This is a genomic window from Candidatus Binatia bacterium, assembly GCA_029243485.1.
GTDB lineage: Bacteria > Desulfobacterota > Binatia > UBA12015 > UBA12015 > VGTG01.
This window is the reverse complement of sequence record JAQWRY010000032.1, coordinates 57,105-170,030: the sequence shown is the minus strand read 5'-3', so window position 1 is coordinate 170,030 and position 112,926 is coordinate 57,105. Positions and strand designations below refer to the sequence as shown.

The 112,926-nt window shown below is 64.5% G+C and carries 115 protein-coding genes, 8 tRNA genes and 1 pseudogene (2 of these 124 running past the window's edge); 29 read left to right on the top strand and 95 right to left on the bottom strand.

Features of this window, described 5'->3' with window-relative positions; all coding sequences use genetic code 11:
* From lptD to rlmB, 60 genes and pseudogenes are all read right to left on the bottom strand, one after another.
* Window positions 1–2,076: the 5' portion of an LPS assembly protein LptD gene (lptD, locus tag P8R42_11295; protein MDG2305216.1), read on the bottom strand. The gene continues 351 nt to the left of window position 1, outside the view; the window shows 2,076 of its 2,427 coding nt (coding positions 1–2,076); the start codon lies at window positions 2,074–2,076; the stop codon falls past the left edge of the window.
* Window positions 2,073–3,338 (bottom strand): bifunctional folylpolyglutamate synthase/dihydrofolate synthase, encoded by a 1,266-nt coding sequence (locus tag P8R42_11290; protein MDG2305215.1) that lies wholly within the window; start codon window positions 3,336–3,338, stop codon window positions 2,073–2,075. Before P8R42_11290 ends, lptD begins: the two co-directional genes overlap by 4 nt.
* Window positions 3,335–4,153 carry a tryptophan synthase subunit alpha gene (gene trpA, locus P8R42_11285; protein MDG2305214.1) on the bottom strand — a complete coding sequence of 273 codons (819 nt, stop codon included), beginning with the start codon at window positions 4,151–4,153 and terminating at the stop codon, window positions 3,335–3,337. Before trpA ends, P8R42_11290 begins: the two co-directional genes overlap by 4 nt.
* Entirely contained in the window at window positions 4,150–5,358 is a 1,209-nt protein-coding gene (gene trpB, locus P8R42_11280) for a tryptophan synthase subunit beta (protein ID MDG2305213.1), read from the bottom strand. The genes trpA and trpB overlap by 4 nt, the downstream gene beginning before the upstream one ends.
* On the bottom strand, window positions 5,342–5,956 hold the full coding sequence (locus P8R42_11275; protein MDG2305212.1) for a phosphoribosylanthranilate isomerase: 615 nt from the start codon (window positions 5,954–5,956) through the stop codon (window positions 5,342–5,344). The genes trpB and P8R42_11275 overlap by 17 nt, the downstream gene beginning before the upstream one ends.
* Complete coding sequence (gene trpC, locus P8R42_11270; GenBank protein ID MDG2305211.1) at window positions 5,953–6,762, bottom strand: indole-3-glycerol phosphate synthase TrpC; 810 nt, start codon at window positions 6,760–6,762, stop codon at window positions 5,953–5,955. The genes P8R42_11275 and trpC overlap by 4 nt, the downstream gene beginning before the upstream one ends.
* Window positions 6,763–6,764: 2 nt before the next feature.
* Window positions 6,765–7,814, bottom strand: a complete 1,050-nt coding sequence (gene trpD, locus P8R42_11265) for an anthranilate phosphoribosyltransferase (GenBank protein MDG2305210.1) — start codon at window positions 7,812–7,814, stop codon at window positions 6,765–6,767.
* A complete protein-coding gene (locus P8R42_11260) occupies window positions 7,811–8,401 on the bottom strand; it encodes an aminodeoxychorismate/anthranilate synthase component II (GenBank protein MDG2305209.1) in 591 nt (196 codons plus the stop codon). Before P8R42_11260 ends, trpD begins: the two co-directional genes overlap by 4 nt.
* Window positions 8,398–9,906 (bottom strand): anthranilate synthase component I, encoded by a 1,509-nt coding sequence (gene trpE, locus P8R42_11255; GenBank protein MDG2305208.1) that lies wholly within the window; start codon window positions 9,904–9,906, stop codon window positions 8,398–8,400. Before trpE ends, P8R42_11260 begins: the two co-directional genes overlap by 4 nt.
* Before the next feature lie 3 nt (window positions 9,907–9,909).
* Window positions 9,910–10,617 carry an SPOR domain-containing protein gene (locus P8R42_11250; GenBank protein ID MDG2305207.1) on the bottom strand — a complete coding sequence of 236 codons (708 nt, stop codon included), beginning with the start codon at window positions 10,615–10,617 and terminating at the stop codon, window positions 9,910–9,912.
* A 3-nt stretch (window positions 10,618–10,620) separates the two neighbouring features.
* Window positions 10,621–12,279 carry an arginine--tRNA ligase gene (argS, locus tag P8R42_11245; protein MDG2305206.1) on the bottom strand — a complete coding sequence of 553 codons (1,659 nt, stop codon included), beginning with the start codon at window positions 12,277–12,279 and terminating at the stop codon, window positions 10,621–10,623.
* An 87-nt stretch (window positions 12,280–12,366) separates the two neighbouring features.
* The gene (gene rplQ, locus P8R42_11240; GenBank protein MDG2305205.1) at window positions 12,367–12,801 is read right to left on the bottom strand and encodes a 50S ribosomal protein L17; all 435 of its coding nucleotides are present in this window, start codon (window positions 12,799–12,801) and stop codon (window positions 12,367–12,369) included.
* A gap of 50 nt (window positions 12,802–12,851) precedes the next feature.
* A complete protein-coding gene (locus P8R42_11235) occupies window positions 12,852–13,886 on the bottom strand; it encodes a DNA-directed RNA polymerase subunit alpha (protein MDG2305204.1) in 1,035 nt (344 codons plus the stop codon).
* Between the two features lie 43 nt (window positions 13,887–13,929).
* Window positions 13,930–14,556 (bottom strand): 30S ribosomal protein S4, encoded by a 627-nt coding sequence (rpsD, locus tag P8R42_11230; GenBank protein MDG2305203.1) that lies wholly within the window; start codon window positions 14,554–14,556, stop codon window positions 13,930–13,932.
* Between the two features lies 1 nt (window position 14,557).
* Window positions 14,558–14,929 (bottom strand): annotated as a pseudogene (gene rpsK / locus P8R42_11225) (30S ribosomal protein S11).
* Between the two features lie 174 nt (window positions 14,930–15,103).
* On the bottom strand, window positions 15,104–15,481 hold the full coding sequence (rpsM, locus tag P8R42_11220) for a 30S ribosomal protein S13 (GenBank protein ID MDG2305202.1): 378 nt from the start codon (window positions 15,479–15,481) through the stop codon (window positions 15,104–15,106).
* Window positions 15,482–15,501: 20 nt separating this feature from the next.
* Window positions 15,502–15,615, bottom strand: a complete 114-nt coding sequence (rpmJ, locus tag P8R42_11215) for a 50S ribosomal protein L36 (GenBank protein MDG2305201.1) — start codon at window positions 15,613–15,615, stop codon at window positions 15,502–15,504.
* Window positions 15,616–15,636: 21 nt separating this feature from the next.
* Window positions 15,637–16,398, bottom strand: coding sequence for a type I methionyl aminopeptidase (gene map / locus P8R42_11210; GenBank protein MDG2305200.1), 762 nt, complete (start codon window positions 16,396–16,398; stop codon window positions 15,637–15,639).
* On the bottom strand, window positions 16,395–17,054 hold the full coding sequence (locus P8R42_11205; protein ID MDG2305199.1) for an adenylate kinase: 660 nt from the start codon (window positions 17,052–17,054) through the stop codon (window positions 16,395–16,397). The genes map and P8R42_11205 overlap by 4 nt, the downstream gene beginning before the upstream one ends.
* 18 nt (window positions 17,055–17,072) lie before the next feature.
* Window positions 17,073–18,383, bottom strand: coding sequence for a preprotein translocase subunit SecY (gene secY / locus P8R42_11200; protein ID MDG2305198.1), 1,311 nt, complete (start codon window positions 18,381–18,383; stop codon window positions 17,073–17,075).
* Window positions 18,380–18,853, bottom strand: coding sequence for a 50S ribosomal protein L15 (gene rplO, locus P8R42_11195; protein MDG2305197.1), 474 nt, complete (start codon window positions 18,851–18,853; stop codon window positions 18,380–18,382). The genes secY and rplO overlap by 4 nt, the downstream gene beginning before the upstream one ends.
* Window position 18,854: 1 nt before the next feature.
* Window positions 18,855–19,058, bottom strand: coding sequence for a 50S ribosomal protein L30 (rpmD, locus tag P8R42_11190; GenBank protein MDG2305196.1), 204 nt, complete (start codon window positions 19,056–19,058; stop codon window positions 18,855–18,857).
* A 75-nt stretch (window positions 19,059–19,133) separates the two neighbouring features.
* On the bottom strand, window positions 19,134–19,652 hold the full coding sequence (rpsE, locus tag P8R42_11185) for a 30S ribosomal protein S5 (protein ID MDG2305195.1): 519 nt from the start codon (window positions 19,650–19,652) through the stop codon (window positions 19,134–19,136).
* Between the two features lie 38 nt (window positions 19,653–19,690).
* The gene (rplR, locus tag P8R42_11180; protein MDG2305194.1) at window positions 19,691–20,059 is read right to left on the bottom strand and encodes a 50S ribosomal protein L18; all 369 of its coding nucleotides are present in this window, start codon (window positions 20,057–20,059) and stop codon (window positions 19,691–19,693) included.
* 23 nt (window positions 20,060–20,082) lie between these two features.
* Complete coding sequence (rplF, locus tag P8R42_11175; GenBank protein ID MDG2305193.1) at window positions 20,083–20,625, bottom strand: 50S ribosomal protein L6; 543 nt, start codon at window positions 20,623–20,625, stop codon at window positions 20,083–20,085.
* Between the two features lie 38 nt (window positions 20,626–20,663).
* Entirely contained in the window at window positions 20,664–21,059 is a 396-nt protein-coding gene (gene rpsH, locus P8R42_11170; protein ID MDG2305192.1) for a 30S ribosomal protein S8, read from the bottom strand.
* Window positions 21,059–21,244 (bottom strand): type Z 30S ribosomal protein S14, encoded by a 186-nt coding sequence (locus P8R42_11165; GenBank protein ID MDG2305191.1) that lies wholly within the window; start codon window positions 21,242–21,244, stop codon window positions 21,059–21,061. The genes rpsH and P8R42_11165 overlap by 1 nt, the downstream gene beginning before the upstream one ends.
* A 13-nt stretch (window positions 21,245–21,257) precedes the next feature.
* Window positions 21,258–21,800 carry a 50S ribosomal protein L5 gene (gene rplE / locus P8R42_11160; GenBank protein ID MDG2305190.1) on the bottom strand — a complete coding sequence of 181 codons (543 nt, stop codon included), beginning with the start codon at window positions 21,798–21,800 and terminating at the stop codon, window positions 21,258–21,260.
* A gap of 12 nt (window positions 21,801–21,812) precedes the next feature.
* A complete protein-coding gene (rplX, locus tag P8R42_11155) occupies window positions 21,813–22,184 on the bottom strand; it encodes a 50S ribosomal protein L24 (GenBank protein MDG2305189.1) in 372 nt (123 codons plus the stop codon).
* A gap of 13 nt (window positions 22,185–22,197) precedes the next feature.
* Complete coding sequence (gene rplN / locus P8R42_11150; GenBank protein MDG2305188.1) at window positions 22,198–22,566, bottom strand: 50S ribosomal protein L14; 369 nt, start codon at window positions 22,564–22,566, stop codon at window positions 22,198–22,200.
* A gap of 7 nt (window positions 22,567–22,573) precedes the next feature.
* A complete protein-coding gene (gene rpsQ, locus P8R42_11145) occupies window positions 22,574–22,828 on the bottom strand; it encodes a 30S ribosomal protein S17 (GenBank protein ID MDG2305187.1) in 255 nt (84 codons plus the stop codon).
* A gap of 3 nt (window positions 22,829–22,831) precedes the next feature.
* Window positions 22,832–23,026 (bottom strand): 50S ribosomal protein L29, encoded by a 195-nt coding sequence (gene rpmC, locus P8R42_11140; protein MDG2305186.1) that lies wholly within the window; start codon window positions 23,024–23,026, stop codon window positions 22,832–22,834.
* Window positions 23,013–23,435, bottom strand: coding sequence for a 50S ribosomal protein L16 (gene rplP, locus P8R42_11135; protein MDG2305185.1), 423 nt, complete (start codon window positions 23,433–23,435; stop codon window positions 23,013–23,015). Before rplP ends, rpmC begins: the two co-directional genes overlap by 14 nt.
* A gap of 29 nt (window positions 23,436–23,464) precedes the next feature.
* Window positions 23,465–24,124, bottom strand: a complete 660-nt coding sequence (gene rpsC / locus P8R42_11130) for a 30S ribosomal protein S3 (protein ID MDG2305184.1) — start codon at window positions 24,122–24,124, stop codon at window positions 23,465–23,467.
* 1 nt (window position 24,125) lies between these two features.
* On the bottom strand, window positions 24,126–24,473 hold the full coding sequence (rplV, locus tag P8R42_11125; GenBank protein ID MDG2305183.1) for a 50S ribosomal protein L22: 348 nt from the start codon (window positions 24,471–24,473) through the stop codon (window positions 24,126–24,128).
* Between the two features lie 9 nt (window positions 24,474–24,482).
* A complete protein-coding gene (rpsS, locus tag P8R42_11120; protein MDG2305182.1) occupies window positions 24,483–24,779 on the bottom strand; it encodes a 30S ribosomal protein S19 in 297 nt (98 codons plus the stop codon).
* A 10-nt stretch (window positions 24,780–24,789) separates the two neighbouring features.
* The gene (gene rplB, locus P8R42_11115) at window positions 24,790–25,620 is read right to left on the bottom strand and encodes a 50S ribosomal protein L2 (GenBank protein MDG2305181.1); all 831 of its coding nucleotides are present in this window, start codon (window positions 25,618–25,620) and stop codon (window positions 24,790–24,792) included.
* The gene (locus P8R42_11110; GenBank protein ID MDG2305180.1) at window positions 25,620–25,910 is read right to left on the bottom strand and encodes a 50S ribosomal protein L23; all 291 of its coding nucleotides are present in this window, start codon (window positions 25,908–25,910) and stop codon (window positions 25,620–25,622) included. Before P8R42_11110 ends, rplB begins: the two co-directional genes overlap by 1 nt.
* Complete coding sequence (rplD, locus tag P8R42_11105) at window positions 25,907–26,545, bottom strand: 50S ribosomal protein L4 (GenBank protein ID MDG2305179.1); 639 nt, start codon at window positions 26,543–26,545, stop codon at window positions 25,907–25,909. The genes P8R42_11110 and rplD overlap by 4 nt, the downstream gene beginning before the upstream one ends.
* Entirely contained in the window at window positions 26,542–27,165 is a 624-nt protein-coding gene (gene rplC / locus P8R42_11100; protein MDG2305178.1) for a 50S ribosomal protein L3, read from the bottom strand. The genes rplD and rplC overlap by 4 nt, the downstream gene beginning before the upstream one ends.
* Window positions 27,166–27,321: 156 nt before the next feature.
* Window positions 27,322–27,630, bottom strand: coding sequence for a 30S ribosomal protein S10 (gene rpsJ, locus P8R42_11095; protein ID MDG2305177.1), 309 nt, complete (start codon window positions 27,628–27,630; stop codon window positions 27,322–27,324).
* Between the two features lie 32 nt (window positions 27,631–27,662).
* A complete protein-coding gene (gene tuf, locus P8R42_11090) occupies window positions 27,663–28,853 on the bottom strand; it encodes an elongation factor Tu (protein MDG2305176.1) in 1,191 nt (396 codons plus the stop codon).
* A 93-nt stretch (window positions 28,854–28,946) separates the two neighbouring features.
* Window positions 28,947–31,025: an elongation factor G gene (gene fusA, locus P8R42_11085; protein MDG2305175.1), complete on the bottom strand. Its 2,079-nt coding sequence runs from the start codon at window positions 31,023–31,025 to the stop codon at window positions 28,947–28,949.
* Window positions 31,026–31,054: 29 nt separating this feature from the next.
* Window positions 31,055–31,525 (bottom strand): 30S ribosomal protein S7, encoded by a 471-nt coding sequence (rpsG, locus tag P8R42_11080; protein MDG2305174.1) that lies wholly within the window; start codon window positions 31,523–31,525, stop codon window positions 31,055–31,057.
* Window positions 31,526–31,710: 185 nt separating this feature from the next.
* Window positions 31,711–32,082 (bottom strand): 30S ribosomal protein S12, encoded by a 372-nt coding sequence (rpsL, locus tag P8R42_11075; GenBank protein MDG2305173.1) that lies wholly within the window; start codon window positions 32,080–32,082, stop codon window positions 31,711–31,713.
* A 181-nt stretch (window positions 32,083–32,263) separates the two neighbouring features.
* Entirely contained in the window at window positions 32,264–36,505 is a 4,242-nt protein-coding gene (rpoC, locus tag P8R42_11070; GenBank protein MDG2305172.1) for a DNA-directed RNA polymerase subunit beta', read from the bottom strand.
* A gap of 9 nt (window positions 36,506–36,514) precedes the next feature.
* The gene (gene rpoB / locus P8R42_11065) at window positions 36,515–40,651 is read right to left on the bottom strand and encodes a DNA-directed RNA polymerase subunit beta (GenBank protein MDG2305171.1); all 4,137 of its coding nucleotides are present in this window, start codon (window positions 40,649–40,651) and stop codon (window positions 36,515–36,517) included.
* A gap of 155 nt (window positions 40,652–40,806) precedes the next feature.
* Window positions 40,807–41,199, bottom strand: coding sequence for a 50S ribosomal protein L7/L12 (gene rplL, locus P8R42_11060; protein MDG2305170.1), 393 nt, complete (start codon window positions 41,197–41,199; stop codon window positions 40,807–40,809).
* 71 nt (window positions 41,200–41,270) lie between these two features.
* Window positions 41,271–41,804 (bottom strand): 50S ribosomal protein L10, encoded by a 534-nt coding sequence (rplJ, locus tag P8R42_11055; protein MDG2305169.1) that lies wholly within the window; start codon window positions 41,802–41,804, stop codon window positions 41,271–41,273.
* Window positions 41,805–41,829: 25 nt separating this feature from the next.
* A complete protein-coding gene (gene rplA / locus P8R42_11050; protein ID MDG2305168.1) occupies window positions 41,830–42,525 on the bottom strand; it encodes a 50S ribosomal protein L1 in 696 nt (231 codons plus the stop codon).
* A gap of 12 nt (window positions 42,526–42,537) precedes the next feature.
* Window positions 42,538–42,963 (bottom strand): 50S ribosomal protein L11, encoded by a 426-nt coding sequence (gene rplK / locus P8R42_11045; protein MDG2305167.1) that lies wholly within the window; start codon window positions 42,961–42,963, stop codon window positions 42,538–42,540.
* Window positions 42,964–42,985: 22 nt separating this feature from the next.
* The gene (nusG, locus tag P8R42_11040) at window positions 42,986–43,651 is read right to left on the bottom strand and encodes a transcription termination/antitermination protein NusG (GenBank protein MDG2305166.1); all 666 of its coding nucleotides are present in this window, start codon (window positions 43,649–43,651) and stop codon (window positions 42,986–42,988) included.
* A gap of 56 nt (window positions 43,652–43,707) precedes the next feature.
* Window positions 43,708–43,968, bottom strand: a complete 261-nt coding sequence (gene secE / locus P8R42_11035) for a preprotein translocase subunit SecE (protein MDG2305165.1) — start codon at window positions 43,966–43,968, stop codon at window positions 43,708–43,710.
* A 77-nt stretch (window positions 43,969–44,045) separates the two neighbouring features.
* A tRNA-Trp gene (locus P8R42_11030) sits at window positions 44,046–44,120 on the bottom strand.
* Window positions 44,121–44,139: 19 nt separating this feature from the next.
* Window positions 44,140–44,292, bottom strand: coding sequence for a 50S ribosomal protein L33 (gene rpmG, locus P8R42_11025; GenBank protein ID MDG2305164.1), 153 nt, complete (start codon window positions 44,290–44,292; stop codon window positions 44,140–44,142).
* A 45-nt stretch (window positions 44,293–44,337) separates the two neighbouring features.
* Window positions 44,338–44,410: transfer RNA gene (locus tag P8R42_11020), tRNA-Thr, on the bottom strand.
* A 61-nt stretch (window positions 44,411–44,471) separates the two neighbouring features.
* Window positions 44,472–44,545, bottom strand: a tRNA-Gly gene (locus P8R42_11015).
* Between the two features lie 43 nt (window positions 44,546–44,588).
* A tRNA-Tyr gene (locus P8R42_11010) sits at window positions 44,589–44,671 on the bottom strand.
* A 20-nt stretch (window positions 44,672–44,691) separates the two neighbouring features.
* Window positions 44,692–44,764: transfer RNA gene (locus tag P8R42_11005), tRNA-Thr, on the bottom strand.
* A gap of 151 nt (window positions 44,765–44,915) precedes the next feature.
* Window positions 44,916–45,632 carry a 23S rRNA (guanosine(2251)-2'-O)-methyltransferase RlmB gene (gene rlmB / locus P8R42_11000; protein MDG2305163.1) on the bottom strand — a complete coding sequence of 239 codons (717 nt, stop codon included), beginning with the start codon at window positions 45,630–45,632 and terminating at the stop codon, window positions 44,916–44,918.
* Between the two features lie 81 nt (window positions 45,633–45,713).
* Here rlmB and lptF point away from each other — a divergent pair, with 81 nt between their 5' ends.
* Window positions 45,714–46,898, top strand: coding sequence for an LPS export ABC transporter permease LptF (gene lptF / locus P8R42_10995; GenBank protein ID MDG2305162.1), 1,185 nt, complete (start codon window positions 45,714–45,716; stop codon window positions 46,896–46,898).
* Window positions 46,895–47,989 (top strand): LPS export ABC transporter permease LptG, encoded by a 1,095-nt coding sequence (lptG, locus tag P8R42_10990; GenBank protein ID MDG2305161.1) that lies wholly within the window; start codon window positions 46,895–46,897, stop codon window positions 47,987–47,989. Before lptF ends, lptG begins: the two co-directional genes overlap by 4 nt.
* A gap of 85 nt (window positions 47,990–48,074) precedes the next feature.
* Here the strand turns inward: lptG and rpsI are convergent, their stop codons facing one another.
* The 3 genes from rpsI to P8R42_10975 form a co-directional block, all read right to left on the bottom strand.
* On the bottom strand, window positions 48,075–48,473 hold the full coding sequence (rpsI, locus tag P8R42_10985) for a 30S ribosomal protein S9 (GenBank protein ID MDG2305160.1): 399 nt from the start codon (window positions 48,471–48,473) through the stop codon (window positions 48,075–48,077).
* An 11-nt stretch (window positions 48,474–48,484) separates the two neighbouring features.
* The gene (gene rplM, locus P8R42_10980; protein ID MDG2305159.1) at window positions 48,485–48,934 is read right to left on the bottom strand and encodes a 50S ribosomal protein L13; all 450 of its coding nucleotides are present in this window, start codon (window positions 48,932–48,934) and stop codon (window positions 48,485–48,487) included.
* A 43-nt stretch (window positions 48,935–48,977) separates the two neighbouring features.
* Window positions 48,978–49,051 (bottom strand) — tRNA-Asp (locus P8R42_10975).
* A 176-nt stretch (window positions 49,052–49,227) separates the two neighbouring features.
* Here P8R42_10975 and P8R42_10970 point away from each other — a divergent pair.
* Window positions 49,228–49,860, top strand: a complete 633-nt coding sequence (locus tag P8R42_10970; GenBank protein MDG2305158.1) for a hypothetical protein — start codon at window positions 49,228–49,230, stop codon at window positions 49,858–49,860.
* A 74-nt stretch (window positions 49,861–49,934) separates the two neighbouring features.
* A complete protein-coding gene (locus tag P8R42_10965; GenBank protein MDG2305157.1) occupies window positions 49,935–51,185 on the top strand; it encodes a hypothetical protein in 1,251 nt (416 codons plus the stop codon).
* 6 nt (window positions 51,186–51,191) lie between these two features.
* Here P8R42_10965 and P8R42_10960 read toward each other — a convergent pair whose 3' ends face one another.
* The 9 genes from P8R42_10960 to P8R42_10920 form a co-directional block, all read right to left on the bottom strand.
* Window positions 51,192–53,123, bottom strand: coding sequence for a hypothetical protein (locus P8R42_10960; protein MDG2305156.1), 1,932 nt, complete (start codon window positions 53,121–53,123; stop codon window positions 51,192–51,194).
* Window positions 53,124–53,383: 260 nt separating this feature from the next.
* Window positions 53,384–53,455 (bottom strand) — tRNA-Val (locus tag P8R42_10955).
* 120 nt (window positions 53,456–53,575) lie between these two features.
* Window positions 53,576–53,848, bottom strand: a complete 273-nt coding sequence (locus P8R42_10950) for an HU family DNA-binding protein (GenBank protein MDG2305155.1) — start codon at window positions 53,846–53,848, stop codon at window positions 53,576–53,578.
* Between the two features lie 136 nt (window positions 53,849–53,984).
* Entirely contained in the window at window positions 53,985–56,435 is a 2,451-nt protein-coding gene (gene lon, locus P8R42_10945; GenBank protein ID MDG2305154.1) for an endopeptidase La, read from the bottom strand.
* Window positions 56,436–56,443: 8 nt separating this feature from the next.
* On the bottom strand, window positions 56,444–57,697 hold the full coding sequence (clpX, locus tag P8R42_10940) for an ATP-dependent Clp protease ATP-binding subunit ClpX (protein ID MDG2305153.1): 1,254 nt from the start codon (window positions 57,695–57,697) through the stop codon (window positions 56,444–56,446).
* 8 nt (window positions 57,698–57,705) lie between these two features.
* On the bottom strand, window positions 57,706–58,305 hold the full coding sequence (clpP, locus tag P8R42_10935) for an ATP-dependent Clp endopeptidase proteolytic subunit ClpP (GenBank protein ID MDG2305152.1): 600 nt from the start codon (window positions 58,303–58,305) through the stop codon (window positions 57,706–57,708).
* A 73-nt stretch (window positions 58,306–58,378) separates the two neighbouring features.
* Window positions 58,379–59,674 carry a trigger factor gene (gene tig / locus P8R42_10930; GenBank protein MDG2305151.1) on the bottom strand — a complete coding sequence of 432 codons (1,296 nt, stop codon included), beginning with the start codon at window positions 59,672–59,674 and terminating at the stop codon, window positions 58,379–58,381.
* Between the two features lie 103 nt (window positions 59,675–59,777).
* Window positions 59,778–59,857: transfer RNA gene (locus tag P8R42_10925), tRNA-Leu, on the bottom strand.
* 61 nt (window positions 59,858–59,918) lie between these two features.
* Entirely contained in the window at window positions 59,919–60,128 is a 210-nt protein-coding gene (locus P8R42_10920) for a PGPGW domain-containing protein (GenBank protein ID MDG2305150.1), read from the bottom strand.
* A gap of 206 nt (window positions 60,129–60,334) precedes the next feature.
* Between P8R42_10920 and P8R42_10915 the strand changes: the two genes are divergently transcribed.
* The 4 genes from P8R42_10915 to P8R42_10900 are packed head-to-tail and all read left to right on the top strand — an operon-like array spanning window position 60,335 to window position 64,595.
* A complete protein-coding gene (locus P8R42_10915) occupies window positions 60,335–61,486 on the top strand; it encodes an efflux RND transporter periplasmic adaptor subunit (GenBank protein ID MDG2305149.1) in 1,152 nt (383 codons plus the stop codon).
* The gene (locus P8R42_10910; GenBank protein ID MDG2305148.1) at window positions 61,483–62,169 is read left to right on the top strand and encodes an ABC transporter ATP-binding protein; all 687 of its coding nucleotides are present in this window, start codon (window positions 61,483–61,485) and stop codon (window positions 62,167–62,169) included. The genes P8R42_10915 and P8R42_10910 overlap by 4 nt, the downstream gene beginning before the upstream one ends.
* 20 nt (window positions 62,170–62,189) lie before the next feature.
* Window positions 62,190–63,374: an ABC transporter permease gene (locus P8R42_10905; protein MDG2305147.1), complete on the top strand. Its 1,185-nt coding sequence runs from the start codon at window positions 62,190–62,192 to the stop codon at window positions 63,372–63,374.
* An 18-nt stretch (window positions 63,375–63,392) separates the two neighbouring features.
* Window positions 63,393–64,595 (top strand): ABC transporter permease, encoded by a 1,203-nt coding sequence (locus tag P8R42_10900; GenBank protein ID MDG2305146.1) that lies wholly within the window; start codon window positions 63,393–63,395, stop codon window positions 64,593–64,595.
* Window positions 64,596–64,605: 10 nt separating this feature from the next.
* Here P8R42_10900 and P8R42_10895 read toward each other — a convergent pair whose 3' ends face one another.
* The gene (locus P8R42_10895) at window positions 64,606–66,129 is read right to left on the bottom strand and encodes a GMC family oxidoreductase (GenBank protein MDG2305145.1); all 1,524 of its coding nucleotides are present in this window, start codon (window positions 66,127–66,129) and stop codon (window positions 64,606–64,608) included.
* Window positions 66,126–66,770: a hypothetical protein gene (locus P8R42_10890; protein ID MDG2305144.1), complete on the bottom strand. Its 645-nt coding sequence runs from the start codon at window positions 66,768–66,770 to the stop codon at window positions 66,126–66,128. Before P8R42_10890 ends, P8R42_10895 begins: the two co-directional genes overlap by 4 nt.
* 373 nt (window positions 66,771–67,143) lie before the next feature.
* Between P8R42_10890 and P8R42_10885 the strand changes: the two genes are divergently transcribed.
* The 7 genes from P8R42_10885 to P8R42_10855 all read left to right on the top strand — a co-directional run bounded on the left by P8R42_10885 (window position 67,144) and on the right by P8R42_10855 (window position 74,178).
* Entirely contained in the window at window positions 67,144–68,028 is an 885-nt protein-coding gene (locus P8R42_10885; protein ID MDG2305143.1) for a DUF6502 family protein, read from the top strand.
* On the top strand, window positions 68,025–69,263 hold the full coding sequence (locus tag P8R42_10880; GenBank protein MDG2305142.1) for a hypothetical protein: 1,239 nt from the start codon (window positions 68,025–68,027) through the stop codon (window positions 69,261–69,263). Before P8R42_10885 ends, P8R42_10880 begins: the two co-directional genes overlap by 4 nt.
* A 61-nt stretch (window positions 69,264–69,324) precedes the next feature.
* Complete coding sequence (locus P8R42_10875) at window positions 69,325–69,828, top strand: 4Fe-4S dicluster domain-containing protein (protein MDG2305141.1); 504 nt, start codon at window positions 69,325–69,327, stop codon at window positions 69,826–69,828.
* On the top strand, window positions 69,825–70,499 hold the full coding sequence (locus P8R42_10870; GenBank protein MDG2305140.1) for a DUF1614 domain-containing protein: 675 nt from the start codon (window positions 69,825–69,827) through the stop codon (window positions 70,497–70,499). Before P8R42_10875 ends, P8R42_10870 begins: the two co-directional genes overlap by 4 nt.
* Before the next feature lie 11 nt (window positions 70,500–70,510).
* Window positions 70,511–73,066, top strand: coding sequence for a bifunctional lysylphosphatidylglycerol flippase/synthetase MprF (gene mprF, locus P8R42_10865; GenBank protein MDG2305139.1), 2,556 nt, complete (start codon window positions 70,511–70,513; stop codon window positions 73,064–73,066).
* Window positions 73,063–73,749 carry an ion channel gene (locus P8R42_10860; protein MDG2305138.1) on the top strand — a complete coding sequence of 229 codons (687 nt, stop codon included), beginning with the start codon at window positions 73,063–73,065 and terminating at the stop codon, window positions 73,747–73,749. The genes mprF and P8R42_10860 overlap by 4 nt, the downstream gene beginning before the upstream one ends.
* A gap of 33 nt (window positions 73,750–73,782) precedes the next feature.
* Window positions 73,783–74,178: a hypothetical protein gene (locus tag P8R42_10855; GenBank protein ID MDG2305137.1), complete on the top strand. Its 396-nt coding sequence runs from the start codon at window positions 73,783–73,785 to the stop codon at window positions 74,176–74,178.
* A 23-nt stretch (window positions 74,179–74,201) separates the two neighbouring features.
* On the opposite strand, the gene P8R42_10850 is transcribed toward P8R42_10855, so the two are convergent.
* From P8R42_10850 to P8R42_10830, 5 genes are all read right to left on the bottom strand, one after another.
* The gene (locus P8R42_10850; GenBank protein MDG2305136.1) at window positions 74,202–74,351 is read right to left on the bottom strand and encodes a hypothetical protein; all 150 of its coding nucleotides are present in this window, start codon (window positions 74,349–74,351) and stop codon (window positions 74,202–74,204) included.
* A gap of 326 nt (window positions 74,352–74,677) precedes the next feature.
* The gene (locus P8R42_10845) at window positions 74,678–76,882 is read right to left on the bottom strand and encodes a right-handed parallel beta-helix repeat-containing protein (protein ID MDG2305135.1); all 2,205 of its coding nucleotides are present in this window, start codon (window positions 76,880–76,882) and stop codon (window positions 74,678–74,680) included.
* Between the two features lie 70 nt (window positions 76,883–76,952).
* The gene (locus tag P8R42_10840) at window positions 76,953–77,735 is read right to left on the bottom strand and encodes an iron-containing redox enzyme family protein (protein ID MDG2305134.1); all 783 of its coding nucleotides are present in this window, start codon (window positions 77,733–77,735) and stop codon (window positions 76,953–76,955) included.
* Between the two features lie 16 nt (window positions 77,736–77,751).
* Window positions 77,752–78,372, bottom strand: a complete 621-nt coding sequence (locus tag P8R42_10835; protein MDG2305133.1) for a class I SAM-dependent methyltransferase — start codon at window positions 78,370–78,372, stop codon at window positions 77,752–77,754.
* Window positions 78,373–78,375: 3 nt separating this feature from the next.
* Window positions 78,376–78,756: a GFA family protein gene (locus tag P8R42_10830; GenBank protein MDG2305132.1), complete on the bottom strand. Its 381-nt coding sequence runs from the start codon at window positions 78,754–78,756 to the stop codon at window positions 78,376–78,378.
* 72 nt (window positions 78,757–78,828) lie between these two features.
* Between P8R42_10830 and P8R42_10825 the strand changes: the two genes are divergently transcribed.
* Window positions 78,829–80,166, top strand: coding sequence for an MFS transporter (locus P8R42_10825; protein ID MDG2305131.1), 1,338 nt, complete (start codon window positions 78,829–78,831; stop codon window positions 80,164–80,166).
* Here P8R42_10825 and P8R42_10820 read toward each other — a convergent pair.
* Window positions 80,163–82,718: a glycosyl hydrolase-related protein gene (locus tag P8R42_10820; protein MDG2305130.1), complete on the bottom strand. Its 2,556-nt coding sequence runs from the start codon at window positions 82,716–82,718 to the stop codon at window positions 80,163–80,165. The genes P8R42_10825 and P8R42_10820 overlap by 4 nt on opposite strands.
* Window positions 82,719–82,747: 29 nt before the next feature.
* Window positions 82,748–83,416 carry a TIGR04282 family arsenosugar biosynthesis glycosyltransferase gene (locus P8R42_10815; GenBank protein ID MDG2305129.1) on the bottom strand — a complete coding sequence of 223 codons (669 nt, stop codon included), beginning with the start codon at window positions 83,414–83,416 and terminating at the stop codon, window positions 82,748–82,750.
* 88 nt (window positions 83,417–83,504) lie between these two features.
* On the opposite strand from P8R42_10815, the gene efp reads away from it, so the two are divergent.
* Both efp and dcd read left to right on the top strand, forming a co-directional pair.
* Complete coding sequence (efp, locus tag P8R42_10810; protein MDG2305128.1) at window positions 83,505–84,077, top strand: elongation factor P; 573 nt, start codon at window positions 83,505–83,507, stop codon at window positions 84,075–84,077.
* 7 nt (window positions 84,078–84,084) lie between these two features.
* Entirely contained in the window at window positions 84,085–84,594 is a 510-nt protein-coding gene (gene dcd, locus P8R42_10805) for a dCTP deaminase (protein ID MDG2305127.1), read from the top strand.
* Between the two features lie 601 nt (window positions 84,595–85,195).
* On the opposite strand, the gene P8R42_10800 is transcribed toward dcd, so the two are convergent.
* From P8R42_10800 to P8R42_10790, 3 genes are read right to left on the bottom strand one after another with little or no spacing between them, the layout of a single operon-like run.
* Complete coding sequence (locus P8R42_10800; protein ID MDG2305126.1) at window positions 85,196–86,245, bottom strand: agmatine deiminase family protein; 1,050 nt, start codon at window positions 86,243–86,245, stop codon at window positions 85,196–85,198.
* A complete protein-coding gene (locus P8R42_10795; GenBank protein ID MDG2305125.1) occupies window positions 86,238–87,122 on the bottom strand; it encodes a carbon-nitrogen hydrolase in 885 nt (294 codons plus the stop codon). Before P8R42_10795 ends, P8R42_10800 begins: the two co-directional genes overlap by 8 nt.
* Window positions 87,123–87,170: 48 nt before the next feature.
* Window positions 87,171–87,530: a hypothetical protein gene (locus tag P8R42_10790; GenBank protein ID MDG2305124.1), complete on the bottom strand. Its 360-nt coding sequence runs from the start codon at window positions 87,528–87,530 to the stop codon at window positions 87,171–87,173.
* A gap of 93 nt (window positions 87,531–87,623) precedes the next feature.
* Between P8R42_10790 and P8R42_10785 the strand changes: the two genes are divergently transcribed.
* From P8R42_10785 to P8R42_10765, 5 genes are read left to right on the top strand one after another with little or no spacing between them, the layout of a single operon-like run.
* Window positions 87,624–88,154, top strand: a complete 531-nt coding sequence (locus P8R42_10785) for a YbhB/YbcL family Raf kinase inhibitor-like protein (protein MDG2305123.1) — start codon at window positions 87,624–87,626, stop codon at window positions 88,152–88,154.
* 5 nt (window positions 88,155–88,159) lie between these two features.
* Window positions 88,160–88,897: an ABC transporter ATP-binding protein gene (locus tag P8R42_10780; GenBank protein MDG2305122.1), complete on the top strand. Its 738-nt coding sequence runs from the start codon at window positions 88,160–88,162 to the stop codon at window positions 88,895–88,897.
* Entirely contained in the window at window positions 88,894–90,057 is a 1,164-nt protein-coding gene (locus P8R42_10775) for an FtsX-like permease family protein (protein ID MDG2305121.1), read from the top strand. The genes P8R42_10780 and P8R42_10775 overlap by 4 nt, the downstream gene beginning before the upstream one ends.
* A complete protein-coding gene (locus P8R42_10770; protein MDG2305120.1) occupies window positions 90,057–91,238 on the top strand; it encodes an ABC transporter permease in 1,182 nt (393 codons plus the stop codon). The genes P8R42_10775 and P8R42_10770 overlap by 1 nt, the downstream gene beginning before the upstream one ends.
* Complete coding sequence (locus P8R42_10765; protein MDG2305119.1) at window positions 91,238–92,437, top strand: efflux RND transporter periplasmic adaptor subunit; 1,200 nt, start codon at window positions 91,238–91,240, stop codon at window positions 92,435–92,437. The genes P8R42_10770 and P8R42_10765 overlap by 1 nt, the downstream gene beginning before the upstream one ends.
* 30 nt (window positions 92,438–92,467) lie before the next feature.
* On the opposite strand, the gene P8R42_10760 is transcribed toward P8R42_10765, so the two are convergent.
* Window positions 92,468–92,602: a hypothetical protein gene (locus P8R42_10760; protein ID MDG2305118.1), complete on the bottom strand. Its 135-nt coding sequence runs from the start codon at window positions 92,600–92,602 to the stop codon at window positions 92,468–92,470.
* Window positions 92,603–92,751: 149 nt separating this feature from the next.
* Between P8R42_10760 and P8R42_10755 the strand changes: the two genes are divergently transcribed.
* Entirely contained in the window at window positions 92,752–95,121 is a 2,370-nt protein-coding gene (locus P8R42_10755) for a glycoside hydrolase family 3 N-terminal domain-containing protein (protein ID MDG2305117.1), read from the top strand.
* 2 nt (window positions 95,122–95,123) lie between these two features.
* Here P8R42_10755 and pheT read toward each other — a convergent pair whose 3' ends face one another.
* The 3 genes from pheT to P8R42_10740 form a co-directional block, all read right to left on the bottom strand.
* Window positions 95,124–96,917 (bottom strand): phenylalanine--tRNA ligase subunit beta, encoded by a 1,794-nt coding sequence (gene pheT / locus P8R42_10750; GenBank protein MDG2305116.1) that lies wholly within the window; start codon window positions 96,915–96,917, stop codon window positions 95,124–95,126.
* Window positions 96,917–98,482: a phenylalanine--tRNA ligase subunit alpha gene (locus tag P8R42_10745; protein MDG2305115.1), complete on the bottom strand. Its 1,566-nt coding sequence runs from the start codon at window positions 98,480–98,482 to the stop codon at window positions 96,917–96,919. The genes pheT and P8R42_10745 overlap by 1 nt, the downstream gene beginning before the upstream one ends.
* A 123-nt stretch (window positions 98,483–98,605) precedes the next feature.
* Window positions 98,606–99,211 carry a TetR family transcriptional regulator gene (locus tag P8R42_10740; GenBank protein MDG2305114.1) on the bottom strand — a complete coding sequence of 202 codons (606 nt, stop codon included), beginning with the start codon at window positions 99,209–99,211 and terminating at the stop codon, window positions 98,606–98,608.
* A 363-nt stretch (window positions 99,212–99,574) separates the two neighbouring features.
* Here P8R42_10740 and P8R42_10735 point away from each other — a divergent pair, with 363 nt between their 5' ends.
* Window positions 99,575–100,831, top strand: a complete 1,257-nt coding sequence (locus P8R42_10735) for an alcohol dehydrogenase catalytic domain-containing protein (protein ID MDG2305113.1) — start codon at window positions 99,575–99,577, stop codon at window positions 100,829–100,831.
* Window positions 100,832–100,976: 145 nt separating this feature from the next.
* Window positions 100,977–103,217, top strand: a complete 2,241-nt coding sequence (locus tag P8R42_10730; GenBank protein MDG2305112.1) for a DUF3604 domain-containing protein — start codon at window positions 100,977–100,979, stop codon at window positions 103,215–103,217.
* Here the strand turns inward: P8R42_10730 and P8R42_10725 are convergent.
* A complete protein-coding gene (locus P8R42_10725) occupies window positions 103,193–104,368 on the bottom strand; it encodes a hypothetical protein (GenBank protein ID MDG2305111.1) in 1,176 nt (391 codons plus the stop codon). The two genes, P8R42_10730 and P8R42_10725, sit on opposite strands and share 25 nt — an antisense overlap.
* A 549-nt stretch (window positions 104,369–104,917) precedes the next feature.
* Here P8R42_10725 and P8R42_10720 point away from each other — a divergent pair.
* The gene (locus P8R42_10720; protein MDG2305110.1) at window positions 104,918–105,775 is read left to right on the top strand and encodes a lysophospholipid acyltransferase family protein; all 858 of its coding nucleotides are present in this window, start codon (window positions 104,918–104,920) and stop codon (window positions 105,773–105,775) included.
* Here P8R42_10720 and P8R42_10715 read toward each other — a convergent pair.
* Window positions 105,710–105,910: a hypothetical protein gene (locus P8R42_10715; protein MDG2305109.1), complete on the bottom strand. Its 201-nt coding sequence runs from the start codon at window positions 105,908–105,910 to the stop codon at window positions 105,710–105,712. The genes P8R42_10720 and P8R42_10715 overlap by 66 nt on opposite strands.
* Before the next feature lie 94 nt (window positions 105,911–106,004).
* Between P8R42_10715 and P8R42_10710 the strand changes: the two genes are divergently transcribed.
* Together P8R42_10710 and hpnH are read left to right on the top strand one after the other, a co-directional pair.
* Window positions 106,005–106,745 (top strand): hypothetical protein, encoded by a 741-nt coding sequence (locus tag P8R42_10710; protein ID MDG2305108.1) that lies wholly within the window; start codon window positions 106,005–106,007, stop codon window positions 106,743–106,745.
* 69 nt (window positions 106,746–106,814) lie between these two features.
* Window positions 106,815–107,855 (top strand): adenosyl-hopene transferase HpnH, encoded by a 1,041-nt coding sequence (gene hpnH / locus P8R42_10705; GenBank protein MDG2305107.1) that lies wholly within the window; start codon window positions 106,815–106,817, stop codon window positions 107,853–107,855.
* On the opposite strand, the gene P8R42_10700 is transcribed toward hpnH, so the two are convergent.
* The 5 genes in view from P8R42_10700 to shc are tightly spaced (each overlapping or abutting the next) and all read right to left on the bottom strand, a layout consistent with a single transcriptional unit that may run on beyond the window.
* Entirely contained in the window at window positions 107,833–109,038 is a 1,206-nt protein-coding gene (locus P8R42_10700; protein ID MDG2305106.1) for a glycosyltransferase, read from the bottom strand. The two genes, hpnH and P8R42_10700, sit on opposite strands and share 23 nt — an antisense overlap.
* Entirely contained in the window at window positions 109,035–110,438 is a 1,404-nt protein-coding gene (hpnE, locus tag P8R42_10695; GenBank protein MDG2305105.1) for a hydroxysqualene dehydroxylase HpnE, read from the bottom strand. The genes P8R42_10700 and hpnE overlap by 4 nt, the downstream gene beginning before the upstream one ends.
* Window positions 110,435–111,346, bottom strand: a complete 912-nt coding sequence (gene hpnD / locus P8R42_10690) for a presqualene diphosphate synthase HpnD (protein MDG2305104.1) — start codon at window positions 111,344–111,346, stop codon at window positions 110,435–110,437. Before hpnD ends, hpnE begins: the two co-directional genes overlap by 4 nt.
* Window positions 111,343–112,266, bottom strand: a complete 924-nt coding sequence (gene hpnC / locus P8R42_10685) for a squalene synthase HpnC (protein ID MDG2305103.1) — start codon at window positions 112,264–112,266, stop codon at window positions 111,343–111,345. Before hpnC ends, hpnD begins: the two co-directional genes overlap by 4 nt.
* A protein-coding gene (gene shc / locus P8R42_10680) for a squalene--hopene cyclase (GenBank protein MDG2305102.1) crosses the window boundary here: on the bottom strand, window positions 112,263–112,926 show its 3' portion. It continues 1,265 nt past the right edge of the window; the window shows 664 of its 1,929 coding nt (coding positions 1,266–1,929); its start codon lies beyond the right edge, outside the window; its stop codon occupies window positions 112,263–112,265. The genes hpnC and shc overlap by 4 nt, the downstream gene beginning before the upstream one ends.

The following is a 112,926-nucleotide window of genomic DNA, read 5'->3' as shown; positions in this document are numbered from 1 at the left end:
CACCGGCCGGAGCTGCGGCTGGAAGAGATCCCCTTCACCCTCGATCGGTCGGGGATCGAAGATGTTCGCTCCGACGTTCGCGAACACGAACTTGTTGTCGAGAACGGAGTACACCGCCTGGCTCGTTATGCCGCCCCAGCCGACCGGCGTGATCCGCCCGAACAAATCGACGCCCGAGAAGTTCGACCGAACCCTGGGATCGTCGACCGACACTGTCGTGGAGTTAGAGATCGCGTAGCTCTGCTGAACTGAGATTCGGCCGAGTTCCCGGACCTGCCCCGCGCGACCACCCGCGAGCATCTGCGGCATCACTTGGGCGTACGGATCATCTCCTATCAGCGATTCGGCGTACGGGATCGCGCCCTCCTCCTCGGGAGGAGCGAACTCCTGCTTCATGCCACCGAACTTGCCGACGAAGCGACTCAGGAATCCGTACGTGATGAGGTTTCGCGCGTTGATGCGGTCGACGAAGTCGTAGACCGGCAGATCTTCCTGATTCGTGAACGGGACGTAGAGGTAGCTGACGTACGGCTCGATCGTGTGCTTCAGCTTCCGCATCTTGCTGTCTTCGAAACTGAAGACGCGCGACACCTCAGACCGGAAGTTCACCTGCGCCCGAAGGGTCTCCCGATGTTGGAACCGCTCGACTTCTCGTGTCCGGAGCGTCCCGTCCTCTTGCTCGAAGCCGACGGGGAGCTTGTTGTTCACGAGGTAATAGAGCGTCTCTCGCAACTGCAGACGGGCGGACCCGAACCCGTACTGCCCAAGGCGGTACGGCACACTCACCTCGGGCGCGATGTCGAGGCGGGGCCCGGACGAAAGGGGCGCCCGGTAGTAGTAGATGCCCTGAGTGTTCAACCGCCCGGTCACGAGCTGGAAGAATCGCTCACGCAGACGCAACGTGAGGTTAGGCACCGGCTGCGGCTGTCGGCTCTGTTTGGTGCGCAGAGCCTGGAACCATTTCGCGTCTGCCTTGAACTCACCCCACGGCCCCACCTTCACCAGGCCGACGTCCGATGTCGTGTAGCGGATCGTGGTGAGGAAGAGATTCGTCGCGGGGATGTACGACAACGTGTTCATGTCCCGCAGGAACAAGTTGTCGCTCACGTAGAAGGGCCGCGCGTAGATCCGACTGCCGAGGGGCCCGCTCTGCTGATGATGGCCGATGATGCTCCAGCGGTTCTTCGGAATGGACGGGTCCTGAATGTCGTCGATGTCGACGGCGTCCCGCTCCTCCTGCTCCGGATTGAATTCACTGAAGTAGGTCGCGCTGAGGAAGCCACCCGCGGTCGGCGACATGACGTAACGGTAGTCAGCCAGGAGACCGATTCGCGCCTTGGTCTCGACGTCGAGCGAAATCGTCGCGTCACTGCTCTTGTCGATCGCCCAATAGAAGGGCTGCACGTACTGGAAGCCGCGGCTGCTGGAAATCCCGAAGCGCGGGAAGAGGAAGCCGCTCTGCCGCTCGCGGCGCACCGGAAACAACCCGTACGGAAGGTAAAGGATCGGGATGTCCTTCACCTTGAACGTGCCACCGCGAACCTCGCCCCAACCGCCGAGGCCGAGCTCGAGCTGATCGCCCTCGATGCTCCAGTCCGGCGCGCCTTCGTCGCACAAACAGGTCGTGAGCTCGCCGTTCCAGATGCGGTAGCTCTGTCCCAGACCCTTCTCGAGCCGCTCGCCGGACATCAGGAAGCGCGACCGGCGGAGATGAACTTCGCCGTTCACGAGATAACCGGTCTCGTCGTCGAGCTCGACCCAAGCGCGCTCTGCCCGAACGCGCGCCTCGGGGTCCTCGAGAAGCACGTCGCCGACCGCCTCGGCCTCGCCCGTCGCGCGACGAACCGAAATGCGGTCTGCGGCGAGCACGCTCCAGCCGCTGCTGATGACGACATCACCTTCCGCCCGGAGCTGAGAACCGTCCTGGTCGTACGTGATGCTGTCGGCGTCGATCGTAACTTCCTCGGACCCGAGCCCACGACCCATCTGAACCGTGGGCTGCGCTGTCGCTGCGCGAACCAGAGCCGACAGAACCAGGAGGGCGCAGAGCAGTCGCGCTGTGTGACGAACGATCACGCGCGCGCCTCCGTCACGATCGGATCGTATACGCTCCTGCGTCCGGACTTCACGAGAAGTCCGGCATAAACTTCCCCGACCAGAAAGAGTGATCCCGTCGCCACGATCGGCACCGTGGCATCTTCTCGGGCGAAACGCTCGATCGCCACACTGGGCGCCGAATCGACGCGGGTCGGGTGATGTGGTGCGAAGGCGGCTGCGAGGTGCTCGGGCGGGACTCCCCGCGGCTGTTGCACGGGCACCACCGCGACTTCCCGCACGTGCGGCCGGAGCATCTCTGCCAGCTCCTTCCACGGCTTGTCGGCAAGAGCGCCGAACACGAGACGGGCCTCTCCGCCCGCCAAACGAGGCAATTCGGCACAGAGCGAGCGCATGCTCTCAGCGTTGTGCGCGCCGTCGAGAATCAAGCGTGGATCACCCGGCAGCACCTCGAGCCGGCCAGGCCACCGAACGTCCCGGAACCCGCGGCACCGGTCGTCGGAGCCAACCGCCAGGTCCGGATGCGCCGCCTGCAGCAGATCGAGAAGGGCGAGCGCCACCGCGCCGTCGTCCCGGAGGCGCCGTCCTTCGATCCCGACCGGCGGCACGGCATCGACGTACGTCGACGCGCAGACGAGTTCGACGCCAACCTCTGCGGCGCGCGCGGCAAGAGCCTCGGCCGCCTCCTCAGGCAGGCCCGCACCAAGCACGGTCGGCCGGCCCGGGCGCATCACGCCCGCCTTCTCCAGTGCAATCTGTCCGAGGGTGCTGCCGAGGTAGTTCTGGTGATCCAACCCGATGCTCGTAATGGCGGAACCGACCGGCTCCACGACGTTGGTCGCGTCGAGGCGCCCACCGAGCCCGACCTCCAGCACGGCGACGTCGACGGCCGCCTCGGCGAACGTCAGAAAGGCAAGAAGGGTCGCCATCTCAAAGAACGTCAGCCCCGTGGTCTCGGGCGAAGCGCACGCGCGGATCTTCGCAACGCCGAGCACGACGGCGTCCTCATCGATTTCAGTGTGGCCCACCCGGATCCGCTCGGTAAAGCGGACCAGATGCGGTGAGGTGTACACACCCACGCGGTGCCCAGCTGCCACCAGAGCACTATGGACCAAGGCAGCGGTCGTCCCCTTCCCGTTCGTTCCTGCGATCAACAGCGACGGGAATGCGCTCTGCGGACGACCCAACGCATCAAGCGCTGCGCGCACGCGTTCGAGCTTCAGATCCCAACCACGAGACGCCTCGAGGCCATAGAGATACTCGATGGTCTCGGAGTACGTCACCGGGCTCGGCGTGTCGCCTGTTTCATCTCACGCGTGAGGGCACCCACCTTTTCGACCGCCTCGGCCGTGTTGGCCGCTCCCTCTACCAAGCGCGTGAGCTCGGTCCCGACGACGACGGCGTCGGCAATCGCGGCAACGTCGCGCGCCTGCTCCGGCTTCGTGATGCCGAATCCGACGCCGACCGGCAGCTTCGCCTGACCGCGGATCTCTCCGACCAGCCCGGCGATCGCCTCGGTGTTAGCGGCTTTGACGCCGGTGACCCCTGCGACCGAAACGAAGTATACGAAGCCCGCTGCCCCACGAAGGACGCGCTGGATCCGCGCCGGGGTGCTCGTCGGCGCAAGCAGGAAGATCATGTCGACGCTCTGCTCGCGCAAGGGAAGCCTCAGCACATCCGCTTCGTCGGGAGGCATGTCCACGCAGAGGAGACCGTCCACCCCCGCGGTCGCGGCCGCCTTCGCGAGTTGCTGCGGCCCAAAGGACAGGAAGGGGTTCGCGTACCCGAACAAGACGATCGGAACGTCTGAGCGCCGGCGGAATCGAACGACGAGGTCGAGAATGCCGGGCAGGGTCGTACCGGCGGCCAAGGCGCGTTCCGCCGCTCGCTGGAGCGCCGGACCGTCCGCCATCGGATCCGAGAAGGGCACGCCGAGCTCGATCACATCGGCGCCCGACTCGACGACCGCATCGAGGAGCCGATCCGTGGTGTCGAGGCCCCCGTCGCCAGCCATGAGGAACGGAATGAAGGCCGCTTCGTCGCGCTTCTTCAGTTTCTGGAAGGTCGCGGCGAGCCGTCGGTTCGTACGAGTACTCACGAGGCCGGCTCCGAGATCTTCTCACCACGCAAGTCCGAGATAGTCCCCATGTCCTTGTCACCACGGCCGGAGAGACTCACGACGATCGTCTTGTCGCGTCCCAGAGTCGGCGCCAGGCGAATCGTGTGGGCCAGCGCATGTGCGGTCTCCAGGGCAGCAATGATGCCCTCGGTCCGCGCGACCTTCTCCAGAGCGTCGAGCGCTTCATCGTCGGTTGCCGTAACGTACGTCGCGAGACCGTGCTCACGAAGGTAGGAGTGCTCGGGCCCGACGCCGGGGTAATCGAGCCCCGCCGAGACCGAGTGGGCTTCCTGCACCTGGCCGAGCTCATCCTGCAAGAGGTAGGACCGCGCGCCGTGCAAGACGCCGGGCTTCCCTGCGGTGAGTGTCGCCGCGTGCCGGCCGGAGTCGACTCCGAGGCCCGCCGCTTCCACGCCGATGGCGCGAACGCCGGTGTCGGCGAGGAACGGGTAGAACAGACCGATCGCGTTCGATCCGCCGCCGACACAGGCGATCAGAACGTCCGGCAGCCGTTCCGTCTTGGCGAGGATCTGCTTGCGTGCCTCCTGGCCGATGACGCTCTGCAATTCACGAACGAGCATCGGGTACGGGTGCGGCCCCGCGGCCGAACCGATCATGTAATACGTATCCTCGACGTTGGTGATCCAATCGCGAAGCGCCTCGTTCATCGCATCCTTGAGCGTGCGACTCCCGCTGGTCACCTCACGCACCGACGCACCCAGCAGTTTCATACGGAACACGTTCAGCGACTGCCGTTTCACGTCTTCGACTCCCATGAAGACTTCGCATGGGAGGCCGAAGTACGCCGCTGCGGTAGCCGCCGCGACCCCGTGCTGCCCCGCACCGGTCTCGGCTATGATCCGGGTCTTGCCCATCCGCCTCGCAATCAACACCTGGCCGATGGTGTTGTTGATCTTGTGCGCGCCGGTGTGACAGAGATCTTCGCGCTTCAGATAGATCTGCGCGCCACCGAGCTCGTCGGAGAGACGCTTGGCGTGCGTGAGCGGCGTCGGGCGCCCAACGTACTCCGTAAGAAGCTCACGTAGCTCCTTCTTGAACTCCGGGTCTCGTCGGATCTTGGCGTAGGACTCTTCGAGCTCGAGCAGGGCGGGCATCAGGGTCTCGCTGACCCAACGCCCTCCGAACTCCCCGAAGTGTCCTCCCCGATCAGGCAGCTTTGGCATTGTGAATCAGCTCCCGCATTTTCGTGATGTCCTTGATTCCAGGCGACGACTCGACGCCGCTCGCTGCATCGACGGCGAACGGCCGTAGCGCCCGGATCGCTCCGGCTACATTGGTCGGCTCGAGGCCTCCCGCGACGAACAATCGCTCTGCCGGCAGGCCCTCCCCCCAGCTCCAGTCGAAGGTTTCGCCCGAGCCACCGTAACCACCACCCGCCGGCCCTTCGCAGAGAAGGAAATCGGTGGCCGGTGTCTCGAGAACTCGATCGACATCGGTCGGACCGCGCAGCCAAACGGTGCGGATGACCGGGCACGGCCAGTTCTCCGCCATCTCGGGCGGCTCGTCACCGTGCAACTGAATCGCCGTCAACCCGACCGCGACGCGCAACTCTTCGATCTCGTCCCGAGAGGCGTTCACGAACACCCCAACACGCCAGACCGGATCGGGTATCGCGCGCGCGACTTCCACCGCTGCACTTCGCTCCAGGTATCTCTTGCTCTTCTCGTAGAAGTTCAGCCCGACCATGTCGGCGCCAAGCGAGACCGCTGCCTCGGCATCTGCGGGTCGCGTGACGCCGCAGATCTTCACGCGCACGCTCACGTGGTCGCACCGCGAAGCATCTCGCCCAAGGCGGCGCCTGGGTCTTCCGCGGTCATGAACGCCTCACCGACGAGGAATGCCTGGACACCCGAGCCCTGGAGTCGCGCGAGGTCGGCTCCGTCGCGGATGCCGCTCTCCGCCACCAGTAACCGGCCCGCGGGGACGCGGTCTACGAGCCGCTCGGTCGTAGCAAGATCGGTCTCAAAGGTACGCAGATCGCGGTTGTTCACGCCCAGAACGGCGGCGTCACAGCGCAACGCCCCTTCGAGTTCCTGCTCGTCGTGCACCTCGACCAGGACATCAAGCCCCAACTCGCGGCCGGCGGTGTAGAGCGCAAGAAGCACGTCGGGGGGTAGGATCGCTGCGATGAGAAGCACCGCGTCCGCACCCGCCGCACGCGCTTCGTGAAGCTGGTAGGGGTCGATCGTGAAGTCCTTGCGCAAAACCGGGATCTCCACGGCCTCGCGGACCGCGCGCAGATCATCCAGCGTGCCGCCGAAGAACTCTTCGTTCGTCAGGACCGAGATCGCTGCCGCACCTGCGGCCACGTAGGCCCGGGCAATCGGGGCCGGATCATACGGATCCCGCAACACGCCCTTGGACGGGGAGCGCCGCTTGCACTCGGAGATGACCGCGGGACGCTTGGCCGCGAGGGCCTTCGCGAACCCCCGGCGCTCGGTCGAGTAGCCCGGCGCCGCCTGCAACTCCGCCACCGGGACCCGAACACGAGCGTCCGCCAAACGTCTCCGCTCGTGCGCGGCGATCTTGGCGAGAATATCGGGCGCGTCTGGACGACGGTCGGCCATGGTCAATCCGTAGCATTCCCCGAGCCACCCTGCGGTGCGCTCGTGAACGCGACCAGCCGTCGCAACAGATCTCGCGCCGCACCGGACTCCACCGCCTCTCGCGCGATCCGGGTGCCCTCGGCAAAGGTCGGAGCGCGGCCCTCGACGTAGAGGGTGAGGCCGGCGTTCGCAAGAACGATGTCGGCCCGCGGCCCCGCCTGACCGTCGAGAATCTCTCGCAACACGCGGACGGAATCGTCGAGAGTGTCGACGCGAGCGGCTCCGCGCGGCGCCGCGTCGAGCCCAAAGGCCTCGGCGTCGATAACGAACTCGGCAACCGCACCGTCTCGCACTTCGATGACATCGACGGGCGCCTCGAGGGACACCTCATCCAGGCCGTCGCGACCGTGAATCACCAGCGCGTGGTCACAACCCAGTTCGGCCAGAGCACCTGCGATCAGGCGGAGAGCCTCCGGCGCCGCGACGCCGATCACCTGGCGACGTACCCCCGCCGGATTCGTGAGCGGCCCAAGGAGATTGAAGATCGTGCGAATGCCCAATTCGGAGCGCACGGGCGCGACGTAGCGCATCGCCGGATGGAGGCGCCGCGCGAATAGGAACGCCATCCCAACTTCGTCGAGACAGCGACCCATCACGTCCGCCGATACTTCGATGTTCACACCCAACGCCTCGAGCGCGTCGGCCCCACCGAACTTTCCCGAGGCCGCTCGGTTCCCGTGCTTGGCCATCGCCGCCCCGGCTCCCGCGCAGACGAGCGCCGCACCCGTCGAGATGCTGAACGTGCTGCCGCCGTCGCCCCCGGTGCCGCAATTGTCGACCAGAGGGGAACGACCCGTGGACACCGCGTCCGCGTGAGCGCGCATCGTCCGGGCGGCACCGACCACCTGTCCGACGGTCACTCCTCGGGCACCCATCGCGCCGAGGAACGCTCCGACCAGCGCGGGCGAGGCCGCGCCTCGCATGATCACGTCCACGGCCGCTGCGGTCGCGTCGGCATCGACCTCTTCATGGTCGACGAGATGCGCCAACGCCGTCCGGAGCGCGTCGCTCACGTGCTCGCTCCCGGCACCCGGTCCAGAAAATTCTGGAGCAGTGCCTTTCCCTCGAGCGTCAGGATCGATTCGGGATGAAATTGCACCCCCTCGAGCGGCCACTCGCGGTGCCGGATACCCATGATTTCTTCGTCGCCCTCGCCCTCGGTCCAAGCCGTGACCTCGAGCTCCTCGGGCAACGTCTCACGATCGATGACCAGCGAGTGGTACCGCGTCGCCTCAAAGGGTGCGGACAAACCCTGAAACACGCCGACTCCCTCGTGGTGAATGTTCGAGACCTTGCCGTGCATGATGCGCGACGCCCGGATGATGTCGCCGCCCAGAGCCGCTCCAATCGACTGGTGCCCCAGACAAACCCCGAGCATGGGAATCCGCGGAGCGAACTCCTTCACCACCGACACAGACACGCCCGCCTTCGCCGGCGTGCACGGCCCCGGGGAGAGCACGATCCCCGCCGGCACCTTCTTGTCGATCTCTTCGAGGGTGATCGCGTCATTGCGATGGACCTCGACCTCTGCACCCAGCTCCCGCAGATACTGAACGAGGTTGTAGGTGAACGAGTCGTAGTTATCGATCATGAGGATCATTCGCTCGACTCCTCGTCCTCGAACTCGGCAAACTTCTCGGCCATCGCCGCTGCCGTGAGAACCGCCTGCGCCTTCCGCTCGCACTCCTCGTGCTCGCTTTGGGGATCGGAGTCGGCAACGATTCCTGCTCCCGCCTGGACGTGGACTTTCCCATCCTTCATCAAGGCCGTCCGGATCGTGATCGCCATGTCCATCGAGCCGGAGAACCCGAAGTAGCCGATCGCGCCGCCGTAGATTCCACGTCGACATGGCTCGAACTCGTCGATGATCTCCATCGCCCGGACCTTCGGCGCGCCCGAGAGCGTGCCGGCCGGGAAGGCAGCCCGAAATGCGTCGAACGCATCGAAGCCGGCGGCGACGCGACCCTCGACATTCGAAACGATGTGCATCACGTGCGAGTAGCGCTCGATCACGAAACTCTCGGTCACCTTCACGGTACCCGGCAACGCCACGCGCCCGACGTCGTTTCGACCGAGGTCGAGCAACATGACGTGCTCGGCACGCTCCTTCGGATCAGCGAGCAGCGACTCTGCGAGTCGATCGTCCTCCTCGGGCGAGGCCGCGCGAGGCCGCGTACCGGCGATGGGCCGAACCATCATCCGGTCGTCCTCGAGTCGCACCAGAACCTCGGGAGACGCGCTCACGATGGCCGTGTCACCGAGCTCGAGGTGCGTCAGATAGGGCGACGGATTGATGGCTCGCAAACAACGGTAGACGTCGAACGGTGTCGCGGTCGTCTCATGCGAGAACCGCTGGGAGAGCACCACCTGAATGATGTCACCCGCTCGGATGTACTCCTTCGCGTCCTCGACGAGCTTCTTGTAGCCCTCCGGCGTGAGCGTCGATTCCGACTTACGGGGTTCCGCGAGCTGGAAGCGAGCCGGGAGATCCGGCGTCGTCGCATCCAGCCGCGTCGCCAACTCCTCGACGCGCGCGACCGCCGCCCGATATCCCGCATCGCGCCGCTTCGGGTCGCTCACCTCCGCATGCGAAACCAGGAGAACCTTCTGCTCGCGATTGTCGAACACCACGACCGTGTCGACCAGCAGGAACACCATATCCGGCAGACCGAGGTCATCCGGCGGCGGGTTCGGCAGACGCTCGATCCAACGAACGGCGTCGTAGGACAGATAACCGACCAGTCCCCCGGTCAGCCTAGGCAGCCCCGGCACCGTGGCGACACGATACTGCCCCAGCAAGTCTCGCAGGAAGGACAGCGGATCGACGTCCTCGTGATCCACCACACGACCATCGCGCCATTCAATATGGACGTGGCGTCCGCGCGCCTCGATCACCGCCGCCGGATCGGTGGCGATGTAGCTGAAGCGGCCCCACCGCTCGCCCCCTTCGGCGCTCTCGAGGAGGCAGCCGTGGGTGCCCCGGTGCACCTTCCGAAAGGCGGTGACCGGCGTGTCGCGATCCGCGAGGAGCTCACCCCAAACGGGAACATGCGTGGCGTCTTCGGCCAGCCGACCGAATTGCGCCGTCGTCGGAAGAATGTGCACGGATCACTCTTCGACCAGGAACGCGCGGGTATAACGCTCCGTGTTCTTCAGACGCACGACCATGGAGGTCGCGTCCTGCATGGTCGGGAACCTACCGACCCGCACCCGGTACCAAAGCTCTCCGCGCAGTTGTACCTCGACGGCGTAGGCATTGTAGCCGCGCCGCCTCAGATCCTGGACGATCTTCCGAGCCGTGTACGCGTCCTTCGTCGCGTTCACCTGAACGCTCCATTTCCCGCGCGAACTCCCCATCAAGGCCGGGCGTGCCTTCGCGCGCGGACTCGCCGTCGGAATGACCGCGACCTGCACCGGCGCCGGCGAAGGGGTCGGCCGAACGACGACCGGAGGCTCCGTCGGCCTCGGCGCGGCCGTGGGAACAACCGGAGAGGGACGGAATGCAATCACCGTCGGCGACGGAGCCGGGCGCACCGCCAACTGAAACACGGACGTCGGCACCGGCTTCGGCCGGGGAACAGCCTCGCCTCGCCGCGGCGGCGGGACGGCGCGACGAGAAGCGGTCGGCGCGCTTGCGGCGACCGGATCGATCGGGAGTCGCACCACACGCTCCTCACGCGCGAGGCGGCTTTCCTGCAGCCCCTTCCCGACGAACACGCCGAGGAAGAAGACGACGACGGAGCCGCCCGCAAAAACGAGGATCAGCCCGAAGACTTCCAACCATCCGAATTCGAAACGACGCGAGCCCCCGGCCATGATCTACATCCGCTCCGGCGCGCTCACGCCCAATAGGGACAGCCCCGCCGCGAGCACCTTCTGGACGACACCCAACAGCGCCAAGCGTGCGCGAACGCGATCCGGGGCCTCGTCGCCCAGGATGCGGTGTCGGTTGTAATAACGGTGCAATGTCGCTGCGAGGTCCTGCAGGTAGAAAACGACGCGATGGGGCTCGAGCTCGCGCGCCGCCTGACCGACGACCTCAGCGTACGCAGCCGCCTGCCCGATCAGTTCGAAGTCATCCGGATCCGTCAGGGCCGCGAGGTCGCCTGTGGCCGGAGTCCCCGAGGGCGCGTCGACCCCCTCCTCCTTCGCTTTGGCAAAGAGGTTCGCGACGCGCGCGTGCGCGTACTGGACGTAATAGACCGGATTGTCGGTCGAGCGCTTCTGCGCCAGTTCGAGATCGAACTCGAGGTGACTGTCCGATTTCCGCGACAGGAAGAAGAAGCGAACGGCGTCAATCCCCACCTCGTCGAGAAGGTCGTCGAGGGTGACGAACTCGGCCCGGCGAGTCGACATCTTCACCTGCTCCCCATCGCGGGTGAGCGTGACGAACTGGTAAATCACCGGGCGGACGCGCGCGGCATCGTACCCCAGAGCTGCCAGAGCGGACGTGACCTCGCGGCTCTCCTCGATGTGGTCGGCACCCAGCACCACCACGACTTGATCGAAGCCGCGCTCGAGCTTGTTCTGGTGATACGCGATATCCGGGAGACGATATGCCGGCTCGCCGCTGCTCTTTACGAGAACGCGGTCTTTCTCGAGACCAACCTTCTCGCCGCGCAACCAAACCGCGCCCTCGCGACGATCGACCAGGCCCTTTGCCTCGAGCGCCTCGAGTACCTTCTCGATGGACTTCGACGAGTAGAGCGTGTCCTCGTTGAAGTAGTTGTCGAAGACCACACCGAGGCGGTCCTGCGTCCGGCGGATCTCCTTGAAGATGGCCTGCTCCGCCGCGTCGCGGAACGCTGTTCCTTCGTGGTCCGCCAGGCCTTCGCCTTGTTCCTCCACCAGGCCGTGCGCGATCTCGCGAATGTAGTCGCCCTGGTAGCCATCGTCGGGGAACTCTGCGGGGCGTCCGATCTCTTCCAGGTAGCGGGCCTCAACCGAGGTACCGAGCACCTTCATCTGCCGACCCGCGTTGTTGAAGTAGTACTCGCGCTCGACGTCGTGCCCGGTTCCCGAGAGAAGCCGGGCGACCGTGTCTCCTAGAACGGCGTTGCGTCCGTGCCCCACGGTGAGTGGGCCGGTCGGGTTCGCGGAAACGAACTCCACCTGTACCCGCTTGCCGGCGCCGAAGGTCGCTACGCCCAGATCCGCCTTTTCGGCAAGTCCGGCGAGTTCGCTTTGCCAGAAGCGGGGGCTCAGCCGAAAGTTCAAGAAGCCCGGCCCGGCGATCTCGGTCGATTCGACTAAGCCATCGGGGTCGTCCAGATGCGCGATGAGCGCCTCCGCAATCGCACGCGGCGCCTTGCGCTCCGCCTTCGCCATGGTGAGGGCGACGTTGGTCGCCAGATCTCCATGGGAGCGATCCTTCGGAACCTCCAGCGTCCCCGCAGCGGCGCTATCCGAGGACAGCACCCCGGCGTCACGCGCCGCAGCCAGACTCCGCTCGAGAACTTCCTCGATGCGATCCTTCATCGCTGCGCCACCGCCACGCCCTGTCGCTACCCGGTTCCCGACGGAGTTTCAATTCCGCCGTTACCACGGGTGTGTAGCAAGGGGACCCTATTCGGCTTCGGCTTCGGCGGGCGCCTTCTTCGTACGGCGGCTGCGCTTGCGCTTCTTGTCGGATTCGACGGTCTCAGAGGTGCCCGTGAGCTCGATCATCGACAGCTTCGCCGCATCACCAACCCGGGTGCCGAGCTTCACCACGCGCGTGTAACCGCCCGGACGGTCCGCGAATCGCGGGGCGACTTCCGAGAAGAGGCGCCCAACGACCTTGGGATCGCGCAGGAAGGCAATGGCTCGCCGACGGGCCGCAAGGGTCCCCGACTTGCCCAGCGTGACCATCCGATCCGCGTAACGACGGATCTCTTTGGCCTTCTCATCGGTCGTTTCGATCCGATCGCGAGCCAACAGCTCACGAACGAGGTTCCGGTACAGCGCCAAACGATGGGACGCTGACCGACCGAGTTTTCTTCCTGCCTTCTGGTGTCGCATGTCTTAGGACCGTCTCCGCAGCCGATTTCGCTGCAGACCTCTCCCGCCGATCAGGCGGTTTGCTTCTCTCGAAGGAGCCGACGCCGCTCGAGCTCTTCGCGCGGGGGGAAGTTCTCCAGCCGCATCCCGAGGGAAAGACCCATCTCGGCAAGAAGCTCCTTGATCTCGTTCAGGGATTTGCGTCCGAAGTTCTTCGTCTTGAGCATCTCGGCTTCGGTCTTCTGGACCAGCTCACCGATGTAACGAAGGTCAGCGTTCTGGAGGCAGTTGGCTGAGCGAACCGAGAGCTCGAGCTCGTCGACACTGCGGAACAGGTTCTCGTTGAGCTCGACGGCCTGCTGATCCTCGACCGCCGGCTTCGCTTCGGCCGGCTCTTCGAAGTTGATGAACACGCTGACCTGGTCCTGAATAATGCGGGCCGCGTAAGCGAGCGCATCTTCCGGACGAATGCTGCCGTCGGTCCAGATCTCCATCACGAGACGATCGAAGTCGGTGCGCTGACCGACACGGGCGTTGGTGACGTTGAAGTTCACCTTGCGGATCGGCGAGAAGATCGAGTCCACCGCAACCGTACCGACGGGCGCCGTCTCGTCCTTGTTCCGATCAGCCGACACGTACCCGCGACCCATCCGGACCGTGAGTTCGAGGCGGAAATCGGCGTCCTTGCCAACCGTCGCAATGTGATGCTCCGGGTTGAGGACCTCGAGCTCCGGACCGCCCTGAATGTCGGCAGCCGTGATCGCCTTTTCACCCTTCACTTCGATGGTGGCGCGGCCTTCTTCCGACCCCTCATGGAGACGGAGGCGAACCTCCTTCAAGTTCAGGACGATGTCTGTGACATCTTCGGTGACGCCGCTGATGGTCGAGAACTCATGGAGAGTGTTCTCGAAACGCACCGCCGTGATCGCCGCACCTCGCAATGAGGAGAGGAGGATCCGCCGGAGCGAGTTGCCGATGGTCGTGCCGAAACCGCGCTCAAGCGGCTCGCACTCCAACTTCGCATAGGTGGGCGTAAGGGACTTCTCTTCGATCTCAAGCCGCTGCGGCTTGGTGAGATCTCGCCAATTCAATTGAAAACCGTTCACGCTCAACTCCCCCCGATCAATCGGTCCGTAACGCTCGTCGCCACTACTTCGAGTACAACTCGACGATCAGCGTTTCGTTGATCGGCATGGTCAGGTCGGCCCGCTCCGGGAACGCCTTCACTTTGCCGGCGAACGCCTCACGGTCCATTTCTAACCAATCCGGAACTCCCCGACGCTGCGACAGCTCCAGGGACTCCACGATTCGCACGACCTTGCGGCTCTTCTCGCGCACTTCGACCTTGTCTCCCTGCTTCACGAGAAACGAGGGAATCGTCACCTTGCGTCCGTTCACGGAGAAGTGTCCGTGACGAACCAGCTGACGTGCTTCCGAACGCGAGTTCGAAAAGCCCATGCGGTATACGGCGTTGTCGAGACGCCGCTCGAGCAGGACCAGCAAGGACTCGCCGGTCACACCGCGACCACGTTCGGCCATCTCGAAGTAACGACGGAACTGTCGCTCGAGCACACCGTAGATGCGCTTGACCTTCTGCTTTTCACGCAGCTGGATACTATATTCGGAAAACTTGTGACGCCCCTGGCCGTGCTGGCCCGGGGGGTAATTTCGACGCTCAATGGCGCACTTGTCGGTGAAGCAGCGCTCCCCTTTCAGGAAGAGCTTCATCCCCTCGCGCCGGCACATCCGGCAGACCGATGCGGTGTTTCTGGCCACCTCAAACTCTCCTTCGCTTCGGAGGACGACACCCGTTGTGCGGGATCGGCGTCACGTCGCGGATCATCGAGACGGCGAAACCCGCCTGCTGCAAGGAACGAAGGGCGGGCTCACGACCACCGCCAGGTCCCTTCACCAAAACCTGAACACTGCGCATGCCGTGATCGGCGGCCTTCTTGGCGGCGGTCTCGGCTGCGAGTTGAGCGGCGAAGGGCGTGCCCTTTCGCGAGCCCTTGAAACCAACCGACCCGGCGCTCGCCCAGGAAACCACACCGCCGGTCGTATCGGTGATGCTAATGATCGTGTTGTTGAAGGTCGAGTGGATGTGGACCACCCCCTCGGCAACGAGGCGCTTGCCCTTCTTGACGCGTTTCGGTGCCGCCGAGGCCGGAGCCTCGGTGGACGCATCGGCGGCCTCGGCCGCAGGCGGCGTATCGGCCGCAGCCGGAGCGGCGGGGGTCTCGGGGGCCTTCTCGGAGCCCTCTTCTGGGGCTGCCGCGGTCGGCTCTGTATCTTCCGGATTGGACATGAAGGTCTACTCCCTCGCTTACTTCGGTGCCTGCTTCTTGCCGGCGATGGCGCGCCGCGGGCCCTTGCGGGTACGCGCGTTCGTGTGGGTACGCTGCCCGCGGGCAGGCAGGTTCCGGCGATGCCGGAGCCCCCGATAACAACCGAGATCGACGTAGCGCTTGATGTTCAAAGTGATCTCGCGCCGCAGGTCGCCTTCGACCTTGTAGTCTTGGTCGATCACGCGACGGATCCGCTGGATCTCGTCGTCGCTGAGCGTATCGGTCTTGGTTCCCCGATCCACCTCAGCCTCGGTGCAAATCTTGGTCGCGAGAGTGCGCCCAATACCGAAGATGTACGTGAGACCGATCTCGATGCGTTTGTTTCTCGGAAGGTCGACGCCTGAAATACGTGCCATGGATCCCTCTTAAGTCCTGCTCAGCCTTGCCGCTGCTTGTGGCGCGGATTGTCACAGATCACGCGCACAACACCATTGCGGCGAATGACTTTGCACTTGGTACACATTCTCTTCACGGACGGCCGAACTTTCACTTTCGAACTCCCTCAGTGGCCCTAGACCCGGGTCAGAACTTCCGGTCCGTTGGATGTCACTGCGACCGAATGCTCAAAATGGGCGGAGAGCCGACCATCCCGGGTAACGGCTGTCCAGCCATCGTCCAGAACGTCGACTTCGTACGTGCCCTCGCAAACCATTGGTTCGATCGCGAGGACCATTCCTTCTTTCAGACGCGGGTTCTGCCCACGCCCGACGTAGTTGGGAACCTGCGGCTCCTCGTGGAGACGCTGGCCGATACCGTGCCCTACGAAGTCACGAACGACGCCGTAACCATGTGCCTCGGCGTGTGTCTGGATCGCCTCGGATACGTCGCGGATGCGATTTCCGACGTGCAGCCGCTCGATGCCCTTGTCGAGGGACTCGCGCGTGATGCGGATCAGATCGTCCGCCTGCTCACTCGTGTTCCCGACGCCCATCGTGACGGCGCTGTCGCCGTAGTAGCCTTCGCGAACGACTCCGAAGTCGAGGCCGATGATGTCGCCCCCTGCAAGAATCCGCTTGGACGACGGCATACCGTGCACGACTTCTTCGTTGATCGAGACGCACAGAGTCGCTGGGTAAACGTTCCCGCCGACGGCGTAACCCTTGAATGCCGGGACCGCTCCACTATCGCGGGTCCATTCCTCGGCGAACCGATCGAGATCGGCAGTCGAAATGCCGGGCCGGACCTTCTCCGACAGACGAACCAGGATCTCACCCACCGTGCGGCAAGCCGCGCGGATCAGGTCGAGTTCCTTTGCACTTCGCCGCTGGATCACGAGTGCGCTCCGAGGCCTGAGAGAAGCATCTTGAAGACGTCCGGCGCAGAACCGGTTCCGTCGACCTCCACGAGAGCGCCGCGACTGCGGTAGAACTCGAGCAGCGGCTCGGTCTCGCGCTGATACACACGCAGGCGGGCCTGGATGACGTCCTTCTGGTCGTCCTCACGCTGGTAGAGCTCGCCGCCACACTTGTCGCAGATGCCCTCCGCCCTGGGCGGGTTGAGCGTCCTGTGGAACATCGCCTTGCACTTCCGACAGGTGCGTCGCTGCCCAAGGCGTCGGACGACTTCACCCAGGGGGACGTCGAGACTCACGGCCAGCAGAGCCGGCAGGTCGCCGTCGAAGTTCTCGAGGCCGCTGGCCTGGGGAAGTGAACGAGGGAATCCATCGAGGATGAACCCGGAGGTACAATCCGAGCCCCCGATTCGGTCCCGCACGATGCCTACCATGACATCGTCGGGCACAAGATTTCCCTTATCCATCAATTCCTTAGCCTTGATCCCGAGCTCCGAACCGCGCTGAACCTCATCCCGAAGGATGTCTCCTGTGGAGATATGCGGAATGCTGAGCTCCGTGCTCAGCAGCCCTGCCTGAGTGCCTTTGCCAGCCCCAGGCGGTCCCAACAGGACAAGGTGCGATCGGTTCGATCCCATTCCGTGATTCGCGAATCGCTATCCGCGCCGGCCGCGTACGCGTCCGCGTTTCATGAAACCTTCGTAATTGCGCGTGAGAAGGTGGGTCTCCATCTGGGCAACTGTGTCCAGCGCGACACCCACCACGATCAGTAGCGCCGTTCCTCCGAAGAAGAAGGGCACGTTGAACTGTTGAATCAGGACCGTGGGCAATACGCAGATCGCAGAGACGTAGATCGCCCCGCCCAGGGTAATCCTGGTCAGGATGCGGTCGATGAACTCCGCGGTGCGCTTCCCGGGCCTAATCCCCGGGATGTACCCACCAAACTTCTTCATGTTGTCCGCGACCTCCACCGGGTCGAAGGTCACGGCCGTGTAGAAGTAACAGAAGAAAATGATAAGCACCACGTATACAACATTGTAGAGAAGGTTCCCCGGCGACAGCAGCTCCGCAGCCCGATCCGCGACGGGATGCTGGAGGAAGCTGGCGATGGTGCCCGGGAAAATCAGGATCGACGAGGCGAAAATCGGCGGAATGACGCCGGCCGTGTTGATCTTGAGAGGCAAATGGGAGCTCTGACCGCCGTACATCTTTCGGCCGACCACCCGTTTGGCGTACTGGACCGGAATCCGCCGGTGCCCGCGTTCGACGAAGATGATGCAGCCGACGACCACGACCATCACGAGCCCAATGAAGAGAACCGTGAAGAGCGAGAGTTCGCCCTCGTTCATGAACTGGAACGTCGTAGTGACCGCGGACGGAATCGCCGAGACAATGCCGGCGAAGATGACTAGCGAGATACCGTTTCCGATGCCGCGCTCGGTCACCTGCTCACCCAACCACATGATGAAGGCGGTGCCGGCCGTGAGGGTCAGCATCGACATCAGACGGAAGGACCACCCCGGCTCGAAGACAACGCTGCCGCCGCCAGGAGCCTGAATCTGCTCTAAGCCGATGCTGATGAACAGGCTCTGGATGAGCGCCAGTACGACCGTGCCGTACCGCGTGTACTGCGTGATCTTCCGCCGGCCCGCCTCGCCCTCTTTCTTGAGGTTCTCGAGGGTCGGGATGACGACCGTCAGCAGCTGTAGAATGATGGAAGCGCTGATGTAGGGCATGATGCCCAGCGCGAAGATCGAGAAGCGCTCGAGAGCGCCACCCGAGAACAGGTTCACGAGTCCGAAGACGTCGTTCGCGGCCTCCGCGAAGAACGCCTGCATGGCTTTGCCATCGATACCGGGAGTCGGGATCGCAACCCCGACGCGGTACACGGCAATCATGCCTGCGCAGAAGAGGAGCCGCTTCTTCAGCTCCTCGACGCGCAGAGTATTGGAGAACCCGGTGGTCACCCAGCTACCTCGCCGGTTGCGGGCTTGGCCACGACGACCTCGACCGTGCCGCCCGCGGCCTCGATGGCCGCGCGGGCCGTCTTGCTGAAGGCGTGCGCTTTTACGGTGAGCTTCTTGTCGAGCTTCCCCTGACCGAGAATCTTGATCTGCATGCCGCCCTTGCGGGCGAGGCGTGCGCCGATCAGGGCGGCCGGGTCGATGACCGAGTCGGCATCGAACTTCTGCAACTCGGCGAGGTTCACGACCTGCAGCTCCTTGCGGAAGGGGTTGTGGAAGCCCCGCTTCGGCAGGCGCCGCCGCAGAGGCATCTGGCCACCTTCGTAGCCGGGCGTGCGTCCCGAGCCCGAGCGCGAGTTGCGGCCCTTGTGGCCACGACCGGCGGTCTTGCCGTTTCCAGAGCCGGGTCCGCGTCCGACGCGCTTGCGCGAGCGGCGGGAACCGGGAGCGGGAGTCAGATTCGAAAGGTCCATGTCAGACCTCCTCCACGGCGATCAGATGGGCAACCGTGCGGATCCTTCCGCGCGCTTGCGGGGTGTCTTTCACGAGGGCCTGCGAACCACGCCCGCGGAGCCCAAGGCATTTCAGACTCGAGCGTTGCCGGTGCGTTCCGCCGATGGCGCTCCCCCGAAGGGTAACGCGATACTCTTTGTCGCTCGAGCCTTCAGCTGCGCTCATTCGACGCACGAGATCCTCAGTGACCTCGTTCTTCTTGCGTGCCTTGGGAGATGCCATTGTTCCGTTTCGCTCGCGTCAGATGACGCTCAGGTCAGCCACTTCTTTGCCGCGCGACTTCGCAACGGACTCGGCCGAGCGAAGCTCGGTAAGGGCTGTGATAGTGGCCCGCACCATGTTGTGCGGGTTGTTGGATCCGAGACACTTCGTGAGAACGTCCTGGACGCCCGCGGCTTCCACGACGGCGCGAACTCCGCCGCCGGCGATGACGCCGGTACCCGGCGCGGCCGGGCGCATCATGACCCGCCCCGCTCCAAAGCGGCCCACGATCTCGAAGGGGATGGTTCCCTCGCTGAGGGGCACCTTCACCAGAGACTTCTTCGCCTTGTCGATGCCCTTGCGGATGGCCTCGGGAACTTCCTTGGCCTTGCCGAGCCCGAAGCCCACGTGTCCCGCCCCGTCACCGACGACGACGAGAGCTCCAAACCGGAAGCGACGGCCGCCCTTGACGACCTTCGCGACGCGGTTGATGTGAACGACCTTCTCTTTGAGCTCGAGGGGGCCGGGGTCAATTCGATCTGCGGTAGAACCGTACACGTGCTTGCTCCTTGAGCTCTAAGCCGGCAAAGCCGGACTCAGAACTTCAGACCCGCTTCCCTCGCCGCATCGGCGAGGCACTGGACCCGTCCGTGGTAGAGGAAGCCGTTGCGGTCGAACACGACCGACGAAATGCCGGCGTCACCCGCTCGCTTGGCGATCAGCTCACCGACTTTGGCGGCTGCGTCTTTGTTTCCGGTCTTGCCCGAGAGATGATCGCGAAGTTCACCCGACACCGTCGAGGCGGACGCGATCGTCTTCCCGGATTCGTCCGAGATGAGCTGTGCGTAGATATGACGCGCGCTCCGAAATACGGACAGACGCGGCTTCGCGTCCGTCCCCTGCAGGCGCTTGCGAACACGCTTGCGACGGAGATTGCGCCTGGGCAGTCGGCTATTGGTCAACATCGTACCGAAGCTCTCTTTCGCGCCTAAGCGGCGCCTGCGGCCTTGCCGGACTTCCGGCGAATCGTCTCTTCGGCGTACTTGATGCCCTTACCCTTGTACGGTTCGGGCGGACGAAGCTTCCGAATCTGGGCGGCGGCCTGTCCGAGCACCTGCCGATCAGGACCCTCGAGGGTCACCGTGGTCTGCTTGTCGATCTTAGCCGTCACACCGTCGGGCAGCTGATAAAGGATCGGGTGCGAGTAGCCGAGGTTGAAGTGGATGATGTCGCCCTTCAGGTCCGCGCGATAGCCGACACCGCTGATCTCGAGGGTCCGGGAGAACCCGGCACTCACGCCGACGACGGCGTTCTCGAGCAGCTTGCGCGTGAGACCGTGCAGCGAGCGCTCCTTGCGATCCTCGCCGACACGCGAAACGACGAGCTGGCCGTCGCTCTGCTCCACGGCGACCTTTTCCGGCACCGGCACCGACGAAGTGCCCTTCGGGCCCTTCACCGCAACCGCAGCAGCCGAAACTTCGACCGTTACCCCATCGGGGATCGTGACCGGCAGTCGTCCTACGCGAGACATCCGTGGATTCCTCTATTCCTGTTCAATTCGCTCCGCGCCTACCAAATGGCGCAGAGCACCTCGCCGCCCACATTCTGCTTGCGGGCTTCGCGGTCGGGCATCACGCCCTTATTGGTGGAAAGAATGCTGATTCCCATGCCGCGACGGACCCGAGGGGCCTCCTCGGCGCCGACGTAGACACGAAGGCTGGGACGGCTGACGCGCTGGATGTCGGTGATGGCGGCCTGCCGGCGCGCGTCGTAGCGAAGCGCGATCCGGAGAACCTTCTCCACACCCTCGCCGACCACGACGGACTCCTTCAGGTAGCCCTCGTCGACCATCACGTTCGCCATGGCCTCCTTGGTGCGAGACCAAGGGACATCGACACGGTCTTTGTGCGCACGGCACCCGTTGCGGATTCGCGTGAGCAGATCTGCGATCGGATCGGTCAGCATTACCAACTCGCCTTCGTCACGCCCGGGATGAGTCCCCGGCGGGCCAGATCACGGAGACAGATCCGGCAGAGTTTGAACTTACGGTAGAACGCACGGGGCCGTCCGCAGCTGAGGCATCGGTTGTACCGACGGACCTCAAACTTCGGGGGCCGAGCGGCCTTGATCCTTAGACTCGTCTTCGCCATTGCGGGTCGACCTCTAGCTTCGGAACGGCATTCCGAGAGAGCGCAGGAGCGCCTTACCCTCGTTATCCGTACGTGCAGTCGTCACGATCGAAATTGTCATCCCCTTGATCTTGTCGATCTTGTCGATGTCGATCTCGGGAAAAATGATTTGCTCGGTGATTCCGAGCGAGTAGTTTCCTCGGCCGTCGAAGCAGCGATCACTCACGCCCTTGAAGTCACGGACTCGAGGGAGCGCCACCGAAAGAAGCCGGTCAAGGAACTCGTACATGCGAGTGCCTCGCAACGTGACCATGGCACCGATGGGCATCTCTTCGCGAAGCTTGAAGTTCGCGATTGCCTTGCGGGACTTGGTTACGACCGGCCGCTGGCCAGTGATTGTTGCGATCTCGCTCACGGCAGAGTCGAGGATCTTCGCATTCTGGATCGCCTCTCCCAGGCCCATGTTGATCACGACCTTCTGCAGCCGAGGCACCTGGAAGACGTTCTTCAGCTCCAACTCTTTCTGGAGCTGTGGTGTGAGCGTTTCGTCGAACTTCTGTTTCAGTCGCGGAGCCATGTGTAGCGATTCCTAGCCGTCGACCAACTCGTCGCAGCGGTGGCACTGACGCGTGCGCTTGCCGTCTTCGAGCGTCCGCATGTTGATCCGGGTCGGCTTGTTGCAGCGGCCACACACCAGGCGAAGGTTCGAGAGGTTGAGTGAAGCTTCCTTCTCGACGATTCCGCCCGGGCTCTGGGCGCCCTGCCCTTTGCGGTGCCGCTTGACCATGTTCAATCTTTCGACGGTGGCGCGATTCTTCTCGCCAACCATCTTCAAGATCTTGCCGGTCTTGCCCCGGTCCTTCCCCGTAGTAACGAGGACGGTATCTCCCTTGCGAAGCCGCGTCCGGATTCGGACCGGGCGCTCTCCACTTCCTGCTTTGTTGCTCGTAGCCACGCTCATTCCCGTCCTTGCCTCAGATGACTTCCGGGGCCAGAGAAACGATCTTCATGAATCGCTTCGCGCGGAGCTCTCGGGCCACTGGGCCGAAGATACGCGTTCCCACCGGCTCACCGTGCGCATCGACCAGCACGGCAGAGTTCGTATCGAAGCGAATGTATGAGCCGTCCGAGCGACCGATTTCCTTCGCGGTACGCACGACGACCGCCTTCACGATCTCGCCCTTCTTCACCTTGGCGTTCGGCTGCGCTTCCTTCACGGAACCGACGATGATGTCGCCGATGGAGGCATAGCGCCGCTTGCTTCCGCCGAGCACCTTGATGCAGAGAACCTTGCGGGCCCCTGAATTGTCGGCGACGTCCAGTACGCTTTCGGTCTGAATCACTGTCGGATTACTCCGCGGCCTTGCGGGTCACTTCGACGACCGCCCAGCGCTTGTCTTTCGAAAGAGGACGGGTCTCGATGATCCGAACCTCGTCGCCCACATTGCACGAGTTCTTCTCGTCGTGCGCTTTGAAGCGGGTCCGCGTCTTCACGTATTTCTTGTACTTCGGGTGCTTCACGAGACGCTCGACCTGCACGACGACGGTCTTGTCCATCTTGTCGGAGGTCACAGTCCCGTTGCGATATTTGTTGAGTCCGGACATGGATCAGGCTCCCGCCGAGCGCTGCTGCTTGATCGTAAGCACCCGCGCGAGGTCTCGACGCACCAGGCGCGCCGTCATCTTGTTCTCGATCTGCCCGGTCGCACCGCGAAGACGAAGGCGGAAGATCTCCTCGCGGAGGTCCTTCTCCTTTGCCTCGAGCTCTTCTGGGCTGAGGTTACGTATCTCAGTCGGCTGCATGCTGTCCTCGCTCACAGAGTCTCGTGGGGATGGCCAGCTTCATCGCGGCCAACCGAAATGCCTCGGCTGCGATGCTGCGCTCGACGCCCTCCATCTCGAAGAGGATGCGGCCCGGCTTCACGACGGCGACCCACAACTCGGGCGCTCCCTTACCCTTACCCATGCGGGTTTCAGCAGGCTTCTTCGTGAGGGGCTTGTCCGGGAAGACCCGGATCCACACTCGACCGCCACGCTTGATATGGCGGGTCATCGCGATACGAGCGGCCTCGATCTGGCGGGCGGTCACCCAACCACGATCCAGGGCCTTCAGGCCGTAGTCGCCATAAGCGAGCGCGGAGCCACGGTACGCGGTTCCGCGCCGCCGGCCCTTTTGCTGCTTCCGATGTTTTACTCGCTTAGGGGAAAGCATGATTCACTCGAACTCGAATTCAGACCAGCTCAGGCGCCGATGGCCTGGCGCTGCTCTTCTTCGCGCGACAGCACGTCGCCGCGCATGACCCAGGCTTTGATTCCGATGACGCCGTACGTCGTCTTCGCCTCGGCGAAGCCGTAGCTGATGTCAGCGCGGAGTGTGTGAAGGGGAACGCGACCTTCGCGGTACCACTCGCGACGGGCGATCTCCGCACCGCCGAGACGTCCCGAGCTCTGCACCCGAACGCCCTGAGCGCCCATGCGCATCGCGCGAGCGACGGCCTCTTTCATCGCCCGCCGGAAGGCGACGCGACGCTCGAGCTGCAGCGCGACGTTCTCGGCCACCAACTGTGCGTCGATGTCCGGACGGCGGACCTCGATGATGTTGATGTACGCCTCCCGCTTCATGAGCTTCGTCAGCTCGGACTTGAGCTTATCGATCTCGGCGCCCTTCTTGCCGATGACGATGCCGGGGCGCGCGGTGTGAATGTTCACCTTGGCCTTGCCGGCCGCGCGCTCGATCTCCACCTTGGCAACGCCCGCGTGGTAGAGCCGCTTCTTCAGGAAGCGACGAACGCGGATGTCTTCGTGGAGGAGTTCTGCGTAGTCGCGGGTAGCGAACCAACGCGAGTCCCAGTTCTCGATGACTCCGACGCGGAAGCCTTTTGGATGTGTCTTGTGTCCCATTTTAGCTCTCGGAGGTCGTTTTCTCGTCGACGATCACCGTGATGTGACTCGAACGCTTGAGAATTCGTGTTGCGCGTCCGTGGGCCCGGGGGCGAATCCGCCGCTGGGTCGGGCCTTCGTCGACGAAGGCACGCTTCACGTAGAGGTCGTCGACGTCGACGTTCTGCTGGTCCTCGGCGTTGGCAACGGCCGAGCGGAGAGTCTTGGCGATGATGCCGGCCGCCTTCTTCGGCGTAAAATCGAGCACATTCAGTGCTTCGCCGACCGGGCGGCCGCGGATCAGGTCGGCGACGAGCCGCGCCTTTTGGGCGGAGATCCGTACGAACCGAGTCTTGGCAGTGGATTCCATGATTGCTTCCTAGCGGCGGACCGCGGAGCCCTTCGAATCGCTCTTGCGATCCCCACCGTGCCCATGGAACGTCCGCGTCGGCGCAAACTCGCCGAGCTTATGGCCGACCATGTTCTCGGTGACGAACATCGGGATGAACTTCCTCCCGTTGTGCACGGCAATCGTGTGTCCGAGCATCTCGGGGATGACCGTCGAACGGCGCGACCAGGTACGGATCACGCGCTTCTCGGTCTCGTTGTTCATCGCGTCCACCTTCTTCATCAGGTGATCGTCGACGAACGGTCCTTTTTTTACGGAACGTGGCATCGGCTAGTCCCTACTTTTTCTTCCTGCGCTGCACGATGAACTTACCCGAGACCTTGTTGCGGCGAGTCTTGTAACCCTTGGTCGGCGTGCCCCACGGAGACTGCGGGTGATTGCCGCCCTTGGAGCGACCCTCGCCGCCACCGTGCGGGTGATCGACCGGGTTCATGGCCGTGCCACGGACTGTCGGGCGAACACCCATCCAGCGCTTGCGACCGGCCTTGCCGAGCTTGACGTTCTCGTGCTCGATGTTTGCGATCTGCCCTACCGTGGCGCGGCATCCCATGAGGACCTTGCGCTGCTCGCCCGAGGGGAGCTTCACCTGCGCGTAGTCGCCTTCCTTGGCCATCAGCTGAGCGGCGGTTCCGGCACTGCGAACCATCTGCCCGCCCTTGCCGATCTTGAGCTCGATGTTGTGGATCATCGTTCCCAAAGGAATGTCGCGAATGTGAAGCGAGTTCCCCGGCTTGATGTCGGCGCCCTTCCCGGCAACGACCATGTCGCCCGGATTCAGACCGACGGGGGCCAGGATGTAGGCCTTCTCGCCGTCCACGTAGTGGAGCAGCGCGAGCCGCGCGGAGCGGTTCGGATCGTAATCGATCGAAGCGACCTTCGCCGGAACGATCTCTTTGTCACGACGGAAGTCGACGATGCGCAGACGGCGCTTGTGACCACCGCCGCGATGGCGGGTCGTGATGCGCCCGTTGTTGTTGCGTCCACCGCTCTTGGTGAGGGTGTCGAGCAACTGACGGGGTGGCTTATCCTTGGAAAGCCCCTTCAGGTCATAGCCGGTCATGAAACGCCGGCCAGGCGAAGTGGGCTTGTAGACGCCTTCCTTACGCATCAGGCTCCCTCGAAGAAGTCGATCCGCTGGCCTTCGGCGAGCGTGACATATGCTTTTTTCCACGACGGACGCTGGCCGAGGATGCGACCTACGCGACGGCGCTTGCCCAACAAACGGACAGTGTGGACGCGAACCACCTTCACCTTGAAGAAGTCCTCGACGGCCTGCTTGATCTCGATCTTGTTCGCCTCGGGCGCGACCTTGAAGAGCACCTGGTTGCCGGTCTCGCCGACGAGGGTGCCCTTCTCCGTGACGAGGGGCGACAGGATGACTTTGGAATAGTGCTTCATCGCTCCAGCCGTTCCTTCAGGGCCTCGACAGCCGACTTCGTCAGGAGGAGGTGCTTGTAGCGGAGGACGTCGTAGACGTTCACTCCCTCGGTTCGCAGAACCTTCACCTTATGCAGGTTCCGCGCGCCGCGCTCCAAGAACTCGTTGGCTTCGCCGTTCACGATCAAGACGTTGCTTTCGATGCCCAGCGCCTCGAGCATGCCGAGGACGCGCTTGGTCTTGCCTTCGTCGAGCTCGATCGAGTCGACGACCGTGAGGTTGCCGCCGCGAAGCCGATCCGCGAGCACCGACTTGAGCGCAACCCGACGCGCCTTGACCGGCATCGAGTAGCTGTAGTCGCGCGGGAGCGGACCGAACGTAACGGCGCCACCTTCCCAGATCGGCGAGCGGGAGCTACCGGCACGGGCGTTGCCCGTGCCCTTCTGCCGCCAGGGCTTCGCTCCGCCACCCGACACGAAGTGACGCGTCTTGGTGGAGTGCGTGCCGGCGCGGCGACTAGCCTGCTGCATCTTGACGACTTCGTGGATGAGGTGCTCGCGCACTTTCTCGGAAAACAACTCCGGAAGGGTCACGTCCCCCTGCTCCGAACCATCGATGCCGCGCACCTTCGCTTGGAGATCGACCGCGTCCATCATGACACCGCCTCGTGCACGGGCCGGATCTCTACGATCCCGCCTCGGGAACCGGCGACCGCCCCGCTGATGAGCAGCACGTTGTCGTCGGGCCGAACCTGCACGACCGAGAGGTTCCGCGTGCCGATCCGATCGGTGCCCATGTGGCCAGGCATCTTGCGACCCTTGAACACACGGCCCGGCCACGACCGGTTACCGATCGAGCCGCCATGACGGAAGTACTCGTGAGTACCGTGTCCGGCAGGGAAGCCCGCGAAGTCGTAGCGCTTCATGACACCGGCAAAGCCTCGGCCCTTGCTCGTCCCGGTGACATCAACTGCATCACCGACCGAGAAGACCTGTGCCGCAGTGACCGTCGCGCCCACTTCGAGGTCATCGCCACCCGGGAACTCCCGGAGGACGTTGAACGTTCCCTTGCCCGCCTTGGCTGCATGACCAATCGCAGCCTTGTTCTCGCGGCTGGCCTTCGAGGGGTCGAACCCCAGCTGGACGGCACTGTAGCCGTCACGCTCCGGAGTCTTGCGCTGCACGACCACACAGGGCCCAACCTCCACGACGGTGACCGCGATCGATCGGCCATCGGGGTCGAGAATCTGCGTCATGCCGAGCTTGCGGCCCAGCATCCCGATACGGGTGCTCGGACCAGTCTCGGCCTGCTCGGTCGTGCCGCCGGACTCTTCTCCAGCTTGCTCGCCGTTCTTTTCGTCGGCTACGTCAGCCATGGCTTCGCTCTGTCAGTTTCCTTGGAAAGGGTTTGGGTTGCCCCGGGGAGGGGCGACCTACTGCAGCTTGATCTCGACGTCGACACCCGCGGAAAGGTCCAACTTCCCTAGTGCGTCGATCGTCTGCTGCGTCGGATCGAGAATGTCGAGCAACCGCTTGTGCGTGCGGATCTCGAAGTGCTCCCGCGACTTCTTGTCGACGTGGGGCGAGCGGTTCACCGTGAACCGCTCGATCCTCGTCGGCAGCGGAATCGGCCCCGCCAATCGCCCACCGGTACGCCGCACCGTGTCGACAATCTCACGGACGGACTGATCCAGTAGGCGGTAGTCGTAGGCCTTGAGCCGAATGCGGATCCTATCGTTCATTGGTTTTTCGATCTATCCCGAGTTTCTCGAAGCTACTCGAGGATCTTGCCGACCACGCCAGCGCCGACGGTGCGGCCACCTTCGCGAATTGCGAAGCGCAGGCCCTCGTCCATGGCGATGGGGGTGATCAATTTGATCGTGCCCATGACATTGTCGCCCGGCATCACCCTCTCGGTGCCCTCCGGGAGCGTCATGACGCCGGTCACGTCCGTTGTGCGGAAGTAGAACTGCGGTCGGTAGCCATTGAAGAACGGCGTGTGACGACCGCCCTCTTCCTTGGTGAGTGCGTAGACGTTCGCCTCGTAGTGCGTGTGAGGCGTGATCGAACCGGGCTTGGCCAGAACCTGACCGCGCTCGATGTCCTCGCGCTTCACACCGCGAAGCAGCGCGCCGACGTTGTCACCCGCCTGGCCCTGATCGAGCTCCTTGCGGAACATCTCGACGCCGGTGACGGTGGTTTTTTCGGTCGGCTTGATGCCGACGACCTCGATCTCGTCGCCGACCTTCACGATGCCGCGCTCGACGCGACCCGTGGCGACCGTGCCACGACCCGAGATCGAGAACACGTCTTCGACGGGCATGAGGAACGGCTCGTCGATGGCGCGGATCGGATCCGGGAAGTAGGAATCGACCGCATCCATCAGCTCGGTGATCGCCGAAGTGCCGAGAGGGCCCGGGTCGGCCTCGAGGGCCTTCAGGGCGCTACCGCGGATGACGGGGACGTCGTCGCCGGGGAACTCGTACTTCGAGAGAAGCTCCCGAACTTCGAGTTCGACGAGATCGAGGAGCTCCTCGTCGTCGACCGCGTCGACCTTGTTCATGAACACCACGATGCCCGGCACACCCACCTGGCGAGCGAGCAGGATGTGCTCCCGCGTCTGAGGCATCGGGCCGTCGGTCGCGGCAACCACCAGGATCGCGCCGTCCATCTGCGCTGCGCCGGTGATCATGTTCTTGATGTAATCCGCGTGGCCGGGGCAGTCGACGTGCGCGTAGTGGCGCTTTTCCGTCTCGTACTCGACGTGCGCCGTCGCGATCGTGATGCCACGGGCCTTTTCCTCGGGCGCCTTGTCGATCGAGTCGAACGCGATGTACTCACCGAGCTTCTTATCGGCCTGCGTCTTCGTGATCGCGGCGGTCAGCGTCGTCTTCCCGTGGTCGATGTGTCCAATCGTCCCCACGTTGACGTGCGGCTTGTTCCGCTCGAACTTTGCCTTCGCCATTGCAGCACCCTCTCCGTTTCGTCTTGTTTGTAGATACCGGGACGTCCCGGCGACTTGCCCCCACCCAAGTGGTGGGACCTCGATTTGTTGGCCTTAGGCCGCTCCGGCGCGCGCCGTGATCTCCTCGGAGATCGCCTGCGGCACCGCATCATAGTGCGAAAATTGCATCGTGTAGTTGGCGCGCCCCTGCGTCATCGAACGCAACTCGGTGGCGTACCCGAACATCTCTTTCAGCGGGACATCGGCGGTAACGACCTGCGCTCCACCGCGCGGCTCCATCCCCGAAACCTTACCGCGTCGCCCGGACAGGTTTCCGATGACGTCACCCATGTACTCCTCAGGGACGACGACTTCGACACCCATGACCGGCTCGAGCAGCACGGGCGAAGCCCGCTTGCACCCTTCTTTGAACGCGATGGATCCCGCGATCTTGAATGCCATCTCGGACGAATCGACCTCGTGGTACGAGCCGTCGTAAAGCGTGACGCCGACGTCGACGACCGGGTACCCTGCCATGACACCCGTGTCGAGCGCCTCGCGAATGCCCTTCTCGACAGCCGGAATATATTCGCGCGGCACGACACCGCCCTTGATCTTGTCGACGAACTCGAAACCTTCGCCAGGCTGCCTCGGCTCGATCTTCAGGTACACATGGCCATACTGCCCGCGACCACCGGTCTGGCGGGAGAACTTGTGCTCCTGGTCGATCGGCTTGCGGATCGTCTCGCGGTACGCGACCTGCGGCTTGCCGACGTTGGCGTCGACATTGAACTCGCGCGTGAGGCGATCGACGATGATCTCCAAGTGGAGCTCGCCCATTCCGGCGATGATCGTCTGACCCGTCTCTTCGTTCGTCTTGACCCGGAACGAGGGATCCTCGTTGGCGAGCTTGCCCAGCGATGTTGCGAGCTTCTCCTGGTCGGCCTTGGTCTTCGGCTCGATCGCGATGTCGATGACCGGCTCCGGGAACTCGATGGACTCGAGAATGATCGGCTTGTCGGCATCGGCGAGCGTGTCGCCCGTGCGGGTTGCCTTGAGCCCGACCGCTGCGGCGATGTCGCCGGCGAGGACTTCCTGGATCTCCTCACGCTTGTTGGCGTGCATCTTCAGGAGGCGCCCGACACGCTCTTTGCGGCCGTTCGATGCGTTTACGACGTACGAGCCAGACGCCATTCGTCCCGAGTACACCCGGAAGAACGTGAGCGTGCCGACGAACGAGTCGGTCATGATCTTGAAGGCTAGCGCGCTGAACGGCGCCTCATCGGCCGACTCCCGGGTGATCATCTCACCCTTGGGGTCGATGCCCTCGATGGCCGGCTTGTCGAGCGGCGACGGGAGGTAGTCGATGACGGCGTCGAGGAGGGTCTGAACACCCTTGTTCTTGAAGGCAGTGCCCGCGAGCACGGGAACGATCGTGCCGCCCAGCGTCGCGGTGCGAATGGCAGCCTTGACCTCGGCCTGCGTGATCTCACCGCCCTCGAGATACTTATCCATCAGCGCTTCGTCCGCATCGGCGACGGCCTCGAGAAGCACTTCGCGACCGACGGCCGCGGCATCGGCCAGCTCGGCCGGAATTTCTTCGATGTGGAACTGCGAGCCGAGGGCCTCGTCGTCCCAAACCACCGCGTTCATCGCGACGAGGTCGACGACCCCGCGGAAGGTGTCCTCAGCGCCGATGGGAACATGAAGCGCGACCGGGGTCGAACCCAGCCGGTCCCTGATCATCGCGACGGCGCGATCGAAGTCGGCACCGATCCGGTCCATCTTGTTGATGAAACAGATGCGGGGAACGCCGTATTTGTCAGCCTGGCGCCAAACCGTCTCGGACTGCGGCTCGACGCCGGCAACAGAATCGAACAGCGCGACACAGCCGTCGAGCACTCGGAGGGAACGTTCCACCTCCATCGTGAAGTCGACGTGACCCGGCGTGTCGATGATATTGATCTTGTGGTCGTCCCACTCGCACGTCGTCGCAGCGGACGTGATGGTGATGCCGCGCTCCTGCTCCTGCGCCATCCAGTCCATCGTGGCCGCGCCGTCGTGAACCTCACCGATCTTGTAGTTGATTCCCGTGTAGAACAGGATGCGCTCGGTCGTGGTCGTCTTGCCAGCATCAATGTGGGCCATGATGCCAATGTTCCGAGTGCGTTCGAGTGGGGTTTGACGAGCCATGATTCAACCGTTGATTCTTGAGCGACCGACTACCAGCGGTAATGGGAGAAGGCGTTGTTCGCCTCGGCCATCCGGTGGGTGTCTTCTTTCTTTTTGACTGCGTTACCGCGACTCGCCGCGGCGTCCATGAACTCTCCGGCGAGGCGCTCGACCATCGACTTCTCGTGGCGGGCGCGGCTGCTCTGAACGAGCCAGCGCATGCCGAGTGCGGCCCGACGGACCTGGCGAACTTCGATGGGAACCTGGTAGGTCGCGCCACCGACGCGTCGGGAGCGAACCTCGACAGCCGGCTTTACGTTGTCGAGAGCCTTCCGGAAGATGACGACCGGGTCCTCGCCGCTGCGCTCCTGAATGAGGTCCAGCGCGCCGTAGAAGATCCGCTCCGTGAGACTCTTCTTCCCACCAAACATCATGTTGTTCATGAACTTGGTGACCAGTCGGTCGTGATATTTCGGATCCGGCAGCACATCGCGCCGACGAACCTCACCTTTACGTGGCATTGATCTCTCGTTCCCAATGAGCTCCGGCGACCCTAAAGATCGACGGGGCTACTACCGATGTCCGCTCAACCACCAGAAGTCTTGAAACTTTCGGTGGTCGGCGGGTCCGCTTCCGACCGATTGGCCGGAAGGCATCCCCAACTACCTATTGTGGATGAATGTGGTAAATCGACGCGACCCGCTTCCTACTTGGGCCGCTTGGCGCCGTACTTGGATCGACCGCTCTTCCTCTCGGTGACGCCGACGGCGTCGAGAGTCCCGCGGATGATGTGGTACCGCACGCCCGGGAGATCCTTCACACGACCCCCGCGAATGAGCACCACTGAGTGCTCCTGCAAGTTGTGGCCGATGCCAGGGATGTAGGACGTGACCTCGATGCCGTTCGTGAGGCGCACGCGTGCGACCTTCCGAAGGGCCGAGTTCGGCTTCTTCGGCGTCTGCGTGTAGACGCGGGTGCAAACACCCCGCTTCTGCGGCGAACGCTGCAGTGCGGGTGTGTTCAGCTTGCGCCGCTGCTTTTCGCGGCCACGCTTCACGAGTTGATTGATCGTAGGCATCCGAAGTTCGTATCCGTATTGGTCCCGTTTGCTCCGCTTACTCTCCGCGAAGCAACTGGGTTCGTGGTTCTAATGGCCCGGTAATCCTAGGAATCTAGGGAATTTTCCGCGATGGCTCACTGCGTCAAGGCGGGAATACACAGGGTGAAGCAGAAATATTTAGGAAACGAGGGCTTTCAAGTCAAGCGACCTCCACCGTGTGGTCGCCCACGAGACCCGTCTCCTCGTCCGGAAGACTGCCCGCCTCCGGCTCGTGAACCTCGACTTCGAGCTCGTTGTACTGTTTTACACCGGTCCCGGCGGGGATCAGCCGGCCCATGATGACGTTCTCTTTGAGGCCCGTCAGACGGTCCATCTTGCCGTTGATGGCGGCCTCCGTGAGCACCTTCGTGGTCTCCTGGAAGGAGGCCGCAGAGATGAAGCTCTCGGTCGACAGGCTCGCCTTGGTGATACCGAGCAAGAGCGGCTCGGCTCGGGCAGGCTCGCCACCGGCCTCTTCCGCCTTGCGGTTCTCGTCCTCGAAGCGCCATTTCTCGACGCTATCTCCGATGAGGAATTCGGTATCGCCCACCGCCGTGATCCGGACCCGGCGGAGCATCTGCCGGACGATCACCTCGATGTGCTTGTCGTTGATGCGCACACCCTGGAGGCGGTAGATCTCCTGAACCTCGTCCACGAGGAACTTGGCCAGGGCCTTCTCCCCCATGATGGTCAGGATGTCGTGTGGGTTCGACGAGCCGTCCATCAGCGCATCGCCGGCGCGGACGTGGTCCCCTGGGTGGGCACGCATGTGCTTGCCCTTGGGGATGAGATACTCGCGCTTCTCGCCGACTTCCGGCGTGACCTCCACCTTCCGCTTACCCTTGGTGTCCTTGCCGAAGGAGACCACACCGTCGATCTCGCTGACGATCGCGAACTCCTTGGGCTTGCGAGCCTCGAAGAGCTCGGCGACCCGAGGCAGACCACCGGTGATATCCTTGGTCTTGGTGGTTTCGCGAGGCATCTTCGCCACGACGTCTCCGGCGTGGACCTCCTGGCCGTCGACCACCGAGAGGTGGATGCCAACCGGGAGCTGGTAGCGAGCTTCCTGCCCGCTCTCGAGCTTCACGGTCTTGCCGTCTGCGCCCTTGATGGAGATACGCGGTGTCGGCTGAGCCGCTGCCGCCTCTTCCTTCTTGGTCTTGGCGGACTTCTTCTTCCCCTTGACCGTCTTGGTTGACTTGTCTTCCAGCGGCGCCGTGAGGCTCGCCGTGTAATCGATGACGACCGTCGTCGAGAGGCCGGTTCGTTCGTCGAGCCGGTCTTCCATGGTGACACCCGGCATCAGGTCGCCGAACTTCACCTTGCCCCCGACCTCCGTCAGGACCGGGACGGTGTACGCGTCCCACTCGGCCATCATGTCACCGCGCTTGACCGGACCGCCGTCCGCAATCTTGAGCTTCGCGCCCGGAAGGATCGGGTAGCGTTCGCGCTCGCGCTCGCGACCCTTCTCCTCACTGACCTCTACGACCGAAATCTGGCCGTTTCGGGACATGGCGACTCGGTCACCGTCCTTGTTCGTGACGACTTGGAGTCCCAGGTAGCGCACGACACCGTCGTGGCGCGCCTCCAGCTCGGTCTGCTCGATCTGCCGACTCGCCGCACCACCGATGTGGAAAGTGCGCATCGTGAGCTGCGTGCCCGGCTCACCGATCGACTGAGCCGCAATGACGCCAATCGCCTCACCGATGTTCACCATGTGTCCCCGCGAGAGATCACGGCCGTAGCAACTGCAGCAAACACCGCGGGTTGCGGCACACGTCAGCACGGAGCGGATCTTCACGTGATCGACGTTGGCCTCTTCGATGAGGGTAACCTTCTCTTCGTCGATCTCGTCGTTCGCTTCGACCAGAACCCGATCGTCGAACGGATCCAGGATGTCCTCGAGAGCCACGCGGCCGAGGACGCGATCACCGAGCGACTCGATGATCTCGCCGCCTTCCATCAACGGCGTCATGTCGATGCCGTCGAAGGTACCGCAGTCGATCTCGTTGATGATGCAGTCCTGTGCCACGTCGACGAGTCGACGGGTCAGGTAACCCGAGTTCGCGGTCTTCAGAGCCGTATCGGCGAGACCCTTACGAGCACCGTGCGTCGAGATGAAGTACTGCAGCACGGTCAAACCTTCGCGGAAGTTCGCCGTGATCGGCGTCTCGATGATCTCACCCGACGGCTTCGCCATCAGACCACGCATGCCGGCCAGCTGACGAATCTGCTGTGCCGAACCACGCGCTCCGGAATCCGCCATCATGAAGATAGGGTTGAAGCTCTCGACTACGTGCTTCTTGCCCTGGTTATCCGCGATCTCTTCGGTGCGGATCCCTTGCATCATCGCGTCGGCGATCTGATCGGTCTTCTGAGCCCAGATGTCGACGACCTTGTTGTAGCGCTCGCCCTCGGTGATGAGCCCGTTGGCGTGCTGCTCGGCAATCTCCGCCACTTCCTCGTGCGCCTCGTCGATGAAGGCCCCCTTCGTGTCGGGGATCCGCATGTCCTTGATGCCAATCGAAATGCCGGCCTTGGTCGCGTGCTGGTAACCGACGTCCTTGAGCTTGTCGGCGAAGATGACCGTCGACTTGTTCTTGGACCGGCGGTAGGCGATGTCGATCAGGTTCGCGAGTTCCTTCTTCTTCATCACCTTGTTGACTTCGGCGAACGGAATCTCCTCCGGGACGATCTCATACAGGAGAACGCGACCGACGGTCGTTTCGACGCGCTCGCCCTCGATCCGGACGGTCACCTTGGCCTGAAGGTCGATCTCATTCTGATCGTAGGCGATTCGAACTTCTTCGCCGCCCGAGAAGATCGCTCCCTCACCGCGGACGCCGGGACGCTCACGCGTCATCCAGTAGAGCCCGAGCACCATGTCCTGCGTGGGCACGATGATCGGCTTGCCGTTGGCGGGTGAGAGGATGTTGTTGGTCGACATCATGAGCGCGCGAGCTTCGACCTGTGCCTCGACCGACAGCGGAACGTGAACCGCCATCTGATCACCGTCGAAGTCGGCGTTGTACGCCGCACAGACTAACGGATGTAGCTGGATGGCCTTGCCCTCGATCAGCACCGGCTCGAAAGCCTGGATGCCGAGTCGATGGAGGGTCGGTGCGCGGTTCAGCATCACGGGATGCTCGCGGATGACCTCGTCCAGAATGTCCCACACCTCGGGACGCTCCTTCTCCACCATCTTCTTCGCACTCTTGATCGTCGTGACCAGACCGCGCTCTTCGAGCTTGTTGTAGATGAACGGCTTGAACAGCTCGAGAGCCATCTTCTTCGGCAGGCCGCACTGGTGGAGGCGAAGCTCCGGGCCCACGACGATGACCGAGCGGCCCGAGTAGTCGACACGATTTCCGAGAAGGTTCTGACGGAAGCGACCGGTCTTGCCCTTGAGCATGTCCGAGAGCGACTTCAGCGGACGCTTGTTCGGTCCGGTGATCGCACGACCGCGGCGGCCGTTGTCGAACAGAGCGTCGACGGCCTCCTGCAGCATGCGCTTCTCGTTGCGGATGATGATGTCCGGTGCCTGCAGCTCCATCAGGCGCTTCAGACGATTGTTCCGGTTGATGACGCGGCGGTAGAGATCGTTCAGGTCCGACGTGGCGAATCGACCACCGTCGAGCGGCACGAGGGGACGCAGATCGGGCGGAATGACCGGCACGACCTCGAGGATCATCCACTCGGGACGGATGCCCGAACGCTTCAGAGCGCTGATGACCTTGAGGCGCTTCGCGAGCTTCTTGCGCTTGGCCTCACTCGTCGCCGCCTTCATCTCCTCGCGGAGCTCGCCGGCGGTCTTCTCGACTTCGATCTCGCCGAGCAGCTGGCGGATGGCTTCGGCTCCCATGTCGGCTTTGAAGCTGTCCGGGCCGTGCTCCTCGATCGCCTGGCGGTAAGCGGTCTCGGTGAGAAGCTCGTTCTTCTGGAGCGGCGTGTCCTTCGGGTCCATCACGACGTAGGACTCGAAGTACAGAACCTTCTCGACCTCTTTCAGCGTCAGGTCGAGCGCCGTGCCGATGCGTGATGGAAGGCTCTTCAGAAACCAGATGTGCGCAACGGGCGTCGCCAGGTCGATGTGACCCATGCGCTCGCGGCGAACCTTGCTCTGAATGACCTCGACGCCGCACTTCTCACAGACGACACCACGGTGACGCATGCGCTTGTACTTGCCGCAATTGCACTCGTAGTCCTTCGTCGGTCCGAAGATCTTTGCGCAGAAGAGACCATCGCGCTCCGGCTTGAACGTCCGGTAGTTGATGGTCTCCGGCTTCTTCACCTCACCGTGCGACCACGAACGGATGATCTCCGGAGAGCCTATGGAAATACGGAGGGATCCGAAGGCGATAGGGTTCTTCGGCTTCTCAAAGAGACTGAAGAGATCTTCCATACGCTCCTCCTACTCCGCCGCCGGGATCGCCGGGGGTGGCGTTTGTTGGGTTTCTTCCTCGAGCAGCTCGACATCGAGGCCGAGGCTCTGCAGCTCCTTCAACATGACGTTGAAGGACTCCGGCAGACCCGGCTCGAGGACGGACTCGCCCTTGACGATGGCTTCGTACATTCGCGTGCGACCGACCACGTCGTCTGATTTCACCGTCAACATCTCCTGCAGGGTGTAGGCGGCGCCGTACGCCTCGAGTGCCCACACCTCCATCTCACCGAGACGCTGCCCACCGAACTGAGCCTTGCCACCCAGAGGCTGCTGCGTGACGAGAGAGTACGGGCCCGTCGAACGAGCGTGGATCTTGTCGTCGACGAGGTGGTGAAGCTTCAGGATGTAGATGATGCCGACGGTCACCGGCTGCGAGAACGCCTCGCCGCTCTTGCCGTCGTACAACGTCGTCTGACCGGTATCCGACAGACCCGCCCGGGTGAGGAGGCCGAAAATCTCGTCCTCCGACGCCCCGTCGAAGACCGGCGTGGCGGTGTGAATGCCACCCGCGGCCTTCTTCGCGATCGACTTGAGGTCACCTTCTTCGAGATCGGAGAAGACCTCTTTGTACTGCTCCCCGTAGAGATCCGTGAGCTCCGAACGCAGATGCTCCGTATCGCCACCGTTCGAGGCGGCCGCATTGAGCCCCACCCCAAGGTTCCGTGCCGCCCAGCCCAGATGCGTCTCGAGGATCTGTCCCACGTTCATGCGGGACGGAACGCCGAGCGGGTTGAGGACGATGTCGACCGGAGTACCGTCGGCCAGATAGGGCATGTCCTCTTCCGGAAGGATCCGGGACAAAACGCCCTTGTTGCCGTGGCGACCGGCCATCTTGTCGCCGACCTGCAACTTGCGTTTGATGGCCACGAAAACCTTGACCATCTTAATGACGCCCGGTGCGAGTTCGTCGCCGCCCTGGAGGCGCTCGATCTTCTCGACCGTGACCGAGTTCAGCCGGTCGATCTGCTCGCGCATCGCGCGACAGGTCTGCTCCAACTCCTGCTCGGCCGCCTCGTCACCGATGCGGATGTCGCCCCAGTACGCCGACGGAACGTTCTCGTCGATGTCCTCGGCGGTGAGCTCCTGGCCCTTGGCCAGCAACTGACGACGATGGTCGTCGCTCACACGAGTCGTGGTGGTCTTCCCGACGAGAAGGCTCTTGGCCTTCCGCCCGGTGCTCTCGCGAAGAATGCGGACCTGGTCTTCCTCGTCCTTCTTCAGACGGGCAACCTCATCCTCTTCGATCTGACGCGAGCGCTCATCCTTCGTGACGCCCTTGCGGGAGAACACGCGCGCCTCGATGACCGTACCCTCGACGCCCGGGGGCACCTTGAGGGAGGTGTCACGAACCTCGCCCGCCTTCTCGCCGAAGATGGCGCGGAGGAGCTTCTCTTCCGGAGACAGCTGCGTCTCACCCTTCGGGGTGATCTTGCCGACGAGGATGTCGCTCGGATGAACCTCGGCACCGATGCGGATGATTCCCGACTCGTCGAGATCGGCCAAGGCCTCCTCACCGACGTTCGGAATGTCCCGCGTGATGTCTTCGGGGCCGAGCTTCGTGTCGCGTGCGACGCACTCGAACTCTTCGATGTGCACCGAGGTGAAGAGATCCTCCTTCACCACACGCTCACTGATGAGAATCGAGTCCTCGAAGTTGTAGCCACCCCAGGGCATGAAGGCCACGAGGACGTTCCGGCCGAGTGCCAACTCGCCCATCTCCGTGGCGGGACCGTCGGCGATGACGTCGCCGGCCGTCACTCGGTCGCCGGTCTTGACGATCGGCTTCTGGTTGATGCACGTGCTCTGGTTCGAGCGCTGGTACTTCACCAGGGAGTGGATATCGATTCCGGTGTCGTTGCCGTCGGTCTTGAGCTTGTCGGCACGAATCACGATCCGCGTGGCATCGACGCTCTCGACGACCCCGTCGCGCTGCGCGACCAGTGTCACACCCGAGTCCCGGGCGACGATCGACTCGACGCCGGTGCCCACGAGCGGAGCGTCGGTACGCAGGAGAGGCACCGCCTGCCGCTGCATGTTCGATCCCATGAGCGCACGGTTCGCATCATCGTTCTCGAGGAACGGGATGAGCGAGGCCGCCACCGACACCAACTGGTTCGGCGACACGTCCATGAACTCGATCTGACTAGGAGGCACCTGCTGGAACTCACCCGCCGCACGCGCCGAGATCAGATTCGCCGTGAAGTTGCCCTCGGGGTCGACCTTCGCGTTCGCCTGGGCGATCACGTGATCTTCCTCTTCGAGTGCGGACAGGTATCGGATCTCGTCGGTGACGGAACCTTCGGCCGCCTTGCGGTACGGAGTCTCGACGAAGCCGTAGTTGTTCACCCGGGCGTAGGTCGAGAGCGACGCGATCAGACCGATGTTCGGGCCTTCAGGAGTCTCAATCGGACAGACACGACCATAGTGGGTCGGGTGAACGTCGCGAACCTCGAAGCCCGCCCGCTCGCGCGTGAGACCACCCGGTCCGAGTGCCGAAAGGCGACGCTTGTGGGTGACCTCCGAGAGCGGGTTCGTCTGATCCATGAACTGGGACAGCTGCGAGGAGCCGAAGAACTCCTTGATCACGGCCGCGACCGGTTTGTAGTTGATCAACTCCTGCGGCATCAGCGTCTCGATGTCCTGCAGGCTCATGCGCTCCTTGATGGCGCGCTCCATGCGAACCAGACCGATGCGGTACTGATTCTCGACCAACTCGCCGACCGCGCGAACACGCCGGTTGCCGAGGTGATCGATATCGTCGATCTGGCCGATGCCGTTTTTCAGATCGTTCAGGTAGCGAACGACCTCGAGGATGTCGGCGGCGCGAAGGGTGCCCTGATCGAGGGGCGCATCGACTCGCAGCTTGTGGTTCAGCTTGAGGCGGCCGACCTTCGAGAGATCGTAGCGGTCCTTGTTGAAGAACAGGTTGTCGAAGAACGTACGGGCCGTCTCGCGGGTCGGCGGATCACCCGGGCGGAGACGCTTGTAGATCTCCATGATCGCCTCGTCCGAGTCAGCGACCTTGTCCTGCAGCATCGTGTTGCGAAGCCAGGGACCAGTGCTCTCGACGAAGAGCACGTCGAAGCGGTTGATCTTGCGCTCCTGCAGCACCTCGAGGATCTCCGGAGTGATCTCCTCGTTGCACTCGATCAACACCTCACCGGTATCCGGATCCGGGATGTCGTAGCAGGCGACCTTGCCGATGAGGTCCTCTGAGGCGATGGGCAGCAGCTCGACGCCGGCGCCCTCGAGCTGCCGCAATGCGCCCTTCGTGAGCTTGCGGCCCTCCTTGATGAGGATCACGTTACTGTCCGGATGACGGATGTCGCGGCCGACCTTGATCCCGCCGTGAAGCTCGGGACGGAAGATACGGCTCGCCTGGCCGTCCTTCAGGACGATCGTGTCCTTCTTATAGTAGTAGTTGAGCAGATCCTCGGTGTTCATCCCGAGGGCGCGCAGCAGCACGGATGCATGGAACTTCCGGCGACGGTCGATGCGCACGTACATGATGTCCCGCGGGTCGAATTCGAGATCGATCCAGGAGCCACGATACGGAATGATGCGGGCCTTGAAGAGGAGCTTGCCCGAGGAGTGGGTCTTGCCCTTGTCGTCGTCGAAGAAGACGCCCGGGGAACGGTGGAGCTGCGAAACGATGACGCGCTCCGTGCCGTTGATCATGAACGTGCCGTGCGGGGTCATCAGCGGAATCTCGCCGAAGTAGACCTCCTGCTCCTTCACGTTCTTGATCGAGCGCGCGCCGGTCGCCGGATCGACGTCGTAGATGACCAGATGGACGGTCACCTTTAGCGGTGCGGCGTAGTTGTTCCCGCGCTGATGACACTCGTCGATGTCGAACTTCGGCTGGCCAATCGTGTAGCTGACGAAGTCCAGCTCAGAGGTGTCGTTGAAGTCGCGAATCGGGAAGACGGACTTGAAGACCGCCTGCAGACCGAGGTCTGTGCGCTCATCCGAGGCGACGTCCTTCTGCAGGAAGTCGTCGTACGACCGCCGCTGAATCTCGATGAGATTCGGGATGTCGACAACCTTCTTGATCTTCCCGAAGTTACGCCTGGGACGGAAATTCTCAGCAACCTGAGATGCCATCTACGCTCCTAATGCCGTCTTAGCCGCCCCGAAGAATCCGGGGCGCCAGACGGCGACTGGCCTTCCGACGACAAGACGCACGGGCACATTTCTGGCCCGTGCCATCTTGAAAAAACTACTTTTTGACCCGCGCGGCATCGCCGACGCGTGACGCGCTAGTCCAGCTCGACGGTACCGCCGGCCTCCTCGATCTTCTTCTTCATCTCTTCGGCCTCGTCCTTGGTCGCGCCTTCCTTAACCGCCTTGGGCGCGCCGTCGACGAGATCCTTGGCTTCCTTCAGGCCGAGACCAGTGATCTCGCGTACCGCCTTGATGACCTGGATCTTCTTCTCGCCGGCCGCCTTCAGGATGACGTTGAACTCATCCTTCTCGGGCGCGGCCTCGCCGCCGGCGTCGCCGCCGGCTCCAGCTGCAGCGACCGCGACCGGAGCAGCAGCACTGACGCCCCACTTCTCCTCGAGCGCGCTCACAAGCTGCGAAACTTCCATGATCGTCAGCTCCGAAAGCTGGTCGATGATCTCGTTCATCTTCTCCGCCGTGATGGGCATGTTCTCTCCTTACCTACTTCTTAGCGGCCTATTGGGCCGCCCAGGGGTTCTGGTTGTCGGTGTGGCGGGCTTCAGTCTGCCGGGGCGCCCGAGTCGCCGCGCGCCTTAATGACACGCGCCAGCTGGTTCGCCGGCTCACTGAGAAGCCGTACGAGTTGCGTGGCCGGTGCAGTGAGAACACTGAGAAGCTGCGAGCGGAGCTCATCCTTCGTCTTGAGCTTCGCAAGCTGCTTTACGTCTTCTCCCGCAAAGAGCTGTCCTTCGAGAATCGCTCCTTTGATCTGGAGCTTCTCTGCATTGTCCTTGGTGAACTTGACGAGCTCCTTGGCGACGGCGACGGGGTCGCCGTACCCGAACACGAGCGCGGTCTGGCCGACCAGCATCTCATGCAGGGGCTCGAAATCACTTTCTTTGAAAGCCCGGAGCGCGAGCGTGTTCTTGGCGATTTTGTACTCGCCTTCCATCTCGCGCATCTTGTTGCGCAGGCCGGTGACCTCCGCGACGTTCAGGCCGTTGGGCTCGGCGATGATCGCAATGTTGGCCCGACCGAGCCGGTCCTTCAGACCCTCGATGACTTCCGCTTTGGCTTTGGCTTCGACGTTCACGGGTTGATCTCCACAGCCCTGCGGCTCAAGCCGCCGCCTTCACGGCCACGGGATCGATGCGGATTCCCGGCCCCATCGTCGTCGAGACGGCGATGGCCTTCATGTAGGTGCCCTTGGCGGCCTGCGGCTTGGCGCGCAGGAGGCTGTCGATGACGCACTGGGCGTTGTCGACGAGCTTCTCGGCGCCGAAAGAGCGCTTGCCGATCGGCACGTGGATGATCCCCGCCTTGTCGACGCGGTACTCGACCTTGCCCGCCTTCAGCTCGGCGACTGCCTTGGACACGTCCATAGTGACGGTCCCGACCTTCGGGTTCGGCATCAGGCCGCGAGGGCCGAGAACCTTACCGAGCTTGCCGACGACGGCCATCATGTCTGGGGTCGCGATGGCCTTGTCGAACTCGAGCCAGCCTTCGCCCTGGATCTTCTGAGCCAGATCGTCGCCGCCGACGAAGTCGGCACCGGCGTCTTCCGCCTCTTTGATCTTGTCCCCCTTGGCGAACACGAGGACGCGCACGCTCTTGCCGGTCCCGTGCGGGAGCTGGCAGGTGCCGCGAACGTTCTGCTCTGCCTGGCGGGGGTCGACGCCCAAAACCACGGCCAGTTCGACGGTCTCGTCGAACTTCGCGGGCGCCGCTTCGACGGCGAGGCCGAGGGCCTCCGCCAGCGAGTAGCGCCGCGTGCGGTCGATCCCCTCACGGGCCTTCGTCAGTCTCTTACTCAGGTGCCCCATGATTCAGTCCACCACCGTTAGGCCCATGCTGCGCGCCGTCCCTTCGACGATGCGCTCCGCCGCATCCATCGTGACGGCGTTCAAGTCGGGCAGCTTGGTCGTTGCGATCTCACGCACCTGAGCGCGCGTAACCTCACCGACCATCGTTCGGCGCGGCTCCTGCGATCCCTTCTGAAGGCCCGCGGCCTTCTTCAGCAGAACTGAAGCGGGCGGGGTCTTCGTGATGAAAGTGAATGAACGGTCCGCGTACACCGTGATGATGACCGGGATGATCAACCCGGCTTGGCTCTGCGTCTGGGCGTTGAACGCCTTGCAGAACTCCATGATGTTCACGCCACGCTGACCGAGTGCAGGACCCACGGGCGGGCTCGGGTTCGCCGAACCTGCCGGAATCTGGAGTTTGATCTCTCCGATGACCTTCTTTGCCACTTTGTTTCCTCGACTAGTCCGATCAGGCCTTTTCGACCTGAACGAATTCCAGCTCCACAGGCGTAGCCCGACCAAAGATGCTGATCAGGACGCGGAGCTTGCCCTTTTCGGGCTTCACTTCTTCCACCGTACCGTTGAAGTCCTGGAACGGACCGTCGATCACCTTGACGCTGTCGCCTGCAGAGAAGAGGACCCTGGGCTTGGTAGCCCCCTCTTCCATCTGCTGGGTGATCTCCATGACTTCCGACTCGCTGATCGCGGGGGGATCGTCCGTCCCGCCGACGAATCCCGTGACCCGCGGCGTAGACTTGATCAGCCCCTTGATGAAGTCCCCGAGGATCCCGACGTTGACCAGGATGTAGCCCGGGAAGAACTTGCGCGTAGAGGTGCGTCGTTGCCCTTTTACGAGCTCGACGACCTTCTCGGCCGGTACCAAAATGTTCTGAAACGAGTCCAACTGCTCGAGCGCGACTTTGAACTCGGCGATGACCACCAGTTCTTTGTCGTTCGGATTCTCTCTCGCCTCGAGGTTGGCCAGTTCGGCCTGCTTCTTGGCGGTCTCCGAGCGACGACGCTCGTCGAGCGAGGCCTTCACTTTGGCCTCGTACCCCGAGTATGTGTGGACGACGTACCAGCGTCCCGCGGCAGGCGGCGATGCGCCTCCGGAAGACTCCGTCGAACCGGACATCAATTATTTCCTCGCGACGTTGGGGGTCTGCAGGAATGCCGGCAGGCCCGGGCCACTCATGAAGTGCCCATGATGTATTGCATGGCGAACGAGAGTGCGAAGTCGACCAAACCCAGGAAAACCGCTGAAATTCCGACGACCACCAGGACGACGGCAGTCGCCTGGTAGGTCTCCTTGCGGGTAGGCCAGTGGACCTTCTGCAACTCCTGCCATGCTTCTTTTACGAACTGGATCGAACGCGGACCAGCCGAAATTATCTCACCCACCTTGCTCTGGGCACCGCCCTGAGCACCGCGGCTTTCCGACTGCTTCGCCATTTCGTCCGTGTTCCCTTCTTAAAAACTGCTTTGAGTCTGATTTTGCCTCGACCACCCCGGTCGAGACAGCCGGGCAGCAGGCCAGGCAGGATTCGAACCTGCAACCCTCGGATTTGGAGTCCGATGCTCTAGCCAATTAGAGCTACTGGCCCTCGGACGCCCGACGCACGATCAGACTTTGACCTCTTTGTGAGGGCGGTGACTCCGACACGCTGCACAGAACTTCTTCATCGTGAGCTTTTCGGTCGTACGCTTCTTGTTCCGCGTGGTCGTGTAGTTCTTGCGTTTACATTCTTCACACTGAAGCGCCACGAGATCTCGCATCTTCTTCTTCTTCCTCGCCTAATCGTGCGACTTACATTCCGAACGAGCCCAGGAGCGGGATCGAACCGCCGACCTCGTCCTTACCAAGGACGTGCTCTGCCGACTGAGCTACCTGGGCCTGTATAGTACCGAGTGTTTGGTGCCGCTCCCCCAGGCATGGGGCTCGACCCTCTATCGAAAGCGGGAAACGGGATTCGAACCCGCGACCCCGAGCTTGGAAGGCTCGTGCTCTAGCCAGCTGAGCTATTCCCGCCCGACCCTGACTTCCAACTGTTCAATTCTCGGATTCTTCCCCATGGAGAGGGGAGGATTCGAACCTCCGAAGGCATAAGCCGGCAGATTTACAGTCTGCTCCCGTTGGCCACTTGGGTACCTCTCCGAGACACCCGTCGCTGAGCGAGCCGATGATCGGACTCGAACCGACAACCTACTGATTACAAATCAGTTGCTCTTCCAATTGAGCTACATCGGCGCTTCGAGACGCCTGCTGCGCCGCGCGATACAGCCCCAACTTATTGTTTTTTCTAAAGAAACTTGCATCGCCGCCCCGAAACCACACCTTCCCTATCGACGCTCCGGGAAGCGGGTCAAACTTCGTTGTTACCAAAGAGAATTCGGGAGTGTCAAGATGACGCCCCGCGACGAAGGCGAGAGAGTTCCCAAAGTCCGATTCCGGCAGCTACGGAGACGTTCAGAGACTCGGTTCGGCCCGTCATCGGGATCCCGACCAACCGGTCGCAGCTCTTTTGCATCAGCGGCCGGACGCCCTCCCCCTCCGCACCCATCACCAGCGCCGCCGGTAGACCTGGAACGGCCCCCGGCTCCCCCAGATTCAGCTCCGCCTCGCCGTCCAGCCCGATCACCCAGATTCCGGCCGATCGCAGAGTACCGAGGGACCTGACCAGGTTCGTGACCCGGGCGATCGGGAGCCATTCGACCGCCCCCGCCGCGGCCTTAACCAGCGACGGTGTCAGGCCGGGAGCCCGGTCCTTTGCGACGATCACGCCCCCCGCCCCGGCGGCTTCGGCCGTTCGCAGGATCGCGCCGATGTTCCGAGGGTCGGTCAGACCGTCCAAAACCACCAGAATGTCGGGTTTGGTCGCCAGGACCTCCTCGAGGTCCCAGAATCGGGGGGGTCGGCCCAGGGCGGCTATCCCCTGGTGGGTGGCACCTCCAGAGAGAGCTCCCAGAGACTTGGGGTCGCTGGTCTCCACCCGCACCTTGGCGTCCGAGGCCAGGTATTCCGCCTGAGTACGATTCTCCCGGGTCGCGAGAATGCCCTCGACATCGTCCGGGCGCGCCTTGAGAAAGGCGGCGACCGCGTGCCAGCCGCAGGCCACATATGAAGGTCGACCGCGGCGGCCACGCTCACGACGTTTTACACCTTTTCGGGCGTCCGTTAGCATCGCCGAGTCACTTCCATGGGGCGAACGCTTCACCGTTACGTGTTCCTGCAGGTGCTGGGCCCATTCGCTGCCGGCCTTGCCCTGTTCACGTTCATCTTACTGATCGCCCGCATCATGAAGCTGGTGGAACTCGTGGTGAACCGTGGGGTGCCACTGGGACAGGTCCTGCTGTTGTTTTCGTACATTCTCCCGGCGTTCCTGGAGGTCACGGTCCCGATGGCGCTTCTCCTCGCGATCCTCATGGCCATCGGACGGATGTCGTCGGACAGCGAGCTCATCGCACTACGGGCATCTGGTCTGAGCCTCTACCAGATTTCGGTCCCGATCGCGGCATTCGCCGTGCTGATCTTTGCCGCATCGATGATGCTCTCCCTGCACGCCCGGCCCTGGGGCAATACTCGGCTGAAGACTGGAATCTTCGAACTCGCCCGAACTCGGGCAACGGCCGGGCTCACCGAGCACGTCTTCAACGACGACTTCGCAGGCCTCGTGATCTACGTGGAGGAGATCGAGCCCCCGGGTACGGAGCTCCGGCGCATCCTCCTTTCGGATCGGCGGAACCCCGAACAAGAGAATACCGTCATCGCGAGCCGCGGGACCCTCGTTGCCGACGAGACCGCGCAAACGCTCCACCTGCGGCTCCAGGACGGGGTCACGTTCACGAACGAGCCCGCACACAAGGAGTTCCACAAGACCGACTTCGTCGAGTACGACGTCTCCCTCGACCTCGGACAGGCATTGGGGCAGTTCGAGACCCGCGACCGCGACCCGAGCGAGATCCCGTTCGCAGAGCTGCAAAAGATCGTGGCGGACAGTTCGGGGACGACCGAGAAGGCGCTGAGCGAACGGATCGAACTCGCGCGACGCGTGGCGATTCCCTTTGCGGCGCTGATCTTCCCGCTGCTCGCAATCCCGCTGGGACTCCAGCCCGTGCGAGCCGTGCGCTCCCGAGGGCTCGCCATGAGCCTCGCCATAATTCTCATCTACTACCTGCTGCTCACCGCCGGCGATGCGCTCGCCGCGAACGAGGTGCTGCCCGTCCCGGTCGCCCTCTGGCTTCCCAACTCGATCCTGGGAGTGTCGGGCATGATCCTGTTCTTCCGGGCATCGCGCGAGGCCCGGCCGCCCTTCGAGGGGAAAGCCAGCGGCTTGATCGACTCGATTCGAAACCAGTTCCAGACCGCGCGGTCCGAGTCATGAGCAGAAGCCTCTGGCTGCCGACCGTCGCGCGCTATCTGCTCACCGAGTTCGGACGCGCACTCTTCATGACGCTCTCCGCGTTCATCCTGCTCTACCTCTGCATCGATTTCTTCGAGCGGATCCCACGCTTCCTCCAGCACGATCCCACGACCGCCCAGGTCGTCATCTATTTTCTCCTAAAGATCCCTCTGATCGTCGCTCAGATCATGCCCGCGGCAGTCCTGGCCGCTACCCTCCTCGGTCTCGGCGGGCTCGCCCGGCGGGCGGAACTCATGGCGATGCGAGCGTGCGGGATCAGCCTCTGGCAGATCGCAACACCGATCGTGCTCGCGTGCGGTGTCCTCTCGGTCGCCATGCTCGCCTTCAACGAGTACGTCGTCCCTCCAAGTGCAGCCCGCTCGGACTACATCGAAACCGTAGAGATCAAGAACAAGACGTACCGAGCGCACTTTCGGCAGCGCGAGCTCTGGTACCAGGACAGGCGCGGCTTCACGAACATCGACCGATTCGACCCCAAGAAGAGCGAGATTCACGGTCTGACCCGGTACGAGTTCAACGACGACTTCCAACTACGGCGCATCGTCTCTGCGACACTCGCCCGCTGGAACGGAAGTGGTTGGGACAGCGAGGGCGCCTACGAAGTGATTGTCGCCCCGAGTGGAGAGGTCGAAACGAAGACACTAGAGCCCAACGGGCTCGGGCTGAAGGAAACGCCCAAGGACTTCACCGGCGTCTACCGGGACGCCGAGCACATGAGCTACGCGGCCCTCGCCGAGCAGACCCGTCAGCTTGCGGCCAAGGGCATCAACACACAGGACTCGCAGGTCGAGTTGTGGCTGAAAATCGCGCTGCCGTTCGCGAGCCTCGTGATGTCCCTCATCGCGATTCCCCTGGCATCACGACACAGCCGCCAATCCAGTTCGGCCGCGAACGTGGGCATCGCCCTGGTGGTGGGCTTCAGCTACTGGGTCGTCCTCGCGCTCACGACCAGCCTCGGCAAAGGAGAGCTGCTCCCACCGGTGGTCGCCGCGTGGACGGCAAACGCTCTCTTCGCCTTGATCGGCGCCGTGTTCTTCCTCGGCAGCGAATAGGCGCAGCAGTACATACGGTACGACGACTCGCGACTCGCGCGGGTGTCAGGGTTGGAGCCTGGAGAGGCTCCCCAACCAAAAGCCTCTAGCGCTTGCTGTACTGCGGACGCTTGCGGGCTTTGTGGTGACCGTACTTCTTTGACTCGACCTCGCGGGAGTCACGGGTGATGAAGCCGGCCTTTTTGAGCGTCGGGCGGTAGTTCGGGTCGACGAGAAGCATCGCCCGCGAGATACCGTGTCGCACGGCCTGCGCTTGAGCGGAAACTCCTCCGCCCTTCACGTTGACCGACACGTCCCACCGGCCCAAGGTCTCGGTGACCTCAAACGGCTGGTTCACGATCATCCGCGACGTGGGACGACCGAAGTAGTCCTCCAGCGCGCGGCGGTTGACCACGATTTGCCCCGCACCGTGCGAGACGCGGACCTGCGCGATCGCAGATTTCCGCTTGCCGGTCGCGCTAAACTTCTGTGTTTGCTCTGCCATCAAGATCCACTCTATTCCACGGCCGCGATCGGTTCGGCCATCTGAGCACCATGAGGGTGCTCGGCGCCCGGGTAGACCTTGAGCTTGGTGATGAGCCGCCGCGACAGTCTATTGCGCGGAAGCATACCCTTGACTGCCTCTCGGACGATCCGATCCGGACGCGCATCCAGAAGCTCACCGGCCGGCGTCGAGCGAAGACCGCCCGGGCGCTCGGAGTGCCGGTAGTAGAGCTTGTCGGTGGCCTTGTTTCCCGTCAGCCGAATCTTGCTGGCGTTCACGATGATCACGAAGTCTCCGCAATCGACGTGCGGCGAATAGATGGGCTTCGTCTTCCCCCGAAGGAGATCCGCCACCTGTGTCGCCATACGGCCAAGAGTGCGTCCCTCGCCATCGAGGACGACCCAGCGTCGCTGTTTCAGCCCCTCCTCGTGGGAGGGGAAGGTGGTCACCTTAGTCGCCATTTTGCCTACTCTGTTCGGATCTTGTTGCCGCGGGAAAATAATACGGGGCCGACGAGACTTGAACTCGCGACCTCCGGCGTGACAGGCCGGCACTCTAACCAACTGAGCTACGACCCCGCAGGGTTTCGAGGATCTAGCAATCGCATTCCAAAGCGGCAAGGCGGGGCGCGAAGTTCCCGAAAGGCCTCGTATACCATGGCTTTCCAGCCCTCGCCCACTCCGGCGGCGACGGGTCGCCAACCCGATGCCTGCCGCCTGGTGAGCCCAGCGCCTTTGTGACAGGGTCGAGCCTCATGCCGACGCGACCCTGGGTGCACCCTCGAGGCCCGATTCGGGCCGCCCGAAACCTGATTCTGGCGGCGGTCGTATGGGCGTGCGCCGCGCCCCCGACGGCCGAGGCCGTCGCCCCGACCATCCTCGATTTCGGGGCTCGGTGCGACGGGAAGGCCGACGACCACCCCGCCTTCGAGGCCATGCTGGAGAAGACCGGGGAGATTGTGGTCCCAGCCGGCCGCCGGTGCCGTCTCGGGAGCGATCTCGTGATCCGGAGCGACCGGGCCACCGTTCGGTGCGCGCCCGACGGCGAAATCGTCCTCCAGGGCGCCTTCGACGAGGCCGGAATCCTGATCGCCGGCGCGCAGGGAGTGACGATCGAAGACTGCCCATTCGACCTGGCGGGCCGGACAGCCGTCCCGGCAATCGCGACGGACGACCTCTGCTCGGTCGCGAAGGGCTCCTGCGACGGGGGCGCCCAGACGGGCGCGCCCAGACGGGCGCGCCCTGCGTGGAGCCGGCGGAGTGCCCGGAGGGCCGATGCCTGGTCGCCGGCGGGGCCACCGGGCGTTGCCGGGCCGGAGGCACCGACGGACAGCGATGTACCGGCGCGGCGGACTGCCCGGGCGACAGCGGCTTCTGCGAACACCTGAACTCCTGTTGGCACCAGCGGGGAGCGAACATCCTCAACAACGAGATCCGAAACCTCCCCGACGCCGAGTTCAGCGTGATCCGAATCCTCGGGGCGACCGAGGGTCCCGCCGCCCGAACGCACGACAACCGCATCGTCTGCCCCAAAGACGCCGAAGCCGCGATCACTGGCATCCGCGTCAGCAGTGGCACCACCAGCGACAACACGGTGCGAGAGTGCGCCATCGGAATCGACGCCAGGCCCCTGAACGCCGCTACGTTCGTTTCGCGCAACACAATCGTGTTCTCCAGCCGGGCGGCAATGGACGCGATCGGCATCACCGTGATCGACGTCAACACTTCGACGAGCTCGGTCGACGACAACTTCGTTCGGATGAGCGCCCAAGGCGGTATCGGAATCCGCACCGGTATCGCGCCCGTCCGCGGCAACACGGTTCTTCTTGGTGGGAACGCCGGGATCGGGGTGGTGGCGGCGGGCCTGGTCACCGCCAACGTGATTCGCCCGGTCACCGGCACACCCCCGGGCAGCGGCACGGGAATCGCGACCATAGGCAGAACGGGCACCATCAGCTCGAACACGATCGGGGGCCTCGAGTGGGGAATCGTCCCGCGCGGAGGCGGAGCGGACGACGCGACGAACGCGGGCCCGGGCTCGATCAACAAGCGCGTGGTGGGCAACGAGCTGGTGTCCACCCACAATGGGGTCGTCGCGCTCACCGGCTGGCACGTCATAGGCAACACGATCAACTGGATCCCGTCGCCACGCGAAGCCGACGCGACCGACGAGAGGCTGGGCGCCGCGATCTGGATCGGCGATCCGCGTCGGACCAACTTCGGCAACTACGCCTGCACGGAGCACTCGCTGATCTCCTCGAACAATCTCCACACAGACCGCGACGACGTCTATCTGATCGCCGCGACGCCGATCGGAATGCGTTGCAAGGCCACGAACCGGCCTTGCCGCGAGAGCGACGGGGGCGCCGCCGTCTGTGACGGAGGGGAGGACGACCCCTGTGCCCCCGTCCGGTGCGAAGGGATCAACATCGTCGCCAACGAGTTCATCCGCCGCCAAGCCGGCCCGGCCAGCGTCGATCTGGGCCGGGGATCGCCGCGAAATCCGATATACGCAGGAGGCGAAACGCCCCTCATCGGCCTCGTCGGGATCACCGGCAACATGAGCCTCACGCCCGGCGCCGACGCGTTCGTCGCCTTCTCGGACGACGAATCGCGCTACGTCCTCGGTCCGGTCGATATCGCCAACAACACGACGACGGCGCCGGCGACGCTCGGTTTCAAGCCCGGCGACGCAGCGAAGCCCAACCGCTGATTCCCGCTACGGGAATTTCGCGGCGAGTCGTCCGACGCGACCAAGCTGACTCGACGGATCACCCGGATGGTTCCGCGTGATCGACGACGCCGGGAAGTCGGCGCCGAAACAGCGCCCGCTGTCTGCGTCGATCAACTGCACCGTGAGTCCCTGCGGAGCGACGACCGGCAGGTACGGAGCGTCGAGAAGAGCGCCCTTCCCTTTCAGAGTGACCCGAGACCGCGCGTCTCCATTACGCAGCGTGACCACCGAGAGCCCCGAGCCACCATTCCGGATTCGGAACTCCCTCGAGCGCGCCCGCCAGCTATCGGTCGGAAGCGCCAAGTCGAATTCCACGACAGGCGTTTCGCCCGCGTACAGGCAGAACTGATACGCCGCGTCCGCTGTCGGGTCGGGGAAGTTCTCGGCGAGGGGGTCGGCCTGCCAACGGAACATGAACTTGTCCTCCCGCTGGCCCCCCGGAGGGCTCTTGAGCAGGACCAGCCGGGCGCGCGATGCCGGCGCACATACCTGGGGCGTCGGCGGGCACGACGACGGGACGCGGCAGTTTCCGTTCTCGAGACACTGCCAGTTCGATTGAACGACGTCGCGTCGGCTCTTCACGATACCCGCCGCGAGGTTGGACGAGTTCGTCCGATAGGCGACGACCTCTCCATTCCCGGACAACGCGGGCTCAACGCTGCACCCGTTCCCCATCGTTCCGGAGTCATCGATGCCGGTGCGGCGCAGACGCCCCGTGACCTGATCGAAGATGTAGACCTGGTCTCCCTTGTGGTCGGAGCCCGGCAACAGGTTCGTGCCGCGCGTTGCGAAGGCCGCATAACGTCCGTCGCTCGAGAGGCTGTGACTGGTGACCGAGTCCATCCGGCACGGGAACCGCGCATCCAACGGACCGCACTCCAGGCCGTCGCGCGCCGGGCTGGCGAGGACTGTCGTCCCCTCCACGCGGTCGCGCAGGTAGAGGCTGATGGCGCGCTGGGCCCCCGGAAGTGGCGCCACGAGCGTCACGGCGGAAGTCCGGAAGGCAACATAGCGACCGTCGAACGATAGCCTGGGCGCCCGACAGCGACGGTTCGCATGCTGCCCGGCATCCGACCGGCTCTCGTGCGTCATCTCCCCAGTACTGAGATCGAGAACGTAGATCTGCGCGAGGTTGCCGGTCGGCGGCGGGAACTCGATGAGAGCCCGCGAGCCGCTCTCGAACGCGACGACGTTGCCGTCGCCCGAAATCGATGGCGACGTACCGTACGCGCGGCTCTCGTCACCATCCACCGACAGCGTCAAAAGTGAGATCCCATCGATGGCGTCCCACAGATAGACGTCGGGATTGCCGTCGTAGTTGGGGCCCGGGTTGTCGGGCACGAGATTCAAAGCCGAACTAGAGAAGACCACCCGCCGGCCGTCTGCCGATATCGAGGGGCACTGGCTGAAACCGTCCGGCTCGCTTCCGTCGTGACCGACAGTCAGTCGGGTCGTCGTACCCAGCTGGCGGTCGCGCACGTAGACATCCCAGCGCGTCGTTCCGAGGTTCGCACCCCCTGCGTAGAGGTTCCACGCCCAGCTCCGGAACGCGACGTAGCGCCCGTCTGCCGATATCGAGGGGCACTCGCTGTCCCCGCGCCCCTCCTGGCCCTTCCAACTCAGGCTCACGCGCTCCGTCACACCGGTCACGTCGTCGCGAAGGAAGACGTCACGGTTCTGGTTCGTGTCGCCGGGCACCAGATTCGTCGCCTCGCTTGCATACGCAATGAAGCGACCGTCCTCCGAGACCGACGGCGTTCGCGAGTTCCCGCCCGACGACCCACCTGTGGGGTTGACGGTGACCCGCGTGGACACCGCCGGAAATTGACCATACGCCACCGGCGCGAGACAAAGAAGCGCAGCCGCAGCTACGCTCAGAACGATTTTTTTTTGTGGGTCGTGCAGCTGTTCCCTCATTGCTGGTCCCGAACAAAACCGGCCCCGATTGACGGTACACCGACTCCTGGAAACCGGCCTCGACTCTCAATTCTACGGCAGCGAAGGCTCAGGTCGGGGAGGGATCAGACGTGCAACTACCGTGTTCGCTGACTGTACCCTCTGCCCAGATGGGCAGACAACACAGAAAGTTCTGATACTGGGGCGCCATGGCAGGGCGCCGTGCGGCGAGAGCCGGCAGGCAACTCCATCGCCGAAGCGACGCCTCCACTTTGCGAACATGGGCGGTACTGGGATCGAACCAGTGACCCTCGCCTTGTAAGGGCGACGCTCTCCCACTGAGCTAACCGCCCCTCGGAGCCGCTGCGCGGACGGAGCGCGCACCCCGCCTGCGCGGAGTCTTTACCGAGCCACGAGGGCTCGGCCAAGTGGAAGCGCGGGTCGCAGAGCGACCCGCGCGGTACACACCCGAACTAGTTCAACGCGTCCTTCAAACCCTTGCCGGGCTTGAACTTTGCCGATCGGGACGCCTGAATCTCAATGGTCTCACCCGTCTTCGGGTTGCGACCCTGGCGCGCCTTACGGTCGGAGACCGTAAACGTACCGAAACCCGAGATGTTGACCTTGTCCGCACCTTTCAACGCCGACGTAATGTCGTCGAAGATCAGGTTCACGGTTCGTTCCGCCGTGGCCTTGGGAAGGTCCATCTTTCCCGCCACTGCCTCGATCAAGTCCGCCTTCGTCATTTCACCTCACCCCCTCAACCTAGAATAGGTGCGTAAAATACAGGGCTATTCGGAGGACTGCAAGAGAACCGCCGGTAATCTGATGCAGCAGGTGCCGGGACCGGCCGGACCCGAAGGTCCGGCCGGTCGGCTGACCCTAGTGCGTGACGACGTCGGTTGGGGTGTCCGACTCGGCGATCGGGGCCGCGATTTGCGGCTGCTTTTTCAGGAAGTTGTCCGGATCCTCCAGGACCAGGGCCTTCCGGAGCACTTCGTCGACATGCTCCACCGTCTCGATAGTGAGGTCTTTCAGAATCGACTCGGGGATCTCGCCGATGTCCTTCTCGTTCTCCGAGGGAATTAGGATGTGCTTGATCCCACCCCGATGGGCGGCCAGCACCTTCTCTTTGAGCCCACCGATCGGGAGGACGTTACCCCGCAGGGTCACCTCACCGGTCATGGCCAGGTCCGAGCGGACCGGGATGCGGGTCAGAGCCGACACCAGAGACGTAGCCAATGTCACGCCGGCCGAGGGGCCGTCCTTGGGGGTTGCCCCGTCGGGAACGTGAATGTGGACATCGATCGACTGGTAGAAGTCCTTGGTCAGACCGAGATCGTCCGCGCGTGAACGCACGTAACTCATCGCAGCCTGAGCGGACTCCTGCATCACCTCACCGAGACGACCGGTGATGGTGAGCTTGCCCTTACCGGGAACTACCGAGACCTCGGTCTTCAGCAGCTCACCGCCCATGTCGGTCCAGGCGAGGCCGGTTGTGACACCGACCTTGGCCTCTTCGCCCGCCAGCCCGTAACGGAACTTCTCCGGGCCGAGGTACTTTTCGAGACTCTTCGAGTTGACGAGAACCTTGCCGACTTCCTCGCCACCCTTGATGATCTGGACCGCGACCTTTCGGCAGACCGCCGAGATCTCACGCTCGAGACTGCGGACACCCGCCTCCTTTGTGTAGTGGCGCACGAGGCCGAGGAGCGAGTTGTCGGAGAATTCGATCTGATCTTCCTTCAGGCCGTTGTTCTCGCGGACCTTCGGGACCAGGTACTTCTTTGCGATGTTGAGCTTTTCGAGCTCCGTGTATCCGGCAATCCGGATGATCTCCATACGGTCCTGAAGCGGCCGCGGGATCCCCTCGAGATTGTTCGCCGTGGTGATGAACATGACCTTGGAGAGGTCGTAATCCACGTCGAGGTAGTGATCGTTGAACGCCGTGTTCTGCTCGGGATCGAGAACTTCGAGCAGAGCCGAGGACGGATCCCCGCGGAAATCAGTCGAAATCTTGTCGACTTCGTCCAACAGGAAGACCGGATTCCCCGCGCCCGCCTTCTTCATCGACTGAACGACCTTACCCGGGAGCGCGCCGATGTACGTACGGCGGTGCCCGCGGATCTCGGCCTCGTCGCGCACGCCGCCAAGGGAAATTCGGACGAACTTGCGACCGGTCGAACGCGCGATCGACTTACCGAGTGAGGTCTTACCAACGCCGGGCGGTCCGACGAGGCAGATGATCGGCCCCTTCAGCTGTCCGACCAACTGCTGGACGGCCAGGTACTCGATGATGCGGCTCTTGACCTTCTCGAGACCGTAGTGGTCTTCGTCGAGGATTTTCTCCGCCTCGTCGATGTCGAGCTTGTCATCCGTATACTCGCCCCAGGGGAGCGAGATCATCCAATCGATGTAGTTGCGGACGACGGTCGCTTCGGCGGACATCGGAGACATCATCTTGAGCTTCTTCAGCTCCTTGATGGACTTCTCCTGCCCCTCGGCGGACATCTTCTTGGCTTTGATCTTCTCGTCGAGTTCCTGAATCTCGTTCTTGAACTCGTCCTTCTCGCCGAGCTCCTTCTGGATCGCCCGCATCTGCTCGTTGAGGTAGTACTCTTTCTGCGTCTTCTCCATCTGCTTCTTGACGCGAGTACGGATGCGCTTCTCCACTTCGAGGATCTCGATCTCGGAGCGCATGTAGCCGAGCACCTTCTCCAGCCGTTCGGCCGGATCGGTGGTCTCGAGCAGGGCTTCCTTGTCCTCGAGCTTCACGCCGAGATGCGCGACGATCGTGTCGGCCATTCGGGCCGGCTCGGTGATCGACGCCACGGACATGATGGTCTCGGGCGGAATCTTCTTGTTCAGCTTGACGTAGTGCTCGAACGTCGAGTTCACGCTTCGGACCAGCGCCTCGACTTCCGTCGTGCCTTCACAGACCTCTTCGATCTCCTCGACGTCGACGAGGAAGTACTCTGGGTTGGCGACGTAGCGCACTATCTTCGCGCGCTTCTTGCCTTCGACCAGGACTTTCACGGTGCCGTCCGGCAATCGTAGCAACTGGACGACGCTACCGAGCGTGCCGACTTCGTAGATGTCGGACTCGCCGGGGTCGTTCGTCTTGGCGTCCTTCTGAGCGGCGAGCAGAATGAACTTCTGCTTGCTCATGGCCTCTTCGAGAGCACGGATCGACTTCTGCCGGCCAACGAAGAGAGGTACCACCATGTGGGGGAAAACGATGATGTCCCGCAGCGGCAGCAGCGGTACGCGCAGGCCGCCCTGGGGATCGTCGCCGCCGGGTTCTTTCTTGTCCTTGTCGTTTCGGAAGAGCATTCAGTCCCTCAGGCCGTCTCGGCAGTCTTCTGGTACAGAACGATCGGGTGCTCCCGATTCGTAATGACTTCTTCGGAGATGAGCACTTCCTTAATGTCCGGCTCCGACGGAATGTCGTACATGATGTCGAGCATCACGTTCTCCATGATCGCACGGAGGCCACGAGCGCCGGATTTGCGCTTCAGGGCCTCCTGAGCGATTGCCGACAGAGCGCCGTCGGTGAACTTGAGATGGACGTTCTCCATCTCGAACAGCTTCGAATACTGTTTCGTGAGAGCGTTCTTCGGCTCATTCAGAATCCGAACCAGGGCGCCCTCGTCGAGCTCGGCCAAAGTCGCGATCATCGGCAGACGGCCGACGAACTCGGGAATGAGGCCAAACTTCAGTAGATCTGCGGTCTGCGTGTCGTGCAGAATTTCGTTCGAGCTGCGATCGTCCTTGCCGCGCAGCTCCGCGCCGAACCCAACCTGCTTCAAGCCGACTCGACGACGAATCAAGTCCTCGAGTCCCACGAATGCGCCCCCGCAGATGAACAGGATGTTGGTCGTATCGACCTGGAGGAACTCCTGCTGCGGGTGCTTGCGTCCGCCTTTCGGCGGAACGGAAGCCGTAGTGCCTTCGATGATTTTCAGCAATGCCTGCTGAACACCTTCACCGGAGACATCGCGCGTGATCGACGGGTTGTCTCCCTTGCGGGCGACCTTGTCGATCTCATCAATGTACACGATTCCGCGCTGGCACTTCTCGACGTCGTAGTCGGCGTTCTGAAGAAGCGAGAGGATGATGTTCTCGACATCTTCTCCAACGTAGCCCGCTTCCGTGAGGGACGTCGCATCGGCAATCGCGAACGGCACCTGGAGGAAACGCGCCAGCGTCTGGGCCAGCAGCGTCTTACCGGAGCCCGTAGGTCCGATCAGAAGAATGTTCGACTTCTGAAGCTCGACGTCCCCCGTGACCAACTGGGAGTCTATCCGCTTGTAATGGTTGTGCACCGCTACGGAGAGAATCCGCTTCGCATGCTCCTGGCCGATCACGTACTGGTCGAGAACCTTCTTGATCTCAGCCGGCTTCGGAACGGCGGAACCGGAAGCGACACCCTCTTCCTGATCACACTCCTCCGCGATGATGTCATTGCAGAGGTCAATGCACTCATCGCAGATGTAGACGGTCGGTCCCGCGATCAGCTTGCGAACCTCATCCTGGCTCTTTCCGCAGAAAGAGCAGACGAGGTTACCGGACCGATCATCACCGTGCTTGGCCATGAAGCCTCCTAGGCCTTCTTGCTCGAACGCGCGACGATGACTTCGTCGACGATCCCGTACTCCACGGCCTGCTTACTGGTCATGAAGAAGTCGCGATCCGTATCTTTCTCGATTCGCTTCAAGCTCTGCCCCGTGTGGTTCGCTATGATGTTGTTGATCTGCTCGCGCGCGCGCAGAATTTCGCGCGCCTGGATATCAATATCGGTCGCCTGGCCCTGAGCACCACCCAAAGGTTGGTGAATCATGATCCGGGCGTACGGCAGTGCGAACCGCTTGTCCTTCTCCCCAGCCAACAACAACAGGGCGCCCATGCTCGACGCCTGCCCGAGGCAGAGGGTCGAAACCGGCGGCCGGATATACTGCATCGTGTCGTAGATCGCGAGCCCCGCCGAGACCGATCCGCCCGGCGAATTGATATACAGATGGATGTCCTTCTCGGGGTCTTCCGACTCCAAGAACAGCATCTGCGCTATAATCACGTTGGCGACGTCGTCGCTGATCTGGGAACCCAGAATCACGATCCGGTCCTTCAGCAAACGCGAGAAAATATCGTACGCGCGTTCACCACGTCCGGTTTGTTCGACGACCATCGGAATCAGGTTCTGCATCGCCTCGATTCCCCCCAGCCCAGTGCCGGTTTCACGCTGTTAATTCTAGACGTAATGAAAACCACGAGCAACGCTAATTCTTCGTACTCATGTCTACGTCTTTGACATCGGCAATACTCACCAGTCGCTCTAGGGTCCGAGCCCTCTTCATTTGCGAACGCACCGCGTCACGTGCGTGGCCGTGCTGATAGTGCTCTCGCAGCTGGTCTGAGTTCTTGCCCCCCGAGGCGAGGATCTGGCCTATCTGATCGGCCAACTCCTCGTCACTCACCTCAACTTCATCCTGCTCCGCGAGGCCCTCCAACAAAAGGTCGGAGGCAACTTCGCGTTCGGCGCGCTCTTTGAGCTTCCCGCGCGCCTCCTCTTCATACTCGGAGTTGGTCAGCTGCAGACCGCGTCCGGCAAGCTCGTACTTGAACTCATCCAGCAGTACGTCGATCCGCCGTGCAACTAGCGACGGCGGCAAATCGACGGTGTTCTTCTTCAAGAGATCATTCAGAACGGACTCTCTTAGGTGCGCGTCGGAGCGACGCATTGCGTCTTCCTCGAGCTGAGTGCGGATCTTGTTGCGCAGCTCGTCGAGCGTCTCGCAGTCGCCGTGATCCTTCGCGAAATCGTCGTCGACTTCAGGAAGGACCCGTTCCGAGATCGAGTTCACAGTGACGGTGTACTCGAGGGTCTTGTCCTTCAACTCCTCGGGTGCGCCCTCCGGCGGAGGCGCCTGGACCGTGAAGGTCTCGCCCACCTTCGCCAAGGCGAGCCGCTCGTCGACCTCGGTCGGCAGCTTCCCACCGGCGATCTCAATGGTGGCTGACTCATGCTGAAGTCCATCCACCGGCTCGCCCTCGAGCGTCGCCTCAAGCTTCACCCCAGCGAAGTCTCCACGCGCGAGGTCGGTGCGGTCTTCGACCGGGACCAACTCGGCAAAGCGGTCGCGCAGCTGGGTGATCACGCTTTCGACATTGTCGTCGCCGACAGCAACGGTCGGCTTCTCTCCGACGAGCCCGTCGGTCTCGACCGAACCGAGGTCCGGGCGGATCTCGACCCTCGCCGAGAAGCGAAGTGCCTCCTTCTCGTTGAGCTGGCCAATGTCGAGTTCCGGCTGCGACACGATCTGCAGCTTTGACTCCTCGAGCGCAGAACTGAAGCCCTCTTGCACCAGACTCGTCGTGACCTGGCTGCGAACATCGTCTGCAAAGTACCGTTCGAGCACCGCGCGGGGCACTCGGCCCTGGCGAAAACCCTTGATCTTCGCGTGGCGCGCCACGTCCTGGAACGCGCGCTCGAACTCGTCATGGACGCGTTCCGCTGGGATTTCCACCTCGAGTTTGCGCTCGGTGGAACTGATCTCCTCGACTTCGACCTTCATCAATACTCCACAAAAACCCGCCAACACACGCCGTAGAGAGGCCTTCCAGGCCTAGCCGAGCCCCCAGGTTCTCACAAGCGATGGCGGTTGATAGTGCAAATAGTGCGAGAGGGGGGACTCGAACCCCCACGGTTGCCCGCTAGATCCTAAGTCTAGTGCGTCTGCCAATTCCGCCACTCTCGCTGCGGTCCTTAAACCTAACACCGCGAGCCCGAAGCGACGACCCACTGCGCCACCACATCCTTCAAAAGTGGGACGAGGAGGCCTCGGAACCCCGCGCCTTCCGCGCTGCGAGCCGGATTCGGGCCTTCACCTTCCGCAGCAGCCGGCGGGCCCAGGCGAACTCGGTCGCCAGGAGGGCGATTCCAGCGGGAATGACGATGAAAGCCGGCCCCGGTAGGACGACCATCGCCATTCCGATCAGGACGATGGTGCCCCCGATGACCAGAACCACTGCTTTTCGCGCTTGGCGCAACAGGCCCGGCGGGTCCGCAAGCGTCAGCTCTATTTTTGCCTTCTGTTCGCCATTTTCGGTACATTTTGGTGGTCCCCCGGGCACTGGCCCCCATCATACGCGGCCTGTGAGCCAAGGCGACCGTCTAACCGATTAATCCCGGCTTGCCTTCGCACCGCAGCCAGGCAAAAGGCATACTAGGCGGGATGAACCGCCCTGTTGTCTGGATCACCCTCGCTGTGGCCCTGATCGCCACGCTCGGGGTATGGTTTCTGAGCCGCCCCGACCCCATTCCCGTCGTTTTGACGTCCGTCGAAACGGGTCGGGTGACCGCCACCGTAGCCAATACCCGGGCCGGCACGATCGAGGCCTGCCACCGAGCCCGCATGTCCACCTCCATGGGAGGCCAGATCGCCCGACTGCCGGTCGACGAGGGGGATCGGGTCGAGAAGGACCAGGTCCTACTCGAACTCTGGAACGACGACGCCCGAGCCCAGGTAGCCCTCGCCGAGCGGGAGATCCTCGCCGCCCAGTCCCGCGGGGTCGAGGCCTGCACGATTGCCGAAATCGCCGAGAACGAGGCGCAGCGGGTCGTCCGGCTTCAAGCCCAGGGCGTCGCCGCGGTCGAGACCACCGACAAGGCCGTCGGCGAAGCCAAAGCCCGCGCCGCCGGGTGCAACGCGGCCAAGACTTCGGCGCTCGTCAGCGAAGCCCGGCTCGATGCCGCCCGCGCCGCGATGGAACGAACGATCCTGCGCGCGCCGTTCGACGGCATCGTTGCGGAGATCAACGGAGAGGTCGGAGAGGTCGTCACACCCTCTCCTGTCGGTGTCGCCACCCTCCCCACAGTCGACCTGATCGACACAAGCTGTCTGTACGTCCGCGCTCCCATCGACGAGGTCGATGCCGGGGCGGTTCGCGAAGGGCTCCCCGCGCTGATCACGCTCGACGCGTTCCCGGGCGAGGAGTACCCGGCCATCGTGCGCCGCGTTGCCCCCTACGTGCTCGATCTCGAGAAGCAGGCACGCACCGTCGACGTCGAGGTCGGGTTCGACAACATCGACGAAGCGGGAGCGCTGCTGGTCGGATACAGCGCGGACGTCGAGGTGATCCTAGAAGCGCGCGAGAGCGTGACTCGCGTTCCCACCGAAGCGTTGATGGAAGGCCACCGCGTCCTCCTCTACAAAGACGGCACGCTCGAGGAGCGAACCATCGAAGCCGGGCTCGAGAACTGGGAGTTCACCGAAGTTCTCTCGGGCCTCTCCGACGGCGATCAGATCGTGCTGACCGTCGACCGGAACGGCCTTGTGAACGGAGCCGAGGTCACGCCCGAGGAAGCAGCGACCGCGGCCGAATGATCAAGCTGCATCAGATCGAGCGCGACTTCGAGGTCGGCGACCAGGTAGTGCGCGCCCTGCGAAAGGTGGACCTCGACATCGACGAGGGAGAGTACATCTCCCTCATGGGCCCGTCCGGTTCGGGTAAGTCCACGCTGATGCACATCCTCGGGCTTCTCGACCACCCGACGACGGGCACGTACGAGCTCGACGGCCGCAGCGTGACCGGTCTCAACGACGCCGCGCAGGCCGAGGTCCGCCGGAACAAGATCGGCTTCGTGTTCCAGTTCTTCCACCTCGTGCCTTATCTCACCGCCGCGGAGAACGCGGAGCTTCCCCTCGTGCTCTCGGGCATCGACCCCGCCGAGCGGCACGAACGGGTTTCGAAGAGCCTGGCATCGCTCGGTCTGTCCGACCGCAGCGACCACCGGCCCGACCAGCTCTCCGGCGGCCAACGGCAGCGCGTCGCGATCGCGCGGGCGATGGTCTCCGCGCCGTCCGTCCTCCTCGCCGACGAACCCACCGGGAACCTCGATCGTAGCTCCGGGAACGAGGTCATCCACCTCATCGAGGATCTCCACACGAGACAGGGACTCACCCTGGTCGTGGTCACGCACGACCCAGAGATGGGTGGTCGGGCGAGGCGGCAGATCCACATGATCGACGGGCAGATCCAGGAAGACAGCACCGGCGGCAGCGCGTGAAGTTCAGCGACTTTCCAGCGATGGCCGTGCGGGTACTCGTGCGCCACCCCGCACGCAGCAGCCTCATGCTGCTCGCCATGTCGATCGGAGTCGCCTCCGTCGTGGTCCTGACGTCGCTGGGCGAATCCGCGCGAAGCTACGTCTCCGACGAATTCGCGAGCCTCGGAACGCACCTCATCATGGTAGCCCCGGGCCGCACCGAGACGAGTGGTGTCGGCCCTTCGATGTTCGCCGGAGACACGCCGCGCGATCTCACGATCGCCGACGCGACCGCCGTCGCGAAAAGCCCTCTACTCGGAGACGTCGCGCCGATGGTGATGGGCCAGGCGAACGTCTCGTGGGGTGGCCGCGAGCGTGCGGTGTCTCTTCTCGGCGCGACTGCGGCGCTGCGCCGTATCCGACATTGGACGTTGTCGCAGGGACGATTCCTTCCGGAAGGCGATCCCGAACGAGACTCCGGCGTCTGCGTCATCGGCGCGAAGGTACGAAAGGAGTTGTTCGGTCCACGACGAGCCCTCGGCGAGTGGCTGAAAGTGGGCGATCGTCGGTGCCGCGTCACTGGGATCCTCGCAAACAAAGGCCGCTCGATCGGCCTAGATGTGGAGGACGTCGTCGTGATGCCGGTGGCGGGTGCCCTCACCCTGCTCAACCGGCCGTCGCTGAACCGCATCATGGCCAACGCACGAAGCCACGAGATGATGGACCGGGCCAGCGAAGAGATCCGACGCATTCTGAAGGACCGACACCAGGGGGAGGAGGACGTCACCATCGTCACGCAGGACGCGCTTCTCGCGACGTTCGACCGAATCCTCGTCGCGCTGACCTATACCGTCGGCGGTATCGCCGGAATCAGCCTGCTCGTGGCCGGCATCCTCATCATGAACGTCATGCTCGTGTCGGTGAGCCAGCGAACGTCGGAGATCGGGCTCTTGAAGGCGCTCGGCGCGCCGCGCGACGAGATCCTCCGGCTTTTTCTGGTCGAGGCCACCACGCTCTCGCTGGCCGGCGCCTTCATGGGGCTCGTCATCGGGGTGCTCGGGCGACTCGCCATCCTCCACTTCTACCCGGTCCTGCCACTCACTTGGCCGATCTGGGCCATCGTCGCGGCGCTCACGACCGCGCTTGTCGTCGGACTCGCGTTCGGCGTGATTCCGGCCCGCCGTGCCGCCGACCTCGACCCGGTCGCGGCCTTGTCGCATCATTAGGAGCATGAGAGCCCCATGATGAGACCGCTCGACTTCCTGCGCATGATCACCGGCTCAATTCGGTCTCACCCGTTGCGATCCGGTCTGACAGCATTAGGGATCGCCGTCGGCATCGCCGCCGTGGTCCTCCTCACGTCGATCGGCGTAGGCATCAACGTCTTCATCATCGGGCAGTTCAACCAGTTCGGAACGAACATCCTCGGAATCAACCCAGGGAAGACGACGACCAACGGTGGGCCGCCGATGTTCGCCTCCGCGTCGACCAAGCCTCTCACGGTCGAGGACGCGTTGGTGTTGAAGACCCTCCCCCGCGTCCAGGGTTCCGTCCCCTTCCACATGGGCAACGCCGAGGTCGAGGCGGGCCGACGCCGACGCCGCTCGATGGTGCTCGGCGTCGGAACCGAGCTTCCCGAGGTCTTCGGGATCAACCCCGTAATCGGACGCTTCCTCCCACCCGACGACCCGCATGCACCCCGCGCCCTCGCCGTCCTCGGACGGAAAGTGCACGACGACCTCTTCCCCAACGGCGGCGCACTCGGCGAGCGCGTTCGAATATCGGGCGAAAAGTACCGGATCATCGGCGTCCTCGGGTCGAAGGGCGACACGATCGGGTTCGATCTCGACGACGCGATCTACATTCCCGCCTCCCGCTCCCTCGCGATGTTCAACGAGCAAGGACTGATGGAGATCGACCTGACGTACTCCGACGGTACCGACGTCGATGCGCTGGTCGCCGCAGTGAAGCGCCGACTCACCGGGCGCCACGGACAGGAGGACTACACCGTCACGACGCAGGAGCAGATGATCGAGGTCATGGGCCGAATCCTCGGAGCCATGACGTTCGCGGTCGCTGCACTCGGTGGCATCTCGCTCCTCGTCGGCGCCGTTGGAATCTTCACGATCATGACCATCGCCGTACGCGAGCGGACGTCGGAGATCGGCCTGCTGCGCGCGTTGGGTGCGCGGCATCGCCAGGTCCTCGCGCTCTTCCTAGGCGAGGCCGCTGTCCTCGCGGGAATCGGCGGCGCCGCGGGCCTCGCCCTCGGCATCGGCGGCGGGCAACTGCTGCATCTGATGATTCCAATGCTGCCCGTGCATACCCCATTCTTCGTCGTAGTGATCGCGATGTTCGTCTCGACCACGATCGGCCTTCTCGCTGGAGTGCTCCCCGCGCGCCGCGCCGCGCGACTCGACCCAGTCGAAGCCCTGCGGACCGAGTAGGACGCTTCGCTCAGACGCGCGCAGCGATGCGCTGCCCGGTGCGGTGAGCGAGCGCCATGAGCGTCAGCATCGGATTCACCGACGGGCTTCGCGGCAGAATCCCCGTGTCGGCGAGGTAGAGGTTGTCGGTTTCGTGACACCGGCCATCCTCATCGACCACGCCCATCCGACCATCGCCGTGCATGCGCGTCGTACTGAAGACGTGATTCCCGGCCATTGTGAAGTCGGTCTCGCGGAACTCACGCGTTCGAATCCGGCGCGCCTCGTCGAGGGACCGGAGTTCTTCGGGGAGTCCGTGGACACCGGGTAGTACGCGCGTCGCGCCGGCTGCGAAGAACAACTCCGCAAGACGCCATAGTGCCTCGGCGAGAATCGTGAGGTCCTTCGGATCGAGTCGCCACGTCAGGGCCGGGTCGAGGCCCCTCCGTCGAGCACGGACGGTCCCCTTCGATCGATTGCACGTCGCGATCGCATCCCAGATGGCCGCGTACGGGATCATCGCGAGGTTCTTCTTGAGCTCGAAGCCCAGGCCCGGCAACCGCACCGCGAAGACACCTGGAGGCGCCCACAACGTCTCGAGCTTGTAGCCGTCCCGAACGAACTGAAGCGATTGGTAACCCTGTGTCGCACCGAAGTACGGGTTCGTCTCCTGGGGAAAAACGCCCATCGCTGCGACACCGGGGTGGAACTGCAGGTTCTCACCGACCTGGCCGGATCCGTTTGCGAAGTCGTCGCTGCGCTGAAGAAGAACCGGCGTTGCCATACAGCCGGCCGCGAGAACGACCACCTTCGCTTGGATCCGGAACTGGTGCGTCAGCTCACTGGAGAACGGCCGCACGACCCGACCGGCCACGCCCCACACGCGGCTGCCCCGCGTGAGAAGCCGGTCCACCTGGAGGGACGTGAACACGCGCGCGCCATCGCGGATCGCCGCGGGAACGTAAGAGATGTCGGTCGACTGCTTGGCCCGCGTGCGGCAGCCGGTAAAGCACTCCCCGCTGCCTCGACACCCTTGAACGTTGCGGGCGATCGGTTCGCTCGAGTAGCCGAGTTCATTGCATGCGTCGCGGAAGAGAAGATTGCGAGCGCCCTGCACTTCATCCGGCGTCGGCGCGACCCCCAGGAATTCCTCGACGGCCTGATAGTGCGGATCGAGATCCGCGCGGGTCGTATTCTTCAGTTCGAACTCGTTGCACCACCCGTCGAGCGTGAACTCCGGCGCACGCACACAAATCGCGGAGTTGACGAGCGACCCGCCGCCGAGTGCATTGGCCTGCATCGTCGCGAGGATCGTGCCTCCCGTGGTGCGCAGCCCACCTTCGCGCATCGTTCGCGCCATCGACAGCGCACCGTCGAGCTCGAAGTCCTCCGGCGTGAACGGCGGGCCCTCTTCGAGCAGAATCACGTCCTTCCCGGCCGCGGCGAGCTCTCGCGCGACGACCGACCCGCCCGGGCCGGAACCCACGACCACGACGTCGCAGACCTCCTCGAAGTCGCGATGGTACTCGGCGAAAACCCGAACGCCCGCGCTCATCGGTAATCCGGATGCAGTGGCTCAGCCGGACCAAGCGGTGGCAGATCACCTCGACCGTTCACGTCGGCTTGCCTGAATCCAATGGACGCCGGGTGCTCGCCCACTGCCGGCCACAATAGATCGGCCTCGACGACGCGCCGCTCGATTTCGCGCGGCGCCAGCCCCAGAGACCGCAGAACGCCAGGGTCTGCGAAGTAGCCCATCGTGAGGATGGCACGAAGGCTCATGAAGACGAGCCGACGCGGGGCGAGCTGGCTCTGCCGCCAACCTTCGAGGTAGGCGAGCTGCTGATCGGGATCGAGCGACGAGAAGCGCCGCCGACCGCGGGGCCCGTGACTCGGGAACACGAGCGTCGCGTGCTCGACCGCGATGAATAGCAGGTGCATCAGGATCTGGTTCGAGGTCGCCTGCGCGCCCACGAAACGGTCCGCGTGAAGACCCACCCGCGCCGAATCGGCCGAGGCCGAAATCGCCCCGCCCTCGGGATAGATCACGAGCGCCGCGGCTCGAGCGGTCTGATACTCCCGCGCCGGGAGCGTCTGAACGCCGACCGGGGTCGCCGGATACCCCAGGAAAAACCTGCGGACCCCCATGATCAGGAGGCCTGCGATGAAGAACCAGAGGAGCACCCAGTCGAGCATAACGGCTACGCGTTCGAGGCGTCAGGGGGCACGAGAACCTACGAAACCCCAAAAATGGGGTTGCGTTGATCTGAAATTGGGAATATTTCCCATTTATGCCGAAAAGTTCTCCGGCATCGAACTCGATCATGAGCGCCCCGAGCACCAGGAAGCAAGTCCGAGAAACTCGTCGCTGGGGATTCCCCCCCCGGTTCCCCCAGCGACGGCTCCGGCAGGACGCGGTCCCCGACATGGGGTCCGGGACCGCGTTCGGCCACCCACCCGGCCCCCGTCCGGCGGGACGATGCGGCCATCCCCCCGGTGTCTCATCGACGCCGGCCGGGGCCGGGCAAACGGAGCCGAAACACGGTAGACTGCTCCAACTCGAGATCTCATGCTTCCCACAGGATTGAAGGAGCAGTTTGCGGCGGCGATTCGCCGCATGCTGCGACCGGTCGTTCGACAGCTGGTCGCGTATGGCGTCACCTACCCTGCGCTCGACCAGATAATCCGCGAGCTCTACGTGGAAACCGCCGAGCATGACTTCGCGCTGCCCCACAAGCGCCTGACCGACAGCCGCGTCGCACTCATGACCGGGCTGAATCGGAAAGAGATCGCGCGACTACGTCACGGACCGCGCACAGCAGATGCTCCGGTCGAAGTAGAAGACACCGCCATTACGCGCGTCATCGGGCGGTGGATCGGCGGGCCGCCGTTCTCCGACGCGCGGGGGCACCCGCGCGCACTGCCTTACGAGGACACTCGAAAACGGACGGCGACGTTCTCTCGGCTCGTCCGCGAACGGGGCGTCGATCTGCCCGTCCGATCCGTTCTCGACGAACTCATTCGCACGGGCGTCGCCGCCATCGACGATGCAGGCGTCGTACATCTGAAACAGGAAGCGAACGTCCCCGCGGGCGATCTCGAAGGGAAGCTCACGCTCCTCGCATCCGATCCGGGCGAACTATTCTCGACCATCGTGCACAACGTCGAGAACCCAGAGAAGCCCTGGCTGCAACGCAAGGTCGTCTACGACAACATCGGCTCCGACGCGCTCGAAGCTCTGCGCGAATCCTCACGCGCCACCGGCGAAGACTTCATCCGTCGATCCAACGTCCTCTTGTCGTCGAACGACCGCGACCGCACCCCGGATGCTCCCGGGGGCAAGCAATCCCGCGTCGTTCTGGGCGTGTACTACTACGAAGAGACCGAGGAAGACTCGAAGAAGGTCTTCGAAGGCGATCCGCCTCTGCCCGGTCGCATCACGAGGTCACGATGAGGTTCTCTCTACCTACGCGGCAGTCGGTCCTGCTCGTCGCAACGCTTCTCCTGTGGGGCTGCGGCGGCGGCTTGGGCATTGGAATAACCGATGGTGGACCCGTGGGAACGGGCATCAGCGCCTCGGTCGTAGGCAATGTGGTCGCGGTAGAGGACTTCGAAGCGGTCGAGAACACCGCAGACCTGGGCTCTGCAAGCGCCACGGGCGAAGCCCCGGAGCTGGAAGGACTCGCAAGCGTCGACGGGATCGACGTCTCGCTCGTCGAGTTCCCGGACCTCGCAACGACGACCGATACCGACGGCAACTTCAGTATCGATGGCGAGTTCTCCGGAGCGGTCACCCTGCGCTTCCAGACGACCGACTTCGAAACCGAACAGGAACTCGACATCCCGACCGGAGGCGTCGTCGTCCTCTCCGACATCGAACTCGACGCCGACGGCGTCACCGCAGAAGCCGGTCGCCAGATCCTTGGTGCCGGAAGGGTTCGCGAAGTGAACTGCGCCGCTGGAGAACTTCGGGTCGAAGACCGCGACGGCGATCGACTCGACGTCACGTTAATCGACGATACGGAATTCCTGCGAGGCGGGAGTGCTGCATCCTGCGACGACATCCGTAAGCGAGACGACATCGCAGTCGAGGGACTCCTCGACGATCTCGGTGGGCGTGGCGTGACTGCGCTCCGAATCGTCATTGGGCCCGACGACTCGCCTCCGCAGCTCGAGCGTCAGGTCGCGTTGCGCGGCAACATCATCGTGATCGACTGTGATGCCGGTGGGATCGCCATCCACGACGGCAAGCACCTGGTGCGCATCCGCCTGCCGGCCGACGCCGTCATCCGGACCCCGCAAGACCGCCCGCTCGCGTGCGAAGATCTCACTCTGGGCGACCGTGTGACCGGTGGCGGCACCCTCAACCTGCGGGCCCCCGGCGTGATTCGCGGGCAGGTGGTCATCGTGGGCGGACGTCAGGCCCCTGATTTCGAGCTCCCGATTCGCGGGCTCGTGATCGCCGCCGACTGTGACGAGGGGATCCTGCAGGTGGCGCGACAGGGCGCGGTCGTGTCGGTCCGCATCCTGCCCGACACGCGGATCCGAGCCCCCCGCCAGTTCGTCTGCGAGGACCTCCCCGTACCCAACGGCACCACCGTCGAAGGCAAGGGTGTCGTGAGCGAAGACGTGCTTGGCGGCCTGGACGCCGTGGAACTCAAGTTCAAGAGGGTGACGCGGCGACCCTGATCGGGGTCCATCCTGCTCCCGTTCTTGCGTGGACCCCGGCGGGATGGGAGAAGACCCGCTCATGTCCGCAATCGAGGTGATTCGTCAGCGGCTCGCCGAAGCTGGGGTTCCCGAGCCCGTCACGCCCAAGCAGCAAAAGCCCGACGTCGTCGCGTTGGTCGACGTAAACGCCTGCTCGGCTTGCGGCCTCTGCGCTCCGCTCTGTCCGGCCCAATGCATCGAGACCCTGCCCGACGGAGCCGTCGAAGGCCGAGACTCCCAGCCGGTTCAGGTGCGCCACTTCGAATGCGTCGGATGCCACATCTGCGTGGAAGTCTGCACGTTCATCGCCGGCGCAAGCGCCATCCGAACCTACGACTCGAACCTGCTCGAGCAGGTCCTCGGAGCCGAGATCACAGGCAGCCCGGAGCCCGCCGGCCAGACCCCGGAACCCGGCGACGACTATTGGGCCGAGGAAGGTGGGTTCCATCACATGGGTGAGGGTTCCCGCCTCGCCGGTCTTCTGAGCGACGACGACCGGGCGACCCTGGCAAGCGAGCGACCGGCCGGGAGCGACGCGACGTGACGAAGTCCGCGAAACCCGCGGGCCCAGCCGGCCCCGCAGCGCAGGCCCCCGCCAAGATAGAGCTGACACCGGGGCGCCTCGGTCTCATGTTCGCCGCCGCGGGACTCCTCGGCATTCTCGAGGTCGGCGCGCTCGATTTCGCGTACGACAAGCTCGGCGTCCCGCACCGGTACTTCTTCGGGCTGCTGTTCGCCTCGTGGATCGGGAGCATGTTGAACCTCCCGCTATTCACCATGGCACCCGTGGAGGGCGAAGGCCCCGACGCAAAACCGACCGTGGTCGCCATCAACGTGGGCGGAGCCATCGTCCCGATGCTCCTCTCGTTCTGGGTCATCTCCCAGCAAGCGAATCCCGCCCCGGTCCTACTCTCCCTCCTCGTCGTGACCGGAGTAACGTACCTCATTGCGACTCCGGTGAAGGGCGTCGGCATTGCGATGCCCATGTTCATTCCACCGCTGGCCGCCGCCGGAGCGGCCTTGGTTCTCGCCCCGACGGCCCCTGCCGCCGCCGCGTACGCCGGAGGCACGCTCGGCGCGCTACTCGGCGCCGACATTCTCAACCTCCCGGGGATCCGGACGTTGGGAGCACCGATCGTGTCGATCGGGGGAGCCGGTACATTCGACGGCGTCTTCCTGACCGGACTCATCGCGGTGCTTCTCGCCGGCGCATAGGAACCGGGCTCGTGTTGACGATCCTTCGGAGGTACGGGCCTCCTCTGCTGGGCGTCGTCCTCGTCGTGGGCGTGGGCTTCGTGCTCCATCGCGAACTGCGCGACATCCCGACCCACCAGATCCTCGCGTACGCGAGAAGCCTACCGACGACGGCGATCGCCATCTCGCTTCTGCTCTCGGCGTTGAGCTACATCGTGCTCACCGCATACGACGCGCTTGCACTCGTCTACATCGACCACTGGCTACCGTATCGACGAATCTCGATGGCGTCCTTCGTCGGCTACGTGGTGAACCACAACTTGGGGCCGATCTTCCTCGGCGGCAGCGCCGTGCGGTATCGATTGTACTCGAGCTGGGGACTCTCTTCGGTCGAGATCGCCAAGGTCATCGGCTTCACGGGACTCACTTTCTGGCTCGGGTTTCTGACACTCGGCGGGGTCGTCCTCATCGGCGAGCCGCAGGCGCTGCGCGCGCTGGTTCCGCTCGACGCCGACCTCACCCGCCTCCTCGGCCTCGTCGGGCCGGTCCTCGTCGGGGCCTACCTCGTGCGCTGCTCGCTGCGCAGTCGGCCCATCCGGCTCCGAAGCTGGCAGATCGAGATGCCCGCGCCCAAAATCGGCACGGCTCAGATTGCCGTCTCGAGTGCGGACTGGCTCCTCGCGTCCACCGTGCTCTGGGTACTGCTACCCGATACCCCGACACTCACCTTTCCGATCTTCTTCGGATCCTTCCTCCTCGCACAGGTGATCGGCGTCGCGAGCGCGGTGCCCGCGGGGCTCGGCGTATTCGAGGCGACGCTGCTGATCGCGCTCGCACCGTACGCCCCGAAATCCGAACTCCTCGGCGCCGTCCTCGTGTTCCGGGGCGTGTACTACGTCGTGCCGCTCGCGGTCGCGAGCCTGCTCCTCGGAGGACACGAGCTCCTGCAAAGAAAGTCCCATGCGAGCGAAGTGGGGCGGATCGTCGGCAGCTGGGTTCCAGAGATCGTCCCGCAGGCACTCGCCCTGCTCACGTTCATCGCGGGCCTGTTGCTCGTCGTCGGCGGCACGACGCCGACGGCCCCCGAAAAGCTCGAATGGCTCGCGCGCGCGCTACCGCTCTCGGTCCTGAACCTGTCGAACTTCCTCGCGAGCCTCATCGGGATGGCCCTGGTTCTCCTCGCTCGCGGACTGCAGCTCCGCCTGAACGCGGCCTGGGCTCTCACTTCCGGCCTGCTCGCCGCCGGAGCCGCCTTCTCGCTGCTCCGTGCGTTCGATCTCGAGACGACCGCCATCCTCGCCGTGGCCCTCCTCGCGCTGATCCCGTGCCGTCGACACTTCTACCGACGCTCCTCCCTTCTCGACGAACCCCTCACTCCAAGTTGGACGTTCGCCGCGATTCTGGTGCTGGTCGGTGCCGGTTGGTTGCTCCTGTTCTCCTATCGTCACGTCGAGTACCAAGCGGACCTTTGGTGGCAATTCGAACTCTCGAGCCAGGCATCCCGCGGACTGCGCGCCCTTGCCGGTGCAGCGATCGCCTTCGTCATGTACGGCGCTGCGCGGCTCTTGAGGCCCGCCCCCCCGGACCCCGAAGCCCCCTCGGACGAGACCTGGGAACGGATCGAGAGCGTCGTGCGCGACTCGCCGGTGGCGACTGCGCACCTCGCGCTCGCCGGCGACAAATCGTTCCTCCTGACGGCGAGCCGGAACGCCTTCGTCATGTACGGAGTTGCCGGGACGAGCTTCATCGCACTCGGCGACCCCATCGGCCCGCAGGAGGAGACGCGCGACCTGGCGTGGCAGTTCCACGCACTCGCCGGGAGACACGGCGCCCGAACGGTCTTCTATGAGGTCGGCAGCGCGAACCTCGCCACGTACGTCGATCTCGGATTGAACCTGTTGAAGCTCGGCCAGGAAGCTCACGTGCCCCTCGAGCATTTCAGCCTCGACGGGCCCGAGCGGGCTCGCCTCAGGCGGGCGCATAGGCAGGCCACGCAGGACGGGGCCCACTTCGAGATCGTGCCCCCGAACGGCGTCGACGAGATCCTCCCCGAACTGCAGACGGTGTCGGACACGTGGCTCGCCGAGAAGAACACCCGCGAGAAGGGCTTTTCGCTTGGGCGGTTCGATCGCGCGTACCTGCGGCGGTTCCCGATCGCGATCGTGCGCACCGAAAACGGGATTGTTGCATTTGCGAATCTTTGGGAAAGCGGTCAGCACGCGGAGATGTCCTTCGACCTCATGCGCCATCTGCCCGGCGGCCCGGCCGGGCTGATGGACTTCCTGTTCATCGAAGGCATGCAGTGGGCACGCGCCCGTGGGTACCAACGGTTCGGCCTCGGACTCGCGCCGTTCTCCGGTATGGACGAACACGCGCTCGCCCCGCTCTGGAGCCGTGCCGGCGGATTCCTCTATCGCCACGGCGAGCACTTCTACAACTTCCAGGGTCTGCGCCAGTACAAGGACAAGTTCGACCCGGAGTGGACACCGCGCTACCTCGCCTCCCCTGGCGGCTTCGCGCTCCCGCGGATCCTGACCGACGTTGCCAGCCTGGTCTCCGGCGGGGTCGTAGGAATCGTAAAACGATGAAGACTCTCCCGCTCGACATGCTCACCGGACGATACTCCTTCCTGCTGATAGCGACGCTTCTCCTCTTCGTCTTCGAGCCTCTTGTAGCCACACAGCCAGAGACCCCGTTGGGCCTCACCTCGCTCACGTTCCTCGTTTTCGTGGGCAGCCTCCGCGCCATCTGGTCGGACCGAACGCTGCTCCTGCTGATAGGCCTCTGCGGCTCGACCTTCGTCGCGCTCGAGGCCGCGGCGCCGATATCCGAGAACGGGCTCCCGATCCTCACGGACGTCGCCGGGGTCATCTTTCTCACGCTGGTCTCGTGGGGCATTCTCACAGACATATTCTCGCGCAACGAGGTCGAGGCGGACACGGTGTTCGGGGCGTCCGCCGTCTACCTCCTCATCGGCTTTCTGTTCGCTCGCTTGTTCATGCTGATCGCGCACATCGACCCGGAAGCCTTCGCGGTATCGGACGCGATCGGCGTGGAACTCGCCGAGGCAAGCCACCGCGGGAGCAGCATCCTGCGCTACTTCAGCCTGATCACCCTCACGACGGTCGGGTACGGAGACATCGCGCCGGTCGCACCGATCGCACGCAACCTCGCAGCGGTCGAAGCCGTGATCGGGCAGCTCTACATCGCCGCCGTGATCGCACGCCTCGTGGCAATCTACACCACCAAGACGGCGCGGCCGCCCCAGTAGACTCGGTCGGCCGTCGTCGTTAGCCTCGTTACGATGGTCTCGTCACGTATCTTTCTGCTCGGAATCGCCTTCGTCGCGCTCTCCTTGTCCACCGGCCCCGCTGCCGCGATCGACGTGATCGTCGTGGAAGAGCTCAAAGACACAGCCCTGAAGTACGGCAGCTACAGTGGCCGCTTCATCACCTGTGACATCCGACCCCCCGTTCGGATCCGCGCTTCCTACCTCCGCTACGCGCGGGGCCGCGGTGCCTCCGACCAACACCTCGAGATTCTGTCCAAGGTCTTCGACGAAGGGCAGGCGCGCACGACCGGCCTCCGAACCGGATACTCGAAGGCCGAGTGCGAGGAAAAGCTCGCGCAACCCGATGCGCAGCAGCTTCTCGCGCAACTCAAAGAGTGGTACGCGCTTCCGCCCCGGTTGAAGGAGTAGCCGGGAGCGCGTCGCCGAGCGGATCATTCAGCCGGCGGGTCCGCGGAAGCCATCCACGCAACATCGCCCCCTTCACCATGCCGGCGCGCCGTGATCACGACGCTGCCGTGATCGGTGAATTTGAGTGCATTGCCCACGAGGTTGCGCAGCACGTCGAGCTTCGAGGTGATCAACTCGAACAGGTTGCGGGCACTGCGGCCCGCCCGTTGGACCCGGCCTTACTGCTCGACCACAATTGCGCCGAAGAGCAAGCCGTAGGTCGCGTTGCGTCCCGGATGCTCGTAGTGCTCGAACACCCACGCCACTCCGTAGGCGAGGATGCAGCCCAGCACGAGCCGCGTTGCCGCACCAACTCCGCGGCTTCTTCCCCATACTGTTCCTCGATCCTCATGACGCTGGGACCAGCGCATTGGATCGCCCGACTCGGTGCTGCCGGTACCCGGCCCCACTTCTCTAGGTGCCCGAGGACAGGCCCTCGGGTCAACGAACCAGACCACGCCTAGGGAACCTTATCCTTGAAGCTCGACGCCGTATTGGACGTCGCCGGCGCCGCGAACGTGGTCCCCAGACAGAGTCCGAGATCGTTGCGCACCTGCAAGGCAACTTCCGGAACGTCATCCAGCGGCAATGCCGGCGGCTGCAACGCGGCCCCCTGCCCCTTCAGAACCAGACTCGTCTTTCCGGCGTCACCCGCCTTCAGCACGATCTTCCTGACGCCGTGCCGAGAGCCGCTCTTATCGCTGTATTTAAAGCCTCTGCTGCCCGCGGCCTTCCAGCATGTCTTCCCGGCGCAGGTCCCGGCGGGCGGAATCTCGATCTCCAGAGCGAGGTCGTAGCCGGCTCCGTTGCCGTCATACAGGCAGATGTCGTGGCCGGGTCCGGCCCCCTGAGTAGGGTCGCCCAACTCGGCAAGGGTCGTCGCGGCACCCTTCTTCCAGGTGTACGTCAGCCGGTCCTTGATGCTGAACGGGCCAGGCTTGATGGTGAGTCCGGACTTCCCAGCGGTGCGACACGTCGGGTCGGGCTCGACCACGCCGGCGCAGACCCCGGCCGTGCAGGCGTCCTGGTGGGTGCAGGGCCGATCGTCGTCGCAGGAGGACCCATTCGCCTCCTGCTGACAGCTGCCGTCACAACAGTCTCCTGAAGCGGTGTTCCCGTCATCGCAAACCTCTCCTGCGGTGAGGATCCCGTTCCCGCAGGCCGTGAATGTGCAGTTCGAATCGCAGCCGTCGCCGTCGATCGCATTCCCGTCGTCGCACTCTTCTCCGGGGTTCACCACCGCATCCCCACAGGTGACCTCATCCGCGCCCACGTCGACGCGTGGCCCTGAGAGGCGCGACGCACCGTCCAGGTCCTCTTCACCGACGTCCACCGATGTCGCTGGGTCTCCGGCGTTCACGGCAGCGGATTGACCATCGATGTGAAAATCGGCGGCCGCCGGCTGCACGAGCTGCGGATCGATGAACTGCGAGCTTGCATCCTGGCCCTCCGCCACCTGATAGGTAGCGAAGCCAACATGCTCGTCGTCGTTCCAAACGAAGCGCGCACTCGCCGCGCCGTCGTCGATGAACCAAACGTTGTAATCGAACGTATTGTTCTGATTCCCGTTGCCGTAGGACGCGAGCAGTAGGTTCTCGTCGGTCGCGTAGAAGATGTTGTTCCGGATGACGTTGTTCTGAGCGTACTGAATCCAGATCTCCCCGAAGCCCTCGGCGAAGGTGTCGTTCTTGTACAACGTGTTGTTCCGGAACTCACAGCCCTGGACGGTCCCGACCGAGCTACTGAAGCCGCCGAACACGAGCCCGACCTTGTCGTTGTCGTAGATCAGATTGTTGCGAACGATGATGCCACTCGTCACGAGCCCCGAGTTCTCCGCGCCGATCTCTACGCCGAGATCGCTCTGCGTGACCACGTTGTTCTCGATGACGATATCCTTGCCACCATCCACGTAGATACCACCGCCGAATCCGCCGCCGTAGTTCGCGTTGGCACGAATCACGGTGTTGCCCGCGCACAGCCCGTCGCGAGCCACCTTCGTCGGGTCCGGTTGGATGTCCGTCTCACCACCGATGAAGTCGATGCCAATGCTGTTCACGTCGCGAACGACGTTGTTGGTCACTTCGAAGTCGGCGACGTTCCCGTTGAGGGTGAGCGCCTCACTCTGGGCGGGATCACAGTCGTGGATCTCGTTACCGTCGATCACGAGATCCGAGATCGGCTGAACCTCGGTCCCGTAGACGGTGATCCCCATCGCGTGCTGGCCGCGAATTTCATGGATCTCGTTGTCGCGGATCTCGATGTGCGAGCCCGCACCCAGGATGCGGACCCCGGAGCCGTCATTCACGCTGAGATTATTGCGAATCTCGAAGCCGACGAGCCGCACGTAGCTCCGGTTCTCGATCAGAACCATGTTGTCGCCGCCGACCCCGGTGCCGTCGAGGACCGGATTCTCGCCGGCCGCCGCCTCGAGCGAGATGTAGCCCGCACCTACGCTCCCACTTGTGGGGAACATGATCTTCTCGGAGTACGGGGTCGGCTTCTCTCGGACCTCGATAGTGTCCCCGGCCACTGCGACATCGAGCGCCGCCTGAATCGACGTGAAGTCCCCGCCGGACTCGGCAACTACGTAGGTGAACGCAGACGCATTCACGGCGAAAAACACCGCGGTGGCGGAGACGATGCGGGCAACCGCTGGCGGCTTCATCCAACCCGAGACCCTGCCCCCCGGGCACCCCGTGGTCAACGAGAAAGCTGCTGCGATGCGTCCCGGTGTGTCAGGCGACCTTGCGGCGGATGGCACCCGGTTCGTCCAGCCAGCGATTGAGCGCTTCGGTCCGTGCGTTCCGACAGATCAGCACGTGTTCGATCGCGTGACGGATGCGCCGCTGCTGCCCGGCAGAGCCGGCGACCTGCCGAAGCAGAAAGTCTGCCTGACGGCCATGGTCTTCCTCGGCGTACGCGTGGACCTTGAAGTTCTCGACCTCGATTCCGTAGTGGTCCCGCATCCCCTCGTACATCATCTTCGCGTAGTTCGTCGAAGCGGCGAACCGCTCCCCGGCCCACCCGAAGGCGGCGAGCCCTTCTTCGTAGGTCCGACGCATGTAGTAGAGGCTCGTGAAGACCGACCCGATCGTCTCGGGCATCGCCCGATAGGAAACGAGTTCGTCTTCCGAGATCTTCAGCATCCGGGCCCAGTCGACCTTCATGTCGACGTGGTTCCGATCACCGGCGAAGCCCATCTCATCCGCGAGATTCTGCGCCCAGTGCAAAAAGTGCTCGCTCGAGCCCAGCCCGAGTGCGTCGACGTCCGGCGCATTCGCAACGAGCGACCCGAACTCGCAGGTGTACCACTTGCCGAGGAAGTAGTACTCCTTGCAAAGCCGCTTCAGCAACTCTTCGGACAGGGTGCCGTCGGCGACGCGCGGCCAGACCTGGTTCTTCGCAGTCGCAACTTCTGCCTGAAGCGCCTCGAGTCCGGCCATGAACTCGTCGACCGGGAGATCCCCGGTACATTCGGCACCACTTCCTCGAACGTCCTTCCACTCGCGGTCACTCATCTTCGCTCTAGCCCCCTTACGCGGCGCGAACGCCGGCGCCCCAGTAGTTGTAGGTCCACGGGCGGGGGCCCGGGAGATACGACTGCTCCAGATCCCGCACCGTGAAACCGGCCTCCTCGACCAACACGTCGATCTTTCGGTTCAAGTTACAGCCACCGGCCACGTGCTGCCAGACCGGGTTGATCCGGTCCTGCCAGCGAACGACGTCTTGATCGGGTGCGCGCCCGTGCTCGGCGAACAACAGCTGCCCCCCGGGGCGGAGGACCCGATACATCTCCTTCAACGCGGCGCCAGCGTCGGGAATCGTGCACAGCGTGAACGTGGTGAGCACGGTGTCGGCGGAACCGGACTCAAGTGGGATGTCCTCGCCCGACAAACCGATGAACTCGACTTCCATCCCGGACTCAGCCGAGCGCTCGACCGCCTTCTTCCGAAGTTCCATGGACGGATCCAACCCCCACAGCTTCGTCACCTTGCTCTGGTCGTAGTACGCGAGATTCAACCCAGAGCCAATCCCAATCTCCAGGACGTGGCCCTCCGCGAGAGGCACGACCTTCTCCCGCTGCTTCGGAATCGGCGGCTGGCGCATGGCGAAGTCCAGGACCCTCGGAAGGATCCAGCGATCGTAAAGACCCATTTTTCAATCTCCCGACGAGCGGATCTGCTCGACGTTGTCTTCCCAGCGACGCCCGTCGAATTTCTCGACCGCGAACCGGTCGAGCGGCGGCTCATCCAGACAATGGATGTTCACGTCGATTTGATCGGGGTGCGAGCGCGGCTCGTGGAAGGGATGGATGCGGCAGAACCGATGCTTCGCGATGTGCGTATTGAACGAGTAGGTCACGAGATCGTCCGCACCGCCCAGCAATTCGAAATCCTCCGGCGGCACGATCAGGTGAAGGAACCCCTTTCGCGAACACATCGAGCAGTTGCACTGCAGCGCTTCGTACCGCTCGAAGCGGACGCGAAATCTGACGGCACCACAGTGGCACCCACCCTCGCAGGAGACCGGCTCGCCCATGTGGGTCGTATGGCATGTCGGACCGGCTCCCTGCTAGTCATGGGACTCCCGCCGGAGCAGTCGAAACCACTCATGAAGCCCGCCCCGCTCTCGCTCCCCACATTGATCGCCTTCGCCTCGCCCGCGGCTCCGATCTCCGCCCTCGGGCTTCCGTTGATCGTCTACCTGCCGCCGTTCTACGCAGACGACATGGGCATCGGGCTGAGCCTGGTCGGCACCGTCTTCATGATCACCCGGTTCTGGGACGTCTTGACGGACCCGCTGCTCGGCGTACTCTCCGACCGTGTCCGGACACGCTTCGGACGACGACGCCCGTGGATCGTGGCATCCGTCCCGATCGTCCTGGTCGCCGTCTGGCAGATCTTCGCTCCTGACCCACCGATCAGCTGGCTCTACCTCCTGGGGTGGATGATCTTCCTCTACGTCGGATGGACCCTCCTCACGATCTCCCACATGTCGTGGGGCGCCGAACTCACTCCCGACTACGACGAACGATCGCGCGTGCAAGCCGCGCGCGAGATCGCACTGCTTCTCGGAGTGATCGCTGTCCTCGCGCTCCCCGCAATTCTGGAGCAGGTAGACCCGACGTCGACGCGCGCCGGGCGGGTCGCGGCGATGGGGTGGTTCATCATCGTGTGCCTGCCGATCACCGTGGCGTGGGCCGTCTCGAAGGTTCCGGAACGAGAGGCACCGGAGGCACCTTCGCTCGGATGGCGGCGGGCATCGGCCCTCCTTGCGGGAAACGCGGCCCTTCGCCGCGTGCTCATCATGGATGCGCTCTCAGGCATCGGCGGCGGCATCATCTCCGCGCTCTTCCTGTTTCTCGCGGACGACTACCTTCAGCTCCCCAAGTCCGCGAGCTTCCTGCTGCTCGTGTACTTCATCTCGGGCGTCACGTTCATCGCCCCGATCGTTCGACTGAGCTACCGCCTCGGCAAGCACCGCACACTGGCGCTCTCGTCCCTGTTCACGACGATCTCGATCCCGCTCATCCTGCTGATCCCGACGGCACAGGTCCTCCCCGCCATCGGCTTCTGCCTGCTCGTCGGAATCAATCTCGGCGCCGCTCCGTTCCTGTTCCGCTCCATCATGGCCGACGTCGCCGACCAGGACCGCGTCGAGTCCGGAGCGCAGCGCACCGGGCTGTACTACTCGCTCCTCACGATGACGAACAAAGTCGGCTACGCCGTCTCGATCGGCATCGTATACCCGCTGCTGGAGTGGATCGGATACACACCGGGCGCCGAGAACTCCCCCGAAGCGATCGCCGGGTTGGTCGGAATGTTCGTGTGGCCTCCGTGCCTGATCTTCGCGTGCGTCGCGGGGCTGATGTGGAACTTCCCTCTCGATCGCGAAAAGCAGGCGACTCTGCGGCGCGAAATCGAACTGCAGGAGCAGGCCGCGAGCTAGTCGAGGCGGAACGTGCGGAGGGCGTGCGCGGGCACCGTCGTTCGAAGCGTACCGCCATCGATCGAGACGGACTCCCCGCAGACTTCTTCGTCCAAGCGCACCGGAGTCGCCTTCTCCGCACCAAACGCGGTCCGAAGACAGACCGATTCCTCTCGATCGGTCGGGTTGAGCAGCCGCACCACGACGCCCTCCCCCTCTTCGGCCGGCTTCAAGGTCTCGAGGAGCACGGTCCGCGAATCCATCTCGAATAGCGAGCGCTGGCTGTCGACCAGGGGCGCGTCTCCTGCGGGCACGGCCATGAATCCGAGTTCGAATTCCCGCACGGCGGCGGGGTCGAGCGTGCCGAGCAACGTGATGCGTGTCTGGAACGGCGCGAGGCACTGCGCGCCCGGGGTCTCCACCACCGGCCCCGCCGGGATCGGCCTGCTCTCGAGGTCCATGAGTGCGAGCCAGCCGACGGATCGCACCAGCGTCAGGGCAATCACCCCGTCCTCGTTCCACTCCGCCTCCGGCAGTCCGGGGGCGCCCACCGTCAGGCCACCCCCGCGAACGAAACCCTGCTGACAAAAGGTCGTCGGCGCGCGATGCATCCAACCCGTCGCGTCAGCCACCTGCGCGGCTCGGCGCGCGATGTCACTCGTCGTAGCAGCCAACGCGTCGCCGCCCTTGTCTCCAGTCGGGAACAGGAGGCGGAGACGGTGGTCGCGCGCCTGGTTGTCGACCAGAACTTCGAGGTCGACGCGCGAGAGCCCGTCCGCAATGCACGCCTCGATGACGACGCGCGACTTCGTCCTCACGACGCTTCGGTGGCGACGGTCCGGATCGAGGCAGTCGGGCGTCGAGAACACGCGCTCGACCCGCAGGGTTTGCATCCCACCGGGATGACGCCGACGGGAGACGAGGAGAGACTCCAGCCGCGGTTCCGACAGACCCGGGACCGGATCGAAGTCGTAGGTGTCGCCGCGATCGCCGACGTCTTCGAGCCCGCACAGTCCACGAAACAGTTGCTCGCCGAGCCGAACGTCGAGCGTCCCGTCGGGTGCGACCGCAACCGACACGTCCTCGTTCGAGATCTCGCGGCCGTCATCTTCTTCGTCGGGATGCGCCTCTGTGCGCTCAAGTCGCACCCGACGCCAACCGAAGGCCGGGACGTCTCGGACGATCGTCTCGACATAGAGCGGCGCCTGATCCGGCTGGAGCCGCAAGCGCGGGGAGCCCGTCTCGCGAACGAGACGCGCCGCAACGCCGTCCGCCGTGTAGCCCTTCGCCTGGACCGTGGCGCCGAGCAACGGATGCACCTGCATGGAGCGCTCGACGTCCCCCCGGAACTCGACCCAGGCCGCCGCCTCCAAGGGGAACCGAACGACGTCGGTTCGCGGGTGCGGGGACGGGTTGAACACCGCGACGTCGAGGTCGGCATCCCACGGCTGACTCCGTGTAGTGTCCAAGCCGGCGAGCCGCTCCAAGCACCGTGTGGCCGTCTCCGTGCCAAGCTCTATCGCAACATCGTAGCGCGCCTCGCCCTGGTCGTGCACACGGTCCTGCGAGCAACCACAGATCGAATCGTGAGCCTGGTTGCACAACAGCGAGCGCCACGCGGTGCGGAGCGCTGGACGATCATCGCGGAGGCCCGAGCGTGCGGCGAGCGCGGCCCAGGGCTCGGCCCATCCGAGCAGCACGGCCTCGGCCTCTCGGTTGCGGAGCTTGAGAGGCATGCGAGCCGACCAGACGCCCGGGAGAAGATTGGCGATACGACCGCCGACGAGCTCGCCACGATACGTCGGCGCGTCGGGCGATAATCCCTCAGCGAAATCCTCCAGAACGCCGCGCTTGACCGTCCAACCCGTCGATCGTCTCAGAACCTCGAGAACCGTCCCCACGCCCGGGCCGGGAATCGCATGGTCGATGCCGTTCATGAGCAGGACACGGTCGTTGGTCGTCCGCTTCACGAGTTCGTCGGACACTCCCCGCAGGAATACCGCGGCGGCGATCGGATCTTCGGGCAGGCCGCAGGCGCCGAAGTAACCCTCGCCCAGGTGATGCGCGAGGACCGACGTTCCGTCGGGCGCCTCCCATCGGTACTCCGCAGGCAAGTCGTCGATCTCAGAGCCATTGCCGCGCCAGTACGTGAAGAGATCGAGACCGAACCCGGCGAAGATCTGCGGGAACTGAGCCGGGTGCCCGAACGAATCCGGCGTGTACGCGATCTGTGACACGCCCCCGAAGGCGCGGCCGACCCGACGCCCCTCGAGAAGATTGCGCACGTGCGTCTCACCCGCCGGCAAGAGCGAGTCGGGCTGCACGTACCAGGGCCCGATCGCGATGCGACGCTCGCGACACGCGCGCTCGAGTTCCTCACGACGGTCCGGCCGAATCTCGAGGTAGTCTTCGAGTACGATCGTCTGGCCATCCAGCAGAAACCGAAACTCCGGATCCTCCGCCGCCATGTCGAGTACGCGATCGATCGCATCGACCAGGCGCGCGCGAAAGTTCTGGAATGTCCGGTACCACTCCCGGTCCCAGTGCGTATGCGAAACGAGTGTGCAGTGCATCGCGAGCCTGTAAAACGATCGCAGCCCGCCTACGGGCGTGCAAGCTCGGCGAGGATGCGGGTCGTCGCCGGGCAGGGCGGGCCGCCCGCGGCGAGCCGCGCACGAAGCCGATCGAGGTCCTCGATCTCGTCCACGTCGAACTCCTCATCCAGAAGCGCGACGGAGAGCCCTCGAGCGGCGGCCCGCGCCTGCGTCTCGGCCCGAACCGAGTCCACACTCCACGTCATCCCCGAGAACACATCATGGGGCTGCCCCATCCCGATCAGGTAGTAGCCACCGTCGAGAGCAGGGCCGAGCACCATGTCGGCCGACTCCAATTCAAAGAACGCCTGCGCGACGCGCTCGGCAGGCAGGTGCGGGACATCCGATCCGATCAGCACGCAGCGTGACCCTTCCTCGCAGAGCGCTCCTTCGAGCGCGGAGAGCATCCGCGCACCGAGGTCGTCTCCCTCCTGCACGAAACAAGTCTCAGGCGGGACCCCGAAATGCTCTGCAAACCCGGGATCGGGCGGCGCGACCCCCCACGACAGCTCGGGGCCGGCAGCCGCGAAGCGCCCGGCGAGATCGCGAACGAACCCGTCGTAGAGCCGCGCCGCGCGATCCTCTCCGATGCCGGCCGCCAGCCGCGTCTTCACCTTCCCCGGGCTCGGATACCGAGCAAAGACCACGAGCGAGTCTCGTCCACCCACAGACGCCATAGGCCACACGACCGGAGGCGGAGCAAGACTCCTTGCTCCCCCTTCGCCTGTTGCTAGAAACCCAACCCTTACGTGAGGGAGCCCAACCATGATCTCGACGAGTGACCTGAAGCGCGGACTGCGCATCCTGATCGACGGAGACCCGTACACGGTCACGGACGTGCACGTGCAATCCCCGTCGGCGCGCGGCGCGAGCTCCCTCTCGAAGGTGAAGGTGCGCAACCTGCGAAGTGGCGGCGTCGCCGACAAGACGTTCCGCGGCGGCGACAAGATCGAGGTACCGAACCTCGAAATGCGATCCGTCCAGTTCCTTTACAGCGACGGCTCGGACTTCCATTTCATGGACGTCGAATCGTACGAGCAGTTCTCGCTCACCGGCGAGGATCTCGGGGACACTACCGGATACCTGAAAGAGGGCCTCGAGGGGCTCCGCTCCGTCGTCTTCAACGAGCAGGTGATTTCGATCGACCTACCGATGACAGTGGTGCTGCAGGTGACCGAAACCGCGCCCGCGATCAAAGGTGCGACGGCCCAAGCGCAGACCAAGCCCGCCACCCTGGAAACCGGCCTCGAGATCCAGGTTCCGGCCTACCTCGAGAACGAGGAACTAGTTCAGGTCGACACTCGCGACGCACGATTCATCAGCCGGGCGAAGGGCTGATCGTCGCATGATCCTCACCCGCGACGAGATCCTGGCCGAGATCGACGCGGGACGTGTCGTGGTCGAGCCTCTGAACCGCGACCACGTCGGCCCGGCCTCGATCGATCTGCATCTCGACGACGAGATCCGAATCCTCGACGGCGGCCCGCCCGTCATCGACGTCAACGACGACGCCGACTACCGCGACTTCAGCCGCTCCGAGAAGATGAGCGGCCCCTACACGCTGGCCCCCGGCGAGACGATCCACGGCATCACGCGTGAGCGAATCACCCTGCCCGGGAACATCGCGGGCTGGCTCGAAGGTCGGTCCCGCTTCGCACGACTCGGACTGATGATTCACGTCACGGCCGGCTTCCTGAGCCCGGGCATCAGCAACCGCCAGGTGCTCGAGATCTCCAATCTCGCGGGACGGCCGCTGTCGATCCACGCCGGAACCCGGCTCTGCCAGATCATCCTGCAGCGGTGCGAGGGCTCGGCGATCTACAAAGGGCGCTTCGCCAACCAAGAGCGGCCGTAGTTCCGGCGCGTTCGTGGGACTCCCGCCGTCGATGCCTTCCTATCCGAGCGAGGTGCAGAAGGTGCGGACTGGCTGATCGCTGAGGCCGGGTTTGCCGGCACTTCCGGAACCCCGCGCCGATCGTCCTGGGCTTCGGAGGCGCTCAACAAGCTCATGGGACGCAAGGGGAAGGTCTTCACGGACAGGTTTCATTCGCGGGTGCTGCGAACCGGGCACGAAGGTGACCCGGCTCGGGAAGGCCGACGGCTCGCGTGGGCGCCCCCCCTTCGATCCGAGCGCAATCCGCTCGCCTGGAGGCCTCGCCCTCACGACCCCGCCCTCCTCCCGAGTTCACCCCGCTCGCCGGGCGGCATCACCCGCGTACCCCAAGCGTCCCCTCCGCTGATCCCGCTCGAAGAGTCCCCCGTTGCGCCACACAAGGGATGCGACCTCTCCGCAACTGGGCCGGCCCGACTCCGAGACGCGGGCTGATGTCCCCGATACGAGCACGGCAGCCACTATCGGCTCCCGCGACCGGCCGAGATCAACAGAAGCTTCCGTGTCCGCCGAAGATCAAGACCAACCACCGAAGGCTCCGCGCCTAGGGCCGTCTGCCGAGCCCTCACGCAGGCTGTTGCTGCGTCAGGCAGTGGAACGCGCCCAGGCCCCACACGAGATCGCGCGCATCAATCCCAACGATCCGACGCGATGGGAAGCAGGCCGTGAAAATCTCGAGCGCGCGCTCGTCGGCAGGGTCACCGAACGTCGGGACGAGAACGACCGCGTTTCCGATGTAGAAGTTCGCGTAGCTCGCCGGCAGCCGGTCCTCCCCTTCGAATACCGCTCGTGGCATCGGGAGGGCCGTCACGGTGAGCCGGCGGCCTCGGGCATCCGTCATCGACTCGAGGCGGTGGCGGTTGTTCGACAACGCTTCGAAGTTCGCGTCCGATTCGTCCTCTTCCACGACCGTCACGACCGTCCCGGGCCCCACGAAGCGGGTGAGGTCGTCGACATGGCCGTCGGTGTCGTCACCGACGATTCCGTCTCCGAGCCAGAGGATCTTCTCGGCCCCGAGGTGCACACGGAGTCGGTCCTCGATCGCCTCTCGGTCGAGGGCCGGATTGCGGTTCGGGTGGAGCAGACAGGACTCTGTCGTGAGGATCGTCCCTTCCCCGTCGCCATCGATCGAACCGCCCTCCAGGATCATGCCCGCGTCGAACCGGCGGAGGCCCAGGTGCGTGGCGACTTTGGACGCAACGCGGACGTCGAGGTCCCACGGCGGATACTTCCCTCCCCAGGCGTTGTAGTCCCAATCGACGACGGCGGCCGGCTGGTCGGGATGCGTGACGAACACCGGACCGTGATCCCGTATCCAAGCATCATCTGTAGGGACGGCGAGGAACTCCACACGTGCGCAATCGACCGACGCCGTGAGAAGCCTTTCCCGGACTGCGTGGCCCTCACGGTCGGACCGCACGAGAATGCGGACGTCCTCCCCGGTAACGAGCGCGCGCACCATCTCGACGAACACCGGCGGGATGCGACCCATCTTTCCGGGCCACGAGTCTTCCTTGTGCGGCCAGGCGAGCCAGGTCGCGTCGTGGGGCTCCCACTCCGCCGGCCATCGATAGCCCAGGCCGCGTGGCGTGTCGGCCGCCATCTCGTCAGTCATCGAGGAAGTGGCGGGTGATGCCCCGGTAGGCGTCCACCCGTCGGTCGCGCAAGAACGGCCAGTGCCGACGCACCTCTTCAACGCGAGCCAGATCGCAATCCGCGATGAGAACCTCCGCAGACTCGTGCCCCGCCGTCGCCATCACGTCCCCGAAGGGTCCCGAGACGAACGACCCGCCCCAGAATTCAACCGTACCTTCCTGGCCCACGCGATTCGGCGCCGCCACGTAGACGCCGTTGGCCACCGCGTGCCCGCGTTGCACGGTCTGCCACGCGTCGTGCTGACCGTCGCCATGCTCGGCCTTCTCTTCGTCGTGCCACCCGATGGCGGTTGGATAGAAGAGGATCTCGGCCCCTTGCAGCGCAGTCAGCCGCGCCGCCTCGGGAAACCATTGGTCCCAACAGACCAGAACGCCGATCTTTCCGTAGCGCGTCGGGAAGGCTCGAAATCCCAGATCACCCGGCGTGAAGTAGAACTTCTCGTGGTAGAGCGGATCGTCGGGGATGTGCATCTTTCGATACAGCCCAACGAGGCTGCCATCGGCATCGTAGACGCACGCGGAGTTGTGGTAGACGCCCGCTGCGCGACGCTCGAAGATGGAGCCGATCAGGACGACTTCGTGTTTCCGCGCGGCTGCGGCGAGCGCGTCACTCGTCGGCCCCGGAATGGGCTCTGCGAGATCGAACTTGTCGTGATCTTCGGTCTGACAGAAGTAGCGCGAGCGAAACAGCTCGGGCAGACAGACGATCTTCGCGCCGAGCTCCTTCGCTTCCGCGATCCGCGCGAGCGCCTCGGCGAGGTTGCGCTCGGGGTCTTCCTCGCACTGCATCTGGACCAGCCCGATGCGGACCACGCCAGGAACGGAAGGCTCAGCCATCACGGATCACCCTAACCGTCTCCTCCGACGGGTTCATCCGACGCGGGGTCACTTCGCCGCACAGCCCGACTGCCAGGTCTTCCTGCCGTCGAGCGAGATCTCACTGCGCCCGACGACCTTCCAGCCGAGCACCCGCGGATAGCGCGCTTCACGGTTCTGGACGAGAACCCCGTCGGGACGGACACCGGTGATGAGGTACGCGGTTCGACCCTCCGGGAAGCCCTTGATACCGGGGGCCCGTCCCCCGTCCCCGCCGACGCGCCACCACACCATTCCGTAGGGAAACGTGTCCTGCGCGTACAGAGTGCATCCGGCCTCGGCCATCGCTCGCGGAGACGAGCCCGCCAGGATCAGTCCGGCAACCAACGCCGCCGCCCATCCGACCACCCACGTTCGTTTCGCGCTCATCGTGCCCAACAACGCGACTCTGATCAGCCTGTCAAACGGTCGCGGAGAGGGCGCGGCTCTGGACCGGCGCGCCGTGACGCCGTAGGATCCTGGATGCGAAGGATCCTGCTCACGGGCCTCCTCCTCTTCGTCCTCGTTTCGCCGGCACGCTCCTTTTCGCTGGCCAGCAAGGCGTTCGAAGCGAACGGCGCCATTCCCCGGGAGTACACGTGTCAGGGGATCGACGTGTCCCCCGAGCTCTCTTGGTCGGGCACTCCCGCGGGGACAAAGTCGTTCGTGTTGATCGTCGAGGACCCCGACGTTCCGGATCCCGCCGCGCCGACGCGGACCTGGGTACACTGGGTCCTCTACGATATCTCCGGCGCAGCGACGGGGCTGCAGCGGGATGTCGCGACCGAAGCGCTCCCCGACGGTACGCGGCAAGGCGGTAACGACTGGAAGCGCGCCGGCTGGGCCGGACCGTGCCCACCCATCGGACGCCATCGCTACGTCTTCAAACTGTACGCCCTGTCCACGACCCTCGCTGATCTCGGAATCGCGCCCGCGCGCGCGCTCGAGAAGGCAATGGAGGGCCATGTCGTAGGGGAAGCTAAGCTGATCGGCACCTACGAGAAAACGAAGTAGAGCCCATGGCGAACCACTCGCTGATCGAAGTTCGCAACGTTTCGCGCCACTACGTGCGGGGCGCCGATGAGATCCACGCGCTCGACGACGTGAGCCTCTCAATCCCGGCCGGGCGCTTCGTCGCCCTCATGGGTCCGTCCGGCTCCGGGAAGTCCACTCTCTTGAACCTCATCTCGGGGATCGACCATCCCTCGAGAGGCGAGGTGGTCGTCGGCGGACAAGCCCTACCCGCCTTGAGCGAGGACGAACTCGCGCGATGGCGCGCGCATCATGTCGGGCTGATCTTCCAGTTCTTCAACCTGATGCCGGTGCTCTCCGCGCTGGAGAACGTCGCCCTCCCTCTATTGCTGACGGATCTCGGAAAGGCAGAACGAAAGGAACGCGCACAGACGGCCCTTCGCGTCGTCGGTCTCGATGACCGGCTCGAGCACTTCCCCGCGACACTCTCGGGTGGGGAACAGCAACGCGTCGCGATCGCGCGCGCGATCGTCACGGACCCGGACCTGATCGTCGCCGACGAACCGACGGGAGACCTCGACGCCAAGAACGCCGAGACCATCCTCGACCTCCTCCGTACGCTGAAGAACGGCTTCGGCAAGACGGTGGTCATGGTCACGCACGACCCGCGGGCGCTGCGCTTCGTGGACGAAGCACACCATCTCGACAAGGGACTCCTTCTCGACCCGGACGCCGCGAAGCGGGCCTCCGACGCACTCACGGCGAGCATCGGCGGGCCGCGATGAGCTACACCCGCCTCGTCATCGCGAATCTCCTGCGCAACAAGCTGCGCACCACGTTCACCGCGGGCGCGATCACCCTCGCCGTCGTCCTCGTGTGCCTTCTGCTCACGATGCCCGCCGCACTCGACCGGATCCTCGATAGCGCGGCCAGCGACGTTCGGATCTCGGTCCACCACAAAGCCGGCCTCGTCTACTCGATGCCCGAGTCGTTCGCGCGCAAGGTGCGCGCGGTCAAGGGCGTCGACGCTGCGGTCGGGATGGTCTGGTACGGCGGCGCCTTCGAAGAGAATGGCAAGGTCACGTTTCCGAACTTCGCGGTCGAAGCCGAGCACCTCGCGGCCGTCTACCCGGACTATCCAGTCGAACCCGAGCACTTCGCGGATCTAGTGAAGTACCGCGACGGAGCGATCGTCGGCCGCCAGCTCATGGACAAGTACGACTGGGAGATCGGCGACCGAGTCGCGCTCACCAGCACGATCTGGCCCGCTGATCTCGAGTTTCGGTTGGTGGGCGTGGTCGAGGACCCGCAAGCGCCAAACTTCTGGTTCAATCGGAAGTACCTGGATCAGGCGATGGAAGCCCAGTTCGGCGAGGGGCTCGGCAGCGTCGGAACGATCTGGGTCCGCGCGAGCGACCCATCCGTCGTCGGGTCGATTATGCAGACGGTCGACGAGATGTCGCGCAATAGCGAGGCGGAAACCGCTTCCGAGACCGAGAAGAGCTTCTTCGCGAACTTCTTCGGATCTCTGAAGGGCTTCATACGGATCATCCTCCTCGTGACCGGCCTGGTCACCCTCTGCATCATCTTCATTGCCGCGAACACCGCCTCGATGAACGTGCGCGAGCGCTCGGGAGAGATCGCCATCTTGAAGGCGATCGGGTTCGCGCGGCGATCGATCTTCGGTGCGCTCTTCGGCGAAGCCATTCTCGTCTCGAGCCTCGCGGGCATCCTCGGACTCCTCCTCGCAATCGGATTGACGACCTTCCTCCGAAGCTTCGCCGACAATGGCGATCTCGGTCCGATGTCGGGCTTCGTCCTGACGGGCCCCGTCCTTGTGCAGGGACTGTTCCTTTCCCTGTTCATCGGCATGCTCGCCGGGGTCGTTCCCTCGTTCGGTGCCGCACGAAAACCGGTCGTGGAAGCCCTGCGGGAGATCTTCTGATGACGCTGCCCCTCTCCTACAGCTGGCGGAACGTGCGGGCGCGCCCCATGCGGAGCCTCCTCACGGCGAGCGTCATCGCACTCGTCGTGCTCGCATGCACCCTTCTCATGGGGCTGATCTCGAGCATGCAGCGTACGTTCACCGAGACCGGACACGAGCTGAACCTGATCGTCCTTCGCAAAGGCTCGGACAACGACGGATCCAGCCAGATGCCCCTCGAGGCCTTCCAGGCCGTGCGCTACCTGGACGGCATCGCGCGGCGCGGCGAAGACAACGCTCCCATGATCTCGCCCGAGCTCGTCGTGCAGCCCTTCTTCCGCACCCGTGACGGTGGCCGGGAGAACGTTCTCGTGCGCGGGGTCGAGCGCGTGGCTCTCGACGTCCATCACCAGGTCCAGATCAACGACGGGCGGATGTTCGAGCCCAGCGCAGGCGAAGCCATCATCGGGCGCGGTGTCGCAAACCGATACGAAGGCGCGGAGCTGGGCAGCGAGATCGAGTTCGGGCGCGGCCGGTGGAAGGTCGTCGGAATCTTCGATGCCAACTCGACCTCGTTCGAGAGCGAGGTGTGGGTCGACGTGCGCGAGCTCGCAAACGACGCCAAACGAACGATGCCCTTCTCCGGCGTCCGAATCCGCGCCGCATCGAAGGCCGACATGGACGCGCTCGAGCGCCGGATCGACGACGACCCCCGGTACGCCCTGGATGCACAGGCAGAGCTGCTCTACTACGCCGAGCAGTCCACTGCGTCCGGAACGCTCTACATCATCGTCGTCGCCGTCGCGATCCTGGCCGGGGTCGGTGCCTCCTTCGGTGCGGCGAATACGATGTACGCAGCCGTGCAGACGCGGACCGCCGAGATCGGGACTCTCCGCGCCCTCGGATTCTCCCGCGGCTCGATCCTCTGGGCTTTCCAAGCCGAGGCCGTCTTTCTGGCCCTCATCGGCTTCCTCCTCGGCGCCGTCGGCGCGATCATCGCAGCCGAAGTCCTGAGCTCTGCGCTCGGCGGTGTCGCCATGAGCGCCGAAACCTTCACGACGAGCCTGATCCACGTCTCGGTCGACGGCGGGAACCTGATTGGCGCACTCGTTCTCTCCCTCGCAATCGGCATGGCTTCCGGTTTCGGCCCCGCGTGGCGCGCAGCGCGACTCGCTCCGATAGAAGCGCTACGGAAGGCCTGATGTCGACACCCCCGAACACCCCCCTGAGCTCCGAGCTCGCGTCCCTGAAGATCGCCTCGGGGGATCGGACACGGAAGCCCAAAAGCGGCGCGCGACGAATCTGGATCCTCGTCGCGATCGTCGCGGTCGTCATCGTGGCGGGGTTCGGATGGTACGCTACGAACGAGGCCGAGGAAGTTCAGATCGGGTACGCCAAGGTCGTCCAGCCCGGCGCGGCGAGTGGTCTGCCGGGCCTCTCCGGCTCCGGCTACGTCGTGACTGGCGACCGCTACGTGTCCGTAGGTGTCCGCGTTCCGGGACGAATCGAGCGCTACTTCATTGAAGAGGGCCAGAGCGTCTCGGAGAATGACGCCCTGGTCCAGCTCGACGACCGGGACTATCGCGCCGCGCTGCGAAGCGCCGAGGCGGCGCTCTCGGTGGCACACGCGAACCTCGGACTCGCTCAATCGGAGCTACGTCGCGGCGACGCCCTTCGAACCGGCAAGATCCTGTCGATGCAGGAGTTCGACATCCTGAAGAACAAGGAAGCCGTCGCACAGGCCACCGTCGTCCAGCTCGAGGCTCAAGTCGAGCAGGCACAGGTAAACCTCGAGTACACGACTCTACGCGCACCGACCCAAGGAGTGGTCCTGGCCAAGCTGAAGGAGGTCGGCGAGATCGCCGTCCCCGGCGGGTTCGCCGGCTCGGGCGACCTCGTCCGCCTCGCGAACTTGAGCGACATGCGCGCAGAGGTCGACGTGAACGAAGCCGACTTGAACCGGGTCGCCCTCGGTGGCCGCGCCGTCGTCGCTCCCGACGCGTACCCGGATGCGAAGTACGACGCCCGCGTCGTGAAGCTTTACCCGCAGGTCAACCGACAGAAAGGCACGCTGCGCGTGGAGGTCCAGATCCAGCAGCCCGACGATCGCCTCTTACCCGACATGAGCGCCCGCGTGACCTTCCTGGCGAAGGAAGCCGAGCCCGCATCGCCCAACGCAGCTCCGACCGTCTGGATCCCCAACTCCGCAGTCCGCACGGAGAACGGAACGTCCTTCGTATGGCGCGTCGTCGGCGGCCAGACGAGCCGAGTTGACATCGAAGTCGCCGGCAGGGGGGACGGACGCACGCGCGTCGCGAGCGGCCTCACCGGTGGCGAGGCCGTCGTCACGAGCAGCACCGCGCTTCGAAACGGCCAATCCGTCACGGCCGTCGAAGGCTAGTTCTCCCGAAACCGCGCGAGCGGCGGCACGCTAGGCTTTCCCCACCGCAGCCGCCGCTTCGAGTGCCTCCGCCAAGGACTTCTCTTCTAGGTCGCCCGTGAGGAAGCCCATCCTCATGCCGCGCCAGTGCACTCGCGCCTCGGTCGGACGTTTCTGGACACTCATCTCTTCGTTCACGAGGGACTGAACGTCACAACAGCCATGCCAGATCCATCGGCACTCCTGGGACGAACACTCGGCCGAATCCGGCGTTTGGGCCGCGGGCGTGACAACCGGTGATCGAAACGCGGGCCATCTTTGGATAGAGGCATGGCATGGTCAGCATCCCTGCATACCGTGACCCTGCTCTCTCCCCCGACCGCCGCGTCGAGGACCTGCTCGCTCGGATGAGCCTCCCCGAGAAGGTCGCTCAGCTCGGATGTGCCTGGTCTACGACGCTGGCAGCCGACGGCGCGTTCTCAGAGGATCGGGCCCGGCGGCGGCTCGCAGACGGCGCAGGCCACGTCACCCGCATCGGAGCCTCGACGGGCCTCCGGCCCGTCGAGAGCGCGAACTACGCCAACGCGATCCAACGCTTCCTCGTCGAGAAAACCCGACTCGGCATCCCCGCGCTGGTGCACGAGGAGAGCACCGCCGGCTTCACCGCTCGCGACGCCGACCAGTTCCCACAGGCCATCGGCCTAGCCAGCACCTGGGATCCCGAACTCCTAGAGCGAATGGCCGACGTGATCCGTCGCCAAATGCTCGCCGTCGGAGCACGCCAAACACTCGCGCCGGTCGTCGACATCGCGCGCGACCCCCGCTGGGGCCGCCTCGAAGAGACATACGGAGAGGATCCGTACCTGACTGGTCGCCTGGCCGTTGCCTATGTGAAGGGAATCCAGGGTACCGACGTCCGCGAGGGCATCGCCGCCACCGCGAAACACTTCCTCGGCTACGGCCTCTCCGAGGGCGGACACAATCACAAGCCCGCACAGATCGGCGCACGGGAACTCCGGGAAGTCTTCGCCCGCCCCTTCCTCGCCATGATCCAGGACGCGGGAATCCTCTCGGTGATGAACGCGTACAACGACGTGGACGGACTGCCCTGCGGTGGCTCCTCCGCAATCCTGAACGACCTCTTGCGAGATGAGCTCGGGTTCGACGGATGCGTCGTCGCCGACTACTTCACGACCGCCCTCCTGATCAGCTCGCACCGCGTGGCCGCCGACAAGTCCGAGGCCGCGCAGATGTCCCTCCGCGCGGGACTCGACGTCGAGCTACCGATGCTCGACTGCTACTCCGAAATCCCGGGACTGATCGAACGCGGCGAGCTGTCGATGGAAGACGTCGACCGAGCCGCCGGCCGTCTACTCAAGCTGAAATTCGTTCTCGGACTGTTCGAGAACCCGTACGTCGACGCGGAACGCGCGAGCGAGGTCTACCAGACCCCCGAGGCGCGGAGCCTCGCGCGCGAGCTCGCGCAAAAGTCGATCGTCCTTTTGAAGAATGAGGGTGAGCTCCTGCCACTCTCTCCGAGCCTCGGCAGAATCGCCGTGCTCGGGCCCTGCGCAGACGACGTTCGCCTCCTTCAGGGGGACTACCACTACCCGGCGCACCTCGAGATCATCTACCGCTCGGCGGACGACGACGCCGGCGGCATTCTGCCCCGCCCGGACGCGGTCTCGTTCGGCGCGGGCGCCTTCTTCCCTCCCACCGTGACGCCGCTCGAGGGCATCCGGTCGGCTGTCTCGCAGGCGACCGAGGTCGTTCACGAACGCGGCTGCGGGATCCTATCCGACAAGGACACGGGGATCGCGAAAGCCGTTGAAGCCGCACGCAGCGCCGACGTTGCCGTCGTCTTCGTCGGCGGGCGCTCCGGATTGATGCCCGGATGCACGAGCGGGGAGTTCCGCGACGCAGCCGACCTGGGACTCACCGGCCTCCAGCAGCGCCTCGTCGACGAAGTGCGCGCAACCGGAACGCCGACCGTGGTCGCTCTGGTCAACGGGCGCGCGTTCGCCCTTCCTGGCATCGCGGAATGCGTGCCCGCCGTTCTCGAATGCTGGCTCCCCGGAGAAGAAGGCGGCAATGCCATCGCCGACGTTCTGTTCGGGAAAATCTCCCCCTCGGGACGACTGCCGGTGACGCTCCCTCGAAACGTCGGCCAGGTGCCGCTGTACTACAACCGCAAGTGGAGTGCCGGAGACGTCATCGGGTTCAAGGCGGACTACTCCGACCTGGTCGCGAGCCCGCTGTTCCCGTTCGGCCACGGGCTCTCCTACACACGGTTCGAGTACGGAGAGATTGAGCTCGAGGCGCAGACCGTCGCGGCGGACGCATCGCTCGAGGTCTCGGTCGTCGTCCGCAACACGGGCAAACGGTCGAGCGACGAAGTCGTTCAGCTCTACGTGTCCGACCCGATTGCCAGTGTGACGCGGCCGATTCAGCAGCTTGCCGGATTCGCGCGAATCCCGCTCGACCCCGGGGACCAGCGTCGAGTTCGCTTTACGCTCGACATGAGCCAACTCGCCTTCTTCGACCGTGCGATGCAGTTCTCGATCGAGCCCGGCGAGATTCGCGTCCGGATCGGCGCGTCTTCCGAAGACATCCGATCCGAGGGCACGTTCCAGATCACCGGCGAGCGACGCACCCTCTCCCAGCAGGACATCATCGCGACCGGGGTCGCGGTCGAGCCGGCGTGAACTCAGTCCTCGACGAACCGGGCCAACGAGAGCTCGAACGCGGCGCACGGTACACGAACCCCGAAGCCCTCATCGCCGGCGAGCACTTCGGGATGAAGCTCACCCAGCAGCCCGACCGGGCGATCCTGACCGGGCACGTTCACCGTCGCCACCCGGCCTGGCAGGAAACTCGGATGCTCCGTCGCCTCGAGCCGAACGCCTTCGATGCCGAGATGACCGAGAAGGACGTAGAGGTACGACTGCGCTTCGGTGAAGCTCGCCTTCTCGTGCGCGAGGAGGGCCCCGATCCGCTGTTCGGTCCGTGACCCGAGCGCCGCTTGGTCGTCCACCACCGCGACCTCCCCCGCCTCGAAGACGTAGTGGGGATACACGGCGCCGGCACTGTGACTCTCGACCTCCAGCAAGGACGGAAGGACCCAATCCCGCAGACAGGCGTAGTTCTCGTTCATGACGTTCGCGATCTGCACGAGACGGCCACCGTGCAGCCCCGGAATGCCGTCGAACTCGTCGGTGAGGTTCATTGCAGTGCGCAGCATGTGCGGCGCGGTCAGAATGTTGCTGATGGCTTCCTCGAAGCCGTATCCGATCATACGATCGCGCGCGCGATCAACCAGATCCGTGAGCGGCAGGAGTCGACCGACCGTGAACTCCTCAGGCATCTTCGCGCTGAACGTGTCGTAGCCGCGACTGATCGCGTAGTCCTCGACGGCATCGACTTCGTGCAAGTAGTCCGCACGATAGGGCGGCGCCTCGACTCGGAGGTGATCGCTCTCGGACCGAACGTCGAGGCCATAGGCGTGCAAAGCCGACGCGACCTCTCCGGCCGCGATCTCCGGCTCACCTAGCAACGTCCGGAACCGTTCGAGCGGCAGCGCCAGAACCCGCTTTTCATTCAACGGGTGTGGCGCGATCACGTCACGGCCACGGGGCGTATCGTACGAGTAACGCGTGGACACCGGGAGAATCTCGGCTCCCCGGTCGCGCATGTTGGCCGCCAGGATGTTCGCCGCCAGCAGCACTTGATCGAGGGTCGCACCCGTGACCTCGACGAACAGCTCATCCATCCCCACGACTACTCGACCGAGGGAGGCCGAGTTGATGATCGGCGGGAACGAGAGAACCTCGCCGCGCGCGTCGGTGAGTATCGGGGCGAGGTCGCCGGAAATCGCGGACTGGTACTCTCGGCCCGTCGGATGATCGCGCAGGATCTCCCCTGGCGTCCAAGCTTCCTTCCAGCGGCCGGCGGGGACCTCGTCGGGCAGTTCACCTGCGGGCGGGAGAGGCACGAACGCGCTCGCGGCGTCATCCATCGGCACCGCCCGATACGAAATCGGGAACTCGACGCTCTTGCCGTCGTAGATGCCGATCGCGAGGGTCGCGCGCTTGCGACCGTAGTTTTGGGACAGCGTCTCCTGCGCTTGAATGAAGGCCCGCAACCCGGCGTCGTCCACGGTCCAACCGCGCGCGACGAAGCCGGAGACGTAGGGCCGCACCTTCTCCACTGAGGCGTCGACCTCGATCCGGCCGGCGAGTGCGGCGTGCCGCTCGAAGAAGCCGTAGTCGTCGCGCCAGTCGCGGGTCTGCTCGAGGGAGAAGCGGATCTGGCGGGCGATGCCTTCGATGCACCAGAGATCCGGACGGTTCGTGTCCTGCAGCTCGACCCGAAGCTCCTCGTCGCTCTCGCCGCGCTTCAACTCACCCTTCACCCACTCGAGGCGGTGGTCGAGTTCATCGACGGTCATCTTGGTGCCGACTAGCGAGCAGAGGTCCGACAGGCTCACATCGATGGTCGGCATTAGTACGCACCTCGGTCACGCAGAGCCTGGAGCCCGTTCGGGATGTTGTTTGTGAAGAGCTCGCGGATGTCCTTGATCCCCAGAGCGATCATCGCCATCCGGTCGAGGCCGAGGCCCCAGGCGATGACGGGAACGTCCACCCCGTGCGGGTTCGTCACCTCCGGGCGGAAGATGCCGGCCCCGCCGAGCTCCATCCAGCCGAGGTCCGGATGCTCGACGTGGATCTCGACCGACGGTTCCGTGAACGGGAAGTACGCCGGCACGAATCGCACCTTCTTGGCGCCGGCGATCTCGACGGCGAACAATTCGAGCAGGCCCAGCAGGTGGCGGAAGCTCGTGCGGTCCGAAGCCACAATGCCCTCGACCTGGAAAAAGTCGGGCGCGTGCGTCGAGTCGACCGTGTCGTAACGGAAGCAGCGCGCCATCCCGAAGTACTTGCCTGGGATCTTGAGATCCGGTCTCGAGAGCCAGCGAGCGGAGAGCACGGTTCCCTGTGAGCGCAGTACGAGACGACGCGTTCGCACGTGGTCGAACTCGTATCCCCAACCGCGCGAGCCAGAAGGCCCGCCCCCCTCGTGCTCCCGAGCGACGGCAGAGATCGTGTCGGCGTCTGCCTTCCCCTCCTCGGACGCGTAGCCCTCCCCCTCCGCGTCGACGAAGTAGACGTCGTGAATCTCGCGCGCCGGGTGGAACTGCGGAAGGAACAACGCATCCATGTCCCAGAACTCGGTCTCGACCAGGGACCCGCCCATCTCTTCGAAACCGAGCGAGAGGAGCTTCTGCTTCACGACGTCCAGGAACTCGCGGTATGCGTCGCGACGGCCGACGACGGGAACCGGCGGATCACCGAACTGGTAGGGCCGGAATCCAGTGGTCGAGAGGATGTCGCGCCACTCCCCGGTTCGAAGCATGTCGCGCGTCAGCGCAGCCGGCGCGTCGAGAGCGCTCGCGGCGGGGCCTGCCGCATCAACACCGGACGGCGTCAGTCGGTAGCGCCGGGTGACCGTCTCACGCAGATCGACGACCGGGTCGGAACCGCCTCGCTTCCGCGGCTGGTACCGGGTGCGGAACGCCTCGGGCAACGCGTCCCAATCGAGCCCGGCTTCGCCGGCTTTTACCAGTTCACGGAGGGTCGACAGCGCATTGTCGAGATCCGCGCCCTTCCCGTCCGCGACAGACACCGCGCCCGCCGCGACTTCGATGTACCCATTCTTTTTGAGAAACCCGAACGCCGTGCCGATGGCGCGCCGATCGTGCTCGGCAACGTCCTGGCAGCCCGGCACCGTGGTCGCCCCCTCCTCGATGCGACGCAGGATGCAGATCTCCGGGGTGCCCACGTCGGCGAAGCGTCGGCCGAGCTCCGAGGCCATCGCGAGGCGGTCGATGTCCTCCTGCGTCAGCTCGGCGAACCCGCGGGCCTTGAGGCTCTCGATCGCGGAACGAACCTGCGCGGCATCGAGCCCCGCAGCGTCCGCGGTCTCCTCGACCGTGCGCTCCTTGCCGTCGACGAGCGCGACGAGAATCCGGGTTTCGTTGGGGGAAAGAAGCGGTCCGTCCGCGGGCATACTGATGCATCGCGGATCGGGAGGCCGGATGCCAGTGCTGGGCACTCGGGGTTGAGGGATTCCCCCTGCGGGAAGGCTGGAATCGGCGCCTGGGGTCCGGTCGGACCCGATGGCCGACGCGACCTACTTGGCGACTTGGAGCGCCTCTACGACCAAGCCTGCACCCTTGAACCGATCGAGGATCTCGTCGCGCCACTTCTCCCGGGCCGCGGCAGGCGGCGACTCGGTGAGAGACGCCATCTGATCGTCCGTGAGGATGGCTCCGAGGATCACGGCCCCGAAGAACGAGAGCACGCCGAGCCTCCGATCCAGCGTCACGTCGCCATCGGTCTCGAGAGCTTCGGACAGGATCCCCCAGATCGGGCCGAGGATCTCCCGATTCGAGTACGCGCACGCGTCGGGCTCGCCGGACAGCTGGATGTCCAACCACATCTTGATCAAGCGCGAGTCGCCGCCCCCGAACTCGAGGTGGTGCGCGAGCAACTCGCTCAAGTTCGCGCCCGAGTCGAGGCTCTCCCGCGCTTCCCCGACGAACTCGTGCGTGAGCTTGCGCGTACACTCGCGGTAGAGCCCTTCTTTCGAACCGAAGTAGTAGCTGATCGCGCTGACCGGCACCTCGGCCATCCTCGCGATGTCGCGCACTCCGACCGCGCCGAAGCCATGCTCTGCGAAGAGAGCTGTAGCTGCATGCTCAATGCGTTCGGAGGACTGCTCTCGTACTTCTGTCATGATTCCCCTAAGAGCTAGGCAACACGTGCGTCATGTCCCAACCCGGCCGAGACGCGAAAAGACCCAATGAATCGGACGGACGCTCGTCCGAACGGCCGGTTCCGACAGCGCCTAGATTCACCGAGTGGAAGCACTGTCATGCTTCGTCGACACCAGATTCCGGGCGTGGTGTCGAGGAGCACCGCGGCGCGAAAACCGCCCATTCCGCGGGAAGAAGGAGCGTTCGAACTAGTCTCCGTCACTGCTGATGCACGAACTAGCTCGACACCTCCACGCTTCCCTTCCGGGCAACTGTTGACCACGACCGGTGCCGCTGACAGGACGTTTTCTCAACTTTTTTTGTCCGAGAGGGGTGAACCACCGATGAAAGCGCTCGTGTTCGATGTGAAGATCGAGGAGATCACGCAGCTCATCCAGGAGACCCAGGCGGACAAGGAAGCGTACCTGGGAGAGCACTCGCCCATTTCGCTCGAAGAGGTTCCGGACGCAAGCGTGCCCTTCGCGGACTGGGTGGTGCTCGAGACGCGGCTTTGCGGGATCTGCGGAAGCGACTACAAGCAGGTCTTCATCGACTTCGAAGGGATCGACTCGCCGCTCGCCACGTTCACGACGTTTCCGCAGGTGCTCGGTCACGAGGTCGTGGCGACGGTCGCCGAGAAGGGCTCGGCGGTCGAAGGTCTGGAGGTCGGGCAACGCGTGGCCCTCAACCCCTGGCTCTCGTGCGCCCCCCGCGGAATCACACCCATCTGCGAGGCCTGCGAAGAGGGGCAGTTCTCACTGTGCGTGAACTTCAAACGGGGACGCCTCGCGCCGGGGATCCACACCGGCACCTGCCGCGACGCCTCGGGCGGTTTCGCTCCGCGCCTCCCCGCGCACGAGAGCATGGCCATCCCCGTCCCCGACGGCGTGAGCGACGATGAAGCCGTTCTCGCAGACCCATTCTCCGTGAGCCTCCACTCCGTCCTGCGGAACCCGCCGAATCGCGGCGACATCGTCGTCGTCTACGGGTGCGGCACTCTCGGACTCTGCGCGATCGAGATCCTGAACAAGCTCTTCGACTGCCGCATCTACGCAATCACCCGGTTCGAGCACCAGGAGCGTCTCGCGCGCCAGCTTGGTGCGATCGAGACCATCCCCTGGCGTCCGACCGAGGACATCATCTCCCGGTTCGCCGACATCACGGATGCACGCGAAGTGCTCCCGGCCGTCGTGGGCATTCCCGCGCTACCGATGCTCTACGGTAGTCGCGGTGTACGGGTGATCTACAACACTGTCGGGACCGCGGAGAGCATCGAAGTCGCGGTTCGAATCGCTGGGTCCCGCTCCACCGTCGTTCTCTCGGGAGTCGATACGCCCGCCCGATTCGAGTGGTCGCCCCACTACTTCAAGGAGATCAACCTCGTCGGCTCGAATGCCTTCGGATACGAGGAGTTCGAGGGCAAGAACCAGCACGCCATGCGACACTATTTCGACCTGGTCGAACAGGGGCGGGTCGACGTCACGCCCATTATCTCGCACCGCTTCCCGCTCGACGACTATCGGAAGGCCTTCCTTTACGCCCACAACCAAGGCGATCACGATGCGGTGAAAATTCTCTTCGACTTCGGCTCTCCGGCCTAAAGCTCAGAGGGTACCTCCGGCGATTGGACGGCGAGCAGTACCTCATCGGTGTCGAGTTACTCACCGTTCGATTCCACGAACCCCGCGGTACGTTCGTCTCCCGTTCGGTCTGATCCGCCGGCCCACGTATGATAGACGTCGGCGCATGCTCCGCCGCATGTCGTTGGTCCTGATTGCACTCGCCGTGGCTGGTTGCGCAACCGAACCGCCCAGCGCCGGCAAAATTACCGGCGCGGCCCGGTCGCCCGACACGATCTCGGAGCGCGACCGAATCCAAGCGCGAGCCGCGGCGAACGTCGCGCGGCCTGCATCGGTGTCGCCGACCGCACGAAAGAACAAGCAGATCCTCTTCGGAGACCTCCACGTCCATTCGACGTTCTCGACTGATGCCTTCATCTACTCGCTCCCGATCTTCAACGGAGAAGGAGCGCACCCACCGGCGGACGCGTGTGACTTCGCGCGCTACTGTTCGGGACTCGACTTCTTCTCCATCAACGATCACGCCGAAGGGCTCACGCCGCAGCTGTGGGAAGAGACGAAGGAGAGCATCCGGCAATGCAACGATCTCGCCGGAGATCCCGCGAACCCCGACATGGTTGCGTTTACCGGCTGGGAGTGGACCCAGAGCGGCCGAACACCCGAGACGCACTTCGGCCACAAGAACATCCTCTTCCCCGGGACGGCCGACGACGAGCTTCCCGCCCGACCGATCTCGTCGATCGACATCGCGACCTACGAGGAAGAGCGCCCACCGCCCGGGTTCGTCATGCATGGTGCGGCCGCCGGTGCACGCCTCTTCGGCTATCCGCGATACGCCGACCTCGTGTCCTTGCTGGGCCGTCTCGCCGAGGCACCCGCGTGCGCCCACGACGTCGACACGAAGGAACTGCCCGCGGAATGCAAAGAGGCCGCCGCCACGCCGGAGGTCCTCTTCCGCAAGCTCGACGAATGGAACCTCGAGAGTCTGGTGATTCCACACGGCCTCGCCTGGGGGATCCACGCGCCTCCGGGAGCTCGCCTCGACGCACAGCTCACACGTGCGCAACACGACCCCGACCGACAGCGACTCGTCGAGATCAGTTCGGGCCACGGGAACAGCGAAGAGTTTCGCGACGTTCCCGAGTACGTGGTCGGCGACGACGGACGAAGGGTCTGCCCCGAGCCAACGAAGGACTATCTCCCCTGCTGTTGGCGGGCCGGAGAGATCATGCGCGAACGCTGCGGCGACCTCCCCCCCGAGGAATGCGACCGCCGCGTCGAACGAGCAAAGCAATTCGCGCTCGAGGGCGGGGTCGGTCCCGACCTCGTGTTCCCAGACACCCGCGGCGCCGACTGGCTCGACTGCGATCAATGCCGCGACTGCTTCAAGCCCGCCATGACGCTCCGGCCGGGGATGACCGCCCAATACGGCGCCGCCGTCACCAACTTCGACGAACGCGACGACGCCGGTGACCCGCTCCAGTTCCGATTCGGCTTCATCAGCTCCACCGACAACCACGCGTCGCGACCTGGAACCGGCTACAAACAGTACGACCGCACGATCATGACCGACTCCCGCGGCCTGACCGACGCGACCACCGAAGAACGCGTCCGGAGTTGGCTCGGCCCCGATCAGGAAAGCGCGACCACTCCCCAATCCGTTCGTCCCAGCCGGCTCTTCGAGCTCTTCGATACCGAGCGGAAGGCCAGCTTCATGTATCCCGGCGGCGTGGTCGCGGTGCATGCCGGCAGTCGCGACCGGCGCGCGATCTGGGATGCGCTGATGCGCCGCGAGGTCTACGGGACCACCGGGCCGCGAATCCTGCTGTGGTTCGATCTCGTCAACAAACCCGACCTCCCCTCCCCGATGGGGAGCGAGGTCGTGCTCTCCGAGAACCCCCGCTTCGACGTCCGGGCCGTCGGCTCGTTCCGGCAACGCCCCGGGTGTCCCGACGAGGCGCGGGTCAGCCTCTCGGCCAAGCGCCTCCATTCGCTGTGCCGCGATGAGTGCTACCACCCCAGCGACGAACGTCACCGGATCACGGCCATCGAGATCGTGAGGATCCGACCACAGAGCCGAGCCGGCGAGCCGATCGCTCCGTTGATCGAAGACCCCTGGCGACGTTTCGATTGCCCGGACGCTCCAGCAGGCTGCCGCGTGGAGTTCCAAGACCCCGAGTACGCCGAGTCTCAGCGCAGTGCGGTGTATTACGCACGCGCGCTGCAGCAACCGACGCTGGCGATCAACGGCGCTGGGCTACGAACCGAGTTCGATACGCAGGGGCGCGCGATCGCGACCACCCAATGCCACGGTGGGTTCGGGACACCCGCCGGCGACGATTGCCTCGCTCCCGTGAGCGAGCGAGCGTGGTCGTCCCCGATCTACGTCGACCCGCCTTCGCGCTGAAGGAAGTCCAGGATGGCGCCTGCGATGACCACACTGCCCTCCGGGCTCGGGTGGCACCAATCCCAGTGGAGTTGCGGCGCATTGACCTGCCGGCTCTTCTCGCGAAGGAGCGGCAACAGGTCAAGCATCGGCACGTCGAGTTCCCGGGCGATCTCCGCGAGGCGCTGCTGCGGATAGTCGTGGACGAACTCCGCATTGATCTGCTCGAGCACCGGGAAGGCGACGATCCGAAACCGGACTCCGTGGAGATCGCACTGACGCTTCATCTCCGCGATGACCGGCGCCATCCGGGCCCATGCCCCCTCGGACCAGGCGCTTCCCCAGTCGAAGAACAGCGCCTGGATCCTCTGATTGAAAGCGCCCGGCTCACGGCGCCAGTCGCCCTGCGCCGGGGGGAACGCTTCGGCCGCCTGCTTCTTCCAGGCGGCGTCAGCCTCGTAGGAGAACACCGACAGATCCTGCACGTCGAGCGCGGAAAGGCTCGCCAGAAGCTGCTCGGCCAACCTGCTGTGCTGCCACCACCCGCTCAGCTCGACGATCTCGATACCCGCCGACGCCTGCGCATCGTTCAGGTACCAGTTGAGCACCACCGTATCGGGCTCGGCCGAGAAGCCCGTTTCCATGAGGATCGCGAGTTCGTTCCCGATGCCAATGGCACCGACCCCGGAGTTCACGGTCTCGATCGGCCGATCCGTCGACTCGGAGAGGGTCTCGACGAGGCGAACGATGGTCTGTTCTTCTTGGAGATAGTCCTGCGACGTTATGGAATCCCCGACGAACAACACGCGCGGGCGATCCTTCACCCCAAGCTCGCGATTTCGGTAGCCCAGAGAATTGGTGCGTACCTCGATGGTCCCGCCCCCCAGACCATGGTTCTGGATCACCGCACGCGTGTTGGCCCGGAACCGCATCCCGGTGGGCGTGTGAAAATAGAGGACACCGCCCGCACTCGGATCGTCGACCGACCGATCCACGCGGAGGAGCTTCTGCTCGGCGTTCTCTGCGGCGAGTCGCTCCGCATGACCCGAGTCTGCAACCAGCCGCGCCCGTTCGGGCGGGGGCAGAAGCAACCGGACCGCGACCTCTGCGAAGACGAGCGCGCAGGCCACCCCGAGCAGAGCCGCGATGATCCTGTATCCCACCTTCCTCATCTCGGCCTCGAACCCGCCACCATTCCTGGCACACCGCGGCGCCGCAAACCAACGACGAGGCCGCCGTCGTCATCGAGCAGCGGTCGCTCCGGGGATCCGCTCCGGATTTCCTTAAAGGGACGGCCGCTTCACCGACTTCGTGCGGGGAGGATTCTCCTCTCTTCACCGAAACCCTACGTGGCATCCAAGGATGCTCCGCTGGAGAGACCCGGGCGGTCAAGTCGAAGCCATAGGGCGCGCCGTGACGACAGCATGGGCCATACGCTCGCTCCTCACCGCCATGCTCACGTCCTTGCTCTACTCGCCTCGAACGCCGCGTCGGGGGAGATCCGGCGCGTCTCCGTCCCGGACGACTCGACCACCGTGGTCGTGTCGATTGCCAACTCCGCGGGCGCCCTACACCCCGGCGAGTTCCCCGTCGCGGGACGCCTTGATGCCCGTCTTCCCAAAAACAACACGCCGCCGCTTGACTCTTAGCCGACCAAAGACCACCTAGAATCGGGGCGCCTCGGTAGAGACGCGAAACCTGGGGGAACGATGAGATCGAACGTGGCTGAGCGACCGCCCGAATCCGAAGCGTACATCGCTCCCCCTTTCGAGCCCCTCCCGCGAGACGTTCTTCGAGGCTTCGAGCACGTAACCGTTCCGGTCGGAGAGGCGATCAATACGTGGCCCCGCCTGAAGACGTTCGCTGCTTCGTTCGGCTACCACGTGCCACGCAACTTCGTGACTTGGGTGACCAGCCAACGGTGGCAGAACTATGGGCTCGAGAACCTCGCGAGCCTACGCGCCAAGCGCGGCGTCATCCTCGTGTCGAACCATCGATCGTTCTTCGACATGTATGTCGCCGCGTGCGCCGTGTTCACCCACGGCAACTTCATCGAGCGGCTGTACTTCCCGGTGCGTTCGAACTTCTTCTACGACAAACCCGCCGGCGCACTCGTGAACTGGGTGATGAGCGGCTACGCGATGTGGCCGCCGATGTTCCGCGACGACCGGAAGGCCGCGCTGAACCGCATCGGACTCAGCCAGATGGCCTACGCTCTCTCAACCCCCGGTGGGGTGCTCGGCATCCATCCGGAGGGAACTCGCCAGAAAGGCGATGACCCCTACGTTCTCGGCCCGGCCCGGCCCGGCGTGGGCCATCTGATCGAACAGTGCCACGAAGACACGATGATCCTGCCCTTCTTCACCTTGGGACTCGGGAACGACTTCGGGCGGGAACTGAAGCTTCGTCTCCAGAGTGATCCGGGGCCCGACATCCGGATGCACTGGGGCTCCGGAATCCGCTGCCAGGACCTCCGCGACCGCTCCGACGGGCCGCAAGACATGGCCGACAACCTACTTCAGATCGTGCACGACCTCGGGCAACAGGACCGCGCTGTGGTCGGCCGCGCGCGGCGCTAGCAACCCGCTGGTGAGCACCCCCGCCGCGAATCCGCCCCAGAAGTTTCCGCGTCGGTAACGGCGACCGGCCTCGGCCGGATGGACGTTGACCAACGAAACACTCACCAACATCACCATCGCTACGAACCATTTCATCCTCGGTCTCCTCCGTTCTCGTTCGGGAGACACAAACAGGAGTCGAGCCTCGAGGTCGCGCGGAAACGAGTGACGCGTGTGTTATGGGGAGGCCGTGCGCTCGGGACCGGTCCTCGTCTGCGCCGCCCTCCCCTACGAGTGCGGCCCCCTCGCGAAGCTACTCACGACGCCTCGGCGCGTGCGGGACGACGCGGGCCGCAGTCGCTGGTCGGGCCGCGTCGCCGACGTCGACATCGTCGTCCAGGAGACCGGCATGGGCCTCGCTGCCGCCGCCGCGACGGCTCGAGCAGCCATCGACGCAGTCTCTCCCCGATGCCTCGTCTCAACCGGGCTCGCTGGAGGTCTTTCCCCGGCGGTCGCGCTTGGCGACGTCATCGTCCCCGATCACGTCGCGCGCTCGGGATCGTCACCCCTTTCTGTCGATCCGGAACTGCGGGCGATCGCCGCGGCCGACTTGCCCCAAGGGCGTTCGCGGCGCGGCCTCCTCGTCAGCGTCGAGCGCGTGGTCCGAACGCCGACCGAAAAATCCGCACTGCGGACGTCGACCCGCGCAGACGCCGTAGACATGGAATCCGCGGCAATCCTCGAGGTCGCGCTACCGATGTCTGTGCCCGCGATCGTCGTGCGTGCCGCCTCCGATACCGCGCAAGACGAGCTTCCCGACCTGAGTGGACTCGACCTCTCCCGCGTCGCGGACCAAGCACGGCTCGCCGCCCGCGCGCTCACGTCCCCTCGGCTGGCTCAGCGGATCGCGCGACTCGGATGGGGCGGCCACCGCGCGACCCGGACCCTCACCAAGGTCCTCGGAAACCTCCTGCCCCGCTTGCATTCCTGACGCGCGGCCGATACTGACCGGATGGTCAGCGTCGATTCAGGGGCGCTCGAGAGGGAGGGACGGCCAGGAATGAGGTACCCGCTGCACATCGCCACGGACATGGCCCGCTGGCAGGTCAAGAACAAGATACAGGGGAACGAGCGTTACCCCATCGTCCTGATGCTCGAGCCCTTGTACGCATGCAACCTCGCCTGCATCGGCTGCTCTCCCGAGCGCCACACCGGCGACCTCAAAGACCGTATGCCGCTCGAGGAATGCCTCGCCGCGGTGGACGAGTGCGGAGCACCCGTCGTATCGATCTGCGGCGGCGAGCCCACGATGTACCCGGAGATCGTCGAACTGATCGATGCCTGCATCGCTCGCAAGAAGCAGGTCATCCTGTGTACCAACGGGATCCTTCTCGATCGCTTCTATAAAAAGGCGAAGCCGCACCCGCGACTGCTCGTGAACGTCCATCTCGACGGGATGCGAGAAACACACGACACCATCTGCGCGCGCACCGGCGTCTTCGACAAGGCCATCGCCGGGATCGAAGAAGGGATCCGACGCGGCTTCGTCGTCTCGACCAACACGACGGTCTTCCGCGAAACGAGCATGGACGAGATCGAGGAGATGCTCGACTTGCTCACCGGACTCGGCGTCCAGGGCGTGCTCCTCTCCCCAGGCTACCACTACGAGGCGCTCGCCGATCGCGACCACTTCTTGTTCCTCGACGAGATCCACCGGAAGTTCAAGCGCGTTCTGCAGCTCTCGAAGTCGTACGCCGTCTCGTCGACGCCGCTGTTCCTCGAGTTCGCCGCGGGCCTCCGCGACTACCCGTGCACACCCTGGGGCAACCCGACGCGGACCCCGCTCGGCTGGAAGGGCCCCTGCTATCTCATCGGCGAGCGACACTACGCCACCTGGGACGAGTACTGGAACGGCGTCGACTGGGACTACTGGGAGAAGCGAAGCGATCCCCGGTGCCAGAATTGCAAGATGCACTCCGGCTTCGAGCCGTCGGTCGTCCGGCATCTCGGCAGCAACGCCCGCGACCTCTGGACCATGGCGAAGTTCCAGTTCGGCCGCGTGCCGCGCACCAAGCGCGTCAGCTCGCACCAGAGCTCCTGACCTTCGCCTCCTTCTCAGACGCCGCGTCGGCCCCCGCGCCGACGCGGCCCTTCCACTCCGCTCCCTTGCCCGTGTAGTGCCGGCGGACGGAGTCCAGCGTCATCGCGCCGTAGACCGCGCCCGCGAGCGGGAGCGCCGTCGCCCAAACCGCCGCCATGGGGCCTGGGTGGTACAAAGAGAGCGTCGGAACAAACGTCGCTCCCATGACCGCCCACGCGCCGGCGCCGAGCAGTGCCACTAGGGCGTCGCCGTGCACGATCCATCCCAGCGTAGCGACGACCGGCACGACGAAGAGAAGCGCGAGCCCGACCACGGTCCCGACGGCGAGCAACGGATTGTATCCGAGTTGGGTGTACGCACTCCGTGCGACCATGGCCCAAATATCGTCCAGGCCGGTGTACGGACGGATGCTCGTCTCGGTAGTGGTGAGGCCGAGCCAGATAGGACCACCGCGCTTCACCGCCCGGCCGAGCGCGCAGTCGTCGATGACCTCGCCCTTCAACGCCTCCATCCCCCCGATGCGTTCGAGAGCCCGGCTCCGCACCAACATGCATCCACCAGCGGCGCCCGCCGTGCGCGCCTCCGGATCGTTCACACGCGGGAACGGGTAGAGCTGGGCGAAGAAGTACACGAACGCCGGGATGAGCAAGCGTGACCAGCCCCGCGCTGCATCGAGCTTGACCATGAGAGAAGTCAAATCCAGACCGCGGCTCTCCGCGCGACGGATGAGCTGCGCGAGGTTGCGCGGACTGTGCTCGACGTCGGCGTCGGTCAGCAGGACGTACTCGGCCGCAGGCCACAAGCGCCGGGCTGCCTGCACGCCAATGTGGACCGCCCACATCTTGCCCACCCAGCCCGACGGCCGGGGCGGCGTGCGGGCGACGGTAAGCCGTCCCTGCCGGTCCGGGAGTCGCTCGGCTCGGGTCGCCGTGTCGTCGCGACTCTCATCGTCCACCAAAATAATGGCGAAGCGCCCCGGGTATTCCTGACGAAGAAGCGAGCCGATCGATCGCTCCACCACGTCGGCCTCGTCGCGCGCCGGCACGACGGCCACGACATCCGGCCAGTGCCGCGGATTGGGATCCCCGTCGTCCAGGCGTTCGGAGCCGACCCAGAAGCGGCCGTGGCAGAAGCACAGGTAGAGCCACGCCAGCAGCGAGATCGCGGCGAGCGCTACCGTCATGCCGCACACGCTCCCCGCGGAGCCCCGCTCCGTACGGACGGCATTGCAGCAACCGCCGTCACCGCCATACGACCACTGAGCGCCGCGCTCTCGATCGTCGCCGGGAGGCCGGTGTCCACCCAATCGCCGGCCAGGAGCAGGCCCGGCACCGTCGTCTCCGTTCCCGGACGAGCCGCAGTGGCCTCGATCGTCGCCGCGATGGTCGCATGCTTCTCGCGGACGATGCGGATGCGCTTCGGGTCGACCGGACCGAGCTCCGGCACCAGAGCGCCGATCTCGTCCGCCGTCGTCCGCGCGATCTCCCGGTCATCGCAGCCATCGAGATGCCCCGCGTCGCTGGTCACGCAACTTAGGAGGGACGGGCCCACGACATTCGCGCCGCGCGACTGAAACAGGTCCGTGTGGAACAGCCACTGCGTCGTCGTGCCGATGAGACCCACCATCTCGGGCAGGTCGACGGCGTGATCGACGGAAACGTGCGCCGAGACGATCGGCACGGTGCCCTGGAGAGCATCCACCCACCCGCCCAACACGTCGACCGGCAGCCTCCCTGCGATCGAAATGCCGGCTACCGCGCGCGGCGGCAGCGCCAGAACGACGGCATCGCAGTCGAACGCGTTGCCATCGCGCGTCCGTACGCCCGCGACCTCCCCCGTTTCGTCGAGATCCACGTGCGCGAGAGCCGCGCGGGAGCACACCTCGACGCCGGCCTGGCGGAGCGCGGCTTCACCGGGCCCACCGAAGATCTCCGCGAGCGGCGCCCCCGGCAAGACGATCGCCGCATCGCGCGCACGCCCAAAGAAGGCCCTCTCGATCACGGCGGCAAAAAGTGCGGCACACGCCCGGGTGGGGTGAACGTTCAGGGCCGCGATCGCGATCGGATCCCAGAGCCGGCGGCTCACGGATTCGGACTGCCCGAGATCCGCGAGGAGCCCGCGCACCGTCTGTTCCGCAAGCCGCGTCGGCGCGCGCTTCCAGCGATCGAGCAAGCGCACCGCAGCGACCATCGCGCCCAACTGCTCGGTGCGCGAGAGCAACCGATAGCCGAGGAGCGCGCGGGAGAGATGAAACGGGGCCGGGACATGACCGGCCCGGAGGACCCCGCGCCGACCGTGCTCTCGCATTTCCATGCGCAGCCCCTGCCAATGCAGGAGGCCTGCGACGCCCAGCCGATCCAGGAAGGCGAGCGTCTCGCGGTAGCAGCCGAGCATCGCGTGCTGCCCATTGTCGAGACCGCGGCCCAGCTCCGCGTCGTGAAACGAGTAGACCCGCCCCCCGAGGAAGGGCCGCCGCTCGAGTAGCCGGACCGCATGGCCCGCGTCCGCGAGGCCCAGCGCAGTCACCATGCCGGCAATTCCCCCGCCGACGACGACGACTCGCTTTGGACGACCTTCCGTCACGCCGCGCGTACGCCCCCGGCCCACGCGCGCATCGCCAACCAGGCCCGCGAAGAGGACGGCACCCGCGCCCGCGTGTCGACCACCCGGGCACCGGTCTCTTCCACTCGGTCCAAGAGACTCGCGTAGATCCGATGCATTGCCTCCGCCGGCGCCAAGTCGCGGCGAAGCACCGGGTCCTCGGGAAGCGCTGCGCCCGCTTGCGCGTATAACGCACGCGCGCGCGACACCTCGAGAGCAACGAGCCGTCCGACTTCCGGCAGGGCGCGACGCTCGAGAAGGGTCTCGGGCTGACAGCCCACCGAGGCGAGGTCCTCGAGCGGAAGGTAGATTCGACCCCGCTCCGCGTCCTCTCCCACGTCGCGAAGGATGTTCGTAATCTGAAAGGCCTTGCCCAACGACACCGCGTAGTCGTCGGCGACCCCGCGCCCGGCCCCGAAGATGCGGACGCACAGAAGACCGACCGTCGATGCGACGTGGTAGCAGTAGCCTTCGAGCTGTTCGGCCGTCTCGTATCGGTCGGTCGTGAGATCGCTCGCGACACCGTCGATCAGATCGAAGAAGGGTTTTCGGGGCAGCGCGAAGGAGTCGATCGCCCAGGACAGAGCCCGACCGATCGAATGCACCGGCCGACCGGCGAACGCCCGCTCCACCTCGCGCCCCCACGCTTCTAAGCGGTCGGCAGGCGCACTGACTCCCGCCGCGTCGGCGATGTCATCCGCCGCACGGCAGAACGCGTACACCGCACACAGCGCATCACGCTTGGCCTGCGGCAGCAGATAGAACGCAAAGTGAAAGCTCGAGCCGCTTCCCTCTACGATAGCTCGACAACGTGCGAGATCGTCCTGGAGGGACCTCCGAGGCGCGAGTGAGAAGCCATGCGCAACCGACGCCAGAGTTGGGGCCGTCATACCACTCCCTTCGGGCGCGCCCGACGGGAACGCGCGCTGGTCCGAGGATCGAGCGCCTTCGTGCCAGGGAAGACCGAGCGAACGACGCTCCCGGTGAAAATCCGTGCGAAGTCTGCCCGCCGTAACTTGGGACGTTCCGTGAGAATCCGTCCACGCAGCTCCTCTATCCGGTCTACGATCCGCAGGCCGCCGCCCGCGAACATCTGCACTTCGATTGCAGCACGCAGCGGCAACCGGGTTGCGAGCTCCTCTCCGGCGGAGAGGAAGTAACGCGCGCGCTCCAACTGCAACGAAAGAAGCCCGTCGAATCCGTGATTGGTCGACCGATCCGCGAGCGCCGCGCCCGCCCCTTCGAAGGCCTCGATTTCCGCGATCGGGAGGTACGAACGCCCGTGGGCGAGATCCACCGACAGGTCCTGCCAGAAGTTTGCGAGCTGCAGCCCGGTACAAACGTCGTCGGACAGAGCAACCGAGCGCGCGTCGCAGACTCCGAACAGGCCCAGGACCAACTGCCCGACGGGATTCGCGGAATCCCGGCAGTACGCGCGTAGCGCGTCGAAATCCCGGAAGGGTTGAAAGTCGACATCGTAACGAAACGCACGAAGGAGAGCGCGCAGGGGCTCGGCACTGAGCCGGCGCTCCTGGACGGTATGCGCGACTGCGCGGAACACCGGCCCGGCCGGGCGAGCGAGCAGCGCCTCATCGAGCTCGCGCTCCCATGCGTCGAGCGCCGCTCGTCGGTCTCCCGCGAAATCCGGCTCGTCGGCGATGTCGTCGGCGCCTCGGGCGAACGCGTACAGCGCCGCAAGGTGGCGCCGGTCCGCCTTCGGAAGCAGCCGAGAACCAATCAGGAAGTTCTCGTAGTGCGAGCGCGCGATCTGGTCGCAGTGCGCGTACGCGCGCTCGAGCTCTTCGCTCATCCCTCGGCCGCGTCGAGCAGCCGCTGGTAGCGCCCGAGCGCCATCAACGGGAAGAAGTTCCGGTAGCCGTCGTATCGAAGGTAGAAGTGTCCCGGGAAGCCGGTGCCCGTGAACTCCGGCTCGGGCCAGCTACCGTCGGGCGACTGCGCGTGACAGAGGTAGCTGATCGCGTCGTTGAGCTCGGGCGTAATCTTCTCATCGCCCGCCATGAGCCCCATCGCGGCCCACGCCGTCTGTGAAGGCGTGCTCGGACCGGGGGCCGGTTGCCTGGGTTCTTCGTACGTCGCGCAGCTCTCGCCGAAGCCGCCATCATCGTTCTGGTAGCCCCGCAAGAACGCACTGCCCCGCGCGATCATGTCGTCGTCCTCACGGGCACCAACTGCGCGCAGCCCCGCGATCACCGACCACGTGCCGTACACGTAGTTTACGCCCCACCGGCCCCACCAGGAACCGTCGCTGCGTTGCGTCCGTCGAAGGTACGCGCGAGCCGCCTTCAACCGCGGCTCGTGCGGCTGGAGATGGAGCATGCCCATCAACTCACAGAGGCGACCGGTGAGATCCTCGGTCGGGGGGTCGATCATCGCCTTCATGTCTGCGAACGGAATTCGGTTCCAGAGGTCGAGCGTGTTCTCCGCGTCGAAGGCGCCATAGCCACCGTCG

Excerpts from the sequence above, each read along its gene's own strand:
- P8R42_10760 (MDG2305118.1), bottom strand. The coding sequence starts at position 92,602 with ATGAGTGTCCAGAAACGTCCGACCGAGGCGCGAGTGCACTGGCGCGGC.
- rpsL (MDG2305173.1), bottom strand. The coding sequence starts at position 32,082 with ATGCCTACGATCAATCAACTCGTGAAGCGTGGCCGCGAAAAGCAGCGG.
- P8R42_10700 (MDG2305106.1), bottom strand. The coding sequence starts at position 109,038 with ATGACGGTAGCGCTCGCCGCGATCTCGCTGCTGGCGTGGCTCTACCTG.
- P8R42_10875 (MDG2305141.1), top strand. The coding sequence starts at position 69,325 with ATGTCCGCAATCGAGGTGATTCGTCAGCGGCTCGCCGAAGCTGGGGTT.
- trpB (MDG2305213.1), bottom strand. The coding sequence starts at position 5,358 with ATGCCAAAGCTGCCTGATCGGGGAGGACACTTCGGGGAGTTCGGAGGG.
- P8R42_10915 (MDG2305149.1), top strand. The coding sequence starts at position 60,335 with ATGAACCGCCCTGTTGTCTGGATCACCCTCGCTGTGGCCCTGATCGCC.
- P8R42_10715 (MDG2305109.1), bottom strand. The coding sequence starts at position 105,910 with ATGAAATGGTTCGTAGCGATGGTGATGTTGGTGAGTGTTTCGTTGGTC.
- pheT (MDG2305116.1), bottom strand. The coding sequence starts at position 96,917 with ATGCCGACCATCGATGTGAGCCTGTCGGACCTCTGCTCGCTAGTCGGC.
- rplD (MDG2305179.1), bottom strand. The coding sequence starts at position 26,545 with ATGATGGACGCGGTCGATCTCCAAGCGAAGGTGCGCGGCATCGATGGT.
- P8R42_10725 (MDG2305111.1), bottom strand. The coding sequence starts at position 104,368 with ATGAGGAAGGTGGGATACAGGATCATCGCGGCTCTGCTCGGGGTGGCC.
- P8R42_10825 (MDG2305131.1), top strand. The coding sequence starts at position 78,829 with ATGAAGCCCGCCCCGCTCTCGCTCCCCACATTGATCGCCTTCGCCTCG.
- P8R42_10910 (MDG2305148.1), top strand. The coding sequence starts at position 61,483 with ATGATCAAGCTGCATCAGATCGAGCGCGACTTCGAGGTCGGCGACCAG.
- P8R42_10795 (MDG2305125.1), bottom strand. The coding sequence starts at position 87,122 with ATGGCTGAGCCTTCCGTTCCTGGCGTGGTCCGCATCGGGCTGGTCCAG.
- rpsC (MDG2305184.1), bottom strand. The coding sequence starts at position 24,124 with ATGGGACACAAGACACATCCAAAAGGCTTCCGCGTCGGAGTCATCGAG.
- rplP (MDG2305185.1), bottom strand. The coding sequence starts at position 23,435 with ATGCTTTCCCCTAAGCGAGTAAAACATCGGAAGCAGCAAAAGGGCCGG.
- rpsG (MDG2305174.1), bottom strand. The coding sequence starts at position 31,525 with ATGCCACGTAAAGGTGAGGTTCGTCGGCGCGATGTGCTGCCGGATCCG.
- P8R42_11110 (MDG2305180.1), bottom strand. The coding sequence starts at position 25,910 with ATGAAGCACTATTCCAAAGTCATCCTGTCGCCCCTCGTCACGGAGAAG.
- rpoC (MDG2305172.1), bottom strand. The coding sequence starts at position 36,505 with ATGGAAGATCTCTTCAGTCTCTTTGAGAAGCCGAAGAACCCTATCGCC.
- argS (MDG2305206.1), bottom strand. The coding sequence starts at position 12,279 with ATGAAGGATCGCATCGAGGAAGTTCTCGAGCGGAGTCTGGCTGCGGCG.
- secE (MDG2305165.1), bottom strand. The coding sequence starts at position 43,968 with ATGGCGAAGCAGTCGGAAAGCCGCGGTGCTCAGGGCGGTGCCCAGAGC.
- P8R42_10835 (MDG2305133.1), bottom strand. The coding sequence starts at position 78,372 with ATGGGTCTTTACGATCGCTGGATCCTTCCGAGGGTCCTGGACTTCGCC.
- P8R42_10905 (MDG2305147.1), top strand. The coding sequence starts at position 62,190 with ATGGCCGTGCGGGTACTCGTGCGCCACCCCGCACGCAGCAGCCTCATG.
- rplC (MDG2305178.1), bottom strand. The coding sequence starts at position 27,165 with ATGCTGGGCCGCAAGCTCGGCATGACGCAGATTCTCGACCCCGATGGC.
- rplQ (MDG2305205.1), bottom strand. The coding sequence starts at position 12,801 with ATGCGACACCAGAAGGCAGGAAGAAAACTCGGTCGGTCAGCGTCCCAT.
- P8R42_10970 (MDG2305158.1), top strand. The coding sequence starts at position 49,228 with ATGCCGACGCGACCCTGGGTGCACCCTCGAGGCCCGATTCGGGCCGCC.
- P8R42_10900 (MDG2305146.1), top strand. The coding sequence starts at position 63,393 with ATGAGACCGCTCGACTTCCTGCGCATGATCACCGGCTCAATTCGGTCT.
- P8R42_10735 (MDG2305113.1), top strand. The coding sequence starts at position 99,575 with ATGAAAGCGCTCGTGTTCGATGTGAAGATCGAGGAGATCACGCAGCTC.
- P8R42_11165 (MDG2305191.1), bottom strand. The coding sequence starts at position 21,244 with ATGGCGAAGACGAGTCTAAGGATCAAGGCCGCTCGGCCCCCGAAGTTT.
- clpP (MDG2305152.1), bottom strand. The coding sequence starts at position 58,305 with ATGCAGAACCTGATTCCGATGGTCGTCGAACAAACCGGACGTGGTGAA.
- P8R42_10785 (MDG2305123.1), top strand. The coding sequence starts at position 87,624 with ATGCGAAGGATCCTGCTCACGGGCCTCCTCCTCTTCGTCCTCGTTTCG.
- P8R42_10765 (MDG2305119.1), top strand. The coding sequence starts at position 91,238 with ATGTCGACACCCCCGAACACCCCCCTGAGCTCCGAGCTCGCGTCCCTG.
- P8R42_10815 (MDG2305129.1), bottom strand. The coding sequence starts at position 83,416 with ATGGCGTCTGTGGGTGGACGAGACTCGCTCGTGGTCTTTGCTCGGTAT.
- clpX (MDG2305153.1), bottom strand. The coding sequence starts at position 57,697 with ATGGCCAAGCACGGTGATGATCGGTCCGGTAACCTCGTCTGCTCTTTC.
- rplL (MDG2305170.1), bottom strand. The coding sequence starts at position 41,199 with ATGCCCATCACGGCGGAGAAGATGAACGAGATCATCGACCAGCTTTCG.
- rpsQ (MDG2305187.1), bottom strand. The coding sequence starts at position 22,828 with ATGTCCGGACTCAACAAATATCGCAACGGGACTGTGACCTCCGACAAG.
- rplV (MDG2305183.1), bottom strand. The coding sequence starts at position 24,473 with ATGGAATCCACTGCCAAGACTCGGTTCGTACGGATCTCCGCCCAAAAG.
- rpmC (MDG2305186.1), bottom strand. The coding sequence starts at position 23,026 with ATGCAGCCGACTGAGATACGTAACCTCAGCCCAGAAGAGCTCGAGGCA.
- rpmD (MDG2305196.1), bottom strand. The coding sequence starts at position 19,058 with ATGAGCGCAGCTGAAGGCTCGAGCGACAAAGAGTATCGCGTTACCCTT.
- lptG (MDG2305161.1), top strand. The coding sequence starts at position 46,895 with ATGAGCAGAAGCCTCTGGCTGCCGACCGTCGCGCGCTATCTGCTCACC.
- rpsJ (MDG2305177.1), bottom strand. The coding sequence starts at position 27,630 with ATGAACGATAGGATCCGCATTCGGCTCAAGGCCTACGACTACCGCCTA.
- P8R42_10960 (MDG2305156.1), bottom strand. The coding sequence starts at position 53,123 with ATGAGGGAACAGCTGCACGACCCACAAAAAAAAATCGTTCTGAGCGTA.
- efp (MDG2305128.1), top strand. The coding sequence starts at position 83,505 with ATGATCTCGACGAGTGACCTGAAGCGCGGACTGCGCATCCTGATCGAC.
- P8R42_10860 (MDG2305138.1), top strand. The coding sequence starts at position 73,063 with ATGAAGACTCTCCCGCTCGACATGCTCACCGGACGATACTCCTTCCTG.
- rplF (MDG2305193.1), bottom strand. The coding sequence starts at position 20,625 with ATGTCTCGCGTAGGACGACTGCCGGTCACGATCCCCGATGGGGTAACG.
- P8R42_10895 (MDG2305145.1), bottom strand. The coding sequence starts at position 66,129 with ATGAGCGCGGGCGTTCGGGTTTTCGCCGAGTACCATCGCGACTTCGAG.
- P8R42_10740 (MDG2305114.1), bottom strand. The coding sequence starts at position 99,211 with ATGACAGAAGTACGAGAGCAGTCCTCCGAACGCATTGAGCATGCAGCT.
- rplB (MDG2305181.1), bottom strand. The coding sequence starts at position 25,620 with ATGCGTAAGGAAGGCGTCTACAAGCCCACTTCGCCTGGCCGGCGTTTC.
- P8R42_10770 (MDG2305120.1), top strand. The coding sequence starts at position 90,057 with ATGACGCTGCCCCTCTCCTACAGCTGGCGGAACGTGCGGGCGCGCCCC.
- P8R42_11205 (MDG2305199.1), bottom strand. The coding sequence starts at position 17,054 with ATGGGATCGAACCGATCGCACCTTGTCCTGTTGGGACCGCCTGGGGCT.
- nusG (MDG2305166.1), bottom strand. The coding sequence starts at position 43,651 with ATGTCCGGTTCGACGGAGTCTTCCGGAGGCGCATCGCCGCCTGCCGCG.
- hpnH (MDG2305107.1), top strand. The coding sequence starts at position 106,815 with ATGAGGTACCCGCTGCACATCGCCACGGACATGGCCCGCTGGCAGGTC.
- P8R42_10890 (MDG2305144.1), bottom strand. The coding sequence starts at position 66,770 with ATGCTCGACTGGGTGCTCCTCTGGTTCTTCATCGCAGGCCTCCTGATC.
- P8R42_10950 (MDG2305155.1), bottom strand. The coding sequence starts at position 53,848 with ATGACGAAGGCGGACTTGATCGAGGCAGTGGCGGGAAAGATGGACCTT.
- rpmG (MDG2305164.1), bottom strand. The coding sequence starts at position 44,292 with ATGCGAGATCTCGTGGCGCTTCAGTGTGAAGAATGTAAACGCAAGAAC.
- hpnC (MDG2305103.1), bottom strand. The coding sequence starts at position 112,266 with ATGAGCGAAGAGCTCGAGCGCGCGTACGCGCACTGCGACCAGATCGCG.
- P8R42_10885 (MDG2305143.1), top strand. The coding sequence starts at position 67,144 with ATGCTTCCCACAGGATTGAAGGAGCAGTTTGCGGCGGCGATTCGCCGC.
- trpC (MDG2305211.1), bottom strand. The coding sequence starts at position 6,762 with ATGGCCGACCGTCGTCCAGACGCGCCCGATATTCTCGCCAAGATCGCC.
- P8R42_10790 (MDG2305124.1), bottom strand. The coding sequence starts at position 87,530 with ATGAGCGCGAAACGAACGTGGGTGGTCGGATGGGCGGCGGCGTTGGTT.
- P8R42_10775 (MDG2305121.1), top strand. The coding sequence starts at position 88,894 with ATGAGCTACACCCGCCTCGTCATCGCGAATCTCCTGCGCAACAAGCTG.
- hpnD (MDG2305104.1), bottom strand. The coding sequence starts at position 111,346 with ATGACGGCCCCAACTCTGGCGTCGGTTGCGCATGGCTTCTCACTCGCG.
- P8R42_10800 (MDG2305126.1), bottom strand. The coding sequence starts at position 86,245 with ATGACTGACGAGATGGCGGCCGACACGCCACGCGGCCTGGGCTATCGA.
- P8R42_10840 (MDG2305134.1), bottom strand. The coding sequence starts at position 77,735 with ATGAGTGACCGCGAGTGGAAGGACGTTCGAGGAAGTGGTGCCGAATGT.
- P8R42_10855 (MDG2305137.1), top strand. The coding sequence starts at position 73,783 with ATGGTCTCGTCACGTATCTTTCTGCTCGGAATCGCCTTCGTCGCGCTC.
- lon (MDG2305154.1), bottom strand. The coding sequence starts at position 56,435 with ATGCTCTTCCGAAACGACAAGGACAAGAAAGAACCCGGCGGCGACGAT.
- rpsS (MDG2305182.1), bottom strand. The coding sequence starts at position 24,779 with ATGCCACGTTCCGTAAAAAAAGGACCGTTCGTCGACGATCACCTGATG.
- rplE (MDG2305190.1), bottom strand. The coding sequence starts at position 21,800 with ATGGCTCCGCGACTGAAACAGAAGTTCGACGAAACGCTCACACCACAG.
- P8R42_10880 (MDG2305142.1), top strand. The coding sequence starts at position 68,025 with ATGAGGTTCTCTCTACCTACGCGGCAGTCGGTCCTGCTCGTCGCAACG.
- P8R42_10780 (MDG2305122.1), top strand. The coding sequence starts at position 88,160 with ATGGCGAACCACTCGCTGATCGAAGTTCGCAACGTTTCGCGCCACTAC.
- fusA (MDG2305175.1), bottom strand. The coding sequence starts at position 31,025 with ATGGCTCGTCAAACCCCACTCGAACGCACTCGGAACATTGGCATCATG.
- tig (MDG2305151.1), bottom strand. The coding sequence starts at position 59,674 with ATGAAGGTCGAAGTCGAGGAGATCAGTTCCACCGAGCGCAAACTCGAG.
- lptF (MDG2305162.1), top strand. The coding sequence starts at position 45,714 with ATGGGGCGAACGCTTCACCGTTACGTGTTCCTGCAGGTGCTGGGCCCA.
- P8R42_10820 (MDG2305130.1), bottom strand. The coding sequence starts at position 82,718 with ATGCACTGCACACTCGTTTCGCATACGCACTGGGACCGGGAGTGGTAC.
- rplR (MDG2305194.1), bottom strand. The coding sequence starts at position 20,059 with ATGTTGACCAATAGCCGACTGCCCAGGCGCAATCTCCGTCGCAAGCGT.
- rplX (MDG2305189.1), bottom strand. The coding sequence starts at position 22,184 with ATGAGCGTGGCTACGAGCAACAAAGCAGGAAGTGGAGAGCGCCCGGTC.
- rplO (MDG2305197.1), bottom strand. The coding sequence starts at position 18,853 with ATGGACCTTTCGAATCTGACTCCCGCTCCCGGTTCCCGCCGCTCGCGC.
- tuf (MDG2305176.1), bottom strand. The coding sequence starts at position 28,853 with ATGGCGAAGGCAAAGTTCGAGCGGAACAAGCCGCACGTCAACGTGGGG.
- P8R42_11260 (MDG2305209.1), bottom strand. The coding sequence starts at position 8,401 with ATGATCCTCATGATCGATAACTACGACTCGTTCACCTACAACCTCGTT.
- P8R42_10830 (MDG2305132.1), bottom strand. The coding sequence starts at position 78,756 with ATGGGCGAGCCGGTCTCCTGCGAGGGTGGGTGCCACTGTGGTGCCGTC.
- rplM (MDG2305159.1), bottom strand. The coding sequence starts at position 48,934 with ATGGCGACTAAGGTGACCACCTTCCCCTCCCACGAGGAGGGGCTGAAA.
- P8R42_10745 (MDG2305115.1), bottom strand. The coding sequence starts at position 98,482 with ATGCCCGCGGACGGACCGCTTCTTTCCCCCAACGAAACCCGGATTCTC.
- P8R42_11250 (MDG2305207.1), bottom strand. The coding sequence starts at position 10,617 with ATGGCCGGGGGCTCGCGTCGTTTCGAATTCGGATGGTTGGAAGTCTTC.
- rpsH (MDG2305192.1), bottom strand. The coding sequence starts at position 21,059 with ATGCTGACCGATCCGATCGCAGATCTGCTCACGCGAATCCGCAACGGG.
- rpsI (MDG2305160.1), bottom strand. The coding sequence starts at position 48,473 with ATGGCAGAGCAAACACAGAAGTTTAGCGCGACCGGCAAGCGGAAATCT.
- rpsM (MDG2305202.1), bottom strand. The coding sequence starts at position 15,481 with ATGGCACGTATTTCAGGCGTCGACCTTCCGAGAAACAAACGCATCGAG.
- rpoB (MDG2305171.1), bottom strand. The coding sequence starts at position 40,651 with ATGGCATCTCAGGTTGCTGAGAATTTCCGTCCCAGGCGTAACTTCGGG.
- P8R42_10755 (MDG2305117.1), top strand. The coding sequence starts at position 92,752 with ATGGTCAGCATCCCTGCATACCGTGACCCTGCTCTCTCCCCCGACCGC.
- dcd (MDG2305127.1), top strand. The coding sequence starts at position 84,085 with ATGATCCTCACCCGCGACGAGATCCTGGCCGAGATCGACGCGGGACGT.
- P8R42_10730 (MDG2305112.1), top strand. The coding sequence starts at position 100,977 with ATGCTCCGCCGCATGTCGTTGGTCCTGATTGCACTCGCCGTGGCTGGT.
- P8R42_10845 (MDG2305135.1), bottom strand. The coding sequence starts at position 76,882 with ATGAAGCCGCCAGCGGTTGCCCGCATCGTCTCCGCCACCGCGGTGTTT.